Raw genomic sequence first — 115,343 nt, 5'->3', positions numbered from 1 at the left:
CTCGAGTATAGCGAAAAAGCGGCGATCGTCTCCCGCTTTGACGATATCTACTAACACCTTCGTCGGCTGTTTCGCAAGCGCTGGTGAATGTAAACCGATATGATCTAACTCAAGCGAATGAAGCGCCTTTTGTAACGCACGCTCAAAATTACGGTCGATCGCCATCACTTCTCCTGTCGCTTTCATTTGCGTGCCGAGGCGACGATCGGCAAACGAAAATTTGTCAAACGGAAAGCGCGGAAATTTCACGACAACATAATCGAGTGCAGGCTCAAAGCTCGCATACGTATGTCCTGTCACTGGATTCACTAGTTCCGCAAGCGTATAACCGACCGCTAATTTTGCCGCCATTCTTGCGATCGGGTACCCTGTCGCTTTTGATGCGAGAGCAGAAGATCGGCTGACGCGCGGATTCACTTCAATTAAATAATACTTTTTACTTTTTGGATCGAGCGCAAATTGAATGTTGCATCCTCCGACAACACCGAGCGCCGAAATAATTTTAATGGCAGCTGAGCGCAACATATGATATTCGACGTCAGTCAACGTTTGCGACGGAGCAACGACGATCGAATCACCGGTATGAATGCCAACTGGATCGATATTTTCCATATTACAAATCGTAATGCACGTATTCGTATGGTCGCGCATCACTTCATACTCAATTTCTTTAAATCCCGCGACACTCCGTTCCACTAAACATTGCGTGATCGGGCTTTCTTGCAATCCTTTTGTGACGATGTCGACAAGCTCCTCCATCGTCTGTGCGATGCCGCCGCCCGTTCCCCCGAGCGTATACGCTGGGCGAACAATGATTGGAAACCCGATTTGTTTTGCAAATTGCACAGCTTCTTCAACTGTCGTCACAATTTCGCTTTCTGGCACCGGCTCGTTTAATTCATACATTAACGCCCGAAACGCTTCACGGTCTTCGCCACGTTTAATCGATTCAATCGGTGTGCCGAGCAAGCGGACATTATACTTTTGTAAAATACCTTGCTCATGTAAAGCGAACGCTAAATTCAGTCCCGTCTGTCCGCCAAGCGTCGCTAATAGCCCATCGGGTCGCTCTTTTGCAATAATTTTTTCCATACTTTCTACCGTCAGCGGCTCAAAATATACCGCATCCGCATGCACTTCATCCGTCATAATTGTCGCGGGATTGTTGTTTGCTAAAATGACGCGGTATCCTTCTTCTTTTAATGCTAAGCAACCTTGCGTTCCCGAATAGTCAAACTCTGCCGCTTGCCCGATGACGATCGGACCAGAACCGATCACAAGAATCGAACGAAGCGTTGAATCTTTAGGCATAGACTTTCTCCTTTCTTGCTGCTTTCATCATGTCAACAAATTCAGCAAAAATAAATTGTGTATCGTTTGGTCCAGGATGCGCTTCCGGATGATATTGCACACATAAAATCGGCTTCGTTTCATGGGCGACACCTTCCACCGAACCGTCATTGACGTTAATAAAACGAATGGAAAGCGGCGTATGCGCTAAACTTTCTGCCTTCACCACATAACCGTGGTTTTGCGAAGTCATAAACACTTTTTTCGTTTTCGCATCATATACCGGCTGATTTGCTCCACGATGCCCGAACGGCAATTTTTCCGTATCCCCACCGTAAGCGAGCGAAACGAGCTGATGCCCAAGGCAAATCGCAAGCGTTGGATACCGTTCGATAACCGCCAAAATATTTGGCAAATAACGGGACAATTGTTTCGGGTCTCCCGGTCCGTTCGATAATAATACTCCGTCTGGCTCAAGTTGTTCGACCGTTTGTAACGTCGTATTGTACGGAACGACCGTCACGCGACATCCGTACGCCATTAACGAATGAACGATTGACTTTTTATATCCGAAATCAAACAAAACAACGTGCATATGACCGTTTCCGTACGTTTGTATGTCCGATGTGCTCACGAGCGGCACGGGCGCTTGTTCTTCCACTTGCACAACCGCCTGCCGGCTCGTTGAAATAACCGCAGGCATTGCCCCATGTTCACGAATTTGTTTCACGACCGCTCGTGTATCGACATGGGTGAGAAGCGGAACGTTCCATTTTTGCAAATATTGTTTCAAACTGTACGTCGCCTCGTAATGATACCCTGTCTCCTCCGCTTCATAAACGATGACCGCCTTCACATGCGGCCGTTTGCTTTCAAAATCGACTTCGTTAATCCCGTAATTTCCAATAAGCGGATACGTAAATACGACGATTTGATTTTTATACGACGGATCTGTTAACACTTCTTGATATCCTGTCATCCCTGTAAAAAAAACAACTTCCCCTGCAATATCTCCCGTCCATGCCGTTTCCAATTTTCCGGCAAACATTTTGCCGTTTTGTAAATGTAAATACGCCTCCATGTTCACACCCCAAACGAATGTTTATTAAACAAACAGAATTTTTATTCATTCATACGTATAAAAAATCACGTTCATATGACGTTAACGCTTCTTGTAATATATTTATCGCTTCATCAAGTTCCTCTTTCGTCACGATGAGCGGTGGCAATAAACGAATGACGTTCGGCCCCGCTGCTAAAGCAAGAAGCCCACGCTCATGAATATGCGGCAATATATTCGCGACTGGTTCACTGCATGCGATGCCGATCATGAGCCCTAAACCGCGCACATCTTGCACGATTTGAACGTCGTTTAACTGTTCGGCTAATTTTTGTTTAAAATACGTCCCTTTTTCTCGTACTTCCCGTAAAAATGACGGTTGTGTCACGATGTGAAGCGTCGCTTTCGCCGCCGCCATCGCCAAAGCGTTTCCGCCAAACGTTGAGCCGTGCACTCCGGCGCTAAACGTCGGTACGACATGTTTCTTTCCGATCATCGCCCCGACAGGAAAGCCGCTTCCTAATCCTTTTGCGACGGTAATGATATCAGGGGAAAGATCGAACTGCTCATAAGCAAACAACGTGCCTGTTCGTCCGATGCCTGTTTGCACTTCATCGACGATCAACAATGCTCCGTACGTTTGGCAAAGCTGCTCGGCTGCCTGTAAAAATGACTTTTCTCCGACAACAACACCGCCTTCGCCTTGCACGACTTCAACCATGACAGCTGCCACCGTTTCATCCATTTCTCGTTGTAGCGCAGCGATATCATTAAACGGCACGTACGTAAACGTCGGCAACAACGGGCCGAATCCATCGTGAATTTTCGCTTGCCCGGTCGCTGTCATCGTCGCAAACGTTCGACCGTGAAACGACTGTTCGCACGTAATGATTTTAGAACGTCCCGTATGTTTGCGCGCAAGCTTGATTGCCGCCTCGTTCGCTTCCGCTCCGCTATTGCAAAAAAACACCGCATCGCCAACGGAATGTTGCACAAGAAGGGAAGCGACTTCTTCTTGAATAGGGAGATGAAATAAATTAGATACGTGCCATACTTCGTTTAGCTGCGCCTCAAGCGCCTGCTGTACAGCCGGGTGGCGATGGCCGAGATTACATACCGCAATGCCTGCGACAAAGTCAAGATATTGTTTTCCGTCTGTGGCGATGAGTTTCGTTCCTTCCGCTTTAGCAACCGTAATCGGAAACCGTTGATACGTTGGGAAAATCATACGTACACCTCTTTCTTCATCATCGTTCCATGCCACGTTCCTTCTTTATAAAATGGGACTTTTCCGCTCACAATAGCGACTTCATTGACCGAGTTGAGCGCATGAAGAGCCGCTTTCACTTTCGGAATCATTCCTCCTGAAATCGTTCCATCTGCAATCATCGCTTCAATCATATGGGCGGTTGCTTCTTTGACAACTTCTCCGTTGTTTAAAATGCCAGCGACGTCTGTCACAAAAACGAGTTTGTCAGCCGAAAGCGCCTGTGCAATCGCCGCCGCTGCTGTATCTGCGTTAATGTTATACGTCTGGCCATGCTCATCTATTCCGATCGGTGCGATGACGGGCACGTATCCGTGACGCAACAACGTATGCACAAGCTTCGCATGAACGTGTACGACTTCTCCTACATAACCGAGCGTTTGTACGTCGATTGGTTTCGCTTGCAACAAACAATCATCGACACCGGACAAACCGACGGCGCGAATGTCGTTTGCTTGTAACAGCGAGACGAGCGTTTTGTTCACCTTTCCGTTTAATACCATTTCGACAACGTCTAACACGTCTTTTGTCGTTTTTCGCAATCCGTTTACAAATTCAGACGGAATGTTGAGCGCATGTAACAACTGTCCAATATCTGGTCCTCCGCCATGCACGATGACAACATCAAGCCCGCTGTTTCTTAATTGTTGCACGCTTGTAAAAAACGATGGGGATAACTCATGAAGCACGCTGCCCCCGCATTTGATGACAATCACATAAATCCCCTCCTTACGTGCGATAACTTGCATTAATTTTAATGTAGTCGTACGTTAAATCACAGCCCCACGCAATACCTTCCCCGTTGCCGACATGTAAATCGACTGTAATCACGACGACGTCTTCCATTAAAGCCGCTTTCGCTTCTTCTTCCGAAAACGGCACCGGTTGACTTTGTTTTAACATTTGAATCGAACCGATCCATACGTCCACGCAATTCGGGTTTATGAATGCTCCGCTATGTCCAATTGCACCAATAATGCGTCCCCAGTTTGCGTCCGCTCCGTACACTGCTGTTTTCACTAAGTTGGAACCGACAATATGTTTCGCTGCCCATTTTGCTTCTTCGTCCGTTCGCGCTCCTTTGACGCGCGCTTCAATTAATTTCGTTGCCCCTTCTCCGTCGCGAGCAATTTGCTTCGCTAAATGTTCACACGTTTGACGGAGCGCTTCATAAAAGTTTGCCCAATCTGGATGTTGTGGAGAAAGCGGCTCGTTGCCAGCTAACCCGCTCGCCATGACGATGACCATATCGTTCGTTGACGTTTCCCCATCGACCGTAATTTGATTAAACGATACGTTCGTAATGGAACGAAGCGCATCTTGCAATACGTCTGATGGGACGTTTGCATCCGTCGTAATAAAAGCAAGCATCGTTGCCATATTTGGATGAATCATTCCCGATCCTTTTGCCGCTCCTGCAACCGTCACGACTTGACCGTCTATGACCGTTTCATAACACGTTTTTTTCATGACGAGATCCGTCGTTAAAATCGCTGTTTGAAAATCAACCGCTCCATCTAATTGTGCCGTCGGTTTCAATTTTGGGATGCTCGCGCGAATGTTTTCCATCGGTAAACATTCACCGATCACTCCTGTCGATGCAACAGCAACGAGATGTTCTGGAAGCCCAAACGCCTCCGCGCACAACTTTCGCATTTCGTATGCGTCTTTTAACCCTTGTTCCCCTGTACATGCGTTCGCATATGCGCTGTTGACAATGACCGCTTGAAGCTTTTGTTCGACCGCAATGCTTTGTTTCGTCACTTGAAGCGGTGCGGCTTGAAACACGTTTTGCGTGTAAACGGCCGCACACGATGCCGGCACGTCGCAAACGATTACCCCTAAATCTTTTTTCGTATAGCGTAACCCTGCATGCACACCAGCAGCTTGAAATCCTTTTGGTGTGACAATCGTTCCATCTGCGACATATTTCACTTTTTCTTCGATCAACTTCATCTTCTCCACCCCATTTACGGATACATCGGCATCGATGTTAGTCCGGTTTGTTCCTCTAATCCAAGCATCACATTGGCGTTTTGAACGGCTTGCCCCGCCGCCCCTTTCACTAAGTTGTCGATCACGCTCACAACCGTGATGCGATTCGTTCGTTCATCGTAACTGACTCCAATATCGCAATAGTTTGAACCGTACACATCTTTCGTGCATGGGAAAGACCCTGCTTCCCGAACGCGCACGAACGGGCAATGTTTATACGTTTCTTTATATAACTCTATCATTCTATCAAGCGATACGATGCATGCCGCTTCCGCATATATCGTCGCCATAATCCCACGCGTCATCGGGATTAAATGCGTGCTAAACGTCATCGGCCCCATTTGTTCGTTCCAATCACGTAACATTTGTTCAATTTCCGGAATATGTTGATGTGTATTTACTTTGTATATTTTTACGTTTTCATTCGTTTCCGCAAAATGAACGCCAAGCGACACCCCACGTCCTGCACCTGATACACCTGATTTCGCATCAACGATAACAGAATGAGGCACGATCCATTTTTGAATGACAAGCGGCGCTAATCCGAGCAACGTCGCTGTCGGATAACAGCCGGGATTGGCGATTAAACTGGCGTTTGCAATGTGCTCGCGATTCCATTCCGTTAAACCGTATACCGCCTGTTTGAGCACTTCTTCGTTCGGCGGCGTTTTTTTATACCACTTCGCATATACGTTCCCATCGCGCAAACGAAAGTCTCCAGATAAATCAATGACTTTATGTCCCGCCGCAAGCAATTTCGGCGTCCATTCGCTCGATACGCCGGGCGGCGTCGCTAAAAAAACAAGCTCACCTTCAATATCGTCGCTTTGAATATCGCGCAAGACGAAACGCCCCTCAATATGCGGATACACATCTTGCAGCGAAACACCTGCTTGTGAAGATGAATGAACAGAAGCGACGCGCATGTGCGGATGATGTTGCAATAAGCGAATGAGCTCAATGCCCCCATAGCCTGTCGCTCCGATAATGGAGACTTTCATGAAACAGCTCCCCACTTTCTGTATATTGTTATAAATTTAGTTATCATTATAATACTGCATAAAAATAAAATCAAATGTATATTTAAATATTTTTTTTATTTTTCTCATTCATTTATTGACCGAATATGTATTTTTCTTTTTAATGGAAGTAGACAATAATCAAAGGTGGTTAGTGTATGACAATTCAACCGATCTCCTTATCCGATCTTCTTTCCCTTCCTCACCATATGATTGATATGCAAAAAGGAGAATATATATTTCGCGAAGGAGAAGCGGCAAACGAGCTATATATTGTATGTGAAGGGAAAGTGCAATTAAGCAAAACGACGGAGGAAGGGCGCGAACTATTGCTTCGCATTTGTGAACAAGGCGATGCGTTTGGGGAGGTCGTTCCGTTTCAATTGACGTGCATCTGTACGGTAAGTGCAAAAATGATGGAAGGAGGAACGTTAGCTGTCATTCACAAACAGCATCTTGAAGAAAAACTGTTGACGGATCATGCGTTTTCGTTACAGTTTATGCAATGGGTTCATTTGCAATTGCAACGAATGCAAACGAAAATACGCGATTTAATTTTGCACGGAAAAAAAGGGGCGTTGTATTCGACGCTTATTCGCTTAGCGAACAGCTACGGTGTCGAAACAGAAGACGGCATTTTCATTGATATGCCGATGACCAATCAAGAGCTCGCCAATTTTTGCGGCAGCGCGCGCGAAGTCGTCAGCCGTCTGTTAAAAGAATTAAAAGAACTCGGCATCATTTCTGTCGAGAAAGGAAAAATCACGATTCACGATGTGCAATTTTTAAAAGATGAAATTCGCTGTGAAGGTTGTCCGATTGATATATGCAACATGAAATAAGCCGACACATTTGTCGGCTTAATAAACGATCATAATGACGAGCGCAAAATAAACAGCATTGACAATTTCATAAATCCCTACCTTTTTAATCGACAGCGATTTTCCATAAAAATAAATCGCCCGCACGACACTTGGCACATATGCGAGAGCAAGCCAACCGTTTCCCGTTGCCACACATGCGACAATGATGATGATATGAAACAACCATGATGCCCACTTATAGCGTGGGTTATTTTTTTCGCGAATCATCGTTTTGACATAAAATGTACTTCCAATAAAAAATAACATAGAGGCAATAAATAAAAACCACGCGTTTTCATCGATGTACCCCGTACCGATGTAATAACTTCCAAGCCCACCGATCGAAAAGTTGATAATTGCAGCGACATCGTTTGTAAACGAGCGCTCTTTTTTCTTTTTCGCAAAATACATATTTACGATAAAAAACGGAATCATGGCTAACCCGAAATACATGAGCGGTGGCTTGTAAGCAATAGGAACGGCAACAAACACGCCTGCAAGCGATGCATACAAAATAAACCATTTTTTATGACGAGCGTTCGCTTGCTTTTTAATCATTAACGTCCATATATATGTCGCTAAATAAAAAAAAAACCATGCGATAAAAAGCGGCAAATGAAGCCACGTCGCTTGACCGATATCGATCCCGAATAAAAACGGAATAAGCAACATCGCCCAAGCGCCATGTTGTCTTGGAATAACCATCATTATCCCCTCCTTCTTCTTCGATTGTACCATCCTCCTTCTTTTTTCTTTGTGATGTGTGTCACATTTTTTTATAAATGTGTGACAAACCATTGAATCGTTTGTAAAAATGCCTCGCGCGTCACTTTATGTCCCGCATGTTCATCAACTAGCATCATAAGCGGCTGATGGAACGGCTCGATTTGTTTATAAAACGCGTATGTATAATCAAACGGGACGACGTCATCTTGTTTTCCGTGCCAAATGAAGAGCGGACGGCCGTTTAATTTTTCAGGCTGCAACGATAAATCGTACGCCATTAACGTGTTGCGCAACGTTTCAATTTGTTCGTTAGAAAGCGGCAACGTCATTCCTTTTCGCTCAGCAAATTGCAGCTGCAAATTAAAAAACGTTTGATAGCATGGGCTGCCCATGAGCGAACCAGCGACGCGAATCCAATCATATTGTGTTAACGCCCCAAACGTCACGATGCCTCCCATCGATGTACCAACGACACCGATACGCTCAGGGTCAACAAGTTTTCGCTCCACAAGTTCATTTTTTATGTCTTCTAATTCACGTATAGTCGTTAACACAATGTCCCAAAACGACAAATATAATTTATCGTCAGAAAGCGGATTTGGACGTTCCCCATGATAAAGCGCATCCGGCAGCACGACACGATATCCGGCTTCGGCAAGCAAATAGCCGAAATGAAGATTATGTTCTTTTGCGCTTGTAAATCCATGAATAAAAATGACAAGCGGTCGCATATGATGTTTATCATCTTCTTTTACTACATGCAAGCACGGAACGTTTGCGATTGACTCACGAATAATCGACACCATGTTCTCATCTCCCATTTTATGTTTTAACATTATATTACCATATAGACAAATATTTTGGAAAAACGATACACTAATAATGAATCATTTTAACGAAAAGGGGAACAAACAATGGACCAACATTTAATTGCGATTGATTTAGACGGCACGTTATTAAAAGATAATAAAACGATTTCTGATCGTACATATGACGTCATTCAAAAAGCAAAACAAGCGGGACATATCGTCGTCATTGCGACAGGACGGCCGTATCGCGCAAGCAAAATGTATTATGAACAATTACAATTAACGACGCCAATCGTCAATTTTAACGGGGCGTTCGTTCATCATCCGAAAGACGACAGTTGGGGCATGTACCATACGCCGCTTCAGTTAGAGACGGTGAAAGAAATTGTTGAAGTAAGCCGAAAATACAACGTGCGCAACATTTTAGCCGAAGTGATGGACGATGTGTATTTTCACGAACATGACGAACAGTTGCTTGATTTGTTTAATTTAGGAAACCCAAATGTATATATCGGAAACTTGCGTGACATTTTGCGCAAAGAACCGACGAGCATTTTAATTTTATCTGATGAACAAAACGTTGGACGCATTCGCACATATTTATCAGAAGTGCATGCGAACGTCATCGACCATCGCAGTTGGACAGACCCTTGGCACGTCATTGAAATCGTCCGAACCGGCATTCATAAAGCGGTCGGTCTTGAAAAAATTGCTTCTTTTTACGGCATTCCACGCGAGCGCGTCATCGCTTTCGGTGATGAAGATAATGATATTGAGATGTTAAAATGGGCTGGGTTAGGCATCGCAATGGGCAATGCGATTGAACCGTTAAAAGCGATCGCAGACGATGTAACAAAAACAAATGAAGAAGATGGCATCGCCGTTTATTTGCAATCGTTATTAAAGTTATAAAAAATTCCCTCACGTATTGTGGCGCAAACATGAACAAACTATCATCGACGCCATATGCGTCACAAGCGGCGAACAAGGGGGAATGTCGTGTGGGCAAACGAAATAAATCGAAACGTTTCATTCAGCAAGGTGCCGATGCTGTTTATAAACATGATGAGCGCATTCCGTATCATATGACGTATGAAGAAGCGGAACGACGCAAAGCAGAGAAAGCAGATCATACGAACCTCGGGGGATTTTAATATGGGCAATCCGTTATTTCAACAAGCGAAAAAAGCGGTCGCCAAAGCGAAAGAAGAAAAAACAGAACGCGCCATCGCTGTGGCAAAAAATACGCTCTCATCCGCTTTCGCCAACGCCAACGATGCCGAGCGAAAACAGTTGCACGACTTGCAAGACGAACTCGATGCATTGTAAAAAGCTGCGCCTCGTGCGCAGCTTTTACTCTTTTCGGAAAAAACCGACCACTTCTGTCGTTTGCATAATGTTCGTAAACGCTTTTGGATCGACTTCTTTAATAATTCGTTTTAAATCAAACAATTCATAGCGCGTAATGACAATCATTAACATGTCTTTATCTTCATTTAAAAATGCACCTTTGGCTGGAATGACCGTAATGCCGCGAACCATTTGCGATTTAATCGCCTGCTTCATCTCTTCCCCTTTTGTCGTAATAATGAGCGCCGTAAGCTTTTGATGGCGCGTATGAATGGCGTCAATGACGCGCGTCGTGACATACAACGTCACAAGCGTATAGAGCGCCTTTTCCCAACCGTACATATATCCAGCCGTTAAAATAATAATCGAGTTAAGCGCAAAAATGTACGTCCCAACAGAACGATCGTTCACGCGCGACAACACGAGCGCAATAATATCTAAACCGCCGGTTGACGCCCCCCACTTTAACGTCCAGCCCGTTCCGATGGCCGCAATCACCCCACCAAATACCGCATTTAATAAAATATCTTCTGAAAGCGAACGAATCGGAATGAGCTCGAGAAATAACGACATGAACACAACGCTTAAAAAGCTGTAAAACGTAAATGACTTCCCTACTTTTTTCCACCCTAAAATAGCTACCGGAATGTTAAATAAAAAAAGCAACAAACCGGTTGAAATCGCATAAGGTGTATAGTCCCCAACGACTTTTGAAATGAGCTGAGCTGCCCCAGCAAACCCGCTCGTATATACGTTTGCTGGAATTAAAAATAAATTCATGCCGATCGCATTTAATAATCCGCCAATCACGACGACAAACAATTTTTTTACATCCACAGAACATCCTCCTACAAAGCGATAAGATTGTTTTTTTTTATAAGAATCGGTACACTTAAAATAAGTACATACATAGGGGTGATTGAAATGAATATTAAAATTATAGCGGATAGCGGGTGCGATTTGCCACTTTCTTTTATACAAGAAAAACAAATTGCCTTTTTGCCGTTAACTGTTCATATAAACGACCACGATTACGATGACCAACTGACGATTCAACCAAAACAAGTATACGAAGCGATGCGTAAAGGCGATGTGCCGAAAACGTCGCAAGCGAAACCTTCCGAAATGAAAGAGCTATTTACGACACTTGCGCAAGAAAACATCCCTGCCATTTACATTGCTTTTTCTTCTGCTTTGTCAGGTACATATCAAACAGCCGTCATGATGAAAAACGAAGTGCTTGAACAATATCCTCATGCAAAATTGACGGTCATCGACTCGAAATGCGCATCGCTCGGCCTTGGACTTGTTGTAAAAAAAGCGGTTGAGCTAGCTGAAAGCGGCATGCCGTATGAACATGTCGTCACGACAATCGAAACGTATTGTCGCCATATGGAACATATTTTTACCGTCGATGACTTGCAATATTTAGCGCGCGGTGGGCGCGTCAGCAAAACGGCTGCGTTTGTCGGCGGGGTGTTAAACATTAAACCGCTTCTTCACGTCGAGGATGGAAAATTAATTCCGATTGAAAAAGTGCGCGGACGGAAAAAAGTGTTGAAGCGCATGGTCGAGCTGATGCAACAGCGCGGAGCAGACGTTGAAAACCAACTGATCGGCATTAGCCACGGCGACGATGAACAAACGGCGCTCGAATTAAAAGCGATGATTGAAGAAACGTTCGGATGCAAACAATTTTTCATTTCTGAAATCGGTGGCGCCATCGGAGCGCATGCCGGACCGGGAACGATCGCCCTCTTTTTCTTGAATAAACAGCTTGAGCAATGATTACACTACCGGTAAAGGAGGGCGAGATGATGACAAGCGATAACGACAAAAAAGCAAAAGACAATAATGCCAAACGACATGAAAAGAATATGGAGCGCGAAAAAAACCGCCAAGCTGGCAAGCGCGCCTATTCAAAAGAAACGAATCATTTGTAAAAACAAGAGGATCGCAGTATCTCTTTTCATTGTTCCCTTTTCGCGTTATAATGAAAGGTGAAAATGAATTGACATAAGAAAAGCGCAAAGCGCCCGCCTATCGGCGAAGAGCGCACAAGCCCCACCGAGGAGGCTTAGACGCCGAAAGAAGGGGCGGAGCGACTCGAGCCGATGGCGCTTGGAGCTAGACATCAATTCGAACTTTTATACTTTCTTATCTTTTAAAAATAGGGCATTGGCTGCCACCAATGCCCTACGATACACGGCTTACTGCAAGACGTGCAGTGGCCCGAGACATGTTAGGAAGTAACCTACCCTCACTTGGGCCTAGCAGGGTGGGTTACTTTTTATCTTTAGCAACCGCAATTACTGCGACAATTAAAGATGCAAAGGCAATCATTAACGTTAGTGCATCTTCAACTGCAATCATCAGTAGCCCCCCTTTCTATAAGGGAGTAGCCACTGCCCACCCTGCATATCACCGTGCCATTCACATTATATCACTGCAACATACGACTGAAAACGAAAAAGTTGAACAATACTTAGTAAAAAAGATGCTCGCGCGGAGCATCTTTTTTACTTCATTTGAAACTTTGCCATCGTTTGTTGTAAGTCGTCTGTTAGTTGACGCAACGTCGTCACTTTTTCGCTCATTTTTTTGAACGCTTCTAACTGCTCAACCATAGAAGCGGCAATTTGTTCGCTTCCTGCGGCCGACTGTTCGACAACCGCACTAATGCTTTCAACGTTTTGTAAAACGTTTTTGCCGAGTTCTTTTGATTCGTTCATGCCGACGACAAGCGCTTGAATATCTGTCGTAATATGATGCACTTTATTTTCAATTTGTGCAAACGCCTCCGTCGTCGTTTCAATCGCTTTCGCCTGCGCTTCGGCAATGTCAACCCCACGACGAACCGCTTCTGTCACATTCGTCAACCCCAATTGAATGAGCTGTACCATTTCGAAAATTTGGCTTGTCGCTTTTGACGATTCTTCCGCAAGCTTGCGCACTTCTTCGGCAACGACGGCAAATCCTTTGCCCGCTTCGCCTGCTCGCGCCGCTTCAATGGCCGCATTTAACGCAAGCAAGTTCGTCTGCGTTGCAATATCAGCAACCGCTTTTGCCATATCTTGAATTTTGCTTGCATACGTCGCAAACTGCGCAGTCGATTGTTCAATCGAAGCGGTCGCCTTCGTATTTTCATCAATAAATCCTTTTTGTTCTGCTAACGCGGCTTGACCATGCGTAATCGCTTCAACGGCTTCATCGCTATAACGGGCCGTTTGCTCCGTCCGACCGACGTTCTCCTGTACCGTTCCTTCCATTCGTTCAATGAGCTGTACGGCGCTTTGTAAGTCTTCAGAAATGCTTTGCGCCCCTGCAGATAATTCGTTCGTCGATACAGCGACTTGGTTATTAATTTCTGTTAACGTCTTCGTTTCTTCATCAATTTCTTTCGCAAACGCTTCGACTTGCTTGCTGACTGTATCAACTGACTGAAGCAACACATTCAATTGATCGGCCATTGTCGTAAACGCCGCATTTAAATCGGCCAATTCGTCTTTTCCATTATACTTCACAGGCTCAATGCGCAAATTGCCGTTCGCAATTTGTTTTGCGTTTTCAGCAATTTTTCGCAACGGCGTCGACATTTTTTGTGTAAGACGGACGCCGCTAAATCCTGCAAACAATAACACAACCGCAATCGCAACAAGCGAAACGGTAATGACGCGATCAATTTGTTTTTGTAACGTTTTTTGCATGTACGTATAATATTCGCTCACATACGTGTTAACGACGTACACATCGTTCAATACCCCTTCGGCACGCATCGACTGGCGGCGCACTTCCGCTACATCGTTTGCATCAAGCGCATCATTCGATTGTTTGGCAAGCTCAGCGAATTTTTTATTCGCTTGCTCAAGCGCAGAACGAAAATACGGCTCAGTTAATCCTTTATTTAATGCTTGAAGCAACTTTTCCGATTCCGCTAAATGAACGATCACTTCTTGTTTATTTCCTTCTGTCGGACTGTAAGCATAGTTGCTTAAACTTTGTTTCGTCGCTTTTAGCTCCGCCTGCAAATGTTGTGATTTCATCATGAGCGGCACAAAATCTTGATTCGACGATTGAATCGAAAGCATATTTATAATAATAAACACAATAATAGCCCCTGCAATGACGGGTGTAGCTAATGAGTGAAATAACAATCGTTGTTTAATCGTCATCATATTCCTCCTTTATTTTGCGATGCCGTTTGTCGCTTTTTCTTTCCATTTTTCAAGCGTCGCTTGTTGCTCTGGAGTGAACGTCACGACGCGAATCGGTGCCAAATCGACGCCATTTTCTTTTAAGCCAAGCTGAACCGTCCCTTTTGGCACTTCTTTCGTTTCAACGTATTGTTTAATGACTGTATATAATGCGACATCGACATTTTTTAACATCGATGTAACAACCGCTTTTTCCGCATAAAAATATTGGTCGCTATCGACACCGATCGCATATTTTTTATTCATTTCCGCCTCGCGCAGCACGCCGACACCTGTAAATCCAGCCGCCGCATACAAGACGTCTGCCCCATTTGCGATCATTTGTTTTGCAATTTGCGCCCCAAGCTTATCATCACCGAAATTGCCGGCATACACTTCTTGCACGTTCGCTTCCGGTTTAACCGCTTTTACCCCTTGAATAAAACCGTTCGCAAATTTACGAATAAGCGGCACATCCGCTCCGCCAACGAAACCGACGTTGTTCGTTTTCGTCAACATGCCAGCGACTACGCCCGCTAAAAAGCTTCCTTCATCTTCTTTAAACGTAATCGATGTAATGTTCGGTAGGTCAGATACCGCATCAATTAATACGAATTGCTGTTTCGGATATTTTTTCGCGACTTTTTCTAAATCTTGTTGCACCATAAATCCTAATCCGATGACGAGATCGTTTCCTGCTTCAACGAGCTCCGTTAATCCTTTTTCATACGTCTCGGTTTCTTTTAACTCACGGTAGTCAAAAAAGATGCCGAGTTCATCGCGCGCCTTCATTAATCCTTTAAACGCCGAATCGCTAAATGACTGATCACCGAGTCCGACGTCTGACAACATAATGCCCACTTTTATTCGCTCTTTCGGTTGAAAAGAACCCGTTTGCGAACACCCTGCGGCAAGCAACAAAACGAATGCCATCAAGAGTGAAATCATTTTTTTCATCAAATTTCCTCATCTCCTTATCTCTCGATCAAATCGTGCTTCATTTATTATATCGACACATTCCGACATTTTGTTTACTTTTTATAATATAAAGATTTTGTAAAGTTGTTCGTATGCCAACAATCGACTATAATGGAAGCACAACGAATTTATGCTGAGGTGGTTCATATGTCAAAAGAAAGTTCATTTGATATTGTGTCAAAAGTCGATTTGTCGGAAGTGACGAACGCAGTCAACATCGCGTTAAAAGAAATTCAAAACCGCTACGACTTTAAAGGAAGCAAAAGCGACATTTCGCTTGAAAAAGATGAACTCATTCTCATTTCTGACGATGAGTTTAAACTGGAGCAACTCAAAGATGTGCTCATCGGCAAACTCATTAAACGCGGCGTGCCGACAAAAAACATTCAGTACGGAAAAGTGGAAGCAGCATCTGGCGGAACGGTGCGCCAACGTGCGAAACTCGTCCAAGGCATCGACAAAGACAATGCGAAAAAAATTAACACAATCATTAAAAATACAGGCTTAAAAGTAAAAAGTCAAATTCAAGAAGACCAAATTCGCGTCAGCGGCAAAAGTAAAGACGACCTACAAAAAGTGATCGCCGCCATTCGCGAGGCAGATTTACCGATTGACGTTCAATTCGTCAACTACCGTTAAGAAGGCGCTTTGCCTTCTTTTTCTTTTTTGAAATAAAATAGTTGAATATTTCTAAAAAATCAGTTACATTTATGAGTAACTTCATACAACATCTTATCGAGAGAAGGGGAGGGACTGGCCCGATGAACCTTCAGCAACCTGACGATCGTCAAGGTGCTAAGTCCAGACAAGCGATTCGCTTGGAAGATAAGAAGGAGCGCGTCAAGTCTTCTTCTTATGGGGAAGACTTTTTTACTTTAAACGAAGAAACGGAGGAATGGACGTGGGATTGTTAGATGATTTAAAAGAACGCATCGTCATCGCTGATGGAGCGATGGGGACATTATTATATGCGCACGGCATCGATCGTTGTTTTGAAGAATTAAACGTCACAAAACCTGAAGAAATTGTCCATATTCATGAAGCGTATATTGAATCAGGCGCAGAAGTCATTCAAACGAACACATACGGCGCCAACTACGTGAAACTAGCACGTTACGGGCTGCAAGATGACGTAAAAAAAATAAACGAAGCGGCGGTCGAACTTGCGAAAAAAGCGGCAAAAGGGCGCGCCTACGTGCTCGGTACGATCGGAGGACTGCGCAGCACGAATAAAAGCACGATTTCGCTTGAAGAAGTGAAACGGACGTTTCGTGAACAGCTGTACGTGTTGTTAAACGAAGGGGTCGACGGACTTTTGCTTGAAACGTATTACGATTTCGAAGAATTGCAAACGGTGCTTTCCATCGCTCGCAAAGAAACGACGTTGCCGATCATCGCCCACGTCACGTTGCACGATATCGGCGTTCTGCAACACGGAATGCCGCTTGCCGAAGCGCTGACCGAATTAGAACAACTCGGTGCCGATGTCGTCGGCTTAAATTGCCATCTCGGCCCGTACCATATGTTGCGCTCGCTTGAAGAAGTGCCGATTCCAACACGCGCTTTTTTATCGGTATATCCGAACGCAAGCTTGCCGCAATATCGCGACGGTCGCTTTATTTACGAAACGAGCGAACAATATTTTGAAGAAACGGCGCGCGCCTTTCGCGAGCAAGGAGTTCGGCTTATCGGCGGCTGTTGCGGCACGACGCCAAAACATATTGCGGCCATTGCTCGCGCCCTTTCCGATCGCACACCTGTATATAAAAAAGAAGTAAAACAGCGCCATCCGATCGTCGTCCAAGAAGAAAAACAAACGACAGCCCCTTCTCTTGCCGACATCGCTCGCACGCGCCGATCGATTATCGTCGAGCTCGATCCGCCGAAAAAACTCGGCTTAACGACATTTTTAGAAGGAGCAAAGGCGTTAAAAGAAGCGAACATTGATGCCTTAACGCTTGCCGACAATTCGCTTGCGACACCGCGCATTAGCAACGTCGCTGTCGGCACGATCGTCAAACAACAGCTCGGCATGCGCCCGCTCATTCATATTACATGCCGCGATCGAAACTTAATCGGCTTGCAGTCGCACTTAATGGGGCTTCATACGCTCGGCATGACCGACGTGCTCGCTTTAACAGGCGATCCGTCAAAAGTAGGCGACTTTCCGGGCGCAACGTCCGTCTACGATTTATCATCGTTTGACCTCATTTCGTTAATTCGCCAATTTAACGAAGGGCTTTCGTACTCAGGAAAACCGCTCGGACAAAAAACGAACTTTTCGATCGCTGCCGCCTTTAACCCGAACGTACGCCATTTAGATAAAGCGGTGAAGCGGCTCGAGAAAAAAATTGAATGCGGGGCGCACTACTTTTTAACACAGCCGCTTTATAGCGAAAAACAAATCGAAGACGTGTATGAAGCGACGAAACATTTACCGACGCCCATTTACATCGGCATTATGCCGCTCACAAGCGCGCGCAACGCTGACTTTTTACATCACGAAGTGCCGGGCATTACATTGTCTGACGACATTCGCAACCGCATGGCCATGTGCGCAAACGACCGTGTTCAATCAACAAAAGAAGGATTAGCGATCGCAAAAGCGCTCATCGATGCCGCGTTCGATTTATTCCAAGGCATTTATTTAATTACACCATTTTTACGTTACGATATGACGGTCGAACTCGTTCGCTACATTCATGAAAAAGAGCGGCTCGCAAAAGAAAGGACGGTTTATCATGGCTAGTTTATTTGAACAGCTTGAAAAGAAAATTTTAATTATTGATGGAGCGATGGGGACGATGATCCAAGCCGCCAACTTAACCGCAGACGATTTTGGCGGTGAAGCATATGAAGGATGTAACGAATATTTAACGATCACTGCCCCACACGTCATTTCTCACATTCATGAAGCATATTTTGCCGCAGGAGCTGACATTGTCGAAACGAATACGTTCGGGGCAACGCGCATCGTACTAGACGAATATGACCTCGGCCATTTAGCGCTTGAGTTAAATATCGAAGCAGCTAAACTTGCGAAACGAGCAGCGGAAAAATATACGACAACCGATTGGCCGCGCTTCGTTGCCGGCTCGATGGGCCCGACGACAAAAACGCTTTCTGTCACAGGCGGAGCGACGTTTGCGGAGCTCGTTTCCGCATACGAAGAACAGGCGCGCGGGCTATTACTTGGCGGCGTCGATTTATTGTTGTTAGAAACGTGCCAAGATACATTAAACGTCAAAGCCGCCTTTCTCGGTATTACTGAAGCGTTTCAAGCGGTCGGAAAACGAGTGCCGCTAATGATTTCTGGAACGATTGAACCGATGGGAACGACGCTTGCCGGGCAAACGATCGAATCGTTTTTTATTTCCATTCAACATATGAAACCTTTTGCCGTCGGTTTAAACTGCGCCACAGGTCCGGAATTTATGACCGACCATTTGCGCTCGCTCGCTTCATTAGCGAACACGGCCGTCAGCTGTTATCCGAACGCTGGGCTTCCTGACGAAGAAGGACATTATCACGAAACGCCAGACATGCTTGCGAAAAAAATTCGCCAATTTGCTGAAAAAGGATGGTTAAACATTGTCGGCGGCTGTTGCGGCACGACGCCACAACATATTCGCGCCATCGCGGAAGCTGTTCGCGACATTCCGCCGCGCGTGATCCCAAAACAGTTTGCCATGCACGCTGTGTCTGGCATTGATGCGTTGATATATGATGAAACGATGCGTCCGCTTTTTGTCGGGGAACGAACGAACGTCATTGGCTCACGTAAATTTAAACGGCTCATCGCGGAAGGCAAATACGAAGAAGCGGCGGAAATTGCGCGCGCACAAGTGAAAAATGGAGCGCACGTCATCGACATTTGTTTAGCGGACCCTGACCGCGATGAAAAAGAAGATATGGAGCAATTTATTCAACAAGTCGTGAAAAAAGTGAAAGTGCCGCTCGTCATCGACTCGACCGATGAAGACGTCATCGCCTGTGCGTTATCGTATTCCCAAGGAAAAGCGATTATTAACTCCATTAACTTAGAAGACGGGGAAGAACGGTTTGAAAAAATTATTCCGCTTCTTCATCAATACGGTGCAGCAGTCGTCGTCGGCACAATTGACGAACAAGGAATGGCGATTGAAGCGAAACGAAAGCTGGACATCGCCCTTCGTTCATACGATTTACTCGTCAATAAATATGGCGTTTCACCGCACGACATTATTTTCGATCCGCTCGTCTTCCCGATTGGCACTGGAGATGAGCAATATATTGGCGCAGCAAAAGAAACGATCGAAGGCATTCGTCTCATTAAACAACATTTGCCAAACTGCTTAACGATGCTCGGCATTAGCAACGTCTCATTTGGTTTGCCACCTGTCGGACGCGAAGTGTTAAACTCCGTCTTTTTATACCATTGCACGCAAGCAGGGCTCGATTACGCGATCGTCAATACGGAAAAATTGGAGCGGTTTGCGTCCATTCCTGAAGAAGAAGTGCGCTTAGCAGAGGCGTTGTTATTTCACACAAACGATGAAACGTTAAACGCATTTATTCAATTTTACCGCGATAAAACGAAACAACCGAAACAAACAAACGTCCATATGACGTTAGAAGAGCGGCTTGCCACATACGTCATTGAAGGAACGAAAGACGGGCTCATCGAAGACTTGACGCTCGCCTTACAAACGTACAGCCCGCTTGACATTATTAACGGTCCGCTGATGAACGGAATGGACGAAGTCGGTCGCCTATTTAACGATAATCAGCTCATCGTCGCGGAAGTGTTACAGAGCGCAGAAGTGATGAAAGCGGCTGTCGCCTTTTTAGAGCCGTATATGGAAAAAAACGAAACGAGCGTCAAAGGAAAAGTGCTGCTCGCAACAGTCAAAGGCGATGTGCACGACATCGGAAAAAATTTAGTCGATATTATTTTAAGTAACAACGGGTTTCACGTCGTCGATTTAGGCATTAAAGTCACGCCACAACAGCTCATCGAAGCGGTGCGAAACGAACAGCCAGACATGATCGGCTTATCTGGGCTGCTTGTGAAATCAGCTCAACAAATGGTGCTCACCGCCCAAGACTTAAAACAAGCGGGCATCTCCTTGCCAATTTTAGTTGGCGGTGCCGCTCTTTCACGGAAATTTACCGATACGAAAATCGCGCCAGAATACGACGGCATCGTGTTATACGCCAAAGATGCGATGGAAGGATTGACGCTTGCCAACCGTATCGTCCAGCAAGACATTTCTTATGAGAAAAAAGAAAAAACGAAACAAACAATCGAACAGCAAAGCGCAGTCGCTGTCATGACAAAGTCAAATGTGAAGCGGGCACCGATTTACGTGCCGACCGATACAGAAAAACATATATTAAAAGACATTCCGCTTTCACATATTGAACCGTACGTCAATTGGCAAATGCTTCTCGGGCACCATCTCGGTTTAAAAGGAAATGTAAAAAAGCTGTTGGCGGAAGGAAACGAAAAAGCAATCATGTTAAAAGAGTTAATCGATGAGCTGCTCGCTGAAGCGAAACAAACAAAGTCGCTTTCACCGAAAGCGGTATATCAATTTTTCCCAGCCAGAAGCGATGGCGATACGATCATTATTTATGACCCGCATGATCAACAAACGGTCATTGAAACGTTTACGTTTCCAAGACAAACGAAAGCACCATATTTATGCTTAGCAGATTATCTTTCGAATGAACAAATCGACTACGTCGGGCTATTTGCTGTGACGGCCGGGGCAGGTGTGCGCGATATGGCACAACGTCTAAAAGAAGAAGGACAATTTTTAAAAAGCCACGCCATTCAAGCGTTAGCGCTTGAACTAGCGGAAGGATTAGCAGAACGCGTTCATCAAATTATGCGCGACCGTTGGGGTTTTCCAGATTCTCCTGATTTTACGATGGAACAACGATTTGCGGCAAAATATCAAGGACAGCGTTTTTCTTTCGGCTACCCTGCTTGTCCGAATCTCGAAGACCAAGAAAAACTATTTCGCCTTTTACGCCCAGAAGAAATCGGCATTCATTTAACGGAAGGCTATATGATGGAACCTGAAGCGTCCGTTTCTGCCATCGTCTTCGCCCATCCGGAAGCGAGATATTTTAACGTGTTGTGAAAAAGCTGACTTTCATCAGCTTTTTCACACAATACGATCAGGCAAATAATATTCACATGCTAGTTTTTTAAAGTCCTTTTCATTCCATGTGATGACCGCTTGTACGGTAGGAGAATGTTTCATAAGTGAACTAAGATAAGCATCCGCAAAGTCAACGCGATGCTTTCCGTAACTCGCTATCGCTTGCAACACCATTTCTTTATCGATCGTTTTTATACAAGGACCCTCAACGAGCTGTGTTAAGCGTTCAGCTATTTCTTCTTTCCGATAACCGTAACGTTTTGACTCGAGAACCCAACAACATTCTGCAATCACTAACGGATGTAGTACAAACGACAGTTCTCCGTTTACCGCCTTTTCGAATAATCGATAAGCAATTGGTGATTGGATTTTATCATCGTTAGTTAAAAAGCGAACAATTACATTTGCATCTAAAATGTACATCGTTCATCTTCTTTCTTCTGCTTGCTAGCAAGCCATTGTTCTCTAGCTTCTTTTCGAATGTCCTCCCAATTCATCTCTTCTTGTTCCCGCTTTGGTGGCATGCTTCCAAATAACGATAGTAACGAATCTTTCTTTCTTACTTTCAACGTTACTTCTTGATTTTCGCCATAAACAAACACAACTTGATCGCCCGGTTCTGCCCCGAGCAATTCTCTCACCTTCGTCGGAATCGTCACTTGATGTTTCGAAGAAAGCGTCGACGCATAAACATATGTGTTATTTTTCATCGTATCCCCCCACATATTCTTTACTTTTATTTTATCTTTACATTATTCAATGGTAAAGATAAAATAACGAATCATCTACAAATCAATCCCTTTGATCGCATGAACGCCTTTATGGTAATCATGTTTCACTTCTTTCATTTCCGTCACTAAATCGGCAAGTTGAATGATTTCTTCTTTTGGCCCGATTTATTTTTCTTCCACCCACTTTAATTGATCGTGTAAGCGGACGACATCTCCGACAACGATAATAGCAGGCGAAGACAGTTGTTTTTCATGAACGATGTCAACGATTGTTTGTAACGTACCAACAACGGTTCGTTGCTCTGTCGTTGTTGCCCATTCGATGACTGCCACAGGCGTCTCGCCATCTTTACCATGACGTTGTAGTTGTTCACAAATGTAAGCGATATTTGCCATCCCCATATAAAATACGATCGTATCCGTTGCCTCGCTTAATGCGTCCCAGCGAATGCGATCACGTTCCCCGCTCTGATGTCCCGCAATAAACGTCACCCCGCCAGCATAATTGCGATGCGTCACAGGAATACCGGCATAGGCAGGGGCAGCGACGCCAGCTGTCACACCGGGGACGATTTCATACGGAATGCCGTATGCGCGTAAATGCTCCGCTTCTTCCCCACCGCGACCGAACATAAACGGATCGCCGCCTTTTAAACGGACGACCGTCTTTCCTTGCAACGCATGTTCAACAAGCCATTGATGAATTTGTTGCTGAATGTTCCCATGCTTTCTCGGCTCTTTGCCGCAATATAAAAGCGTTGTTCCTTCTTTTGCGTAAGTCAACAGCTGTGCACTCACGAGCCGATCGTAAATAATGACATCCGCCTTTTCAATACATTCACGTCCGTATACAGTAATGAGCTTCGGATCCCCTGGACCTGCCCCAACAATATATACTTTTCCTTTATTCATCATGATCGCTCCCTGTCGCTACGTTTGCTGATGAAAATGTCGCCATATGAAGCATCGCCAGCGCCATATTGACAATCGGAAAGGCCACCGCCGCTCCACTTCCTTCTTTAAAACTTCCATGCTGTTTCGTTCGTTGATCAATATAGTTGCGCACTTCTTCCCCCATTTGTTCATGTAGCACCATCTTTTTCGCTCCTCCATACAATCACAAAATATGTGTAAATATAAATAATATTAAAAATATATTACACGTTTTTCTTTCTTCCCGCCTAGCCCGTTTACAAAAAAAGCACCTTCTTATTCAGAAGGCGCTTTGTAGTAATCGCACGAAAATCGTTTTACGAGCGTATGTGGAATGATAATTCGTTTAATTGGCTCATTCGGATTTTCGATTTGTTGTATTAAATTTCTTGCCGCTTCAAAGCCAAGTTGGAAAATGTTAATGTCTACCGACGTTAACGGCGGACGGGAAATTTCCGATAAAAGCACGTTGTTAAAGCTGACGATCGATAAATCCGCTGGCACGCTTAAGCCCATTTCTGCAAGCGTATTTAAGACACCGAGCGCCATTAAGTCGTCGGCGACAACGAGCGCAGTTGGCGGTTCAGCGAGTGAAAGCAGCTCTTTCATCGCCTCTTGTCCGCCTTCTTTTAAAAATTCTTCATGTACAATGTAATCTTTTCGATACGTCAGTCCGGCCGATTTCAACGCTTTTTCATATCCGCGCAAACGATCCATCGTCACAATGAGATTGACGTTTCCGCCGACAAAAGCGATGCGCTCATGACCGAGTTCAATTAAATATTCTGTCGCCTCGCGTGCCGCGCGCACGTTATCGTTATCGACATGTGTAATTTCCTCCGCTTTTTTATGCGGTTTCCCGATGACGACAAACGGCACATCTTCTTTTTGCAAGTACGCCATAATTTTATCGTTCGCACGCGAATACAGCAAAATGACTCCATCGACACGCTTTCCTTGCACCATATGCACGACGCCATCGTAAATTTCCGCTTCCGTTTCCCCCGTCGATAACTGTAACGCATATTGACGATCGTGCACCGCTTTACTGATGCCGCGAATCACTTCTGGGAAAAACGGGTTTTGAAACGCCTTATCCGCTGAGCTCGGCATAATTAAACCGATGACTTGCGTCGACTTATTCGCTAAGCTGCGCGCGATAAAATTCGGATGATAGCCAAGCTCTTTCATCGCCTCGCGCACTTTTTTCTTCGTTTTCTCGCTAATGCGCGGGCTATCTGCGATGACGCGTGAAACAGTCGATGGTGCGACATTCGCTCGCTTCGCCACATCTTTAATCGTTACTGTCATAAAAAATCCCCCATCTCTTACAAAACAATTGACGCTTCCTCTACCGCGTGTTGTTCACCGTTGACAACAACCGTTGACGGTACGTCTCCAACGAACACAACACGCAACTGCCAAGTTGGTTCGTACGCCCCTTCTGTTTCTACCTCGAAATGAACGGTCTCATCTAAAAACGTCGCACGAATATGCATGTGTACATATTCGCCTTTTTCATATGCAAACGTCGTACCGTCATCATCGTAAAGCGTATATGTCGATGTTCCTTCCTTCATTGTATACACATATAACGTCAACTGTTCATCAACAGTGGACGTCGATGGCTTCGCTTTCGCGTGAGCAATCATTGCCCCTTCCTTCACGTATATTGGCAAACGATCAAGCGGGGCTTCAACGATATACCTTCGTCCACCTTCAAATCGCTCTTTCGTCCAATAATCGATCCAGCGCCCTTCTGGAAAATAAACGATGCGATGTTTCGTATATGGGCGAACGATCGGTGCGACCATCACTTGTTCCCCGACCATAAACTGATCCGATATATTCCATGTTTCTTCATCGTTCGGATATTCCATCATGAGCGGACGCATCATCGGCACACCTGTTTGATTTGCTTCAAAACATAACGTATATAAATGTGGAAGCCATTCATAACGCAATTCAATATATCGTTTAATGATTTGCTCGTATGTTTCCCCAAATGCCCACGGTTCTTGCCGCGCAAAACCGATCGCACAATGGTTGCGAAAATATGGGAAAAAGGCACCGACTTGCGTCCAACGAACGAGCAGCTCCCCATTCGTATCATGCGCAAAGCCACCGACATCCGCCCCGCAAAACGCAACAGCGGACACGCCTAAGTTTAAACACATCGGCAACGAAAGCTCAACATGTTCCCAAAAACTGCGGTTATCGCCCGTCCATACCGCCGCATAGCGATGAATGCCAGAAAACCCTGCGCGCGTCAATACGAACGGACGTTTCCCTTTCAATTGCTTTTTCAATCCGTGATATGTCGCCTCCGTCATCATCATGCCATATACGTTATGCACTTGACGATGCGTTTTCCATCCGTCATGAACAACTTGTTCATCGATCGTTTTCGTCTCGTTAAACACAGACGGCTCATTCATATCGTTCCAAATTCCTTCTATGCCGATGTTTGTATAAAACGCGTGTTGTTCCCCCCACCACTTTCGCACTTTTTTCTTTAAAAAGTCTGGGAACACGCTCCTTCCCGGCCAAACGTCTCCTTTGTATAACGTTCCATCTGCATATTTACAAAAATAATCTTTTTGCACCCCATCGCGATACGTTTCGTATTCCGCATCAACTTTCACGCCCGGATCTACAATCGGAACGATGTGAACCCCTTGTTCTTTTGCATATTGAACGAGCGATTGCGGATGTGGAAATCGTTTTTGATCAAATGTAAACACACGATACTCATCCATATAATGAATATCTAAATATACCGCATCAAGCGGAATTTGTTTTGTGCGAAACGTATGAATTAATTCGCGCACTTCTTGTTCGGTTTCGTAGCTATAACGCGATTGATGATACCCAAGCGCCCATTTCGGCGGCAGCGGCATGCGACCAATGAGATGCGTATATTGCGTTAACACATCTTTCGGATGCGGTCCAGCAAACACATAATAATCGAGCGCTCCCCCATCTGATGTAAACGTATAAAACGATTCATGACGTAAATCAAACGTCGTTTTATACGTATGGTCAAAAAAGATGCCGTGCGCATGTCCGTTTTTTAACACCATCATGTACGGATGTGATTGATATAGCGGATCTGTTTCTAAATTGTGCGGCGCATACACGTCTGTATTCCACATCGTCCATACTGCCCCGCGCTTATTTAATACACCCGTTTTCTCTCCTAAACCGTATACGACATCTGTCGGAGCGAGCGCATGTGTACAACGCATGCGCCCTTTCGCTTCAAAACATACAGGTTGTACGTCGCGAACAAGAAGCGTCCCTTCCTGATCGTATATCGCTAAACGAAACGGACTTCGCTCGATGATGACCGTCAGCTGTTTCGTCTGTAGTGTCCAACCGTTTTCTTCTGCACGAACGCGCACGTCCACTTTTTCTGGCGTTGCGACGACCGCAGGACTGACCGAGACGTACTTTTGATCGAACGGATCGATCGTCACTCGAACGATATCATCACGATAAAAATGTATTTTACCCGATGCCCGCTCGCACGTAAATGCAAATATTTGCTTTTTTCCTTCCAATTTTTTGTACTTGTCCAATCGGTTGCCATCTTTCCGCTTCATCTGGCTGATCGACCGGCCGAATCGCAAAACTTGTATCTTCTAGCATGCTCTCTCTCCCCCATCATCATTATGCTTTTCGTTTACGCGCGAAGTATAAAAACAAACCAAATGCCGTATATACCGCAAGAAGCGCCGCAATAAACGGAATGTTTAATCCCGTTTTTGGCGCAAGCACGTAAATTTCCGCCGTTTCGCGATCTAAAATGATGTCGTACTTGCCGTCTTTGCTGCGCACTAAATCTCCCGCCAGCAACCCGCGCAATTCTTTTCCTTGTTCTAGCTCGTCGTCGAGCGTCACTTTTTGCGTTTTTGATGTATTGTTAATCGCAATTACCGTCGTTTCCTTTTCATACGTCCGCTTAAATAGAGCCATGCCGTCTTTTTCATAAAGCAATTCAAAATCACCGCGACGAAGCGACGGAAGTTTTTCACGCAATTCCCCGAGCTTTGTCACATAGTCAACGAGCTCCTTATCGGTACGGAAATTCATTAAACGACGGTTATCTGGATCTTCCCCGCCATCAAGCGCAATTTCTGTTCCATAGTACATGATTGGAATGCCCGGCGCTGCAAACAAATACGTCAATCCGAGCTTTAAACGCGTCACCGGATTGATGCGATTTTGCAACGCTAAACGCGTAAACCGAACGGTATCGTGATTATCTAAAAACGTTCCGAGCAAATACGGTCGGTCATAAAACGCCGCATTTCGCTTCCATACGTTGTAAAGCGGCTCGATCGATTGATCGACGTTTGAAAAAATGGTTGACGCCTCTTTGTAAAACGGAAAGTCAATTAACGCATCGATGCCATGCTTCCCATATTCCGCGACATAGCGCGGATCGTCATGCCATACTTCTCCAAGAAGGAAAAAGTCTTGTTTCACCGACTTCACTTCTTTTGAAAACTCGTCCCAAAACGATTTTGGTACATGCTTCACCGTATCTAAACGATATCCGTCAACGTCTGTTTCTTGAATCCACCATTTCGCGACATCGAATAAATACGCTTTCACTTCCGGATTTTCTTGCGCTAAATCTGGGAGACCGAACAACCAACCGTTCTCTACTTCTTGTTGATTCGCCCAATTAAAAATGTCTTTTTTCTCATGAAACCAATCTTTTTTCGCCGGATCATTTAGCCACGGATGATTGTAACCTGTATGGTTGACGACGAAATCTAAAATGACTTTCATATCGCGCTTATGCGCCTCTTTCACAAGCCGTTTGAAGTCATCGAGCGTTCCAAAATGCTCTTCTACTTTATAAAAGTCTTCAATCCAATAGCCGTGATATCCGCCTTTTTCGTTCGCAAAAATCGGCGTCAGCCAAATCGCTGTAAAACCCATTCCTTTTATATAGTCGAGCTTGTCAATAATTCCTTGTAAATCGCCACCATGGTATGCTTTCGGATCATGCACATTTACATCGTAATCGTTTTTCGGATTCCCGTTATTAAAACGGTCGACCATAATAAAATAAATGCGTTCATCTTGCCACGTTCGCTCCGTTTTCGCACTCGCTGGCGTCGTCACAGACAACAACAAAACAAAAACAAGTAGCGCACGAAATACACGTTTCATTTCATTTCACTCCCCATTCATTCCAAAGCTTCTTATGTTAATATATCTCTAAATAGTAAGAAAGGAAAGAACCAAAACGATTCTTTCCTTTCGTTTCTCATCCTTTTGTTCCACCTGCCGTTAAGCCAGAGACGAAATACTTTTGGAATGAAAGGAAGAGAATAGCGATCGGCACAGCAATTAATACCGAACCTGCCGCAAACGTTGTAAATTCGCTACCGAACTGCTTCGCCACTAAATCGTACAATCCGACCGCTAGCGTATATTTTTCTTTGCTGCGCAGCAAAACGCTCGCTAAAATGAAATCGCCAAACGGCGCAATAAACGTAAAGAGCGCCACGACCGCAATAATTGGCTTCGCAAGCGGTAAAACGATTTGGAAGAAAATGCGCAAGTGCCCGGCTCCGTCAATTTTCGCCGATTCATCAAGCTCTTTCGGAATCGTATCTAAATACCCTTTCATCAGCCACGTATTCATCGGAATGGCACCGCCGACGTATACGAGAATTAACCCTAAATGCGTATCAACTAATCCCGTTAAAAGCGCTAAAATGAAAATCGCAATGAGCGCCGCAAAGTTTGGAATCATTTGCAAAATTAAAAACGTCATCAACCCATTTTGGCGTCCAATAAACCGGTAACGCGAAAACGAATACGCTGTTAAACTGACTAAAATAACCGAAAAAATCATCGTCAACGTTGAAATTTTTAACGAGTTCCAATACCAAATGAGATAATCGCTTTGTGACGTATCAAATAACTTTTTATAATGAGCGAGCGTGGCGTTGTCTGGAATCATTTTCGAACCGGACAAACTTTGTCCCGGGTTAAACGACGAGCCAACGACCCAAAGAAGCGGATAGACGATAACGATCGTCATCGCCAAAATGACTGCATACGACAACGTCAGCCGAATGAGTTTTTGTCTTTTCATATCCATATTACATCATATCCTCTTCTTTAAATGATTTTGTTCTTCTAAATTGCCATAATGCAACGGATACGACAACGAGTGAAAGCAATAACGTAATTGCCGCTGCTTTCGAATATTGCGCAGATGTCATTGTTAAACGATAAATCCATGAAATTAAAATATCAGTCGCACCAGCATTTTGCCCGGATACCGCAGGGCCGCCACCATTAAATAAGTAAATGATGTTAAAGTTATTGAAGTTAAACGTATATTGCGTAATTAAAATTGGCGCTGTCGCATACAACACGAGCGGAAGGGTAATTTTCGTAAACTTTTGCCAACTTGAAGCACCATCGACTGTTGCCGCCTCGTACAATTCGTTCGGAATGGCTTGCAATACCCCTGTTGTCATCGCAAAGACGAATGGGAACCCGAGCCACGTTTGAATCAAAATGAGCGCAACTTTCGTCCAAAACGGATCCGTCATCCACTCGATCGGTCCGATGCCTAACGATGCTAAAATCGTTTTATTAATCACCCCGAACGATTCATTAAACATGCCTGAAAAGACGAGAATTGTCACGAACGCCGGAACAGCCCAAGGTAAAATGAAAATCGTCCGAATGATCGCTTTTCCTTTTAAATCTTTTTGGTTTACGATAATCGCTAAGAAAATACCGAGCGCAATTTGTAACGTCGTTGCCCCAAACGTCCAAACGATCGTCCAAGCGAGGACGTTAATAAACGTTTTTCGCCAAAGATCGAGCTTCACTAAATCAATGAAGTTTTGAAACCCTACCCAGTCAACGAGTTTAGCTGGTGGGGAATGATATAAGTCATAGTTTGTAAACGCCAATAAGACGACGAAAATAATCGGGAAAATGACAACGAATACGAGCAAAATAAAACCTGGCGAAATCATTAAATATGGAAAGCCGTTGTCAACGAGCGCGCGATATTGCTCGCGCAACGAGCTAATTTTCAACCCTAAATCACGCTTTTGCCCATTTTTATAAGCATCGCGCAAGTTAAACGCATAAAAGCCAAGCCCAAACACGGAAATAATAACGGCTAAAATTCCTTCGACAAGCAAGAAAATGGAATGGTCACGTCCGACGACTTCACCGAGCGTAAAGATGCCCCACCATCCCATATTTAATAAATCTTTAAAAACGATCAAAAACGAGGCAGCTAAAATGAAAAACGAAATGCCTTTAACGTATTGACGATTATATAGTTGTCCAAATCCCGGAATAAGCGATAAACCGAGGGCAATTTTCCGATGATTTGATTGGTACATTGGTGTTTCCATTGATTTTGTCTCCTTTCTAAAACGATGGCGAGGAGCGCACTTGAATGTGAATAAGTAAACAAAAAAAAGAAAGTTGAAGCAGTACCTCTACAAGAGAGGTACCGCTCGTTACTTACTTGCTTGGATGGTTCGTTTCAATGTTCGTTTTAATTGTTTTTACAGCTTCATCAAGCGCTTGTTTTGGCTCTGCTTTTTGGTTTGCAACAAGTTGAAGCGCTGTCGCCATTGGACCCCATACTTCTGCCATTTCAGGAATGTTTGGCATTGGAACCGCATATTGAGATTGGATCGCAACAGCTTTTGCTCCTTCATCTTCTGCGATTAACGGATCGTTAATGAGCGACTTCACTGGCGGAATTTCGCGCGTTAACTCAAAGCGTTTTTTCGCATTTTCTTCATTTGTAATAAATTCAATAAGTTTTGTTGCCCATTCAGGATGTTTCGAGAAGGCAGATACGTGCCAACCTTTTACACCCATAAACGTTTTTACAGGCTCACCGTTTGGCAATTTCGGCATTGGCGCTACACCGATATCGATGCCTGCATCACGCATACCTTGGAACGCCCACGGACCGTTCATGACAGACGCTGCTTTTCCTTCGTTAAATAAACCGTCCATCGCTGAACCGCCGTTTTCACCGATAATACCTTTCGGGAACAACTCTTTATACCATTTTTGGATATACTCTGTTCCTTTTACTGCCCCTTCATTATTTAAGCCAATATCGTTGCGATCTAACGCACCGTTATTGTTTTTAAATACGTAACCGCCCATACCCGCGATAACGCCATGTGCGAAATAGAAGTTATCCCAAAGCGCTAAGAAACCGTATTGATCGCCTTTTGTGAACTCTTTTGAGAACTGATACAATTCGTCCATCGTTTCAGGCGCTTTGTCCATTAATTTTTTGTTGTAAATGAATACAGGAGTTTCTACTGCTTTTGGAAGTCCGTATAACTTTCCATCATACATTTGCGCCGCAATTGAAGATTCTGTAAACGTATCTAATACAGATTGATCAACGTTAATTTCGCGAATTAATCCTTCCGTCACGAGCTGACCGATTTGGTCGTGCGGAACAGTGATAACGTCAGGACCTGTGCCAGCTGGACCGTCTAGGCGAAGTTGATCGCGTTGTTTTGTTGCCATTTCAACTTCTTTGTACTCCACTTTAATGCCGTACTTTTCTTCGAACGCTTTAATCGCTGGCTCTAACGCCACCCCACGCTTGACGTCTTCCCAAACGACAAGCTTTTCTGGTTTCGGCGGCATGCCGTCTTCGGATACTTCTGTTTTTCCTTCATTTTCGTTTTCTTTTGGCTTTGCTTCATCTTGTGGACCACAACCTGCCATCACACCTGCGAGCAACGCAAGCGATGAAAAAATGGATACCGTCTTTTTCATTTCGACCCCTCCTGTGTTTTAAGCAATACGTACAAACGCTTTCATTTTTGCGAAAACGATTGCACAACCTTTATCTTCATTATACAATCATTTTTCGTTTTGACAACTATTTTTTTCATCTTTTTTTGAATGAATGTTGACTTTTTACTGTCTTTCATTTTACGCTTGACATAAGCATTGTATGCGCTTCCTTAAACGGTCGCATCAAGAGCACCTCAATATGTGATAAAAAGCGCAATCGATTGCGCGTGAAATAGAGAGGAGAGAGTGAAACATGTTGAAAGAAGCGATTTACCATCGTCCAAAAGATGCGTTTGCTTATGCATACGACGAGCGAACGTTACATATTCGTTTACGGACAAAAAAAGATGATGTCGATGCCGTCTTTCTTCTTTTCGGCGATCCGTACGTATGGGAAGATGGCGCATGGCAATTTGATAAGCAACCGATGCAAAAAAGCGGTTGTGACGCCCTATTTGATTATTGGTTTATCGCCGTGCAACCACCGTATCGCCGCTTGCGCTACGGATTTGAATTGCACGATGAGGAAAACGTGCTCGTCTATACGGAAAAAGGCTTTTATGACAAAGCGCCAACAGACGATACCGCATACTATTTTTGTTTTCCATTTTTAAACCGCATCGACGTTTTTGACGCACCTAGCTGGGTGAAGGATACAGTATGGTATCAAATTTTCCCTGAACGGTTCGCCAACGGCAATCCGAAATTAAATCCGCCATATACGCTCCCGTGGGGAAGCGTCGATCCGACGACAACGAGCTTTTTTGGCGGCGATTTTGAAGGGATTATTGAACGGTTAGACTATCTTGTCGAACTCGGCATTAACGGCATTTATTTTACGCCGATTTTTAAAGCCCCGTCGAACCATAAATACGATACGATCGACTATTTTGAAATCGACCCGCAATTTGGCGATAAACAGACGTTTAAACGGCTCGTTGAGGCGTGCCATGAAAAAGGCATTCGCGTCATGCTCGATGCGGTATTTAATCATAGCGGCTATTATTTCGCTCCGTTTCAAGATGTATTAAAAAACGGGGAGTCATCTCGCTATAAAGATTGGTTCCATATTCGTCACTTTCCGCTTCAAACCGAACCAATTCCAAATTACGATACGTTTGCGTTCGTGCCGGAAATGCCGAAGCTAAATACAGAAAACCCGGAAGTGAAGCAATATTTATTAGACGTCGCAACATATTGGATTCGCGAATTTGACATTGACGGATGGCGGTTAGATGTGGCGAATGAAGTCGATCATCAATTTTGGCGCGAGTTTCGCCAAGCGGTAAAAGCGATCAAACCGGACGTGTACATTCTCGGTGAAATTTGGCACGATGCGATGCCGTGGTTACGAGGAGATCAGTTTGATGCCGTCATGAACTATCCGTTTACAAACGGAGCGTTGAACTATTTCGCGAAAGGACATGTGCGCGCGAGCGAATTTGCGAACACGATCGTTCACGTATGGCATAACTATCCGCAAAACGTAAACGAAGTCGCCTTTAATTTGCTCGGCAGCCACGACACGCCACGTATTCTCACGCAATGCGACGAACAAAAAGAAAAAGTGAAACTTATGTTTACGTTCCAACTTTCTTTCAGCGGATCACCATGCATATATTACGGAGACGAAATCGGTCTAACTGGCGGTCAAGACCCGCTTTGCCGAAAATGTATGGTATGGGAAAAGGAAAAGCAAGACCGCGATTTATTTGCGCACGTGCAAACGCTCATTTCATTGCGCAAACAATATCGTGCCTTGCGCTTCGGAGAGTTTCATGTGTTAGAAACAAACGATGAAACGAATCATATCGCTTACGTGAAAACATATGAAGACGAAACGATCGTTTGCATATTAAACAACGGAGAAGCCCCATTGGAATGGACCGTTCCGTTTTCGCTTGGCGACAAAACGGTGACAAACCTTTGGACAAACGAGCAAATAACAGAGCGAACGATGACAATCGAACCGTACGGCTTTCGAATGCTGCTCGTACAACCTACGTCCGCTGAATAAAGCGACGATATTCGCTTGGTGTCATCCCTTCCATTTTTTTAAATACGCGCGAAAAATACGCGCCATCTTCAAATCCGACTTGTTTTGCAATCGCCGCGACCGTCTCATTCGTCGCGGCTAATTTTTTCTTTGCCATCTTTAGCCGATAATCGTTTACATATTGCAACGCGCTCATGCCGATCGTTTTTTGCATGCAACGCGAAATGTAGTCTGGATGAAGGCGAAGCGCATGAGCAAGATGCTCCATGTCAAACGGCTCTCCGTAATGACGATGAATATACTCCATCGCCGCGGCACATACATGCTCGGCAGCAGACGGAATATGAAGCATTTGTTTTTGCAGTTGAACGATCCATTGGGCGAATAACAACTGTTGCGTTAACGAATGATCCGGCGTTTGTTGCTCGCGGACAATGTGTTGAAGCATCGCCTCCATCCCCGCTTGTTTCAACTTTCCATATTGGGGGATAAACAAGCGATATTGCGCATAATCGACATATGTAGCCTCTCTCTCAATAATATCGCCCCATCCGTACGGCTGTTTTTCGACACGATCGTATTTTGGTATTGAAAAATGAATCCAAATAAAATGCGTATCTTCATCGCACGGCTCATGCCCATAATGTTCAAAGCCCGGACATAAAATGACGTATTCCCCTTCACGGACAACGAACGTTTCGTCTTGTTCGGTCATATATAGCGTCCCTTTTTGCACATACAAAAAATCGAATACAGAAAACGTGCGGCGAAAATGTTTCATTCCTTTTCGAAACATCGCCTCGCCACCTTTAATAAAAACAGGAAACGGCGGAACGGAAAACGATATATACATAAGCCCCCTCCTTTCAGTCGGAAATGTACAAAAGTAATCGTCTTTTTCCCTTTTTTCCATTATAACAATCCATTAAACTAAAAACAGTTTGCAAGTCGGAAATCGTAAAGGAGTTGTCTTCTTTGGCAAAAAAGCTTTCTTTATTTGCGCTCACTTGGCCGATCTTTATTGAATTGACGCTTCATATGTTAACGGGCAACGCCGATACGTTTATGCTTAGCCAATATGCAGATGAAGCGGTTGCTGCGGTCGGGGTAGCGAATCAACTGTTGTTTATGGTCGTTGTCATGTTTGGCTTTATCGCAACAGGAACATCGATTTTAATTGCACAATATGCTGGGGCAAATGATGAAAAAACAGCTTCCTACATCGGAGCTGTTTCCATTTGGGCAAATATGCTATTTGGCGTCGTATTAAGTGTTGCCCTTTGGGCAGGAAGCGACACTCTTCTTCACCTTATGAACGTCCCGAATGAACTCATTGCCGATGCGCGCGCTTATTTATGGATTGTCGGCGGCTTTTCATTTGTGCAGGCGCTCATTATGACGCTCGGCGCCATATTGCGCAGCTACGGATTTACGCGCGACATGATGAACATTACGATCGGGGTCAATATATTAAACATCATTGGAAACTATTTCGTTTTGTTCGGGCCGTTCGGCTTACCTGTATTAGGTGTCGAAGGGGTCGCTTGGTCAACGACGATTAGCCGTGTCATCGGGCTTGTCGTTGGATTTTTTCTCATCATGAAGCGTCTCCCACATCCGCTTCCGCTTTTGTCAAAAGAGGCGCTTTCATTTGCTTACGTGAAACAACTATTAAAAATCGGCATTCCATCTGCAGGTGAACATGTCGCTTACAATACGTCGCAACTTGTCATCACCTATTTCATTACGATGCTCGGCACAGAGGCGTTAACGACAAGAGTATATACGCAAAACATCATGATGTTTATTTTTTTATTTAGCGTCGCTATCGGGCAAGGGACGCAAATTATCGTCGGGCATCTCGTTGGGGCGGAACGGTTTCATGAGGCGTATACCCGTTGCTTGCGGAGCTTACGGCTCGCTGTCATCATTTCGTTTGCTGTTGCGGCGTTGTTTTCCGTCTTTTCCGATCAACTGTTTTCCATTTTCACAAGCAACAAACGGATGATTGAAACAGGCGGGACGCTCATTTTGCTTACGATGCTTCTTGAGCCCGGGCGTTCGTTTAATCTCGTCATCATTAACTCTTTACGCGCGGCCGGCGATGTAAAATTTCCTGTCTACATCGGTATCGCATCGATGTGGGGAGTAAGCGTCCCGCTCGCCTATATTCTTGGCATTTCGTTCGATCTCGGTTTAGTCGGCGTCTGGCTTGCCTTTACAGCGGACGAATGGCTGCGCGGTTTGCTCGTCTATTGGCGCTGGAAATCAAACGTATGGCGCACAAAATCGTTCGTCAAAAAGGAAGCGACAGCTTGACGCCAAGCAAATGGTTAGCGACATTTTGCCCGCTAATGACAACCATTGGCGATCCACCTCCCGGGTGGGTCGTCCCCCCAACGAAATATAATCCTTTCATTTCTTTACATGCATTTGACGGACGTAAAAACGTATCCCGACGCCGATTCGACGCCATCCCATACAATGCGCCGCGATATGCGCCAAACTGTTCCGCAATATGAAGCGGAGTGATAACGCGTTCGACGTCTGGCACAACATTTAATCCGTATGAGCGAAGCCGTTCGTACACGAGTTGTTTATATGCTTGTTCATCGACTTGCATACGACCATCTTTTGTAAGTGGCGGGGCATTCACTAACACAAACAAAGATGAGCCTTCTTTCGTAAATGGTGGCGCGCAAACGTATATCGTCGGATGTTCACTATACCGTCCAGCAAATATATGTTCAAACTCTTGTTTATAATCGACGGAGAAAAACACGTTGTGATGAGCTAAATGATCCCATTTTTCTTTCGTTCCAACTAACATGACAAAAGCGGAAATGGACGGCTCGGCTCGTTCATACGAACGATCGTGAGGATCAACGAGCTCGCGATACGCCTGTAACAAATCGGCATTCATAATCACGACGTCTGCTTCTACCTTCTCCCCATCTTCAAGCTCGACCCCTTTCACCGCTCCGTTATGCACAATGACACGCTTCACTGCTCGGTTTGTATGTAACGTTGCCCCTGCTCGTTTCGCAAGCATCGCAAACGTATGAGCAATTCGGGCGTTTCCACCTTCTACGTAATATACGCCATCAACCATTTCTAAATAAGCGATCATCGCAAACGTCGCTGGCGCCATATACGGCGATGAGCCAATATACGTCGCATAACGGTCGTACGCTTGAATGACATGTTCATTCGTAAAATAGCGTTGAAAAAAATGATGTAACGTTTCAAGCGGTCGAGCGTTCAATAAAGCAACCGCAAGCGACGGTGACATATAATCAACAAAAGAGCGAAACATGCGCGGAAAAAAGTGCGTTTTCGCCAGCCGATACAGCCTTTCGACTTCACGTAAAAAATCGTCGTAACGCAACGCCCCGACGCGATCAATCGCCGCAAGCTGCTCTTTCATGTAATCGCGATCGCTAGAAAGAAAAAACGTCGTTCCGTCTTCATATACGTTTTTCGTATGCACAGACAATTTTCGAAACGTAATGTAATCTTCTGTGCGCGCCCCTGTTTGCTCAATGACATGCCGAAACACAAACGGCATCGTAATCGTATTCGGTCCAAAATCAAAATAATAGTCGCCAAGTTGAACGGGCATTAACTTCCCGCCAAAATGACTATTTTTTTCAAACAACTGCACATCGACGCCGCGCTGCGCAAGCGTCACCGCAGCAGACAACCCACCAAGTCCACCACCGATAATGACTACTTTTTTCACGTATACGTCCTCCCCTTCCATTCATACCGTTTTGCGCGCATCGATGCATACATTAATACGATAAACGCTGCGGCACTCACCGGCATCCAATAACACGTCGAAATTGAGCGTTCTGTCTTCCATTCGACGTACGCCTTTTGTGCAATAATGATCGCAAGCGGCAAGGCGTACGTTGCCCCGTACACGAGCGACAACGAAGCAGAGATAAGCGGTGTGACGTAAAATATGCCGTAAAACATCGTAAGTAGCAAAACGAAAAAAGGTGAGCGATTTAATCCGATATATACATTTTTCAAAAAACCTGCCCATACTTCTTTATTCGTTTCATACATATAACAAACAACATGCGTGCTGACGTTCGCTAAAATGACACGGTAACGGCGTTCTTTCATTTTACGCGCGATCATCACATCTTCAACAAGCTCTTGCTTGACGGACGCATGGCCACCGATCGCTTCATAAGCGGTGCGCTCGAAAAATAAACATGCTCCGTGCGCCGCTGTTGTTGCGCGCATGTTCGTATAGTTGGCGAAAACGAGTGGCAAATGAAATAAAATAAAAAAATGTTGCAACGGAACGAGCCATTTTCCAACGAGTGGAAGCGACCGCGGATGAAACGACGGAAAACCAGTGACAAGTTTTGCATCATATGTCGTGGCGACCGTCAACAACTTTTCAATGACCGTTGGCTTTAGCTCAACATCCGCATCAATAAAAAACAAATATACCCCGTTTGCTTGCTGAGCGAGTTGATGACACGCATGCACCTTCCCTGCCCAGCCGTCAGGAAGCGCCTTTCCTTGCAAAAGCGTAAAACGATCGTCCCCTTTCGTTTCTTGCTGTAATAACTCATACGTTCGATCCGTTGACTGATCGTCAAGAAGGAGAAACTCGATCGGCTCATATGTCAACTGTTTTAGCGAGCGAACGAGACGCTTCACATTCCGCTCTTCATTGCGCAACGGAACGAGCACGCTCACAAGCGGCCGATCAGTAAACACCGAACGTTTTGGAAGAGGAACGAGAAACAAAGAGTTGACAACCGTCCAAATGAAAAAACATGCCAAAATGACGCTCATAACTTTCCTCCATCCCAACAGCGAAACGATTGAAGCTGTTCAGCGATGACTAGACGCCGAACATCATCGAGTTGTGCGGTACAAATACGCTCAAGTTCAGCCGTTTTTTCTTTTCGATTGCTCCCTGAAACGTCACAAATACGTAACGGCTCGCCAATATGAATAAACCATTCCGGCTTCCGATGATGACGAAAACTATGGTAAAACGCAAGCGGCACAATCGGCACGTTCGCCCGTTCCGCTACATATACAGCGCCTGTGAAAAACTGAAGCGGGCGCTTTTCAATATGTTGTTCTTCCCCTTGCGGAAACATCCAAACGCTTTTCCCGTCACGCAATAACGAAACCGCATAGTCAAGCGACTTCATGACCTCTTTTCGTTGCGTACGGTTCACCGAAAAGCCGCCGAGCTTACGGAAAAACGGATATTGTTCTAATCCCTCTTCTGACATCATCGCATAACTATTTTGTTGGAAAACAAAACGACTTAATTGAAACGCCATTAGCCCGTCCCACCACGAACTATGATTTGCCACATATAGCGCAGGCGTTCGAACGACATGTCCCCGTACGTACAATCGATGAAACGATGTACGCAACAACCATGTGTTGTAAAGCGAAAACATCCATTCAAATGCGCGGTTTTTTTTCGCCTCAATCATGTCGATCGTCTCCATTTCCAAAAAATAACCGCCGTAAGCAATAGACCGAGAAAGAAAGCGGCATATAACTGTTCCATAAGGGCGAGAAATAAAAACATCGCTTCAAGAAGGAAAAAAAGAGAAATGGCTCGCCTCTCGGAGCTTGCCTTGCGCGCTGGAAAAATAAAAAGCATAAAATGAATGACAAACGCCACAACAAACCAGCCGACAAAATTTTGGAGCGGAACGTCGTAATAAATGCTCGTTCCTTCCCAAATCCAATACTGTTTCGCCACATATGCTACCGGGTCAATGGCTAAATCTAATACGACTGCCAATACCGCACCGACAACAGCAGAAAATAGCGGGCGCTTTGTTGAAACGAAACGTAATGCGAGCGCATGCGTACAACCGATGACCGCGAGCCAAGCAAAACCGATCGCAATCGGTACCCCAAACACCGTCATGCCAAATTGATTCGTATAATCATATGAATCGAAAATGAGACTATACGTTGCCCCGACGTATTCGACCGCCATCGTACCGATGAAAATAGCAACCGTTGCGATGACGCCACGTCGACCGTATGTTTCGATTAAAAAAAAGGCGCCAATTACCCCAGCAAGCATTAAAAACACAACATTCGCCCACTCTAACCAAGGTGGAAGGAGACGAAAACCGACGAGTACAATCCCGCATGCGTACCAAATGAGAAAGAGGCGGTATAAACGATCACCCCACTTCAACGTTTTCGCCTCCCATTTGTTGCAGTAACGCTTTTTTTCGTTCTTCCGACACGAATGCTCGCTTCGTAAATACGTCATATTGTTGTTCACGAACAGCATGTAAAATGCTTTTATACATAAGCGCCGCTCCTTTTACAGCAAAACGGGCAGACAGTGGATAAAGAGAAAACGTTTTTTCCGCATCCGCATATCTGTTTTCCGCCTCTTGTGCGATATGCTCCCATAAATCAATAAATGAGCTCGTGACTTGACCAAAAGCGATCTGTTGTTCGCTCACTCCATACATATTCAGCCATTCGCGTGGCAAATACACGCGACCGCGCATCATATCTTCACCGACATCGCGCAAAATGTTCGTCAACTGCATCGCTTCTCCAAGCGCAATCGCCCCTTCTTTTAACTGCTCGCGGCGATGTGGGGCTAAAATTGGCAATAACATTAACCCTACTGTACTTGCGACACAATAACAATAGTGAAGCAACTGTGCAAACGTATCATAACGATGAACGGTTAAATCCATTTTTTGCCCTTCAATCATATGCCAAAACGGCTCAATGTCCATATCATAGCGCGAAAAGACATCGCGAAGCGCGATCCACATAAAGTCATCCTCTGTATGCCCCGCCACAAACGCTTCCCATTGTTTTTCAAATTGTTGTAGCTGTTCATCTGGTTGTTCACCTTCATCTACGATGTCATCGACGCGGCGACAAAACGCATAAATTGCCCAAATGGCTTGACGATCATCATACGGAAGAAGAGAAAACGCCCGATAAAACGTTTTAGAATGATATGCTGTTACCGCCTCACATTGTGCATACGCTTGCTTTATATTCACTCGTATTCACTCCAATCACGAAGTAATTGTTCCGTACATAATTGAGCCCCTTGCATCACAACCGGCACCCCTCCACCTGGATGAACAGATGCTCCAACACGATACACGTTTTCATAACGTGCGGACTTCACTTGAGGACGAAATGGACCCGATTGAAATAACGTCGGTGCGATCCCAAACATCCCGCCATCATATAGCCCTTCTTTTTGCGCATCAAGCGGCGTGCGAACATGCATCCATTCCATTGCCTCCTTCAAGTTCGGAAACGCTCGTTTCTCCACTTCATCAACGATGTGAGAAATCCAATGTTGTTGTGTTGTCCAATCAATATGGCGCCCACTCGGCACAGGAATCAATACATATAACACGCTTTTCCCTTCTGGTGCTAACGAACGATCGACCGCCGATGGATAAAACGTATAAAATGACGGGTCTTTCGGAACAACTTTTCGAACAAAGACGTCATCCATATGTTGTTTGAAATCAGGAGGTAAAAAAAATTGATGAATCGGTGCATCGTACGTTCGCCCAAGTCCGATATAAAGCAACACGCAGCTCGATGAAGGGGTCCACGTTCGTTTTTTCGTCATCATCGTCGGTTCATCTGTATTCATTATAAATGCATCGAAACGGTGCGTTTCTCCTTGGGCATAAAGCGCCTCTACTTTGTCGCCGTTCACTTCATACCGTTCCACTTCCGTTTGCAATCGAACGGTTACTCCTGCTTCTTCTAGCTTTCTTGTAAGCAAAGAAACGAGACTTGCATATCCACCTTTCACGTAATACACACCGTGCGCATGCTCGCTAAACGAAACGAGCGAATAAAGCGAAGGGGTCGTATATGGATTGCCTCCAATATATAACGTCTGTAACGAATAAGCAAGCTGCAACCGTTCATCATGAAAATAACGGCTCATGCTCGTTTTCACAGATTGATAGGCGCGCATACGAGAAAAAAGCGATATCGTCTCTTTCGTAAAAAACGTTTGTTTCTTTATAAATGACTTCGTTAAAATGAGCTCATCACCTTTAGTAAAATATTCCCTCATCTCATTCATAAAACGTTGAAATCCTTTTTCTTCCCCAGGAAACAGACGAGCAATTTCTTCTACTTGTCTTTCTTCTTCCGCATATTTTGTATACGATATGCCGTCCGCAAAATGAATCGTATACATCGGATCACAGCGAACAAGCTCGTATTCATCTTCCGTTACGCCAACGTCGGCAAGAAAAGCACGCAATTTTTCTGGCAACAATACGATCGTTGGACCGGCGTCAATGCGAAACCCTTCTCGCTCAATAAACGAAAGACGCCCGCCAAGCCGATCATTTTTCTCAAACAACGTCACATGTGCCCCGCGCTTCGCAAGCGATAACGCCGTCATCATGCCTCCGATGCCACCGCCGACGATCGCAATGTTCATCATGCTTCCCTCCGCTTCGGCAGAGCGCCAACAGGAATAAGCGGCTGACGATGTGCTTGTAATATGCCGTTTGCTGTAATACGGGCGGATTCAAAAATAGTCGGCAAACCGCTTCCCGGATGCGTCCCGCCACCGACGAGCCAACAATGGTTTAATTCTTCAAATTCGTTATGTGGACGAAACACCATCATTTGCGACAGCTGATGACCTAAATTAAACGTTGCTCCTTCATAAACAAATAAATGATGCTCCCAATCATGTGGCGTAATGATTTTTTCACATTCAATATGTTGCTCCATATCTTTCCATCCTAATTTTTTAGATAACGTATCCCATAGTTTTTGGCGAAACGGTCCTTTCTCTTTTTCCCAATCAATACCGCTCGTATTGTTCGGCACAGGTGCTAAAATGTAAAGCGCACTTTTTCCTTTCGGTGCAACCGTCGCATCAGTTATAGCAGCATGTTGCACGTAAATGGAAGGATCGTGTGGAATCGTTTTTTCTTTCGTAATTTCATCGACGTTTCGCTTATAATCGTCCGCAAATATAATTGTATGATGAGCAAGATCAACCGGCTTGTTTATCCCGACGTACATCATAAACGTCGAACATGAATATTTCTTTTTTTGCAATTTTTCTTTGCGATATTTTTTTAATACACCGTCATCGACGAGATTCGTCATCGCATGGGCAAAATCGGCATTAATAATCACTTCATCAGCCGACACTTTTTCACCATTTTCTAATATGACCCCTTTCACAGTCGTGCCATCAAGCCAAAGCTTTCGCACTCCTGTATTCACATGCACGCTTCCTCCATATTCTTCAACGATGCGCGCCATCGCTTTTGGAATTTCATTTAACCCGCCGATGACGTGATAAATGCCGTATGCATGTTCCATGTAAGATAAAATGGAAAACGCACCTGGACATTCCCACGGGGACATGCCTAAATATTTCGCTTGAAACGTAAATGCTAACCGAAGACGCTCATCATTAAAATATCGGCTTAATATGTCGTATAGCGATTGTGACAACGTCAGCTGCGGCAATGCTTTCAACACGGTCGGACGCAAATAGTGGTACAGTCGGTCCATTTTACTTTGTAAAATCGGTGCGAGCGCCTGCAACTTCCGTTCGTTTTCATTCATAAACCGGTCATAACCGTCTTCGTTCCCAGGAAATTGTGCCGCAATTTGTTCTTTCATTTTTTTCCGATTCATCGTCATCGCTAACTTTACATCATTGAAAACGAGTTCGTACATCGGATCTAATTCGACAAGTTGGACATAGTCATGTATGTTTCTTCCTGCTGCTGTAAATAACTCTTCAATAATATGAGGCATACTTAAAAACGTCGGACCGATATCAAAGCGGTACTCACCAAGCTCGAATCGTCCATTTCGTCCTCCTACATACGGTTGTTTTTCAAATACAGACACATCATATCCTTTCGCAGCAAGCAACATCGCGGCAGCAAGCCCGCCAGGTCCCGCTCCGACGACAACGATTTTTTTCACACTATCCACTCCTAATTAAACAAAAGTTATACAAATATTATACAAGATAAATGGAAAACAGGAAAGAAAAAAGACAGCCGTTTTTTAGCTGTCTGTTAACCGAATGTTATAATGCTCAAACCATTCGTGAAATTGAATGAAATACGCTAACAGCTGCGGACCAGACATCAGTTGACCGAACCATGGAATGCGAAACGATTGCCCTTTCGTTTCCACTAATTCCTTTAACTTCTTTCGATCAAACAATTCATATAAAACGGACGAGCGATTCGTTAAAATCGTCTCTAGCCGTTCAGCCACGATGTCCGTATAACGTGGATGATGTGTTTTCGGATACGGACTTTTTTTCCGATACAATACGTCATTTGGTAAAATACCTTCAAACGCTTTGCGTAAAATTCCTTTTTCACGATTGTTGTACATTTTCATCTCCCACGGAATGTTCCATACATACTCAACGAGGCGATGGTCAGCAAACGGCACGCGCACTTCTAAACTTGCCGCCATACTCATTCGGTCTTTCCGATCTAACAACGTCGTCATAAACCAAATCATATTTAAATAAAACAGTTCCCGACGGCGCGCTTCTTCCGCACTTTCTCCGTCTGCGTGAGGAACTTCACGAAGCGTTTCTTTATAACGCATATCGGCATACTCATGAAGCGGCAGTTTTTCGCGCCACGTTTCATTGAGAAGATCGAACCGCTCATCTAACGACCGCATCCACGGAAATCCATCTCGCTCAAAATCTTCTTTTCTATGGAACCACGGATAGCCTCCGAAAATTTCGTCTGCACATTCACCTGATAAACTAACGACAAATTGTTGCTTGATTTGACGGCAAAACCAAAGAAGCGACGAATCAATATCCGCCATCCCAGGCAAATCACGGGCAACGACTGCCGCTTTTAAATCATCGGCTAATTGTTGTTGAGAAATGACGCACGTATGATGGACGGTTTGAAACGCATCCGACATTTGTTTAATCCATGGTCCGTCACTGTTCGGTTGAAATGCGTTCGCTGTAAAATATTGTTCGTTTTCTTCGTAATCAATGGAATACGTATGAAGTGATCCTTTTCCTTCACGTTCAAACGCCTTCGCAGCAATCGCGGTAATCGCACTCGAATCCACCCCACCCGATAAAAACGTACAAACAGGTACATCGGAAACGAGTTGTCGCGTAATCGCATCGATTAGCAACGTCCGAATATGTTCTACCGTTTCATCAAATGAATGCTCATGCGGTGCACTTTTTACGTTCCAATATCGCCATTGACGCACGCCGCTTTGTTGAACGATCATCGCATGAGCCGGGCGCAATTCATAAATGGTTCGAAACACGCCATGCCCCGGTGTGCGCGACGGACCGAGCGCTAAAATTTCACATAAACTTTCGCGATCAATTTCAGCGCGAACGTTTGGATGAGCCAAAATCGCTTTTATTTCTGAAGCGAATAAAAACTCCCCTTGTTCATAGCGATAAAATAACGGTTTGACTCCTAAACGATCGCGCGCTAAAAACAGTTGCTTTCGCTCATCGTCCCATACCGCAAACGCAAAAATGCCGTTCAGATGATCGACACATTGTTCACGCCACTCCATGTAAGCAGTAAGCAACACTTCCGTATCCGAATGCCCTTGAAACGTATATCCTTTTTTCAATAACTCTGTTCGAATATCTTCTGTATTATATAGCTCCCCATTATAACAAATCGTATAACGATAGCCGTTTTTCATTCGCGTCATCGGCTGCACGCCACCTGCTGGATCAACAACAACAAGCCGCTTATGTCCGAATGCGACATGATCGTCAAGCCATACGTTCGTATCATCAGGCCCCCGCAGCGAAAGCGTATTGGCCATCGCCAGCACCGTTTCTTTTTCTTGGCGTAAATGACGCCCAAAATGAACCCATCCGGTAATTCCGCACACGTCAATCATTCCCTTCTGTTGTGAACAAGTATGAAGCATGCTTTTATTTTATGCACCGTTTATATAAATGATGAGTTGTCTATAATGGCGTACGGAAGGAATTGACACGAAGGAGGAAATAATGATGGATCGTCTCTCATCATTGCGTACACAAAAACGGGCTTACGTGTACGGTGTTGTTGAACAAGTGAACGGCGAATGGGTGTTTTTTGACGAAGACGATGAAGCACATGAGTTTACAAGTTTGCCTGAGGAAGTTGAACTTTTTCGCTTCGGTCAATGGGTAAAAGGATGGCTTAGTGAAGATGGGGATATTTATGTGACAGAACGGTATGCATTAAAAAACGGTGATCGTCTTCGCTACATCAAACCGTTGTCGCATGCATACGAACAATGGCTTTCCCAGCTACCCGACCACGCGTTTTTCCATTTTATTCATTTAATGAACGAATGGAACTTTTCCGTATACGATTGTTTGTATTGTTATAACTATATGTTATTTGCTGAAAAAGGGGTGAATTTTTTAATGTTCGATAATTCACTGGATATGTGCAACGTGCAACATTATTTTGACGACAAACAACATCGATTCGAGCTGACGTTGCAAACGGGAAAAAAAATCATTGGTGTCCAACTCGATCATTAAATGGTAGATTTACTTCCTTGCAACACTTGTTTTTCAAATTGTTCCACAGGAAGAGGTTTGAAAATGCCGTACCCTTGCGCATAATGACATTTTAATCGTTTCAACAATTTCATTTGTTCAGCCGTCTCTACACCTTCTGCGACAACATTTAAACGTAAACCATGACCCATCGTAATAATCGATTTGACGATCGCAATGTCCGAACGATCTTTATGAAGTTGATAAATGAACGATCGGTCAATTTTCAACGTATGAATCGGCAAATGCTTTAAATAGCTAAGCGATGAATAGCCTGTGCCAAAATCATCAATCGACACATGTACGCCAAGCTGTTGAAGCTGCTTCATGACGTGAATGCTGTAATACATGTTGCGCAACATCGAACTTTCCGTTAATTCCAAATGCAAACAATGTGCAGGAAGTTTTGACTCGTTGAGCGCTTGTTGCACATCTTCAAAAAACGTCGGATGTTGAAATTGCGTCGCTGAAACATTGACAGAAACGATGAACGAATCGAAGCCAAGATCGTGCCATGTTTTCGTTTGCATGCATGCTTCAATAAGCACCCATCGTCCGAGATCGTGGATCAAACCAATTTCTTCTGCAATCGGAATGAACTCAAGCGGAGAAACAAGGCCGATTTTCGGATGTTTCCAGCGCAACAACGCTTCACTACCAATAACTTTTCCTGTCATTAAGTCCATAATCGGTTGATAGACGAGAAAACATTCGTTTTTTTCAAGTGCCTTTCGCAAATATCGCTCCAGCTCGACGCGATACATCACTTGCTCGTTCATTTTTGTGGCGTACAATTTTACGCCGTTGCCGCCTGTTTGTTTCGCGCGATTCACCGCTGTATCTGCATTTTTTAATAGAGATTGGGCATCCACACCGTCCGCTGGATAAAAACTAATCCCAACGCTTGCGGTTAAAAAAAACTCTTTTTCCTCATATACAATCGGCACCGCGATATGTTGAAGCAGCTTTTTTGTCCATTCAATGACCGTTTGCACATCCGTTTGCTCTGTTAGCAACAGGCTAAACTTATCCCCACCGAAGCGACCTAAATGAGCCCCTCGAGGCAATACGTTTTTTATTCGTTCGGCTATTTGTTTTAATATTTCATCCCCACCGTAATGCCCAATCGTATCGTTCACGATTTTAAAACGATCCATATCCACAAACAATACAGCAAGCGTGTTACCTGTTTCTTTCGCTTGATCGATCGCTTGTTTTACGATGTTTGTAAATTTCAATCGGTTCGGTAGCCCCGTATCGACATCGTGATAGGCGATATATTTCATATGCTCTTCTGCGCGTTTTTGTTCAGTAATGTCGCGACCGATGCCATAAATGCCAACCTTTTTTCCGTCAACGATAATCGGAACGTTTTTAATTTGGAATAAATATACTTCTCCTGATTTCGATGGAATTTCTAAATTGTATTGTTGCACTTTCCCTTTTAACGCGCGATAAAAATAGCGGCGCACGCGCGGAATATCTTCTTTTTTAATGTAATGAAGCGAGTTTGTATGCAAAATTTCTTCTGCCTTATACCCGAACACTCGTTCAAACGCAGGATTGACGCTTGTAAAATTGCCTTCTAAATCGGTGGAATATACAATATCTGGATTATGTTCGAATAAAGAGCGGTAATATTGTTCCGATAGCTTCATTTTTTGACGCATCTCGTCCATATCGGCTCGACAATCGTCAACAACGAGGGCACAAATGACTGCTTGTTCCGATGCATCCCCAATCATCGGAAAAAGCTGCGCTTGGGGCAAATGATGATGCACGTACTGTTCGACTTGCATCCGAAACGAAGGGGAAAGCGAAGAAACAAAAATCGTTAGCTGGTCGTACTCATATAAACGATAGTCGCTCACCCATCGTTCCCAATCCGCAAACGTGTGGCAAACCGTTTGAAATAATTTCATCCCCTTTTCCCACTCTTTCTTTCTCTTTATATTTTTACAATTATCAATTAATTTCATTATAGCACATTTCCATATGGTAGAAAAAGATAAAAGTTGGCGAATATGCCAACTTTACGAAAAGAAAGAAAAGCCAAATGGTAGTTTAAATCCGAGATATAGCACGATCACAAACGCAACAATGAACTGAAGCCAAAGGACGTTCGTGTTTTTTCCTTTTGCCGTCCGAACGAGAATCATTTCCATCGTTCCGATCACCCATAAACCGACAATCACTTTCACGATATAAAGGAACGGAAATGAAGACATGCTATGTAAAATCCATGCCCCTGTCGCAATAATCAAAATGTAAAATAAGCGCAACAACATGTGTACCATTTTTGTTTTTTCATGTCCTTTTGCTTGAAACGCAATGGCAACGACAAATAAAATAAGCGCAACAACCCACGTCGTAATATGTGCATGTGTCATACAGATGCTCCTTTCTTTTGATTTCATATATGCCCATCATAACACGTCCATATGACATTTGAAAAAGAAAACGCTCACCTTTTCTATTTACTTTCTATATTCACTTCAAGTATGTTATATATGTGACGATCGAAATAGGAGGGATTGACGTGAAAACAGCACAAATCATTGAACTAACAGAAAAATACGGCGCAAATAACTATCATCCACTTCCAGTCGTTTTATCAAAAGGCGAAGGTGTATGGGTAGAAGATCCAGAAGGGAATCGTTATATGGATATGTTAAGCGCTTACTCCGCGGTCAACCAAGGACATCGCCATCCGCGCATCGTACAAGCGCTTATTGAACAAGCAAATAAAATTACATTAACATCCCGAGCATTCCATAACGATCAGCTCGGTCCATGGTATGAAAAAGTCGCGAAATTAACAAAAAAAGAAATGGTTTTACCGATGAACACAGGAGCGGAAGCGGTAGAAACAGCCGTCAAAGCGGCGCGCCGCTGGGCGTATGACGTGAAAGGCGTTCCTGCCGATCAAGCGGAAATTATCGTTTGTGAAGATAACTTCCACGGTCGGACGATGACAGCTGTATCGATGTCATCAAACCCAGAGTACAAACGTGGATTCGGCCCAATGCTCCCAGGCATTAAAGTTATTCCGTTCGGCGATGTCGAAGCGCTCAAGCAAGCCATTACACCAAATACAGCAGCGTTTATTTTTGAACCGATTCAAGGGGAAGCGGGCATTAACATTCCGCCAGAAGGGTTTTTAAAAGCAGCATATGACGTATGTAAACAACATAACGTGTTATATATTGCTGACGAAATTCAATCCGGTCTTGGCCGTTCTGGTAAAATGTTTGCGTGCGATTGGGAAGAAGTAGAGCCAGATATGTACATTCTCGGTAAAGCGCTCGGTGGCGGCGTATTCCCAATTTCATGCGTTGCCGCAAACAAAGATATTCTCGGCGTATTTAATCCGGGATCGCACGGATCGACGTTCGGGGGCAACCCGCTTGCTTGTGCTGTTTCGATCGCTGCGCTTGATGTAATCGTTGAAGAAAAATTGCCAGAGCGCTCATTTGAGCTCGGTCAATATTTCCAAGAAAAATTGCGCGAAATTAATCATCCAGACATTAAAGAAGTGCGCGGCAGAGGACTATTTATCGGCGTTGAACTGCATGTTGCGGCACGCCCATATTGTGAAAAACTACAACAAGAAGGGCTATTATGTAAAGAGACGCATGATACAGTCATCCGCTTCGCTCCACCGCTCGTCATTACAAAAGAAGAGCTCGACTGGGCCATTGAAAAAGTGAAAAAAGTATTTGAACAGTAAAAAGCTGGGGCATCCCAGCTTTTTACTTGACTACATTCCGCAACGTCCCGATTTGATCAATCGTAATTTCAATCACATCCCCCGACTGTAAAAAGCGCGGCGGGTTCATTCCTTTTCCAACACCGGCTGGCGTTCCTGTCGCAATGACATCCCCCGGCTCTAACGTCATCCCTTTCGACAACGTCGCAATGATCGTTGGAATGTCGAAAATAAATTGCGCTGTCGTTGCCGATTGTCTCACTTCGCCATTTACTTTCGTTTCAATATGTAACGCATGCGGATGAGCGATCGCTGACCGATGAACGATCCACGGTCCCATCGGACATGACGTATCTAAACTTTTGCCAAGCAAATATTGTTTATGTCTTTCTTGTAAATCGCGCGCAGTCACATCGTTTATAATCGTATAACCAAACACGTAATCGAGCGCCTGTTCTTTCGGAATCGCTTTTCCTTTTTTTCCAATCACAATCGCAAGCTCTCCTTCATAATCTAGCTGATCCGTCACATCCGCATGGCGTAAAATCGGTGCCTCATGTCCGATCACTGTCGTTGGCGCTTTCGAAAATACAATCATATTTTCGCGATCCGCTATACTTCCCATTTCTTGCGCATGATCGGCATAATTTTTTCCGATGCAAAAAATGTTTTTTGTCGGACGTGGAATCGGCGCAAGCAACTGCACATCGTGAAGTTCATACGTCCACTCTGGCTGTACGCGCTCAAGCACACGTTGCACTTTTTCAATGAACAATTCGCCAAGTTCTACGCATTCAATCATCGTATTCGGTATCGTTTCATCTGCTTTCGATAAATGAACGACCTTTTGCTCGTGTACAACCCCGACAAACACATCCGATCCCGCGTATGCTGTCACAAATTTCATTTTCCATCCCCTCTTTCGTATGATCGAACATCACTATTTTCTCTTTTTCACGTGTAAACTCCTTTGTAAAAAAATTATTTTTCAGCATATTATACTATTTCCTTTTTCTTCAGAATATGTATAATAGTTTATACGTACAGTCATTTACAGACTGTTAACGAAAATGAAAAATGTTGGTGAATTTTATGTCTCTTTCCCTCATCGAAAAGAAAAGACGACAATTAATTGAATTGGCACAAACGTACGGTTTTTCTGCGAAAGAAACGATCCAATGCAGTCAAGAGCTCGATGAATTGTTAAACAAACATTTAAAAGAAGCCGTGCTTTTCCATAAAGAAAAAGAGGACAAGCCTTGTACGACATGATCTGTTCATGTCGTTTTCTTTTTTCCGTACGTCATCCATCGCCATACGCGCTCCATCGGTCCGATGCGATATGTTTTCAACCACCAATGGCTCCATACGACTTGAATGACATATACGATACATGCGACAGCGAGCGCTTGTTTCGGTGTTACTTTTCCATACCATCCGAAGCCATATGAATAAAACAACGTCGTACAAACGATCGATTGCGTCAAATAATTCGTTAACGCCATTTTGCCAACAGGAGCAAAAACATGAACGACTTGAGATGCCATAAGCGAAAACGCAGTAAAATAAAACAAAGCAAGCGCAGGTCCTCCAATCATATCTTGCGCATACGTTGTCACAATATTTTTTTCGACATAAGGCAACATTTTAAAAATGACGCCGACAACGAACGAACCGATGCACCACTTGTTTATCGTTGCGCGATTTATGTTGATGTCATGAAACCATTTTTCTTTTGCGATATATGCCCCAAATAAAAAAAACGGCAAAATCGTTAAAATAAAAATGAATGCTTGTGTAAACGAGTTGACGTACAACCAATCATACGCCCGCTGCATAAAAATTTGTTCCCATGTCCCTTGTTGGTAGTTCGCGACAGCTTGCTTCGCTAACGTCGGCTCTGAAAAATCGATATCGCCATATTGTTTCCACATCACCCACATCAAAATCGTTGAAACGCCAGCCCAACCGCCCCAAAGCGAAAGCGCAAAGCGCCGCAACGTCTTTGCCCTTGCCCGAAAAAACGGAAAAAGAAACAGCCCAACGATCGCATAACCGATTAAAATATCGCCATGCCAAATGAAAAACGCATGAAACAGCCCAAATAACAACAACGCAAACAAGCGGCGTAAAAAAGTGACCCGGAATTTCTCGCCCCCTTTATCAAGCATGATCCATGCTCCCCAGCCGAACAACATCGAAAAAAGCGGATAAAAGCTCGCTTGCGCAAATATATCAACAAATGCGAGCAGGAAGCGATCAAGCCCATCTTTCGCAAACACCGTGGCATCGACATACAGCGTCGGAAGTGAAAAATCAAGAACGTTCACAAGCAAAATGCCAAACAACGCAAAACCACGCACCGCATCAATCATTGAAATACGCATAATCTCCCTCCTTTTCCATTTCAGCGTAAAGAAAAAAAAGACCGCTGTCAATCGACAACGGCTCTTCCTTATTAATTCACATATCTTCCTGTCTTTCCTATCGATTGCCAATATTCGTTGCGCAAATGTACTTTTTGTATTTTTCCTGATGCGGTTTTTGGCAATTCTTGAACGAATGTGACGCCGGTGATGGCTTTAAAATGGGCAAGTTTTTCACGTGAAAAGGCGATCAACTCTTGTTCGGTCACTTCTTTTCCTGGACGGACGACGACGAACGCATGCGGGGTTTCTCCCCATTTTTCATGCGGAACAGCAATGACTGCCGCCTCTAACACCGCTGGATGCTCGTACAACACCCCTTCCACTTCAATCGATGAAATGTTTTCCCCACCGCTAATAATAATATCTTTTTTCCGATCAACGATGTCGATGTTGCCATATGCATCAACAGTCGCCATATCTCCTGTATGAAGCCAGCCGTTACGAATCGTTTCCATTGTCGCTTCTGGATTTTTCCAATATCCTGCCATTACGCCATTGCTGCGCACAATGACTTCTCCGATCGACTTTCCGTCGCGCGGCACTTCTTCCCCATGCTCATTGACGACTTTCACTTCACAGCCAATCATCGCATAACCTGCTTTCGCTTTCATGCGATATTGATCGCTAAGCGGCAAATGTTGCAAATGCGAACGGACGGTAGAAACCGTGCTCAATGGCGATGATTCCGTCATACCGTACACTTGAATAAACTCCCAACCTAATTCTTTTTCAACGCGCGTGACAAATGCTGGCGGCGGAGCAGAACCTGCAATGACGACACGCACATCATGCTCAATTGTTGGCACGTGTTGCTCATAATATTGCAACAGCGTATTTAACACCGTTGGCGCCATATGCATGACGGTCACTTTATATTTATTGACGTATTCAAAAATGACTTCAGGAATCGCTTTACGCAAGCAAACGTGCGTCGCTCCGTTCGCTGTATAGTAAAACGGTGCCCCCCATCCGTTTACGTGGAACATCGGCAAAATATGCAAATATACATCCCGATCCGACACGCGTAAATGGTGCATCGTACTTAACGCATGCAAATAGTTGTTGCGATGGGTCAACATTACCCCTTTTGGATTTCCCGTCGTTCCGCTCGTATATAACAAACTACATACGTCGTTTTCATCGATATCCGGACGAGCAAACGGCTCTGTCGTATATTGGGCAAGCCATGTATCGTAAGCGATTTCAGCAATGTCGCCCGTTTTGCCGTGCACGATAATATGCTCAACTGTTTGCAACTCGTTTTTGACTGGCGCAATTAAATGATATAGCTCCGCATCGACGAACAACACTTTGCTTTCGCTATGGTTTAAAATAAATACGTAATCGTCTGGCTTTAAACGAATGTTTAACGGTACCATGATTGCCCCTGTTTGAAACACCCCATAAAACCCTTCAAGCATTTCTAACGTATTTGGAGCTAAATAAGCGACACGATCTCCTTTTTTCACTCCTATATCGCTTAACCCGTGCGACAATTGGTTCACACGTTCATACAGCTCGCGATACGTCAACGATTGTTCTTCGCTAATGACGCCGACTTTATCCCCATAAAGCGATACGGCGCGATCTAAAAAATGCGTTAATACTAATGGCACATTCATCCCCATTCCCCCATTTTTTATCTAAAGATTATCATTTTTCAGAAATATTATAACATATCTTTCTTTTTGTGGAGCACATTTCTTTCGTTGTTTTCATATGATTGGATAAGGGAAAGAATGAGAGAAAGGACGATGGCCATGCCTTCCTATATCGCAGGTCCGATAAAAATTACGAACGTCAGTAGCGACGCGACCGTCAATTTCGGCGATACGTTACAAATCGCACCAAAAAGTTCATCTAAGTCGCTCGCAGGTGCTGGCGGCGGAAATACAGGAGACTTTTTACAAACGAATACGTTCATCAGCTTTACAAATACAATCGATCCAGACATCGCCGATGGCAACGTAAAAAGCAAGGGATAGCCGATGCCTGCCATTGTTGGAGCAGTCCAAATTAACAGCATCGGAAGCGGCGGCGTGTTTCATATCGGCGATGTATTTGCCATCTCTCCATACAGCGTAGCGAAAACGTTTGCTGGCGCTGGTTCATTTAATACAGGAGACGGCTTGCATATTTATAACCAATATAGCAACACGAATACGAACGACCGTGATATTGCCGACAGCAATATTACAGGAAACGCCTAGCGAGGTGGAACAATGAACTTTTATATTCAACAAACGATTTCCATTCATCAATTAAAAATCGGCTCGCTCACGAACTCATCCGTCCTTCAAATCGGAACGACTGGAAAGGTACAACCGCTCGCCACATTAAGCAATACGGGACAATTTACCGAACCGGCTCCGGAAGCAAAAATCAATATTCAAGGGGAAGAAGGACCGTTCGTCCCGCTTCAATCCCCTGTATAAAACAGTGCTACTTCTTTTGGCTCGGCCATAAACTAGAAAATAAACGGGCCGAAAAAGAAGGGGGCAGCGCGCATGTGGCACGATTACTTTAAACAGCTCGAGGCATATTTAAAATGGCAACAACAAAAAATGCAATCGCTTGAACAAGCGATACATGATTTACAACAACAATATGAACAGTTAAAAAAAAAGCCGCGCACAACGATTGAAAAAATTGAATATCATTTTGATCAACTAAAAGTGGAAACGTTAGAGGGAACGTTGAATATCGGTCTAAATCCTGCAACGTTTGGGGAAGATACGATTGAAAATTTTGCGGTTCCAAAAACAGAAACGATTATTCCACAACCGACACCGCTCTTTCGCAACATTCAAACAGCCGTTCATTCATATTTACAAGAAGAAGGAGAACACATCATCGCCCGCATCGAGCAAACGTATGAGCGGTCGCTTGATCCAACATATCGCCAATTTATATTGCAAGATATTGCTCGACAAATTGATGATCGCATTCATTTTTATTTGCGACAATATGGGGAAAGCGAAACAGAAAACGAACAATTGCAACAAAATATTATCGCTTATTTAAAACGAGACATTGAACATTCAATTGAGACGTTTTTAAAACATTTACCACGAGAGGAGACGAACGAATGAATATGACAGTTGTGAATCATCATTTATCGGTTGGTCATATCGCCATCGGGGGAGTGGCGAGCGCCTCGCTCGTTTTAATCGGCGATAGCGAAACGATTCAACTAGCTTCCGCATTCGACACACCGCCAGAATCGTTAATTATCGGTCCGTTTCCACAAAAACAAAACAATAAAAAAAATGAGGAAAAGCGATGAGCCGCCTTTCCGTCGTTCATTTACTAAAAGCAAATGCCGTCTCCTTTAGCTCCGTCGTGCAAGTTGGAGACAGCCAACACATTCGTCTTTCTGGGCGGGCGCTTGCCGTTCAAAGACAATTTGAATATGTCGACAGCAACGAATTTCCGCTCGCCTTTCCAATCTTTACAAAACCGATTCCGCTTCCACCTGTTGATCATGAACACGTTTGTCGTTATACGTTGCACGATTGCCCGCTCATCGCTGTTCATTCCATTCGCATCATCGGGGTTTCTTCTACATCTGTCGTGCATATCGGTTCCACGAAAAATGTAGAAGCGGAATCACGAGTCAAACATATTCGTCAGCTGACAGAAAGGAGAGAACAACATGCCCGCTCTCGTCGGTCCGATTAAAATTAACCTCGTCGCTAGCGGCGCCGTCATGCAAGTAGGGGATACGTTATATGTCTCACCGAAAATATCATCGAAAACATTCGCTGGCGCAGGCGCGTTTAATACAGGCAATTTTATTATCGCCAACAACGGCATTAGCTTAACAAATACGCTCGATTCCGACGTATTCGATCAAAACGTTGCCGGCAATGCTTAACGCTTTTGCCGCTTCGCCTTTTTTATTTTCGGCAACCGATCAGCTGGTTGTTTTCGAATCCACCGAATAAATGACGCGATGCGTTCATCATGTTGTAACCGCTCGATCGTATATAGCCGACTCGCTAATTCCTCGTTCGTATATAACGCGTGAATTTGCTTATGGCAAGGGACACATAGTTTTGCCGTTTCTGTTCCGCCATACTCTTTTGGCGTTAAATGATGAGCGGTTAACACAACATCGTCTCTCTCGCACAGTTCACATATTCCTTTCATCGCCCGTCTCCTTTACATCACTTCAAGTTGGACTGTCGTTCCTTTTCCAGACGGTTCTGCTGGTTTTACAATGAGCCGTTTCGGCATGCGCGCATGCAACTCTTGAACGTGGCTAATGACCCCGATCGCCATATGTTCTCCTCGCAATCGTTCTAATGCGGTCATGACGACATCTAACAACTCTTGGTCAAGCGTGCCGAATCCTTCATCTAAAAAGAAAAATTGCAACGGATATTCCCCGCGCAGCTGAATTTGCGCCGATAACGCTAACGCTAACGATAAAGATGTTAAAAACGTTTCGCCTCCCGATAATGTCGTCACCGGACGACGTACACCTCCGTTTGCATCGTCACGAATGACAAAACCACCTTCGGAATCTAGCTCAATCGCATAACGCTGTCTCGTCAATTCTCCAAGCCGTTCCGATGCATAGCGCGTCACATGAACGAGCTGTTCTTCCGCAATAAATTCAACGAAGCTGTTTCCGCGCAACACTTTTTGTAACTCCTCGTACTGACCGACGAGCTTTTCTAGTCGCATTCTTTCTTGTTGCAATTGTTCAAAGCGCGCATGTTTCGCTTCTAAATCAGCGACGATCGCTTCAAGTGAACCGAGTTGCCGCATATGTTCGTCCACTTGTTGCTTCATTTGTTCGTACGTGCGCATCGTTTCTTCCCATTGTTGTTTCGTCATGACGACGCCATTCATCGCCTCATTTAATCGCTGCCATTCATTTTGTAGCTTCATGAGTATATCTTTATATTGTTGAATGTCATGAGCAATTTGTTGTTTCGTTTGTTCATCTAAGCGGGACGCAAGCACATCATCCACCGTTTTGAAAACAGTTTTTTGGAATTGCTCTTCCAACATTCGTTCCGCTTCTTGTTTTCGCTTCTCTCCTTCTTGTAAAGCAACGTCTGCCGCTTGTTTGTCCGCTTGCAACGTGTGCAGTTGTTGTTGTAATGACGTCCACCGTGCATACGCCTCTTCTTCTTCCCGCTTGACACGTTGCAACGTTTCCTCTATACGAATGAGCTGTTGTTTTACAGACTCCTCATCTATTCCTTCTGGCAGCGTTTGTTTATATTGTTCATATTGTTGCTTTTGTATATTCCATTCAGTTGTCCATTCTGCTTTTTGTTTTATGACCTCTTGATACGTTTCTTTCCATCGCTCTAATTCCGCTCGTTTATTATCTAGTACGGTCACGCTTTTTTCAATGCGCTGTTGCAACTGCTGGGCTTCCTGTTCGCGCTTGCGAAGGTTGCGAACGATGTCATCGACTTGTTCAAACGATACATCTGGATACGCCTCATGCCACATCTTTTTTTCTTGTTCGATGCGCGTGCGTCGCTCTGCACATTTTTTCTCTAATTCAGCCATTTGTTGACGAACAGTTTCCATTTGATACGCATACTGTTGCTCTTTTTGTTTTTGCTCGTTCCATTTTTCGATATAGCGATACATCCGATCGCGGCATGCGATATAATCTTGTTGCAACGCCTTCCCTTCGATTTCGATTTCTTTTAAAGAATAAAGCGGTGCTTCGTCCACTTCCCGTTTCACTTTTTCCGCATCGACACGTTGTGGCAAAGGGTGGCGTACCATCATTTCAGACAACTGTTCGACTTGCATTTTTATTTGCTGTATTGCCGCAACGAGCTGTTCTCCGATTTGAATAGAACGGTCGATCCGTTCGAGCGCTTCTTCATCGAGCGTCACTTGTTGTCTTTTTGCTCGATTTGGATGATGCGTCGAACCACAAACCGGACAAGCTTCCCCATCGCGCAAGCGTTCAGCTAACGTCGCCGCTAAATCATGTAGACGTGCCGCCTCCATTTGCTTTTTTTCCTCTTTCCATTGATAGACGAGCACCATCGCTTGCTTTTCCCGCTCACAGACGCGATGATACAACCATTCTACATGACGAAACTCTTCCGCTAGACGCGCTTCAAGTTGTTTCATTTGTTTCATTTCTCGTTCATACGTTTGTTTCATCGCTTCATATGTTTTCAGTTTTTCTTCTTTTTCCTTTTCGATTTCTTCAAGCGCTTGCCGCTGCAATTGAATGTGCTTCTTTTTTTCATCCGCTTGTTCCAAACGCTCTTTCACATGCACGTCAACTTTTTTCTCTTCCCATTGTTTTTTTAATTCGGCTTGTTTTGCACTCCATGTCGTATATTCTTGCGTGCATGTGTCAACGCGAAGGCGCGCTTGATGTTCTTTTTCCTCTATCTCTTGCAAACTCGCGCGTAGCTTTGCTTGTTGTTGTTCAAGCGACCGCATAAGCGCCAACGTTTGTAGCGCTTGTTTCAGCTGCTCTTGTTTTTGCAACGATTTCGGTTCTTCTTCGTTCTTTTTCGCACGACATTGTTCATATTGTTTACTTGCTTGTTCATACATCGTGCACACTTGCTGTAATTGGGCATCTCGTTCCTTTGCTTTTTGTTGCCAATGCGCAACTTCTTTTTCGCTTCGTTCCACTTGTTCAATATACGGAGCAAGACGTTCAGCTTCTTTGCTTCGTTCATACGTCTGCTCAAGCTGTTTCATCCGTTCTTCTTGCTTTCTCCATTCATTCAGCTGTTGTTCTACTTTTTCTTTTTCGCATTGCCATTGCCATAATTGTTTTTCTTTTTCGTATCGTTCGTGAATGTCGCGCAACTCGTTTTTCGCTCTCTCTAGCGCCTCTTTTCTTTCTGTCAACGCTTGCTTTTGCTTTTCGACTTGTTCTTTCGAAGCGTCGCCAAGCCCCGCTTGCTCCCCTTTGATCGCCTCTAACTTCGCGGACGCGTCTGCCAATTTATTTTTTAGTTTTTTATTTAATTCGTCGCCATATCGTTCAAGATGGAACAAGCGCTGAAGCATTTGACGGCGCTCCGATCCTTTTAACGATAAAAATTCAGCGAACTTTCCTTGCGGCAAAACGACAGCTCTCGTAAAATCTTTCATTTCTAAACCGAGCAACTTTTTTACTTGTTCATCAACAAGACGCGTCTTATCTGCGATGACGACGCGCTCGTTTCCTTCTTCGATGAAGCGGCTGACGACAGAACGAATGCGCAGCGCATCCGCGCGCTTAAACGAGCGTTCAACCGTATATCGCTTTACTCCTTCGGCATGTTGTAATTCAAATGTAAACGAAACGAACAGTTCATTTTCCGCATGGTTCATAATTCCGTTCGTCTGGTTCGCCGCGCGTTCGACATTTCCGTATAACGCGAGCGTCATCGCATCTAAAATCGACGACTTTCCGCTTCCTGTCGGACCGAAAATGCCAAACAATCCCCCTTCGCATAGCCGTTCAAAATCAATCGTTTCCTTCTGACGAAAACTATGCAACCCTGCAATCGTTAAACGAATCGGCTTCATCGTTCATCCTCCTCAGCAACGAGCTGCAAAAATAGTTGAACGAGCTCTTCAACCGGCTTTCCTCCGCCTGTTTGCCGTTCATAAAAACGCGTAAACAACGTTTCAATCGGAACATCGGTGCGCACTTCACGCACAACATCGTCCTTTTTTAAGTAATTCGGACGAATATGAACAAATCCGTCATACAATTTGCGCAACCGATGTGTTTCTTCTAACGTTAACGATTGCTCGACATCAATTTCTAAATCAATCCACGCCCCGCGATCGCGCCCTTCCTCAATCCAACGATACACTTGCGCTAACCCTTCTGTCGCTTTCCATTTGACAAGCGGACGCCCTTTGGAAAGCCAACATTCTGAAATGGCAGGAGCAGAGCGCGGCTGCACGTCAACGATCGTCACCGACTTGCTGTATCCTGCTTCAGAAAAACTGTAAGCGAGCGGTGAGCCGGAATAGCGCGCCGGCATCACCGCATGTTTCACATCTTGAGGACGGTGCAAATGACCGAGTGCGACATATTGCGCGCGCTGAGGGAAGCTTGCTGGCGATACCGTATACGCGCCGCCAAGCTCAATCGGGCGCTCGGAGTCGCACGTTGCCCCTCCAGCGACATATAAATGGCTCATCGCAATATTGACGGCATCATCTTGAAACGATTCGTTCATTTTCGCAAAAATGGCGCGAATGCGCTCATCATATCGTGCGCGCAACAACGTTTCATCGCATTCGTCGGAAAGCAATTCATTCAAGCGCGATTCTGACGGATACGGAAGCGCAGCAACGATTAATGTTTCATCAGTTGATGGAACGTACAAGCGCTGCACAACATCCGTCGGAAATCCTAACAACGTAATCGCATGTTGCGCCGCAATCGGAGCGGCCGCGCTTAAACGACCCGGATGATCGTGGTTTCCCGCAATGACAACAACGTGACGTTTTCCGTGATCGCTCAAACGCGAAAGCGATTCATAAAAAAGCTTTTCCGCATCGGCAGGCGGATTGACTGTATCAAACGCATCGCCAGCAAGCAATACGACATCGATGTTTTCCGTCTGTACGATTTCTACTATTTCATCGATCACCGCTTCTTGCTCGCTCAAGCGGCTTCGCCCTTCAAGCGTTTTCCCTAAATGCCAATCAGCCGTATGCAAAATACGCAAATTAATCCCCTCCCATCGCTACAAGTAGCGCACCGTCAAAAGCGTACACGTAAGTTTCGGTCACTTTCTTTTTCCAAATCGCTTCAATCGCCTCACGATATAAAGCTAATTGCCCTTCATATCGTCGCTTTAGTTGTTCCTGTGGGTCATTCATCCACGATACGCGATCTGTCTTATAGTCAATTAAAACGAGCCCTTCTTCATCTTCAAATACGCAGTCAATGACTCCTTGAACGATCACCGTTTCCCCCTCCATCTCGTGCGCCAAATAAAACGGCACTTCGCGTTCCAGTCGCTTCGCGCGCTGCATTCGCTTGCCGATTGGAGTGTGGAAAAAAGCAACGATGCTTTCTATATCAACCGCTTTTGCCTGCTCTTCGGTGAGCCATTCCCCGTTTATCATGCGCGCGATTTGCTCCTGCACCTCATGAGCAGTCACTTCTTTTGTTACGTCAATATGTTGCATCACAAGATGCATGATCGTTCCTCGTTCGGCTGGCGTCATCGTTTTCGCTTGCAAAAAGCGCGGCCGTTCAACGATCTCTTTTCGAAACGGCTGTTCGGCATGTCCACCGTATATGTCGCGTTGTCGTTTTAATTCCGATACACTTTGTTTCGCCCTTAACGTCGTTGCGCTCGCATACGTATACGTCCAAGAAAGGCGGCGCTTGACTTCTTCTTCATATTCGCTTTTAATCGCCACAGGTTGCAGTTGTTGAATCGCTTCAACGATGTCACGATGCTCATTTGCTTGCTCATCTTCTTGCTCAAGCGCATGCGCCGACACAACGTGCATCTCCCATAGCGATGCATCGTGAAGCACCGTTTTCGACGGACAAACGCTTTGTGGATGGCGGATGAGAGCATAACCGAGCCAATCCGCATAGCTTTTTGCCTTTTCGATGACATACGCAGGAAGTTCCCACGTGGATGTATAAGTGACTTCTTGCCATTTTTTCTTTTCCGCTTCGATATCTTTTACCGTCGATACGATATATAACTTTTCTTTTGCCCGCGTCAGCGCGACGTATAAAATGCGCATTTCTTCCGCAAGCATGTGCAGTTTCATTTTTTTCTTGATCGCTAGCTGCGCGATCGTCGGATAGCTTGCCCGCCACGTCGGATGAACAAAGCGCATCCCTAATCCGAAATCTTTATCTAATATGTAGTCGCCGCGCAAATCTTTCGTATTAAATCGTTTTGCGGCACCCGATAAAAAGACGATCGGGAACTCAAGCCCTTTACTTTTATGAATCGTCATCATGCGCACAACATCTTCTTGTTCTGTGAGCGAACGCGCCGCTCCAAAATCGTCCTCGCGCTCTTTTAGCCGTTCAATAAAACGTAAAAAGCGAAAAATGCCACGAAACGACGTTTTTTCATATTGTTTTGCGCGATCATACAACGCGCGCAAATTCGCTTGCCGCTGTTTTCCTCCCGGCATTCCGCCGACGTAGTCGTAAAAGTTTGTATCACGATACAATTGCCAAATGAAGTCAGCAAGCGGCTTTTGTCTTGCCGCTGTACGCCACTCCGATAAATACGAAAGCCAACGTTTCACTTTTTCATAAAGCTCATCATCTTGTGATTGCTCGACAAAAGCAAGCAACGCCTCATAAAATGCCCCGTCTTTTTTCGCCAAACGAATGCGCGCCAACTCATTTTCGTCCAATCCAACAATCGGTGAGCGAAGCACCGCTGCAAGCGGAATGTCTTGATACGGATTGTCAATCACTTTCAAAAGCGATAACATAATTGACACTTCGGTCGCTGAAAAGTAGCCTGTCGACAACTCGGCATATACCGGAACGTTTTGCTTCCGAAATTCTTCTAACATCGCTGAAGCAGACGACATCGAGCGACATAAAATAACGATGTCGCGATACATAAGACGCCGTTCTCCTTTTAAGCGACGGTCGTAAACGAAAAACGGCTCGGCAAGCAGTTGTTTGATTTTTTTTGCGATCCATCTCGCTTCAAGCTGAACGGCTGTCACATCTTCTTGTTCTTCTTCGTCGCTTTCTTCTTTTGCTTCATTAATCCACACACATTCGACTGGCACTTGTTTTTCCGGATAATCGCGCGCGCCAAAGCGAAGAGCCGCATCATCGTCATAACGCATGTCCCCGACCGTTTCCGTCATGAGTTGTCGGAAAATAAAGTTCGTTCCATCTAATATTTCTTTTCGGCTGCGAAAGTTTTTCGCTAAATCAATGCGCAATCCGCCCTCCCCGTCTTTCGTAAACCGATCATATTTTTGTAAAAAAAGCGACGGTTCCGCAAGACGAAAGCCGTAAATCGATTGCTTCACATCGCCGACCATAAACAAATTGCCTGTCGCTTCATCGTCATGACATACGAGCCGTAAAATAGACTCTTGCACCATATTTGTATCTTGGTATTCGTCGACGAGCACTTCAGCAAATTGCGCTCGATAATAAAGGGCCGCTTCCGACGGCTTGAACTCATGTTCCGCAGAACGATCGCGTAAAATGTGTAAACAATAATGTTCTAAGTCTGAAAAGTCAACGATCCCTTTTTCATCTTTTTTCGCTTGCAATAGATCGGCAAACCGTTGCACCATTTGTATGATCGTAGCAACCATCGGCTTCATCTCGCGCAAATGGCGCACGTATGTCGCGGGTTGAAACGAAAACAATTCTTCTGTTACACTGTTTATTTCTTTTTTCACTTGCTCGCGCAGTTTTTTTACCTCATCAATCAATTGTTCATCATATGCCCCGTCTTTCGGCTTTCTTTTTGCCGTCGCAAACGATACGTTTTTCATCGTTTCATGTAGCTTTTGCCACGATTCAGCGCGCGCCTCTTTGAGCTTGGCGATGGCTTGTTGATCGCTAACGAGCGTTTCATACAAATAATCCGGTCCACCTGGCTCTTTCGTTTTTTGCAACGCTTGCGCCAATCGTTGTTCCGCTGCCTCTAGCGCCAAATCAACCGCTTGAAAAAGGTAATGGGCATACGGTAAATCGTCGACGCGTGCACCTTCTTCGACATCGTACATATGAACGATTTGTTGTAACCATTCGTTCGGATTCGGATGCGAACGAGAAAATTCATATAGCCGTAAAATAAGCGTTTGCAAATCCGCATCTGTCCGATCGCTCGTATATTTGTCAACAACAGCTAAAAACGCTTCATCGTTTTCCGCATAATATTGTTCAAATAACGTTTCTAACACTTCTTCTTTTAATAGCGCCATCTCCCCTTCATCAGCGATGCGAAACACCGGATCAATGCCGATCATGTAATAATATTTGCGAATGACATCTAAACAAAACGAGTGGATCGTGGAAATGGACGCTTTTTGCAAAAGACTAAGTTGCCTGCGCAAATGAAGCGAGTGCGGTTCGTTTTCGAGCGCTCTCTCTAACGCTTCTCCGATACGTTGACGCATTTCTGCTGCTGCCGCATTCGTAAACGTCACAACAAGCAACCGATCGACATCGATCGGCCGCTCTTTATGCAATATTTTTTGAATAATGCGCTCGACAAGCACCGCTGTTTTTCCTGAACCTGCGGCGGCGGCAACGAGCGTATGTTGACCTGTGGCATAAATCGCTTTCCATTGTTCATCCGTCCATTGACTTTCTCGTGGTTTTGGCGGAATCACACGATCACCCCTTTAACCATTCATCTATATTTTTCGGTGTGAACACGCGATATTGTTCCGCATCGACCCCTTCGTCAAATTGGCACACATCGCGAAACTCACAATATTGACAAGCTGTTTTATTTTTTTGTTTGTACGGTGCAATATGCGTCACACCGTCGACCATTTGTTCACCTACATCGACGATCAGACGGCGGACATGTTGCCGCAACATCGTAAATTGTTGTTCATTTAACACTTTCGAATGTTGCGCAAACGTTCCATTTTTATTTAATCGAACAGGAATAACGAGAGAACTCGTTCCCGGCTCTACTTGTTCATCCATCAGCCGCACCGTTTGTTCGTCGGCTAACACGTAGCCACCCATTTTAAACTGTTCTAAAAACTTTTTCTCTAGCTCGTGCTCTTCAAGCCATTCATTCAGTTTCATCGTCGGGTTATGAATCGGAAAGTACAACACCCCTGCTGGAAACGCCGATGTGCCAACGAGCTTTTCCGCATACTCAAGCACGACATCTAAATACGCTAACATTTGTAACGCTAAACCGTAATATACTTCCGTTAAATCAAGCGTCTTTTGTTTCGATTTATAATCAATAATGCGAAGAAGTACACCTTGTTCGCTCGTTGCTTGATCGACGCGGTCAATGCGCCCGACAAACTGCAACACCGTCCCGTCCGATAATGTAAACGAAAGCGGCGGGAGCAACTCCCCTTCCCCGAACCCTAATTCAACGCCAATCGGTACAAATCCGCTTCTTTTCGCATGTTCGCTTAATACGGTGGTGGCTTTCGTCATAATCGTCTGTAACTTTTTCTTCATATATCGATAACGGTGCGTGCTTAACAACACTTCTTGTTGAATGTACGGAGCAATTTGCTCCACCGCCTCATATGACAACTGTTCACATTGTTGCTTTGATAATTCACTCCATGGAAGCCGTTCTTCTCGCAGACGATTCGCAATCACTTTTAACGCTTCGTGAAACAACTGTCCCATATCTGGCGCCTTTAATTGAAAGACCGTCCGTTCTTTTAACTTTAAACCGTGCGCGGCAAAATGAGCGAACGGACAACGGTTAAACGTCTCCATACGCGAAATGCTCGCTTTCACTTTTTTTCCATATAGCTCTTTCGCCAACTGTTTACGTAACTGTTTTGCGCGATTTTCGTAAAATAACGCCCGCACAACGACCGCGATTCGTTCTTTCCATTGCTCATGTTGCACGTAGGCGTTGTATACATCCCACCACATCGGAGCGATAGTGTATTGTCGCTTCCACGCTTCAAGTTGCTGCACTAACGGGCCGAGCGTGGCAATATCGTTTGTCATATATGACAATTGTTCGTGAGGTGGAAGGAAAAACGGATCGGCTCCCCATTGCATTTTTTTCACATGCGGAAACATATCCGTTAACCGTTTGATAAACATCGATGGCAACAACGTTTTTTCTTGCTCATCAGCTAGCGCATACGTAACATATAAACGTTCAGACGGGCTAACGAGCGCTAAATAAAGTAAAAACGGCTCATCAAGCAATCGATCGCGGCTCGCTGGGGCAACGCGTACGGAATAATGATGCAACAATTCGCGATCCACTTCCGACAACATCCCATCATCGTTTTTGCGCATCGGAATAATGCCTTCGTTCACCCCGACAAGAAACGTACAGCGAATGTTGGAAAGGCGGGAACGATCAAAATGAGCAATTAATACTTGGTCGGTTGCCGGTGGCACGAGAGAAAACTGCAAACTTTCTAATCCCGTTTCAATAATGGTGAAAAACGTTTCGAGTGAAAGAGATTCATCGCCTAATATTTCCACATATTCATCAAGCAAATGAATAAACGCTTGCCATACTTGCTCATGGTGACGCATAGCGGACAAGTCGCCTCTCTCTTCCGCTTCATCGCGCCATCGCTGCAGCTTTTGTGGAATGTGAAGTTGTTCTGCGTATGCATATAGCGCTTCGCATTGTTCACGTCCTGTCTTTGCTTGTTTTAACCGTTTTTGTAAAAACAACAACGGAGAAATGACGAGCTTGCGCCATTCATTTAATTGTTGCTCATACCGCTTTTCTTCATCTGTTTGTGGCGCACGGATCCCTTCGAGCCCTTTATACTTGCGATACGTCCAATGTTCTGTCCATTTGTCTCCTTGTACGCCCGAAGCGAGCACATAGTTTTCCAGTTGATCGATCGCCATGCGCATCTCATGTATCGGCTCATCAAACGAAAAAAACAAGTCGGTTTTCACAGAACGAAATACCGCTTCGTAACGAAAGTTCGTCCGTACTGCTTCGATACTTGCGCGCAAACATTCAACGAACGGATGATCAAGCATCGGTTCTTTTTCATCAATGAAATGCGGAATGCGATAATCTGCAAATACCGTTTTTAACACGTCGCGATAGTCTGAAACGTTGCGAATGAGCAAAGCGATGTCACGATAGCGATATCCTTCATCGCGCACGAGCCGAATGATTTCACGAGCAATACCTTCCATTTCTGCTCGGCGAGTGGTCGCTTCTCCGATGACAATCGCTTCCGTTTGTTTTGGCCATACACGTACAGGACGATCATCGTAATGTGCTTCAAGATGGCGAAGCTCTTCATGTTTATGGCGGACGTTTTCATGAAGCTGTTCTACTTTTTCAATCGCCACTCCATTTTGTAGCGCCATTTCGCGCAGTTGGGCATACGTTCGCCACGTGCTACGAAATACGTGCAAATCGTTTGGTAGTTGTTCATACGGAGCGTCTAACGTAAGCGCAACCGTCACATGTGGGCAATGAATAAACAACTGTTCAATCACCATATATTCTTGCGGCGTAAATTCATAAAAGCCATCCATGTAAATGCGCGCACGTTTCATATAGGAAGAATGGCGAATTTTTTCCGCAAGCAGGCGCAAATAATCTTCTGAATCGACATAATGATGCGCCATCTGTTGTTCAAATTGCTCAAAAATCATCGCTGTATCTTTTAATTTATCAGCAAGTACCATTTCGTTTGCGGTCGCATGACGGCGCAGTTCTTCTTCCGTTTGTTTTAATGCTGCTGGCGTCACACAATATCGTTTATATTCCGTCAACATTTGTTCCAGTTGTTCAATAAAGCCACGTTTGTCAGCTGCTTTTCGAAACAGCTTTAACTGTTCTTTTTGTTGTTCAACAATTTTCCTTAGCAACATATGTACGCCTGTTTGCGTTAAATGATGGCGGCTCATGCCGCCTGTCTCTTGCAAGACGCGCCAAGCGAGGCGCGTGAAACTAAACACTTGTGCGCGAATCATTCCTTTGACGTTTGCGTTCATAAGAGCATATTCCGATTGAAACGTCATTTGTTCAGGAACGAGATAAATAATCGGATCGCCATCGGGTTCATGCGCAAGTTGTTCGATCATTTCTGTTAAACACATCGTCGTTTTTCCGCTTCCCGACCGCCCGATGATAAAGCGTACAGACATATTGTTCATCCTTTCTTATTTTCCATCGTGCAATGCGAAACGTTGCTCGACTTTTTTTCCGACGTACCAAAGAAGAAAAATAGCGGCTGCGACAAATACGGTGCGCATCGGTTGACGAATTAAAGCGACAACGTCATAGCCGATAAAACTAATCGTAAACACCATCACCATTTTTCCGAACAACACAGCAAGCATATATTGCTGCATCGCAATGCCTGATAATCCTGCTACGACATTCACTGCCGCAGATGGTGTAAATGGGAAACAAAGTAATAAAAAGAGCGGGCCAAAGCCGCGACGCTCAATCCAATGCATCATGCGGCGAATGGTCGGATGGCGATGTAAAAAAGAGAAAAATCGTTGTCTCCCAATTTTTCGAACGAGAAAAAAGACGAGCAGTGAGCCTGCGCTCGTTCCAATCCATGAGATGAAAAACCCTTTCCAAAGACCGAATGCCGCCGCGTTTGCCATGACAAAAACGAAAAGCGGCAAAAACGGTAAAAACGCCTCTGCCATCGGCAAGACGATGCCCGGAATAACGCCAAATGAACGATATTCCGCTAACATGTCAAGCATATGTTTGATCGTAAACCATTGTTTTAATTCCTCTAAACTCATACAGTAACCCCTTTGCTACGTGCTCATGTTTATATTGTACAAGTTTAGAGGAAAAGAGAAAACTACTACGACAATTCCCTTTCCCGTAAATATAACAAATACATCATTTTTCGTTCGCGCGCTTCGATTCGTTCGCTCATCTTTGTCCGCAACTGAGCTGTGCGATGTAACTGGTTCACAAATGAATGATGGGAAATACATAGCTCGACGCTCGTCCCGTTTGAAAAAGTAATGCGTGTTTTTCCACCTTGAACATGCTCATGATGACGAATATGTAAATGCGATAGCCATATACATTGAGGATTCGTTGGGGAGATCGTTGGAAAAAAGAAAATTTCGTTCGTTGGTTCGACTGCAATGGGTGCTTTATGCGAAGTGCCAATAATATGTTTTGATCCATCTTTCCTTCCTCTTAAACTAGCGCCATAGTACAAACAACTTTGTTCAATAATGTCCATCGGACTTTGTTTCACAACAATTTCTCCATCTTCCTCTAACGCTTTCGTCCATAAATGCTTGTCATAAAAAAACGGAAAAAGACCCATCGTATAGCGTGTTAAATGTAGATGCTCGACGATGAGCATATCGCTCCCTCCCTTATATACACATTTCGACAATATTATACCATAAATAGACGGAAAAATCCCCTCGTTTTTTCGAGGGGATGTCATTTTACGCATTTGTAAACTGTTCTTCTTCTGTGGAGCCTTTTAAAGCGACCGTTGATGCTTGACCGCCTGTAATGACAAGCGATACTTCATCAAAGTAGCCTGTTCCGACTTCGCGTTGATGGCGTGTTGCTGTGTAACCGTATTTTTCCGCCTCAAACTCTGCTTGTTGCAATTCGGAGTAAGCAGCCATGCCGCGATCGCGATAGCCATGTGCTAACATAAACATGCTGTAGTTGAGGGCATGGAAGCCAGCCAATGTAACGAACTGGAACTTGTAGCCCATTTTTCCGAGCTCCACTTGGAAGTTCGCAATCGTTTCGTCATCCAATTTTTTCTTCCAGTTGAATGAAGGTGAGCAGTTGTACGCAAGCAATTTACCTGGGAATTTTTCATGAATCGCTTCCGCAAAACGACGCGCTTCTTCTAAGTTCGGTTCGCTCGTCTCGCACCAAATTAAATCCGCATACGGTGCATATGCCAATCCGCGCGCAATCGCTTGGTCTAAGCCGGCACGCGTACGGAAAAACCCTTCTGGTGTCCGCTCGCCTGTAATAAACTCTTGGTCGCGCGGATCGATGTCGCTTGTAATTAAATCCGCTGCGTTTGCATCTGTGCGCGCAATCAATACTGTCGGCACACCCATGACGTCTGCCGCAAGTCGCGCCGCAATTAAGTTGCGGATCGCTGTTTGCGTCGGAAGCAACACTTTTCCACCTAAATGGCCGCACTTTTTCTCAGAAGACAATTGGTCTTCAAAGTGTACGCCCGCTGCCCCTGCTTCAATCATCGCTTTCATTAATTCAAATACGTTCAACTGACCGCCAAACCCAGCTTCCGCATCAGCTACGATCGGCAAGAAATAATCGATCTCTTCTTTTCCTTCAACATATTGAATTTGATCGGCGCGTTGAAGCGCTTGGTTAATGCGTTTCACAACGTGCGGTACGCTATTTGCCGGGTATAAGCTTTGGTCTGGATACATATGCCCAGCTAAGTTCGCATCCGCCGCAACTTGCCATCCGCTTAAATAAATCGCTTTTAAGCCTGCTTTCGCTTGTTGTACCGCTTGGTTTCCTGTTAATGCTCCGAGCGCATGAACGTAATCTTCTGTATTTAATAAATGCCAAAGCTTCTCTGCCCCACGGCGCGCAAGCGTATATTCAATATCGAGCGAACCGCGCAATTTAATGACATCTGCTGCGCTATATGGGCGCGTAATCCCTTTCCACCGTTCATCTAATTGCCAACTTTCTTCTAATTGTTTCACACGTTCTTCGAATGTTGCCATTTCCTTCTCCCCCTTAATTTTTTATCGTAACCCCTCTGTTTCCGTACAAAAGACCCCCAAATGATTGTGATGCTCTTTTCTCTATGTACGAGCTGTGATTTGTTTCCCACCCCTTTTGTTATAATACACACTTTCCTTTTGACATCTTTATTATATAACACAATTTTCAGAAAAGAAAGTATTTTTATGAATTTTTTTCAAAAAAATATGTTTACTGCTGTTCTAAAAAAATAATTCGTTCTAAAATCGTTGGATGGCTGTAACGAAATAGTTTGACGACATACGGTGGATGTACTTGACTTAAACTTGAACGCGTCAATTGTTGAAACGTCGAGATCGCCGCTTCTTTATTTTTCGTTAACTCAATTGCATATTTGTCTGCCGCGTGTTCTTCATAGCGGGAAATCGCATTCATCGCAGGGCTCGCTGCAAAACTTAATAGGGAAATAAGAAGTAAAAAAACAGGTAAGGAAGAAAGATCGTTCCATTTTTTTATTCGGAAAAGTGTGCCAAACCGTTCAACTGCCCGCTTCATCCATCGATTTGTCAACAACAATCCGATAAACGTGACAACAATATATAGTCCTATCCCCCAATACATATGCTTCATGACGTAATGCGCCATCTCATGCGCCATAATAAATAAAATTTCATCTTCGCTTAACCGCTTCAATGTCGTATCCCATAACACAATGCGTGAGTTGCTTCCGATGCCTGTGACATACGCATTTAGCGCGTTCGTTTTTTCCGACATGTTCACTTCAAATACGTGTTCAGCAGGGATGTTAGCCTTTTCTGCTAACGCTAAAATTTTTGCTTCTAACTGTTTGTCTTTTAAAGGATAAAAATCGTTATAAAGCGGATCGATAAAAACAGGTTGAATAAACGTTAAAAAAAGCGTAAACGGAATAGAACAAAGCCATGCGTACACCCACCATCGTTTTTCAAATTTTTTCATAAGCACATATAACACGTAAACGATGACAACCATGATGGCGTAATTTACCCAAAAATCAATGAGCTCATCACGCATCCAACTTGAAAACGTTTGTGTAGAAATGTGATACATTTTCGTCACGTAATAGCTTATATAGCTAAGCGGAAACGTCACGACTTGTACAAGAAGCGATAGCCAAAATACGTAAATGGCCGTTTGCATAAACTGACGCTTCGTCGTCGCTTCCGCCCATTGTTGAAATCGTGCCGACAAGCCAAACAGCAGCACAAATATATAAATGACCCACTCATACGGAATAGATAAAAAGAATAAAAAGTTTTTTACTTCGGAAAACTGTTCGGTCAACATCAGTTCTTTTTTCGTTAAAAACGTCGCCGGATCTGCGCTCGTTCCTTTATATTGTGGTGGAATGGAAGAGTCTGTCCATTGAAATAAGTAAAATGCAAAAAACAGCGCATATATCGCATACAAAAACAACGTCCAAAAAGCAATTTTTCTCATTTTCCTTCCCCCTTGTCCATCGTTACTACTAGTTTAGTTTTTCATTCGCCATTTAGAACAACGAAAAAATTCAAATAATTGTCACGTCCCATTCTCCTCATTGGCACGTTGATTATGTATGATGAAAGTGGGAGGGATCACATTGAAAAAACTATACATTGGCTTTTTTAGCTTACTTGCCATTTGTATCGGCATTGGGATGTTTTATTTTTCTTTTTACCGACAAGATAAAATGGAGTTTCCAAAAGACGTGACGATGGAAACCGCATGGGGAAAACCGTATTCATTTCGTAACATGGAACCGAAAGTGCGCCTATTAGAGTTCGTGTACACAAACTGTCCAGACATTTGTCCAAGTACGTCATTTCAAATGAAACAGTTAAAAGAACGGTTGGAAAAAGACGGTTTGTTTAAAAACAAAGTTGAATTTATTACGATCACCATTGATCCAACACGCGACACACAACAAGTGATGCAAACGTATGCGAACATGTTCGGCGTGGAAAGCGATGACGAAGGATGGATTTTTTTGAGAGGTAGCGAAGAAAATACGAAAAAAGTAGCTGACGCTTTCGACTTCTTATATCGCGATCCTGGAAACGGCATGCTGATTCATACGACGCTCACTTACTTTTTAGACGAAAACAATCGCGTCATCGCCACATTCGGAATGGGCGAAAAAGGTTTCGATAAAGAAAAAGTATATAAAGAAATTGTAAAAGAGGCGAAGTAGCCTCTTTTACAAAAAAACCTAGCTCGCTGGCTAGGTTTTTTATTTCACTTTAAACTTATTCATCATCTCTGTCAGTTCATCAGCTAACTGTTCAACTTGTTTTGCTTGTTCAAAAACTTGTTGAGCTGCTGCTGCTTGCTGTTCAGTTGCCGCGCTCACTTCTTCAATGCTAGCCGATGCTTCCTCTGTTACTGCTGCGACATCTTGCATATGCTCTGCAATTGTTTTCGTATCACTTTGCACAGTATGAATGCGAGAAATCACTTGATCACTTCGTTCGCTTGCGCTCGTCAAGTTGTGTGCAATATGTTGGAACGCTTGTTTCGCTTCACTCACTCGTTCAAAAGCAAGATTCGCCACTTTACTGCCTTCTGTCACAATCACGATCGCTTGTTCTGTATCGCTATATGTTTGCTGGATCATTTGCGCAATTTTATCTGTTGCTTTTTCTGTTTCTTCTGCTAGTTTTCTCACTTCTCCTGCTACAACGGCAAAACCTCTCCCTGCTTCTCCCGCTCTTGCTGCCTCAATCGAAGCATTCAATGCTAATAAATTCGTTTGCGATGTAATATGACTAATCACATTAACAATTTCTCTCACTTCTTTTGAACGTTCACCTAATCGTTTCATCGCCTCAACTGCATCTCTTGAATGTTTAGTTGCCGACATCATCGCTTCGCTCATCGTATGAAGAATCGTTTCTCCTTGTATCGACACTTGCTTTGCTTCTGCCATCGCTTTTTCCATATTTTCAGCTTCTCCAATTAATCGCTGTAATTCGTTCATCATGCGATTGACTCGTTCTGTGACATCTTGAACAGAATGTGCGATTGCTGTCGAACCGTGAGCCATTTCGCTCATCGTCACTGCCACTTGGTTTGTTGTTTGCTTCGTTTCATCACTAGCCACCACAAACGTTTGAGCATATTGACGAAGCTGCTCAGCTGAATCGTGCAACTGTTGTAGCATATGTCGCATATGATGAACCATTTGTTGAAAATATTGACCGAGCTGTCCTACTTCATCTTTGCTTCGATGGTCGATCGTTACCGTTAAGTCACCGCTCGCTACTTCTTTCGTTAATTGGCTTAATTTTTGCAACGGACGGACAAGTCGTGAAGCAAATAAAACGATTATAACAACCGCAAATAACACAACAACTCCCGCCGTAACAAACGATAAAATCGCTAAATAATATAACTTTTCTGTCGCTTCATCGACAGGCACAGTAAGCACAATCCCCCATCCTGTCGATTCAATTGGTGCATAGAAGGCGTATTTTTTTACCCCTTCAAATTCATATATCCCCATTCCTTTTTTGCCATCTAACGCCCGTCTTAACAATGAAACGAGCTGATCATTTTTTTCTTTCAATAAGTTTTTCTCTAATACGTATTCTTTTTTCGGATGCGCAATTAGCACTCCGTCTTGCTGAATTAAATACCCATATCCCGTTTTCCCAACATCAACGTGAGTAACTAAGTTTGTTATTTCTTCTGTTTTTACTGTCCCTAATAGTACGCCAATAATTTCTCCTTTTTCACGAATAGGAGAAGCAATGACAATGACTTTTTCCCCAGTCGCACGTGAAACGATCACATCAGAAATGGACGTTTTCCCTTTTAAAGCCTCTTGAAAGTATAGGCGATCACTAATGGATAATTCTTTTCCATTCGCGTACGCTTTTCCATTCCGATCAGCAACGGCAATCAACTCAAATGTTGACCACGTTTTTTGGATATGAGCAAGTCTTGTCTCATTTTTTTGTAGCTCAACAACATTCCATCCACCTTCACTGCTCAATCCTTCAATTAATTTTTTATGATCGATAATCCACTGATTGACCGCTGTTTGCAGCCGTCCAAGCTCTACTTGAGCCGTCTGTTCAAATTGATCCTCTAAAAACTGCTTTGCTTTTTGATGGTTCAAATATGCCACTAAAAATAAAGAAATAATGACAAGAGGCATAATGACTAACAGTAGCTTTCCCCTAATACTTTTCATAATCTTCCCCCTAACAAACGAATGTTTTATATATGTATTATCATAAATAAAATAAGTATGTAATAAAAGTAGGTAATTTTGACGATTATGATACATTTTAAATAAAATATTTATCTCTATTTTATATATTGAAAAATCAACATCTTTCGACAATAATAGACATATATTCTATTTTTCTATGTAAAAGGAGGGACGGAAGAAGTGGAAGAAAAAATACGCTTGCCACATGCTCTTTTCTCAAATGAACAGTTGCTATTTCATATGATGGACCAATTGTTCGATATCGTTTTTTTAATGAAAGTCGAAAAAGGACCGCGGTTTCGTTACGTGCGCGTCAGTCCGACAGCCCTCCATTTAGCGAATTTACGCGAAGAAGATATGGGAAAATATATTGAAGATGTGTATGATGAACATGTCGCAAATCATTTAAACTTTCAATATATAAGAGCATGCAAAACAAAGTCGCTCGTCACCTTTCGTGCTCGGATGAACGTAAAAGATGACATACGTTTTGCAGAATCTACGTTAATTCCGCTTTTGAACGAAAAAAATGAAGTATCATATATCGTCGCATGTACGCGTGAAATTACCGATATGCTAAAAAAAGAAGAACAGCTAGAAGAAGCACAACAACTAATTGACTCTTTATTTACCCACTCCCAAGAAGCTTTTATTTTATTTGATTTATTCGGGCATATTATTCGCGTCAACGAAGAAACAAAACGTTTATTCGGATTGCAACAAAAAGACGTTGTCGGGAAAACACTTTTCGACGTCATTCCTGTATATAAAGAAAATGTCGATCAAACGTTGCAACGATTAAGCGAAGGAAAACCGTTACATGCCATTCGCCTAACGATGAAAACGAAAAACGGTGAGACGATATACGTTTCTGTAAACGCATCTCCTTTATTCAACAAAGACGGAAACATTATCGCAGGCTTTGCTAGCCTTTTAAATATTACCGATCTCATCCTAACGCAAAAACAATTAAAGCAAAGCGAAAAATTACATCGTCATGTCGTGGAAACCTTTCCCGAGGCGATTATGATTTGTACAAATCAACAAGTAACGTATGCGAATGCAGTCGCCCTCCGTATGTTCAAAGCATCAACGATCGAAGACGTACGAAACAAACCAGTCCAACAATGGATTCATACCGTCCCGGAGCCAACCATCACAGCAATCGACGGCGAAACAATCCCTGTACAAATCGACATCCTCCCGTTCCCGTACGAAACAAACAGGACTGAACTGATGATCATTAAACCGAGTGAACCGATCGTTGTACATGAAAAAGAAAAAGTATATATAGATCGAACGGAGTTTATGGAAAAGCTCACCGATCTTCTTTTTACGCACGAAGGTGTCGCCGTTCTGTTAATTGATATACATCAATTTAAATTTATCAATAGCTTTCTCGGCTATGAAAACGGTGACGAGCTATTAAAACAAGTAAGTATGCGCCTGCACAACATGATGAACCGAAAAGCGATTTGGACGCGAATAACGGGCGATCAATTCGCAATTGCTCTTTCGTACGAAAGCCAAGAAGAAGTAAAGCAGTTTGCCACCATGATAAAAGAGGTGCTCATCGAGCCATATCTGATCGCTCAACAACAAATTCGCATCGGCATTCATATCGGTGTCGGCTACGCATACGATGCAAAGTTATGTGCGGAAACGTTGTTAAACAATGCCGAAAAAGCGCTATATTTTGCGAAAACGGAAGGAACAAACGTCGTGAAATCGTACGAAGCGCATATGTCGGACGCTTTTACCCGCAAGATTCAGCTTGAAAATGCCCTTTCGTCAGCAGTGAAAAACGGAGAACTTTTTTTGCTTTATCAGCCGAAAATCAATTTCTACGCACGTTCGTTTAGTGTCGAAGCGCTCGTCCGTTGGAAACATCCTCAGTTCGGCTTTGTGAGCCCCGCCGAATTTATTCCAATGGCGGAAGAAACGAACGTCATTCACGACATCGGAAAATGGGTGTTGCGTCAAGCGTGTCGCGATCTTTCGCTTTTGCGCCAACATACGACGAATCGTATGAAAATCGCTGTCAACTTATCTGCCAAACAATTGCTAGACGAACAACTATTCGAGGATATTCAACATATTTTACAAGAAGAAGGTTGCGACGCCTCTTGTTTTATATTTGAAATTACCGAAACAACAATGATTAAAAATCCCGAACATGTCGTAAAAACGTTAGAACGTTTAAAACAGCTCGGCTTTTCGATTGCCGTAGACGACTTTGGCGTCAGCTACTCGTCGCTTGAATATTTAAATCGCTTCCCGATCGATGAAGTGAAAATCGATCGCTCGTTTATTCAAAACATAATAAACAATGAAAAAAGCAAAGAAATTGTGAGCGCCATTATTTCGCTTGCGCACAAATTACGGCTAACGGTGACTGCCGAAGGAGTCGAAACAAAAGAACAAGCGCAGTTTTTAATTGAAAAACAGTGCGAACAATTACAAGGGTTTTATTTTAGCCGTCCGGTCTCGCTTGAACAGCTCCCAAGCACGATCGCATCATTACAAAACATGATGAAATCCCCGATGTAACTCGGGGATTTTTTTATACAAGCACGGCGCGATCGCTGGCGAATTGGCTGCCGCGAATACGTTGAAACTCTTGAAGAAGAGAGGCAACAGTTAACTTTTTCTTCTCTTCTCCACTTGCTTCGAAAATGATTTGTCCCCCGTCCATCATAATGAGACGATTACCTAATTGAACAGCTTGTTCCATATTGTGCGTCACCATTAACGTCGTCAAGCGATTCGTTTCAACAATTTGTTTCGTTAAGTCTGTAATTAGCTTTGCGCGCGCAGGGTCTAACGCCGCGGTATGTTCATCGAGAAGGAGCACATGCGGCTTCGTAAACGTCGCCATTAAAAGCGATAACGCTTGCCGCTCCCCACCAGATAACAAGCCGACTTTCGCATGGAGACGGTTTTCTAATCCGAGCTGGAGCGTCGCGAGCGTTTCTTTAAAAAATTCGCGCCGCTTTTTCGTTACGCCGAAACGGAGCGTTCGCTTTACCGTTCGGTTATAAGCGATCGCTAAATTTTCTTCAATCGTCATGTTCGGTGCTGTCCCTGCCATCGGATCTTGAAAGACGCGACCGATATAACGCGCTCGATCGTGTTCACTCATCGTCGTCACATCTTTCCCGTCAATCACGACTTCTCCTGTATCTGGAGCCAATCTCCCTGAAATAATGTTCATCAACGTCGATTTCCCCGCTCCGTTGCTGCCGATAATTGTTACAAAATCGCCCGGCTGAAGCGAAAGTTCGATATGTTTTAACGCCACTTTTTCATCGAGCGTTCCTTCGTTAAACACTTTCGTAATCTGCTTGAGTTGAAGCAACGGCTGCACCTCGCTTTCTCGCTTTCCGCTTTTTTTCGGCACGCGCCGCTACCATTTGCGGAACGACGAGCGCTAAAATGACAATCATCGCTGTAATGAGCTTCACATCGCCCGTCTCTAAAAATTGGACGCGCAACGCAAGCGTAATGACGATGCGATATACAATGGCTCCGAAAATCACCGCAAGCGTCGCTCGCACAATCGTTTTCGCCCCAAATAACGCTTCCCCGATAATGACCGACGCTAAACCGATGACGATCATGCCGATCCCCATGCCGATATCGCTAAAGCCACTATATTGCGCAATAAGCGCACCTGAAAACGCGACGAGCGCGTTTGACAAGCCGAGACCGATCATCGTTAAACGGTCGGTGTTGCCTGAAAAACTAGCAATCATTTTTTTATTATCCCCGACGGCACGAAGCGCCAAACCGACTTCCGTTTTTAAAAATACGTCAATGACTACTTTCACTACAGCGACTAAAAACATCCCGAAAACGATAATCGCCCACGTTTTCGGAACGAAAGGAAATATCGTTGCCAACGCTTGATCGAAACGTTGAAATGCTTTTGTGATGATCGTCATGACCGTTTCTTGTTGTAAAAGCGGGACGTTCGGTTTATCCATAATGCGCAAGTTAATCGAATATAAAGCGATCATCATTAAAATCCCTGATAATAACGGATTAATTTTCCCCTTCGTATGCAAAAGGCCTGTCGCACATCCTGCGAAAAAGCCGGCACCAAGCGCCGCAAGCGAAGCAATAAACGGATTGACGCCACCGACGATGAGAACGGAAGCGACTGCCGCTCCCGTCACGAAACTTCCGTCCACCGTCAAATCAGGAAAATCTAAAACGCGAAACGATATATACACCCCAAGCGCCATAAGCGCATATAACAATCCTGCTTCAACTGAGCTAAACAATGCTGTAATCATTCGGATCCATCCTTTGTTTTATTCAATAAATTCCGCCATGCTATCCCATTCACTACGCCATTCGACACCCATCTCTTTTGCTGCTTTTTTATTGATGACAAGCTTCAATTTTTGCGGATATTGTACCGGAAGTTCAGATGGCTTTTTCTTTCCTTCTAAAATGTCTGCTGCCATGACGCCTGCTTCATAGCCAATATCGTAGTAGTCAAAACCGTACGCCGCGAAACCGCCACGTTTCACGGAATCTAACTCGCCGACAAAAAGCGGTACATCTTGATCGTTCGCGACTTGAATGACGGACTCAAGCGCTGAAACGACCGTATTGTCCGTAATGACGTAAAAACAATCGACTTTGCCAACTAACGATTCCGCCGCTTGTTTCACTTCCGCCGATGTCGACACCGAAACAGGTACGATCGTTAAGTCGGTTCCTTCCATCGCTTTTTTCACCGCATCAATTTGCGCCACAGAGTTTTGCTCGCCCGCGTTGTAAATCATGCCGACGCGATTTCCATTCACAAATTGATCAATAAATTGCACCGTTTTCGGAATAGCATCTGGATGCGTATCCGTTGTCCCTGTCACATTTCCACCCGGATTTTCCATCGATTGTACAAGCTTCGCTCCAACCGGATCTGTCACAGACGTAAAGACGATTGGAATATCTTTTGTTGCATTTAATGCACCAAGCGCGCTCGGTGTCGAATTAGCGAAGATTAAATCGACGCCATCCGCAACAAAGTTGTTGGCAATCGTTTGGTTATTGTTCATATCCCCTTGCGCGATTTGCACATCGTATTCGACTTTTAACCCTTTTTCTTCAAGCGCCTTTTTAAATCCGTTAAATGCCGCATCAAGCGACGGATGTTCAACAATTTGCGTCACACCGATTTTATATGTTTTCTCCTCGCTTTTTTCTGTTGTCGTTTTTTCCCCAGCACATCCTGCTAGCACACTTCCTGCAAGCAACAACGCGCCACACGTCTTTACCCACTTCATTTGTATCCCCCTCACTTTTTCGCTGTTTCGCTTTTATGCGTTAAATTATACAAATATATTTTCTAAATATCAAGTCAATTCTAAAAAAAATAAGAAAAGCGCAAAGCGCCCGCCTATCGGCGAAGAGCGCACAAGCCCCACCGAGGAGAGCTCGAACCAAGCGGTCGCTTGGTTCTGCGTGGGTAACATCACTGAGGTGTCTCAATGTGTCGCCGCCGCAGTGTGGGGCGGAGCGACTCGAGCCGATGGCGCTTGGAGCTAGACATGAACCCGAAATTTTATATTTTCTCATCTTGAAAAAAAAACGGTGCTTACATCGCACCGCTTTGAGAGATGACTTGTTCTTTTAATGCACGTCTTAAAATTTTTCCTGTCGTATTTTTTGGCAATTCCTCTAAAAATTCAATCGAACTTGGCACTTTATATTTCGCTAAATGCTCGCTACAATAAGCGATTAGCTGTTGTTCTGTCAACTGTTTATTTTTACTTACCACATAGCATTTTACCGCCTCTCCAAAATTCGGGTCTGGCACGCCGATGACTGCGGCTTCCACGACATCCGGATGGCTGTAAAGCACTTCTTCCACTTCACGCGGATATACGTTATATCCTCCAACAATAATCATATCTTTTTTCCGATCAACAATGTAAAAATATCCTTCTTCATCCATTTTCGCTAAGTCACCTGTATATAACCAACCGTCTCGAATCGTATGCGCGGTTTCTTCTGGCATTTTATAATACCCTTTCATCACATTCGGACCGCGCACAATCAGTTCTCCGACTTCACCAACAGGCACTTCTTCTCCTAATTCATTGACGATTTTATTTTCAACGTTTATAATGCTCGTCCCGATCGAGCCCGGTTTACGCGGACGATCAAGCGGATTAAAACATGTGACTGGCGAAGCTTCTGACAGTCCATACCCTTCGGAAATGATAACTTGAAACTTTTTCTCGAAGTTTTTCAATAACGCAACAGGCATCGATGCTCCGCCTGAAATACATAGGCGCATATGCGCAAAATCTTCCGCCTTTCCGTCTGGATATTGATATAAAAAGTTATACATCGTCGGCACACCCGCAAAAACAGTCGCCTTTTGTTCACGCGCCACTTTAAATACTTCTCCCGGGCTAAATTTCGGGAGAATAAGCACCGTTCCCCCATTCATAAGCGGGGCATTGAGCGCCACCGTCAAACAAAAGACATGAAACATCGGCAACGTCGCAATGACGCGGTCATCTTCGTTTATTTTTAAGTAATCTGCGACATCTTGGGCGTTGCTGTATAAATTTTTATGCGTCAACATCGCTCCTTTTGGCTTTCCAGTCGTTCCTGATGTATATAAAATGACCGCCACATCATCATCGTGAAGCTCTGGCCCGAAGAACGGCACATCACCTGTCGCAAGCACATTTGTAAACGATTTCATTTTTTCCGGCACGACGATGCCATGTTCTTTCCCTTGCGGTGTTTCACAAATGATGATATGCTCAACATTCGGTAAACGTCCGTCAAGCTTCATAAGCGTCGGCATGACAACATCAAGCGCAATGACGACTTTCACATCGCCGTTTGTTAAAATGTAATGAATTTCATCTGCCGTATAAATGGGGTTAATCGGAATCACCGTCGCCCCCGCACGCATCGCACCATATAAACTGACGATAAAATACGGTGAATTGCCTAACAATAGCGCCACATGATCCCCTTTGTTTACCCCTAGCTTCGCGAGTCCGCTCGCAAATTTCATAATCGCGCCGTTCAGTTCACCGTACGTTGCTGATGTTTGCTCGAACATATACGCCTGCTTATCTGGCTTTTGCGTAGCTATTTGCTGTAACCGTGAAACTAAATTCATTTTCCCCACCCCTTTAGTGAATGAATGATCATTCATTTTAAAATTAAAAAAATTCTAAATGTATTATATTTTAAAATAAAAAAACAGGCAAGTGAGACATATTGAATTTAAAAAAAACGAGGCTTTGTCGCCCCGTATTAAAACGATATGGATCGCATTTGGCTATCTGTGGCGCGCAGCAATTCTCCCCACGTTCGATAGCCGCGCATGCGAAATTGTTCCAACAGCTCAACGAATAAATACGCTGTCGTGAGCGCATCGCCGATGGCGGAATGTCGTTCATACATGCGTGTACCGAACGCTTGGGCATATCGTTCCAAATCGCGCATATCATATGACGGTGCAATAAAGCCAATTAAATCAAGCGTATCGATAAACGTCGGTTTGCGAAATTTCATTTTTTCGCGGCGCAATTCGTGTTTCATCACAAATAAGTCAAACGAAATGTAATGTCCGACAAAGCAAACGCTTTGTTTTTGTTCAACAAATTGAAAAAAATGTTGCAATGCTTCAATTGCCGTCGGCGCATGTTTCACCTTTTCTTCCGTAATGTTCGTCAATTCAACAATAACCGGTGGGATATCGCGATTCGGATTCACATACGTATGAAACGTTTCGTCTTCTATCACCGTCGTTCCCTTCACTTGCACCGCACCGATTTCGATTAACCGATCCGTTGTCGCTACATCAAACCCGGTCGTTTCTGTATCAAATACGGTAAAAACAATATCATCAATCGGCGTCGATAACGGGATGTTATCATTTAACTTATAGTCAATCGCCTTTCGTAAAAAAAACACCCCTATCCCCCCTAAAAATGAGAAAATAATTGCGCCTGCAGTTGCTTTAACGTTTTTAAACTTAACATGAGTTCATCTTTTTCTCTTGTCGTCATCGTCGTAAAAGATAAGACAGACGACGATTGTTTATTCGCTTTATAATGATTCCATTTATGGCGAATGTAAATAGCTAGCACATTCTCGGCCGCTTTTTGCACATCTTTCGCAAACGCAGGAGATAATACTTGTTTTTCCTTTAGCTTCTCAATTCGCTCAAACGGCGTGCCAGATACGATTCCATGAATGAGCCCTAAAATTTGTATGCTATGATGGTACGGAAATAACACTTCTTTTTTCATATCGATTGTTTTTCGCTCAAGCCCGAAAATCGAGCGAATCGGACGATCAAGCGTCGGAATTTCATTTTGCTTTTCCATCTCAACAAGCCGAAAAAAGAAAATTTTCGCGCGGTTTAACTGCTCACGAATTTGTTGTTCAAACGCACGATGCAAGTCGATATCCCCATATACAAATCGATACGAGAAAAAGTTTTGCGCCAACAACAAATTGTCATTTGTCGCATGAATCATCCACTCGCGCAATCGATCTTTCCACGTTTCAAGCGAACCACGCCATGCGTTTTCGCTCGCCATCATCTTCCCTTTGCATCGCTCATATCCCGCTTTCTCCATGACGCGCACAATCGCTTCACCAAGCGTTGCAAAATATGAAGCGTGCTCCTCGCTTTCGTACACAAGAAAATGATCTTGGTCGGTTAATAAAAACTGCTCCCTCCGTCCGCTTGATCCCATCTGGTAAAAGGCGAAACGGCACGGAGGATCTCCGACTTGTTCGATCGCTAACGATAAACAACGAAAGACGAGTCGATCGTACAGTTTCGTAATCGTATTTAAACATTGGGCAATCGGCACTTGATCGCGCAACATTGTCGCCAACAACTCGTAAATCGCTATTTTCATTTTTGATAGCGTATGTTCATCCGCATGATCAATTTGTTGAATCGTGCGCATCATGCTTTCATTTTTCTTTCGCATTAAATCTGAAAACGTCACAATCCCTTCTACTTTTCCGTCGTCAACAACAGGTAAATGTTTCACCCCACGTTCAATCATCATGGCAAGCGCATCGTAATAATACGCAAATCGTGAAATCGTCGCGACATGTTTTGTCATCACTCGTTCAACAGCCGTGTCATATGGAAGCGACTGTCCAAGCACTCGCTCGACAAGATCCGTTTCCGTTAAAATACCACATAACTGTTGGTCATTCGTCACAACGATCGAACTAATATGAGTCGCCGCCATTTTTTTTGCTGCTTCTTGTACTGTCGCCGTTGGCGGTAAAGTGACGACATCGCGAACCATTAAATCTTGCACAGGAACGACAAACGATGTGGAATCGCCAAATTTGCGCGCTTGTTTGACTTGTTCAGCAAGCGACACATATACGTCTTTTAATCGGATGCACGCCTGCGCAAGCAAATAGTCATGGACGTTCGGATCATCCCATAACCGAGTTAACACAGAAAACGGCATGACAAGCACTTCACATCGTTCCGCCGCCCGTACAGCAACGAGCTCTTCTTTTCCATCGCTTTTCGATACACCTAAAAAATGAGCTAAGCTTGAAAAGCCGATAATTCCACCTTTTTGTACGACTTCAAGCACTTCGTCATACCCTTCGTGCTCGACGTATACTTCCGCCACACCATCAAGCAACAAAACAAGCCCTTTGCGCCGCTCATTTTTCCCTAAAATAAGATCGTCTTTTTCAAACGCCTTTCGTTCACATGCAGCGATAAGCTGTTCAATTTCACGTTGTGGCAACCCCCGGAATAATGGATGCATCTATATCTCCTCCCTTATAAAAACGGCATCTGTATACACAGATGCCTTGACATTATCTCATCCACACTTGACCGTCTTTATATGTCATTTGTTCTGGATAACGGAGGTCATATACTTCTTCTTGTACAGATTGTGAAGGCTCTTTCGTCATCAATGACACGACGACGTTTGCTGCGATCGCAGCGATTGCTCCAAAAATCCCTGCTCCTGTATCAACAATTCCTGCAACGGAAAAGCCACCATATTTCGCCGCCAAAATGTAGCCTAACGAAACGACTAACCCAACAAGCATGCCTGCAATCGCACCTGCCGCATTTGAACGTTTCCACCATACCCCGAGCACGAGCGCTGGGAAGAACGTACTTGCCGCAATCGCAAACGCCCATGCGACAATTTGTGTAATAACGCCCGGTGGATTTAATGCGACTAAACCAGCCAACACCGTTGCCGCAACGATCGAAATGCGCGCAACGAGCAAGCGGTTTTGCTCTGATGCGTTCGGACGTAAAATGCGATAGTAAATGTCATGCGCAAACGATGAAGAAATGGCAATCATTAAGCCTCCTGCGGTCGATAACGCTGCCGCCATCGCTCCAGCTGCGACTAAACCGATAACGAACATACCAAGGTTTGCAATTTCTGGCGTCGCCATCACGACGATGTCGTTGCTGATGACCATCTCTTGCCATTGTAAAATACCGTCGCCATTTGCATCTGCAATTTGTAATTTTCCTGTGTTAATCCACTTTTCTGTCCATGCTGGCAATTCGGTAATTTTTTGACCGACGACATTTTTAATTAGGATGAAACGCGAAAAGGCTGCATACGCAGGTGCTGATAAATAAAGCAACCCGATAAATAAAAGCGCCCATGCTCCCGACCAACGTGCCGCTTTCATCGTTGATACCGTATAAAAGCGAACGATGACGTGTGGAAGTCCTGCCGTTCCAGCCATTAACGTAAACATAAGAGCAAGAAACTGCCATTTGCTACCTTTTAAAAATGGTTCTGCATACTGCGAAATGCCTAATTGCTGATCTAACTCTTGAAATTGACCAACAATTTTTCCGTAAGAAAGCCACGGAATTGGGTTTCCTGTCAACTGAAGCGACATGAAAACGACCGGGATTAAGTAAGCGATAATTAAAATGACGTATTGCGCCACCTGCGTCCATGTAATTCCTTTCATTCCGCCAAACGCGGCATAAAACGCAATTAATACAACCCCAATCATCGTACCGACTTTTGCGTCCACTTCAAGCAAACGCCCGATAACAACGCCCGAACCAGAAAGCTGTCCAATCGAATAAACGAACGAAATAATAATTGTACAAAGAGCAGCAATCATGCGAGCCGTATGGCTTTCATAACGGTCGCCGATAAACTCTGGCACCGTATAACGTCCATATTTCCGAAGCTGTGGGGCAAGTAAAAACGTAAGCAACAAATAACCGCCCGTCCAGCCCATAATATATGCAAGACCGTCGTATCCTAACAACATAATCGTACCGGCCATACCGATAAAGGATGCTGCGCTCATCCAGTCCGCTGCGATCGCCATTCCGTTTGAAAACGGAGAAATGCCGCGACCTGCTACGTAGAAATCAGACGTTTCTTTCGCTTTATTGTAAATCGCAATTCCGATATATAACGCAAATGATGCAATAATAATGGATAAAGACACGAGAAATTGTGTATCCATCTTGCTCCCCCTTCCCCTTTGTTCTCTTAATGATCAAGCGCTTTGCCTGCGCTTAATTGTTCGTTTTTCTCTTCGCTAATGCCGTACTTTTTATCGATGTTGTCGCTCACTTTTGCGTTAATAAACAACAACAAAATAAACGTCACAATCGCCCCTTGCGCTCCCATAAAATAATGGAACGGGAAGCCGTTAAACGTCATATTTTTAAACGACTCGGCAAACATGACGACGCCAAATGAAACAATAAACCAAATAATCAAGAAAATAACAATTAACCGCACACGCTCACGGAAATATGCATCCGCCACTTTTTTATCGATTTGTTTCAAACAAACACACCCCCAAGTTAAAAATAAATTTGACCGTTTCTAAAAATGGTGCTGGGAACGTTATGACTTCAAACAAAAAGTAAGCGAAGACTGACAAGAATGGAATGAGTAAAAAGAAAGGCTTTTGCTTACGAAAAGCAACGTACAAACTTATGACTGTAATCGCTAAGATGAGGTAAAACGCAACCAAACAAATACCCCCTTTAACTTGTAAGCGTTATCATTTTCTTTTAGCACCCACCTCCTAGTATGTGTTACTAAATTTTAAGAAAATTCTAACACAACCATATTATCTCTACTTTTTCATTCATCGTCAAGCACCTGTTCAAAAAATTTTCAAAATTTTTATTCTGTATTATAACAAATAAAAAATGGACTAGCTCAAAAAATCACTCAAATTGTTTCAAATAATCAAGATCCAATATCAAACGATTATTTATTTGTTAGGTGCACTTCTTGGAAAGTCTCTCACACACTAGGGTGACGGGGAGCCTGTGAATAGACCGTATCAAAGGCTTCAAATTTTTGATATCCAGTATTTTTAGTTCATGTCTTTCGTTTTGTTTTGTTTCCTTTTCATGAATAAAAGAATTATGAGGAAGCCAAGTAAAATAAGTGTAATCCACAAGGAAATAGAATAAGCTTTTTTAAATAGTTGAATGGTCCACGCTGGTGCCCAAGCATCATCCCCTAGTAGCCAATATGCGACCACATTTGAAATTCCAATACCTTCTGTATTTGGTTTCAGTGATTGATAATAATTAAGTGCTAAACTAATACTGCAAACTACGGATACGAGAAAAAGTGCAGTAATTGTCATAAGGAGTGTTTTAGATAAATCTTTTGTTCTTCTATAGAATAAATGAGTAAAAATTAAAAGATTAAGTAACAAAATATAATAAAAATAAAGTTCTGGATTGAACATAATTTCACTCCCTATCGAAATGTTCCCTTAAGATTAGTACATTAAATACATGTAACTATCCAGCCGCATAATTAAGTGAGCTGAATAGTTACTTTGACTTAGAGTTTTAAAAAACTGCCAATAAATTTTTATAATAAATTTCCACAAAAAAATGAATAAGCGTAGTGATTCGCTACCCTTCCCATGTCCATCTTGTTTTCGCTAATTGCACATCGCCATGAAAAATCGTTTTTGCTTCAGCGACAAGTTGTTCGACGTTGCCGAAATGAGGCAAGTGCGTAAGCAACAACGTTTCAACGCCTGCATCGCGAGCGATCGTTGCCGCTTCTTCACTCGTCATATGCCCAGCTTGTTTTGCGGGTTGCCCTGCGTAAAAATTGCATTCGCAAATGAGTAAATTCGCCTGTTTGGCAAAAGGAACGAACTGCGGCAAATAACTTGAATCAGCTGTGTACACGACCGTTTTTTCTCCTGCCGTGATTCGCATCGCATAACAAATGGCTGGATGTTCCGTTTCCATAAACGAAATCGTAAACGGACCGATATGAAGCGTCTCATTCGGATCGTACGCCACTGCTTTTGTCACCCCTTTATGAGCGAGGCGCGCAAATCCATCTCGATCGAGCGAATGACCATAAATCGCCAACTCCGGCAAATCGACGCTTAAATTTTTCTTAATCAGTCGGGCATATTGAAGCGGGCCAATATCTGCCACGTGATCGTGATGATAATGCGATACGATGACCGCATCAATTTGTTCAATGTCAATGACGTTTTGTAGCTGCGCTAACGCTCCGCTTCCGCAGTCGACTAACAGATGAAACCCATCATGTTCGAACAAATAACACGATGTCGCTTCATTTTTTTTCGGAAATGCTCCCCAATAACCGATCACTGACACTTTCATATGTATTCACCTTCCTATTGTAAATGTGTACACCTACACAATACCAAATTTTCGTCTTCATTTCACATATATAAATGTTATAAAACAACTATTGACAAATGTATATCTGTTATAATACAATAAGATTAACAAAAACGAAGGGGATGGGGAGTTATGTTAGAAAAAATGTCTGAATTTTATAAAAAGTTACCTCCAAAAACATGTTGCGAGTGCGGGAAAGAAATGGAAGAGCAACATGAATGTTACGGCAATGTTTGCGTTCAATGCTTAAACGTTTCTTGCTAAAGTAAAAAGCAGCCACGCTGGCTGCTTTTTACTTTAACTTATATACACGTGCTTCATACGGCTTTAGCACAATGGTTTCAATCGGTTCACGTTCATCGACCGCATAGTTGCTAATGAGCAATTGTTTTTCCGTAAACGTCACGTGTGACGGCAATGTAAATGTCGGCTGGTCGCTGCTAAAGTTTGTAATGACAAGCAGCTGTTCATCGTTGAACTTGCGCACATATGCGTAAATTTGTTCATCGTCTTCAAGCAATAGCTCATATGATCCGTACACGATAATCGGATGTTCTTTTCTGAGACGAATTAGCTTTTTGTAATAATGGAATACCGAGTTTTCATCTTTTAACGCTTGTTCAACGTTAATGTCACGATAATTCGGATTGACATTAATCCACGGCGTGCCTGTCGTAAATCCGGCATGCTCCGTTGCATCCCATTGCATCGGCGTACGTGCATTGTCACGACCACGATAATGAATCGCTTTTAATATTTGATCTGGATCGTATCCTTTGTTCACAACGACATCGTTCCATAAATTTATCGTTTCAACGTCGCGATAATATTCGATTGACGGAAACGCAACATTCGTCATGCCGATTTCTTGTCCTTGATAAATGTATGGCGTTCCTTGCATCATATGTAGCCATGTCGCCAACATTTTTGCACTTTCGACCCGATACGTTTTATCATCGCCAAAACGAGATACGGAACGCGGTTGATCATGATTTTCTAAATAAAGCGAATTCCATCCTTTTCCGTGAAGCTCGACTTGCCACTTGCTCATAATTTTTTTCAAATCCGTCAGTTTCCACGGTTGAATATCCCACTTCCCAAGATGGCTCCCCGGCTTCGAATCGACGTCCATATGCTCAAATTGAAATAGCATATTCATGACGCCGTCTTGCTCGTTTGTAAATTGAATCGCATCGTCCGTCGTCACCATCGGCGTTTCTCCGACCGTCATAATGTCGTATTTACTTAACACTTTTTCTTTCATTTCACGCAAATAGTCCATTAACTTCGGTCCGTTAACAAAATATTGTCCGCCCCATTGATAACGGTCATTCGAATTCGTCACTGGCGCATCTGGCAAACCTTCGACTTTTGACAACAAGTTAATGACGTCCATGCGAAATCCGTCAATGCCACGGTCTAACCACCACGTCATCATGTTGAAAATTTCTTCGCGCACCTTTTCGTTTTCCCAGTTTAAATCCGGCTGTTTTTTCGAAAATAAATGTAAATAATATTCCCCTGTCGCCTCATCGTATTGCCATGCCGAACCGCTGAAAAATGATTGCCAATTGTTCGGTTCTTTTCCGTCTTTCCCCGGACGCCAAATGTAATAGTCCCGGTACGGATTATCTTTTGACTTGCGCGATTCAATAAACCAATGATGTTCATCGGACGTATGATTTACAACTAAATCCATCACTAACTTCATGCCACGCGCATGCATTTCGTGAAGCAGTTCGTCCCAATCAGATAGCGTCCCGAATTCTTCCATAATGTCTTGATAATCGCTAATGTCATAGCCGTTATCATCGTTTGGCGACTGATAAACAGGTGACAACCAAACGACATCGACACCAAGCTCTTGTAAATAATCTAGCTTTTCAATAATCCCGCGCAAATCACCGATCCCATCCCCGTTTGAATCTTTAAAACTGCGCGGATAAATTTGATACACGACCGCTTCTTTCCACCATTGTTTCGTCTTTGGAATCGATTCCATTTCCTTTTCCCCTCTCCATTATTCTTTCACTGAACCAGACGTTAAACCAGAAACAATACGACGTTGGAATAATAATACCATAATGACGAGCGGAATCGTTACAATAACTGTCGCTGCTGAAATTTCGCCCCAAGGAATCGTATATTGCCCTTGAAACATTGCGATACCGACTGGCACCGTTTTATAGTTTTCTGCTGTGTTAATCGTTAACGCAAATAAAAATTCGTTCCACGCCGCAATAAAAACGAGAATCGACGTTGTAAAAATGCCTGGTACAGCGAGCGGCAAAATCACTTTAAAATACGTTTGTAGCGGTGTTGCTCCGTCCATTTTCGCTGCTTCTTCTAAATCAAACGGAATTTTACGGAAAAACGTCACTAATAGCCAAATGGAAAGCGGCAACGCAAACGTCGTGTACGGAATAATTAATCCTAAATAACTATTCGTCAACTCAAACTTTTTCACAAACATGTAAATCGGCGAAATCGTCGCAATTTGCGGAAACATCGATACCGATAACACGATGCCAAGAATGACCGACTTTCCTTTAAAATCTAGGCGCGCAATCGCATACGCGGCAAACGCGGCAACAAAGACGGTGTATACAGTCGTAATCGTCGCGATGACTGTGCTGTTCCATAAATATTTTACAAACGGATAATTGACGAAAACAGAAACGTAACTTTTTAACGTCGGATGGCTCGTAAACCAATTAAACGCTTCTTCGCCAAACAATTCGCTTAACGGCTTAATCGAACTTAATAAAATCCATAAAAACGGAAACATGACTAAAAAAACGAAAACAAATAAAAACACATAAAACAATGGACCGGCTTTCTTTTGCATCGTTGCACCTCCTATTTTCGATCAGAAATGAGGTCAGCACCTAAAAATTTAATGTAAATCGTCGAAATGATCGCTACGCAAATGAACACGATCACCGCTAACGCTGAACCGCCACCGAAGTTTGTTTGCGAGAACATCACTTTATACGCTAAAATCGAAATCGTTTCTGTCGAGTTCGCTGGTCCGCCACCTGTTAATACGAAAATTAAGTCAAATACACGAAACGCATCAAGCGTACGGAACAAAAGCGCAACGAGAATGCTTGATTTCAAAAGCGGTAACGTAATTTTGACGAACTGTTGCCACTTTGTCGCTCCGTCAATCGATGCAGCTTCATATAAGGAGCTCGGAATCGTTTGCAATCCGGCAAGCAACAATAACGCCATGTATGGTGTTGTTTTCCATACGTCAGAAAAAATGACGGCAAACATCGCTCCCGCACCTGTCGTTAATAGTTCACTCATATTGTTGATGATGCCGATATCCGCAAAATATTTGGCGACAATCCCATTTTGTCCGTCATACAAAAACTTCCACATTAATGCAGACACTGCCGTCGGAATCGCCCACGGAATTAAAATCGTTGCCCGGACAAGTCCGCGACCGAAAAACGCTTTATTAATAAGCAACGCAATCGCTAAACCGAGCACTAATTCAATCGAAACGGAAATAACGGTAAATACCGTTGTATTCCAAAGCGCTTTCCATAAACGAGCATCGCTTAAATAGTTTTTATAATGAGCAAGACCGACAAAGTTCGGCTCAATGACCGCTCCGCTTAGCCCATTGGCAAGCCCTGTTAATTTGTCTCCTTGCTTCAATTGTCCGTTTTCGTTTAACGTTTTTAACGTTTGTTTCGCTTCGTTAATCGTTTTTGTTAAATGTTGTGCCGCTTGTTCATCAATAGAAACGATTTTTATGTCTTCGCTTGGCACTTCAAAATTGTTTAAAATTTCATCTATTTGCTCATATCGTTTTGCTACTTCTTCATCCGCCCGAATTTCTTCATCTACTTGTTGCAGTTGTTGTTGCAGTGATGTTAACTGCTCTTTTTCATCACCTGTCGCTTGCGTTATTTCTTGTTTTAATGCGCTCATTAAAAACGGATAACTTTCTAAATATCGTTCTAAGTTTAAACTGTAATCAAGATGGAGAGAAGATTTCGCTGGGTTGTTCAGACGATAATCAAATAAGCTGAAATAAAACGACTGAATAACCGGCCAAATGGCGACAGCTAAAATAAGCAAAAGCGATGGAGCGACAAGAATATACGCTAAACGGCGCTCCGATTTTTTTTCGTTTTTCACTCGTTGTTCCCCCTTTATGCAAAGGATTTAGCCTTCAGCGCTCATATGAGGCTGAAGGCTAACGTGTAACTACTGCATCACTGCTTTAATTTCTTTTTCCATATTCGCAACAGCTTCTTCTACTGTAATTTGTCCTGCGATTGCTTTTGATACGTTAATTTGAATAATTTCAGATACTTCTGGATAGTTTGGTACAACTGGACGCGGTACCGCTGCATTTAATCCGTTAACAAATCCTTCTTCTGCAAAGAATGGGTTCGCTTTTAACACTTCTTCGTCTTTAAATAGTTCTGGAAGCGTTGGCGCTAAACCGCCGTAAATCGCAGAAATTTTTTGACCTTCTGGACCCGTCATAAACTTCACAAATTCCCAAGCTGCTTCTTTATTTTTTGAATATGCGTTAATCGCTGTCATCCATCCACCTAATGCAGCAGCTGAACCTTTATCACCAGCAGGCAGTGGCGCAACGCCAACTTTATCAACGATTTTTGATTGCTCTGGATCGTTTGCTAATGCGTATTGGTATGGCCAGTTGCGAATAAATGGCGATTGACCTTCAATAAACGCTGTATGAGATTCTGGTTCTGTAAATGTTGTAACGTTGCTTGGCACAACGTCAGACGTTGCAATTTCAACCATTTTCTTCAACCCTTTAATTGTTTCAGGGCTGTTGACGACAACGTTGTTGTTTTCATCGACGATTTTTCCACCGTATGCCGCAATAAATTCAATCGCGTTACATACTAATCCTTCGTATTGTTTCGCTTGCATTAAGTATCCGAATTGTGTGCCGCCTTGTCCTTTAAACTCGCGAGCAGCTGCTAACAATTCATCCCATGTTTTTGGCACTTTATCTTCTGGTACGATGTCTTTACGATAAAATAATAGTCCTGTGTCAATAAATTTCGGCATCGCCCATTGTTTTCCGTCAAAGTTTCCAGCTGCAAGCGCACCTTGGTTGTATGCACTTAAATCAATGCCGTCTTTTTCGATGAAACGATCGAGCGGAAGAACATATCCAGCTTGCGCAAACTCTGCTGGCCAAATAACGTCTAAGTCCATGACGTCAATTTCCGATGATTTCGCGTTTAACATCGTAACGTACGCATCGTGCTGTGCTCCTGTGTCGGAAGGCATTTCACGAAATTCGACGTCAATGTTTGGATATTTTGCTTCAAACGCTTTTACGATTTCTTCTGTCGCTTTTGTCGCATCTTTCCCGCGAGCATACACGATTTTTACAACTTCTTCAGATTTTTTTGCATCGTCTTTTTTATCCGTTGTTTCCTTCTTGCCTGTGTCTTGACCGCCAGAGCAAGCTGTCAAGCCAAGTGTAAGCGCTAACAACGCAGAAGAAAATTTTGTTGCTTTCTTCATGAAAAAATCCCCCTTATTTTTAAAATAAAATGTATGTCAAACTTCACTTTAGTGAAGCTTGCTACCAACTGTCGATGCGCGAACAATCAGTTGAAGTGGAAATTCGTAAATTTCTTGCACGTCATATTTTTTTGTTTGAATTTTTTCTATCATCACATCAACTGCTTTTTGTGCCATTTGTTTGACTGGTTGATGCACCGTTGTAATTGTCGGATTCGTTAGTTCCGCAATTGCTTGATTATCAAAGCCGACGACCGCTAAATGTTCAGGGATGCGATAGCCGCACGCCAACGCTTCAGATATAATGCCAGCCGCCACTTCATCGCTTCCGGTAAATACGGCAGTCGGACGATTGGAAAGCGCCATTATTTGTCGGAATACACGCTTTCCGTCCGCAATGTGAAACGCATCGCGAAAAGCGTATCGTTCATCAAACGTAAGCTTATATTCCGCTAACGCTTTTTTAAAGCCAATCTCACGCGATTTTGCTACATTGCTTTGATAGCCACCGGAACAATACGCAATTTTCGTATGGCCTTGTTCAAGCAAATGTTTCGTCGCTATGTATCCCCCGTACACTTGATCGAGCCGAACGGTTGGAACGTTTGCACAATCGTCAAACTCGTTGCAAAGAACGATCGGCCCATACTGTAAAAAAGGCTTCAGCTGTTTCCACTCATTTTGGATAGAAGCTAAAATGACTCCGTCTACTTGCTTTGTTTTTAATAAATTCATATAGTTTAATTCTTTTTCCGGCGAATAGCGCGTTTGACAAATAATGAGCTGATAGCCATGTTCCGCTGCTGCTATTTCGGTCGCTTCGACAAGTTCGCTAAAAAACGGATTTGTAATACGCGGAATAAATAATGCTAAAATGCCCGTTTTTTGATTACGCAAACTTCTCGCCGAAGAATTAGGCACATATCCTAGCTTCTCCATCGCTTCAAGCACGAGCTTTCGTTTCTCTTCTGACACGTACGGGTGATTGTTTATGACGCGCGAAATGGTCGTCCGTGAAAGCCCTGTTAGCTTGGCGACATCTTCAATCGTCGCCATCCTCCCATTCCCCCCTTATTTCAATCGAAAAGAAACGAATGAAATCGTTTTCATATTCATATTATACTTACACTCTCTTGTATATGCAAGTTAATTTTTTAAAAAATTTTTTCATTACAAAAAAACTTCTGAAGCGTCTTACGCTTCAGAAGCTTGTTCAACAATCGTTGTAAACTGTCGACGATGTTGAATTGTAAAATACGTCATCGTTCCAGCCATCATGACAACGATAAACATAAGCAGTTTGCCGACGTTTTCCCACATAAATGAGAAATCACCGCTTGAAATGACAGCTTTTAATCCGAAAACAGAATATGTCATTGGCAACCATGCATTAAATAGTTGCAACGAACGTGGAATTAACTCAAGCGGGAACGTTCCAGCGCTTGTCGTTAATTGTAAAATTAATACAACAATCCCGATAAATCGTCCAGGATCCCCAAAAACTGTAACGAGAAATTGAATGACCGATAAAAAGGCAATGCTTGTCACAATGCTAAAGATGATAAATAACGGAACGCTTTTCACTTGTAAATCGAGCCCGAACAACAATACGCTATCAGCAAGGAGCGCTTGTAAAATACCGACGCCGATGAGTACGCCAAATTTTGCAAAAAACCAACTAAATGGCGAGCGCGGTGCTGCAGCTGGCTCGCGAAGTGGAAAGACGATTGAAAGTAAAAGTGCCCCAACAAACAATCCTAATGATAAGAAATATGGCGTAAATCCCGTTCCATAGTTTGGCACTTTATTCATTTTTTCATTTTTTACTTTCACCGGTTCAGCAAACATGTTGTATACAGCTTCATTTGCCTTCACATCGCTTGCTTTCTCCGCACCTTCTTTTAATTTACTTGCTAGTTCTTCTGAACCGTCTGTTAATTGATTCATACCATCTTGCAATTTTCCTGTCCCGGTTGTTAACTCATTCATCCCGCCGGCCAATTGTTGCGAACCGTCAGCCAATCGATGCGCACCATCTTGAAGTTGATCGGCACCGTCCGCAAGAACTTGCAATCCAGAAGCGAGCGTTTTGCCACCATGAGCGAGCTTCGCTGTTCCTTGCTCCGCTTCTTTCATTTTTTCATGTAACGTAGTCATGCCTAAAACAAGCTTTTCTTGACCGCTCGCAAGCGCATTCGCACCATCTGCCAACTGTTGTTGTCCCGCAAGCAGTTGATTCACGCCACCTTCGAGAGCGATATGCCCTTCATGCAACTGCTTTGCTCCATGACTTAACGATGTTGCTCCTGCTTGCAACGCCTTGGCGCCATCGTTTAACTGTGCCACTCCGTTTTCCACTTGCTTGCTTCCTAACGACAATTGCACAACGTTTTGTTTGAGTTGCTCATATACTGCTTTTTGCGTTGGATCTGACGTTTGCGCAATGAGGGCATCAAGTTGAACAGCTAACTTCTCTAACCCTCCTGCCACTTGAGTAGCACCTGTTTGAACTTGCGTAGCTCCTTGTTGCCACTCGGAAAGCGATGTCGCTAATTTTTCTGCTCCCCCGCTTAATTGCTCCGAACCTTGCAACAGCTGCGGCATGCGTTCATCAAGTGCTTTCACTCCTTCAAGCACACGATTGGCCCCAGAAGCAAGCTTTGCCGTCCCTTCTTTTGCTTGTTGCGCTCCAGCAACTAGCTGTCCTTGCCCATCAACCATGCGCTTCATTCCGTCATGAAGCGTTTGAACACCTGTTTCCACTTGCATCGAACCGTCAGCTGCTTGATGCAATCCGTCGGTAAATGCGATCGATTTCTCCGCAAGTGTCGCTAAATGGCGATACAATTCATTTGAACCATCTTGCGCTTGTTTCATGCCATCGTACAGTTTATTCGTTCCTTCGCTTGCATCAACGAGTCCATCATGCAACTTTTCTGCTCCGTCGCTCGCTTTTGTTAGTCCATCTGCCAACGTTTTTACTTTGTCGAACATGTTTTCCGCGTACGTTTCGGTTAATGTTTTTGCGACTTCCGTTTTTATTTTTTCAACCGCCGTTGCGCCAATTTGGGCAGATAAAAAGTTAAATCCTTCATTTGGCTTGTAAATGAGTTGCAGTTTTTTCGGATGATCGTCTTGTAACGTCGTGGCATGTTGTGAAAAATGTTCAGGAATTTCAATGAGCATATAATACCGTTGTTCTTTTAACCCTTTTTCTCCTTCTTGTTCACTTACAAAATGCCAATCAAACTGCTTCTTTTCTCTCAACTTGTCAACAAGATCGTCACCTATATGGAGCTCTTCTCCTTCAAACGTTGTTCCTTTGTCTTTGTTTACAACGGCGACAGGTAAATCATCTAAATGATCGTACGGATCCCAAAACGCCCATAAAAACATGCCGCTATATAAAAGCGGAATAAACAACACAGCGATAATCGGAATGAGCACTTTCCGATTGGACGTGACCGCTTTTATTTCTTTCATCAACAATTGAAATGTATGCATATGCTCAACCCCCTTTTTTAAAATATTGACCAATTTGTTCATTTAGTCATTTCTTACAAAAAAGAGAAGGATCATCACCGAGATAATCCTTTTAACAAATACAAATGAAACAGTTCGGCAATTTTTTGTTGTGATAACGGCTCGTGTTCCTTTTCCCAATCAACGTTTAAAGCGATATACATTTTAAACATTAAAAACGCCGTTAACTCCGCATCGCACGAACGAATTTCTCCTTTTGTCATCGCCTCTTCAATCTTTTCACGAACGTAAGCGATCATTTCACGATCAAGCCGCTTCATGACGTCTCGTACAGCTGGCGTGCCAATATCACGAACTTCTTGTAAAAGTTTTATCGTCAGCTCATGCTCTTTGCGAAACGTAAAAATACGTTGCAAAGCGCGTTGTACGTTTTCGTTAAACGATAAGCGCCGATCAATCGCTGCATCTGCTTCACGCTTAATTTCAGAAATGATGGAAGAGACGATTTCTTCAAGTAGCTCTTCTTTACTTTTGAAAAACGTATAAATCGTTCCTTTCCCAACGTTCGCCATTTTCGCTACTTGATCCATCGTTGTCGCCTTATAACCGAACAGCGAAAACGACTTCGCTGCCGCTTCAATAATTTGTTTTCTTTTTTCTGACATAGGCGTTCATCCTTTGTTTTGACTAAATGAACATTTTGGTCATTTCGTTTTAAATCATAACATACATCACATGCACTTGCAATAGAAAAGGTGCCTTATTTAAGAAGACACCTTTTCCTTCGCGTAACATAAATAGTGCAACACTTTTTTTACCGCTTCTTCCCCTTGATCGATACAATCTGGAAGACCGAGACCTTCATACGAACTTCCTGCTAAAAAGATGCCAGGAAGCTGTTGTTGCATATTTTGTTTGACGCGCTCGATTCGTTCGCGATGGCCGACAATATATTGCGGCATCGATTGTTTCCAACGCGTCACGATCGAAAACATCGGTTTCGTCGTCATATTCATTACTTTATTTAAATCGTCCATCACCACTTGAACAATATCATCGTCTGTTTGGTCGACAATCGCTTCATCTCCAGGGCGCCCGACATAACAACGCAACAACACGTAGCCTTCCGGTGTCGTATGCGGCCATTTTTTATGCGTCCACGTACATGCAGTAATCGTATAGTCGCTATCGCGCGAGACGACAAATCCCGTTCCGTTCATATCTTTTGCTACCGCCTCTTTCGGAAAGGCTAATGCGACCGTTGCGACAGACGTTGATGGCATCGTTTCAAAAGAAGAAAACATCGTTTCATTTGGAAAAAGCGATGACAACGATTGATGCGGAACCGCAACGATGACGCTATCCGCTTCTTTTTTCTCCCCGTTGCTTAACGTTAACACGTATCGGTCATCTACCTTTTCAATCCGCTCGACACGTATCCCTTTATGCACGGTTCCTTTTTCGAGCTTTTGCTCTATGGCATCAACGAGCGATGACAACCCTGTTTTTAACGTTTGGAAAATGCCCTTGTCGCTTTTTTGTTTCGTTTTTTGCTTTGGCATCGATCGTTTCATGCCTAGCACGAGGCTTCCGTGCTTTTGCTCTAAATGGAAATATTGAGGGAATGTCGCCATTAAGCTTAACTGATCGATATCCCCTGCGTAAATGCCCGATAATAAAGGCTCGATTAACCGATCGACAACTTCATTGCCAAGACGTCGACGGAAAAAATGGCCGAGCGATACATCTCCTTCTGTTTTTAACGGCGGCAAAACAAAGTCAGCAGCGGCGCGAAGCTTGCCAAACGGAGAAAAAAGACGCGTCACGACAAACGGTGCAAGCTTTGTCGGGATCCCCATCACCGCTCCGCCCGGAATCGGATGTAGCGTTCGATTCACTAAAATGTACGATTGCCCGGCCGTGTTATGCACAAGCTCTTTTTCAAGCCCGACTTCGTGAATGAGACGGGAAGCGCTCATTTTTCGTGCTAAAAAAGAGTCTGGACCGCGTTCAATAACAAACCCGTCGCGATACACCGTTTGCACTTTTCCTCCAAGTCGATGGCTCGCTTCAATTAATTCACACGAAATCGGTATGTTATTTTCTCGCGCTTCTTTTTGCAAGTAATACGCAGCCGTCAATCCCGTTATTCCACCGCCAATAATGACGACTTTCTTTTTCATAACGACCAGCCTTCTTTACGTAAATGGTTTAAAACAACGGTTGCAAGGGCGTCAATAAACTGTGGATGCGCATTCGGCATCGGTGGACGATAGTAACTTACCCCTAATTCGTCCGTGACTTGCTTGCATTCAATGTCGTTATCGTATAACACTTCTAAATGATCTGCGACAAATCCAGCTGGAACATATACAAACGCCTCGTATTGCTTTTCTTCGTATAATTGCCGTGTTAAATCTTGCACATCAGGACCTAGCCACGGCTCTGGCGTATTCCCTGCACTTTGCCATCCGATCACATAGTCAGAAACGCCTGCTTCTTTCGCAATCAAGTCCGCCGTTTCTTGTAGCTGTTGCGGATACGGATCGCCCATAGCAATAATTTTTTCAGGCAAGCTATGCGCTGACACGATTAACATCGCTTTGTTGCGCTCTCGTTCAGACATCGCCGCATACGTTTCTTTCACTCGATCTGCCCAATATTGAATAAATTTTGGCTCAGTATACCAACTTTCCACACACGTCAATGTCGGTCCGCCTAAACGCGCCGCTTCTTCTTTCGCTCGTCCGTTGTACGATTTGACGCTAAACGTCGAAAAATGTGGGGCTAATACGATCGAAACCGCTTCTTCAATGCCGTCTTCATGCATTTGCCGAACAGCATCTTCAACGAACGGTTCAATATGCTTCAACCCTAAGTATACGCGAAATTCAACGTCATCTTGCACTTCATTCAGCCGTTCAGCAAGCTTTTCCGCCTGTTGTTTCGTAATGGCCGCAAGCGGAGAAATCCCCCCGATCGCTTCATAGCGTTCGCGAAGATCGGCCAACATTTCTTCCGACGGTTTACGACCGTGTCGAATATGCGTATAATATCGCTCTAAATCTTCCTCTTTGTATGGCGTACCATACGCCATGACAAGCAGTCCCATCACTTTTTTTGACATCGTTCATTCATCCTTTTCTTTTTGCTGAATATTCATGGATAAACGCTGTGAGCCGTTTTAACGTCTCTGGCTGAATTTGCGGGAAAATGCCATGCCCTAAATTAAATACGTACCCACCTTCATGCGCCATTCCTTCATCTAAAATTTGTTTCACGCGCGCTTCAATGACTTCCCATGGCGCAAGCAATACGGCTGGATCTAAGTTGCCTTGTAGCGCTTTCGTTAGTCCCATCTCTTTCGCTTCACGAATTGGCAAACGCCAATCTAAACCGACGACGTCAAGCGGCAAGTCATGCCATTCTTTCGCTAAATGGCTTGCACCGACACCGAACATAATGAGCGGCACGTTTTCATCGCGAAGCGCTGTAAAAATACGCTCCATCGTCGGCTTAATAAATTGTCGATAATCCGCAACGTTTACCGCTCCAACCCATGAATCGAAAATTTGAATCGCACTTGCCCCAGCGCGAATTTGTGCTTTGACGTAACGAATCGTCATATCCGCTAGCTTATCCATAAGCGCAAACCATGCTTTCGGTTCTGCATACATAAACGCTTTCGTCTTATTATAGTTTTTCGAAGGACCACCTTCAATCATGTAACTCGCTAATGTAAACGGCGCACCGGCAAAACCGATCAGCGGCACAGTCAGTTGCTCTTTCGTTAATATTCGAATCGTTTCAAGGACGTACGGTACATCATGTTCTGGGTCGATTTCACCGAGACGTTCGACATCGGCAAGAGAGCGAATCGGATTCGCAATGACCGGCCCAATCCCCGCTTTAATATCGACGTCAACCCCGATGGCTGGAAGCGGTGACATAATATCTTTGTAAAGAATCGCCGCATCGACGTTATATTGTTCGACAGGCAAACGTGTCACGTACGCACATAGCTCTGGTTGATGAGTAATTTCAAAAAGGGAATATTTTTCTTTTAAAGCCCGATATTCTGGTTGTGAACGTCCTGCTTGTCTCATATACCAAACTGGAACGTATTCTGTCGCTTCTCCGCGACAAGCGCGTAAAAATGTATCGTTTTTAATCATCATGTCCATCCTTTCACATTATGTAATCACTTATATTATAGTGTAGCGAAATAACTCATTTGTTTCCACTAACACAACTATACCGATTTTTTCACCGTCTGGGTAGTAATAATACGCAACGTTCATGAAATCGCCAAGAAGAAAAGAAAGTGGTAAAATATGAGCAACGAATGAAAGGAGAGGATGTTCGTGTACGTATTTATGACAAATGGTACGATCGACTATTTACAACGATTGCGCAGTCAATATCCGGGTGAGCAAATGTTGCTCGTATGCGATGAGGAAAACGGAATGCTCATTCATGAGACGGAAGGAAAAAGCGTCTTTCATGAGCCGCGTCCGTATGAAGTGCTTGATGCTGTTGGATCATTCGGAGGGACGTTTGTCGTGTGTAATAACATTCCGGTCACCGATGAAGGAAGACCGCTATTTGAACATCGGTTTCAACAGCGGGCGCGCTTAATTGAACAAGAACCAGGATTTGTCGCCATTCGCGTCTTACGTCCGTTAAAAAGCGATACGTACGTCATTATGACGATGTGGGAAAACGAAAGTGCCTTTCGCCGTTGGCAACAATCAAAAGCGTATGAAAAAGCGCATCAAAAACGCGGCACAGAAGAAGGAATAGATCAACAACGATCCATTTTCCCGCGTCCATCCTATGTGACAACATATACGGTTGTAAAAGAAGGCTGACATGTCGTCAGCCTTTAGTCGTTCCAAGCGTTCATGCCGCCGCGCACATTGACAACGCGCTTAAAACCATTTTTCACTAATATTTTTGCCGCTTGATTGCTGCGCATGCCGCTTTGGCAAATAACAATCGTTTCTTTTTCCCGATCAAGTTCGTTCAATTTGGCAGATAGCTCATGAAGGGGAATGTTTTTAAACTGACGAATGTTGCGCGCTCGATATTCTGCTGGTGTGCGCACATCGATGAATTGACGGTTTTTCGTTTCTTTTAGTTTGCTTTTTAACTCATCGGGCGTGATATGTTCGACACCTTTTGTCGGCAACATTTTCGTCGCAACAAAGTAAATGAGTAAAATAATGAAAACAACATTGATCCATGTGCCCATATGTTCTCCTCCTAAATACGTATATGGGTATATTACATTGTTTTCGGACGTTTGTCAACGATGGTATAATGGAAAAAACAGAAAGGACGGTGCATATGAAAACGTTGTTATTTACTAAACTTCACGAATATTACGACGACATGGTAGCGATTCGTCGCCATTTCCATCAACATCCTGAGCTATCGTTTCAAGAGTATAAAACAGCCGCGTATATTGCGAATTACTATAAACAACTCGGCATTCCTGTTCGAACAAATGTCGGAGGAAATGGAGTAGTCGCCACCATTCATGGGCAACAAGGCGGAAAAACGGTGGCACTTCGGGCGGACTTCGATGCTCTCCCTATTCAAGATGAAAAAGATGTCCCTTACAAATCGACCGTTTCGGGCGTTATGCACGCATGTGGACATGATGGGCATACGGCGACGTTACTTGTTCTTGCTAAGGCGCTTTATGAATTGCGCGAGCATTGGAGCGGCACGATCGTGTGCATTCATCAACACGCAGAAGAATACGCACCAGGCGGGGCAAAAGCGATGATTGAAGACGGTTGTTTAGAAGGAGTAGACGCCATTTTCGGCACACATTTATGGGCAACAGAGCCAACAGGTGTCATTCAATATCGTACAGGACCGATCATGGCAGCTGCCGACCGTTTTCAAATCGTCATTCAAGGTTCTGGCGGTCATGGGGCAGAACCTCACAAAACGAAAGATGCGATCGTTACCGCATCACAGCTTGTCCTGCATTTACAGCAAATCGTCAGCCGACGCGTCGATCCGCTTGAACCTGCTGTTGTTTCGATCGGCTCTTTCGTTTCCGACAACGCATTTAACGTGATCGCTGATCGCGCGACATTAGTCGGGACGGTGCGCACATTTTCTGAACAAGTGCGCAATGACATTGAAAGAGAAATTGAACAAATTGTCAAAGGAACTTGCATCGCCAACGGTTGTACGTACGAATACACGTATATGCGCGGCTATCCGCCCGTTGTAAACCATGAAGAAGAAACGAAATTTCTCATCGCTACCGCTCGTGAAATAGAAGATGTGACCGATGTCGTTGAAATTCAGCCACATATGGGCGGGGAAGACTTCGCTTATTATTTACAACATGTAAAAGGAACGTTTTTCTTTACAGGTGCAAAAGCCGAAACAACAACGATCGCCTATCCGCACCATCATCCGAAATTTGATTTTGATGAACGTGCGATGCTTATTGCAGCAAAAACGCTTGGTCTTACAGCGATCAGTTATATGAAAAAAGACGAGAAGCCGTTTTAATCCGCTTCTCGTTTTTTTCCCACATAAAACATCACCGCGACATAACAGACGAAAACAATAAAAAACGTCCATAACATAACAAAAACGCCGTGAGCGATATATGCAACCATCGCAAAAATAAGCGCTTGGCTCATCCCAATAGCAAATAACACGCGCATGAACGACCGATGCGCCTCAGCAGGCGACAACGGATAAAGAAACAAAATCGGATGGCCCCGGTGATACGAACGGATCGAAAGCAGTTGAAGCGCTGTGGCATAAGCACACAAAAGAGCGAACCACTCCACACCGCGAGGCAACGTAAAAATAAAGACGCTACCGATCGCTGTTAGGCGAACGAACAAGCCGAAATAGTCGCCTGCACGGAAAAAGGTGCGTGCATACAAATACGTATACGGTCGCATATGGAAACGATCAAGTAAACGGAAAAAGAACCGAAGCCACGTTCGTTTTTTGACTGTATGTTTGATGTGTGGAACATCGACAAACGCATGTGCGAGCCGATAAAATGCTTGCATTCGCTTTCGTTCATTCGCAAGCAACTGCTCCCATTGGATTGCGTTCTCTTTTCCTTTTCGCTCCACATCAAGCGCAATGATAACCATAAACAATAAAGGGACAAGCATCCATACATATTGTTTCAATAATAAAAAATAAAACAACGTCACATTTACTAAAAAGCGAACGAATGTGTGAAAACGATCGCGCCCGATTCGTGACTCCTCTTGCCATTGAACGAACGTATTCCACCCTGTTAACAATGCAATTGCCATCACGACAACTGAAAGTGGCTGCGTTGAAAACTTCACGTGAAGGGGCAAAAGAACGACGAAGACGATGAGCGAAACATACAAATGAAGAAAAAAACTATATCCTGCCGCGCGCCAAAAATAAGGACGAAGCCGTCTTTCCACCGGAAGAAGAAACAACGCATCCGCTTCTTTGACAAGCGTCCGCACCCCGCCTTGCGTCACCGCAAAAGCGATCAGAAGCGAGCCAACGATCGCGTAAGGAAACGATGTTAGTTCATCGACTGCTCGCTTATAAAATACCGCACCCGCCCCGATACTAATAAATAAGACGAGCAATAAATGGTCGTTAAACATATATCGACCGTATCGTCGCACTTCCGCCATGTGAGCGATCATTCGCTGTTTCCATAACTGTTTTCCATCAATCATCGTTCGTCTCTTCCTTCGTTAATTCGATATATATATCATCTAACGTCGCATGAGGCATATGTAGCTGTTCTTGAAGCGTTGGCAATGATCCTGTTGCTTTTACTTGTCCGTTATGCAAAATGACGAATGAATCACAATATCGCTCTGCCGTCGCTAAAATGTGCGTCGACATAAGAATCCCCGCCCCTTCTTTTTTTCTTTCCTCAATAAGCTGAAGCAACGCTTGAATGGCGAGCGGATCTAACCCAACAAACGGTTCATCAATGATATAAAGCGGCACGTCCACTAAAAAAGCGCATATAATCATCACTTTTTGCTTCATCCCTTTTGAAAAAAACGCAGGGAACGCACTTAATTTTTTCTCAAGCCGAAACGCCTTCAGCAATTTTGGCACGCGCTGTTTATACGCTTCATCCGATACGCCATAAGCCATAGCAGTGAGACGTAAATGTTCTTCTAACGTTAATTCTTCGTATAAAGCAGGCATTTCGGGAATGTATGTAAATTGCGCCCGATATCGTTCCAGGTCGTCTTGAAACGTCATGTCGTTGATCGTAATCGTTCCTTTACGCGGTTGCATTAATCCGATCATATGTTTAATCGTCGTGCTTTTTCCTGCCCCATTTAACCCGATTAACGCAACGACTTCTCCTTTTTGTACAGTAAACGATACGTCATCTAAAATGTTTTGTTTCGTATAGCCCCCGAATAGGTGTTGAACTTGTAATAACGCCATCGTCGCTTTCCTTTCTTCATATCATTATTTTTTATTTTAACAAATGAATAACGAAAAGAAAAACAGGTTATGATAAGTAGCGAAGAGGGACAAACAAGTAGCAAGTCGCAGTGAGCAACAAAGCAAGTTCAAGAACACGATGAAATGAGGTGTCTACGGGCCGCACATTAAGCTAGCCTGTAACAACGAAAGCACTCCCTTAAAAAGGGGATGGTCATCTTGAACAACGTCGTACTCACAAACGCGTAACGGACTCTACTCGTAAATGAGGTGTTCCCAAAAGACACGTAATCATGAAGCTCCCTCTTCAATGGGCAGGATGCGATGCGCATCCTGCTCTTTCCGTTTTCGAAACGACAATCGTGTGGTAAAATAAAGACAAAATGGAAAGAAAGGTGGCGTGATGATGAGCGACTGTATTTTTTGTAAAATTATAAACGGAGACATTCCTGCCGCAAAAGTATTTGAAAATGAGCATGTCATCGCCTTTTTAGACATTAGTCAAGTGACGAAAGGACATACGCTCGTTGTACCGAAAGTACATAAAGAAAATATTTATGAATTAACTTCAGACATCGCCCAACGTGTCTTTGAGGTCGTTCCGACAATCGCCAATGCGATTCGTGAACAGTTTTCCCCAGAAGGCATCAACATTTTAAGCAACAACGGAGAAATTGCGGGACAAACCGTTTTCCATTATCATATGCACATCATTCCGCGATACGGTAAAGGGGATGGATTTGGGGCTGTGTGGAAATCACATCAAAGCGACTACACGTTTGATGAATTACAACACATCGCTGCGCAAATAAAACAAGCTCTATAAAAAAGAAGGTGTCCTTGTGGGCACCTTCTTCCGTTCAAAGATAAGAAAGTATAAAATTTGGAGTTGATGTCTAGCTCCAAGCGCCATCGGCTCGAGTCGCTTCGCCCCACACTGCGGCGGCAACAGCCTCCTCGGTGGGGCTTGTGCGCTCTTCGCCGATAGGCGGGCGCTTTGCGCTTTTCTTATAAACGTTTTATTCGCTTTTTAATGCGTCTTTTAACGATTTGTCTTTAATGTCGACATTCGCTTCTTTCATAAGCTTATCGAGTTTCGATTGCACTTTCGATGCATCGAGTTTACTCTTTTTCACTTCATATTCCATTTCTTCTTTCATTTCATCAAACGACTTTTTCTCTTCTTTATCTGTCACTTTAATGATATGGTAGCCAAATTGCGTTTTCACTGGGTCGCTTACTTCACCGACTTTTAACGCATACGCTGCTTTTTCAAATTCTTCAACCATTTTGCCAGGTCCAAACCAACCTAAATCGCCACCGTTTTGAGCAGAACCTGTATCTTTCGAATATTCTTTTGCTAATTTTGCAAAGTCTTCGCCTTTTTCTAATTTCGCTTTAATTTCTTTTGCTGTTTTTTCATCATCTACTAAAATGTGGCTCGCTTTCACTTTCGGCTTATATTCATTGTAATATTTTTTCAATTCTTCATCTGATACTTTTATATCTTCCATCGCAGCTTTTTGTCGCAACAAATCAAGTTTTACCATGTTGCGAATCGCTTCTTCTCCATTTTGTTGCACCGCTAAATCATATTGAACGCCATACATCTCTTTTAAATTTTCGATTTCCTTATCGATTTCTTTATCCGTTACTTTAAATTTTTTGCTTAACACTTTCTCATGTACAAGATCGCGCAACACATCTTTCCCGAAACGCTCTTTCATTTCGTTATATAGCTCGTCTTTTGTAATGTTACCTGCCTTCGTTTCGACGACAACGTCTGATCCGTTATTACAAGCCGAAAGCGCAAGCACGGCTGCTGCCGACATTGCAACTGTCCATTTTTTCATTTCCTCACAACTCCTATCTATAAATATACACAAAACATACTATACCATATTTTTTCCGAAAGCTAAAATAAAGCAAGGATGCGCCCATACCTTTTTGCTTCTTTTGACATACAATACATTGTCAAAGCGTCGCAACGCCTTCATATACGAAAGGAGGTGTCGTCTATGGGTGCAGGAGTAGGATATGCAAACGGATTTGCGTTAATCGTTGTGTTGTTTATTTTATTAATTATCGTTGGTGCAGCTTGGTTATACTAAACGAATGAAAGCTGACAGGGACACTGTCAGCTTTTTTACGCAAATAATACTTCGATGTAGGAAGAAATAAGTAAGATCGTAATAAGGACGTTAATTGTGCGAAACACTTTCGGTTGTTTTTCTTCTGGAATTTCCTTTTGAATACAAAGTGAATTCGTGAGCTGATTGATGATGAAAAGCACAATTGTCGCAAGGGGTATAAAATAAAGCGCCAAAACATTCCCCTCCTAGTTTTATGTATTTACTCCCCTACTTTACAACGATTTTTTCGAGAAATCAATAATGGACATTTCATTTATGCAACAATTCCTGTAAAATAATACACACAAGTACGCAAAAAGGAGTTTCGAAAGATGAGCATCGAACAACGCATAGAAAAACTCGAATATTATTGTTCGCTCATGTTGGACATGATCGCACCAGAAACAAAGCCATTTTATGCGCTCGTCATCCGTCATGGTTTAACGAAAGAAGAAGTTGAACATACATTGCGACTTTGTGAACAATTAAGTGAACAATATAAACAACAAAAAGAGGAAGGATTCGTCATTTTCACCTCGCTTCTTCACGAATTTGCGAGTGCGCTTCATCCGAACCTTCCACTTGCTGAGACGATCGACGCGTTAAAAAAACAACAATTATTCGTTCCGCTTATGACAGAGTTTCAACGTTTATTACATACGCTCAACGAATGAAGCTACTTCTTCTTTTTGCTCATCTTTCTTTTTTAACTTTCCATTTTCTTCAACAAACTCTTGGTCGATGTTTTGAAAGGAACGTTCAAAAATTTCCATAAAATCGTCTCCATACACATTTCGAATCATACACATGATTTCTAACATTTCTGGAAATTTACCGTACAATTCGTACAGCGGCTGAATTCCTTGAAGAACGGACGTCCGTTTCGGATCGTACGATTCCATTAATTTCAATAAAATGTCTTCCCCTTTTTCCGTCAGCTCAATGTACGTATTTCGCTTATCGTCTTCTTTTTTCGAAAACGACAACAACCCGCGCTCCTCTAACTTTTTCGAAAAGTTAAATGCCGTTGATACGTGCATGACACCAAACTTTGCGATTTCAGAAATCGATGCTCCTTTTAAATGGTATGCGATCCATAAAATATGATGTTCGTTAATGTTTAAGTCAAATGGTTTAATCCATTGTTGCCAATCTTTTTCGATTGATTTCCACAACGCTTTGCTTAGTTGGGCAACCCTTTGACTAAATAACATCGCCTCTTTAACAGAATAATGTCGTTCCGTGCTTTTCATCTCTCCACCCACTTTGTCATATTTCTTTCTTTTTATCTTTTATTATGCCAGTAAAACAATAAATAATAAAGTATTAAATATTAGAATTTTTTAATAAATTAAAATATAGACTTTTCGAACTAGGAGGAGCAAACATGGTCATCGCGACGGCGACGCTTGGGTTTATCTTTTTGTATTTGACGATTGCCACATTTTCTATGTTGAATAAAGCGCGCATGTATCCCCCAAAAAAAGTGTTGAAGCAACGCATGAGTGTATTTGGAAGCCTTGCTCTCTTTTTTATTGCTATGACTTTTTTACTCTTGCGCATGCAGTAAGAACGATATAAGGAAAACCCGACCATAAACGATCGGGTTCTTTTTATTATTGTTGCGGAACGGTATATGTTCGTCTCATCAGCGATTGTACGATCGGATAAATGACGACCATCGCAATCGTATTGACAAACGCTGTTGGAATGACGACAGCAACGAACAATCCGCTAAACGTTGCTCCCCCTGGCAAACCGACAACCGCTAAAGCAACGGCCAAGAACGTCGCACCAGAAATAAACGTACCGATAGCAGTCAGCAATGCCGCTTTCACTGGCGTCACTTTCGTCTTAAACAACATCAACAATCCAAAAAAGAGCGTAGCCGTCACCACTTTGTCAACAACGTTCGGGATAAAGCCTCCCGGGAAGCTTGTCGTAATCCCCGAAATGATCCCCGTCGCAATCGCTAATAAACTAACGGCTGTTTTGTTCGGGAAGAGCATAATGCCTAAAAACATCATCGTAAGCATCATATCCGGCTTCATTCCAAAGAAAAACCCCGGAATGACTGCGTGCAACACCGCACCAATCCCAACAAAAAGCGATAATAATACTAACGTTCTCGTATTCATTTCTCATCTCTCCTCATCTCATTCTTTTCTCTTCTCAGCTTGTAAACAAGTTTAACAATATTATAGCACTTTAAAGTGCCGACGTAAAATAAAAATTTTCAAAAAATATTTTTTCGGAACGTGTCCATAAACTGCACTAACGCTTCGCACGCTTCGATGTCAACCGCATTATAAATCGATGCGCGACATCCGCCGACAGAGCGATGGCCTGCTAATCCAATTAACCCTTTTTCTTTCGCTTCGGCTAAAAACTTCTTCGTAAGCTCCTCGTTTGGCAACGTAAACGTTACATTCATATGCGAACGGCTTTCTTTTTTTGCATGCCCTTTGTAAAATCCTTCACTTTCATCAATACAACGATATAATATCGCCGCTTTCTCCGCATTTTTCTTTTCGATCGCTTGCACGCCACCTTGTTCCTCTACCCATTCAAGCACGAGCGATAACATATAAATCGCAAACGTCGGTGGCGTATTATATAACGAACGGCTTTCGCTATACGTTCGATAGTTTAACATCGTCGGCAAACGGTCGTCCCCTTTCGCCAACAAATCTTTCCGAATAATGACGACCGTTACGCCTGAAGGTCCTAAATTTTTTTGCGCTCCTGCATAAATGAGCGCAAAACGGCTCACATCAATATCACGGCTTAAAATATCGCTTGACATATCGGCAATTAAATCAACGGACACGTTCGGAAATTCACGCCATTGCGTTCCTACAATCGTATTGTTTGACGTAATGTGCAAATACGCAGGACGCTCGGACAGCTCGATATTCGTCGGAATGTATGTATATTGTTCCTCCTTCGACGAAGCTGCTACGTGCGTCGCCCCTACTTTTTTTGCCTCTTTCATCGCTTTATCCGACCATGAGTCCGTCAACACATAGTTGCCGACTTCCCCTTCCTTCAACAAATTCATCGGCACCATAGAAAATTGTAAACTTGCTCCCCCTTGTAAAAAAAGCACATCATGCGTATCAGGAATGTTCATCAACTTGCGCAACAACATTTCTGCGCGCTCATGCACCGCATCATATTCTTTGCTTCGATGGCTCAGTTCCATGACTGACATGCCTGTTTGTTGAAAGTTGAGCAATTCTTTTTGTGCTCGCTCTAACACGGCTAGCGGCAAAGCAGACGGTCCTGCATTAAAATTGTACGCTCGCTTCACACTTTTCTCCCCCTCATGTCATGTAATAATATATATCCTAACACGAAACGCAAAAAAATGAAGAAAAATTTTTGTGAATTTTTAAAAAAGAAAAAAGACCTTGTTATTCCAAGGCCTTTTGTCGTTGCTGACGCGCTTGACGAATGCGCTCCATGTACACTTCTCCTTCTTTCTCTAGCAACTTTTCATCTATTTTTCGCTCTTCTCTCGCCGTGCGAATGGCCATATATCCGCTAATTATAATCCCAGCAAGAAGCAATGTAATAAGCATACATATCCCCCTTTAAGCTTGTCTTACTTTACACATATGCGAACAATCGGAAAAATAGACGTATAAAAGAAGGAAATGATTACGAAGGAGCGAATACATGCAAAGGAAAGGGGTGGAGAAATTGAAAACATATACGTTAACCGTTTTTGAAAAGACAGGAGAAAAACTGCTTGATGAAACATTTACTGCCACCAACGATGACGAAGCAAAACGAATTGGCGAACAAAAATTAAAAGAAAAACAGTTAGAACATAAAACGCATCGTTGCACAACATCAAGCGGTAAACTTATTTTATTTCATCGATAAAGCCCCGATCATCTCGGGGCTAAAATAATTGTTCCATCATTTTTAATTTTTCGTTCGTGTAATGTTCATAATGTTCGTTATACACTTTCGGTTCTTTCGGATTCGCAAAATGCGTAATCGCTTTTGTTTCCGGGTGCACGAATTTGCTCGATGCCCCACATCCTAATCCGATAATCGACTGTTGTTCTTCCATAATCATAATGTTATAAATACTTTCTTGACCAGGCAAAGCATAACCGACGTTTTCTAAATTGCCGAGAATATTTTTTTGGCGATATAAATAATACGGTACATATCCTTTTTCCTTCGTCCATCGTTCCGCGCGCTTCATCATTTCACTAATTTCATCACGATCTGCGACTTTATACTTTTCTTTATTTTTCGTCATTTCCGAAGCGCGCTTAAACGACAGCGTATGCACCGTCAACGATTCCGGCATCAATTTTTCTGTTTGTTCGAGCGTATAATGAAATTGCTCAACGCCTTCCCCTGGCAAACCGATAATTAAATCCATATTAATATTGTTCATGCCTGCTTCGCGCGCAAGATGAAATTTCTCAATCGTCTCCTCAACCGTATGATGACGACCGATCGCTCGCAACGTTTCTTGAATGTATGATTGCGGATTAATGCTAATGCGGTCGATGTTCCATTTTTTCAGCACCGCTAGCTTCTCCGATGTAATCGTATCTGGTCTTCCTGCTTCAACTGTAATTTCACGCACGCGCTCGACATTTGGAAAAACGCGATACATATGCGCATATAGCGCATCCATCTCCTCCGCTGTAATGCTTGTCGGTGTACCTCCACCGTAATAAATCGTCGTAATTGGAATGTTGCGCTCTTTCAGAAACCGTCCAATTTGTTCCATTTCGTAATGCAATCCGAATAAAAACGAATCGACAGACCCTTGTTTTCCTTGAATCGCATAGGCTGGAAACGTACAATACGCACATTTCGTTGGACAAAACGGAATACCGATATAAATGCTCACTTCTTTCGATAAATCGTATAAATCCGGCACAACTGTCAACTGACGATCAACAATATGTTGCATAAGCTCAATTTTCTCGTCCGTCACTAAATAATCTTCGCGCAATGTGCGATGCGCTTCTTCTTTCGTGAAACCGGAACGTAATTTTTGATGAAGTAACTTTACCGGACGAACGCCTGTTAAAATCCCCCACTGTTGCACAACGCCTGTATATTGCTGTAATAGTGATAAATATATATACGAAACGGCATGTTTTACTTGCTTCATGCGTCCTTTTTCTTCTTCTGTTTTCCAAAACCGTTCGTAATGAGCCGCATACGTGTGACTATGTTCATCTTGCAACGTACCAACAACGACAAGCTGTTCTCCTTGTTGCACATGAATCGTCACACGCACATTCGCTTCTTCTGTTCGTGCGAAAGAGAGCGTTTGCTCTTCAAAAAATAGACCGGTAATAACCTCTAAAGAACGTTGAAAACGATCAACCGGCTCAAGTCCGCAAATGTCAATACGCAATGAAATCACCTTTCGCTTCAAAGTATTAAACTCATTTAAGTGTACAGAAGAAGCGAAAAGCTCGTCAAGAAACGGAAATTATTTTTTCTCTGTCGTGCGAATTTGCCGTAAAAATTGTGGGCGATGTTGTTTTCGAAAATGTTCTTTAATCATATAAGCCACACCTAGTTGCTCGTTTGAGCGCGTCACCCAATCAGCAACCGCTTTTACTTCATTTGGCGCATTCCCCATCGCAACGCCAAGACCAGCCGCTTCAATGGCTGGCATATCATCCATATGATCGCCGATCACAACCATTTCTTTTAACGAAATACCAAGTTCGTTTCCGAGACGAATGAGCCCGTTTAGTTTGGAAACGTTTTTTGGCAACAATTCGATTTTCCCGTCGCTAATGGTGAGGGAGATCTCTGGAAACGCGCGTTCCATCGTTTCGACGATGTCATCACATTCGTCTTCGTTTGAATAAAAGACGTCAATTTTCATGACATCAATCGGATCATCGCGCAGCACATCACTTAATGAATCAACAAATTGCGCTGGGTAAAAAAACGGATCTCCTAAAATCGTTTTCGCAATCATATTGTTTTTTACTTTTTTTCGATTCCCGATCGAATACCGTTCATGAAGTAAACGAACGTTGCAGTTGAAATGTTCAAGCACATGCACAATATCAAACGTTTTTTGCGCCGGAATGACCGACTCATATAACTTTTCTTCTAACGACTTCGCGACGAGCGCCCCTTGAAATGTCACTAAATACGAATCTAATTTCAACGCTTTCGCCACTTTTTTGGCTGACAAAAAGTTTCTTGACGTCAGCAACGTAACATATACGTCTTTTTTCTTCACAAAATCGATCGCTTCTTTCGTTCTTTTCTCTAATTTTCCGTTTGATTTTAATAACGTACCGTCAATGTTGAGCGCAAGCAATTTATACATGATCGTCCCCCCTTGATGTCATGGCTTCATTCATACGTATGACAAGGGTATAAAAAAAAGAACACCCATTTTCATGAGTGTCCGTCATATAGCTGTTCAATTGGTTGAATCATCGCGGCCATCGCTTGAGCAAACAATTCGTTTAAACGTTCCTCTGCCTGAATAAGCCGCGCGATATTTTCGTTCATTTCAATGACGTGCAAA

The 115,343-nt window shown here is 43.6% G+C and carries 109 protein-coding genes, 2 pseudogenes and 1 riboswitch (2 of these 112 only partly in view); of the genes and pseudogenes, 31 read left to right on the top strand and 80 right to left on the bottom strand.

Annotation, left to right across the window (positions count from 1 at the left end; genetic code table 11):
* The 6 genes in view from carB to argC are tightly spaced (at most 49 nt apart) and all read right to left on the bottom strand, a layout consistent with a single transcriptional unit that may run on beyond the window.
* Positions 1-1,311: the start of a carbamoyl-phosphate synthase (glutamine-hydrolyzing) large subunit gene (gene carB, locus HNR63_RS03170; protein WP_181519755.1), read on the bottom strand. The gene continues 1,794 nt to the left of window position 1, outside the view; the window shows 1,311 of its 3,105 coding nt (coding positions 1-1,311); its start codon is at positions 1,309-1,311; its stop codon lies off the left edge, out of view.
* Positions 1,304-2,371 carry a carbamoyl phosphate synthase small subunit gene (locus HNR63_RS03165; protein ID WP_181519754.1) on the bottom strand — a complete coding sequence of 356 codons (1,068 nt, stop codon included), beginning with the start codon at positions 2,369-2,371 and terminating at the stop codon, positions 1,304-1,306. Before HNR63_RS03165 ends, carB begins: the two co-directional genes overlap by 8 nt.
* 49 nt (positions 2,372-2,420) lie before the next feature.
* Positions 2,421-3,578 carry an acetylornithine transaminase gene (gene argD, locus HNR63_RS03160; protein ID WP_181519753.1) on the bottom strand — a complete coding sequence of 386 codons (1,158 nt, stop codon included), beginning with the start codon at positions 3,576-3,578 and terminating at the stop codon, positions 2,421-2,423.
* Complete coding sequence (gene argB, locus HNR63_RS03155) at positions 3,575-4,366, bottom strand: acetylglutamate kinase (protein ID WP_052025481.1); 792 nt, start codon at positions 4,364-4,366, stop codon at positions 3,575-3,577. The genes argD and argB overlap by 4 nt, the downstream gene beginning before the upstream one ends.
* Positions 4,347-5,573: a bifunctional ornithine acetyltransferase/N-acetylglutamate synthase gene (gene argJ, locus HNR63_RS03150; RefSeq protein ID WP_021094761.1), complete on the bottom strand. Its 1,227-nt coding sequence runs from the start codon at positions 5,571-5,573 to the stop codon at positions 4,347-4,349. The genes argB and argJ overlap by 20 nt, the downstream gene beginning before the upstream one ends.
* Before the next feature lie 14 nt (positions 5,574-5,587).
* Positions 5,588-6,613 (bottom strand): N-acetyl-gamma-glutamyl-phosphate reductase, encoded by a 1,026-nt coding sequence (argC, locus tag HNR63_RS03145; protein WP_085788330.1) that lies wholly within the window; start codon positions 6,611-6,613, stop codon positions 5,588-5,590.
* Between the two features lie 176 nt (positions 6,614-6,789).
* On the opposite strand from argC, the gene HNR63_RS03140 reads away from it, so the two are divergent.
* Positions 6,790-7,473, top strand: coding sequence for a Crp/Fnr family transcriptional regulator (locus HNR63_RS03140; RefSeq protein ID WP_085788331.1), 684 nt, complete (start codon positions 6,790-6,792; stop codon positions 7,471-7,473).
* A gap of 18 nt (positions 7,474-7,491) precedes the next feature.
* On the opposite strand, the gene HNR63_RS03135 is transcribed toward HNR63_RS03140, so the two are convergent.
* Together HNR63_RS03135 and HNR63_RS03130 are read right to left on the bottom strand one after the other, a co-directional pair.
* A complete protein-coding gene (locus HNR63_RS03135) occupies positions 7,492-8,199 on the bottom strand; it encodes a YwiC-like family protein (protein WP_181519907.1) in 708 nt (235 codons plus the stop codon).
* 71 nt (positions 8,200-8,270) lie between these two features.
* Positions 8,271-9,026 (bottom strand): alpha/beta fold hydrolase, encoded by a 756-nt coding sequence (locus HNR63_RS03130; RefSeq protein ID WP_181519752.1) that lies wholly within the window; start codon positions 9,024-9,026, stop codon positions 8,271-8,273.
* A 108-nt stretch (positions 9,027-9,134) separates the two neighbouring features.
* On the opposite strand from HNR63_RS03130, the gene HNR63_RS03125 reads away from it, so the two are divergent.
* From HNR63_RS03125 to HNR63_RS03115, 3 genes are all read left to right on the top strand, one after another.
* Positions 9,135-9,941, top strand: coding sequence for a Cof-type HAD-IIB family hydrolase (locus HNR63_RS03125; protein ID WP_075039293.1), 807 nt, complete (start codon positions 9,135-9,137; stop codon positions 9,939-9,941).
* A gap of 89 nt (positions 9,942-10,030) precedes the next feature.
* A complete protein-coding gene (locus tag HNR63_RS03120; RefSeq protein ID WP_009361918.1) occupies positions 10,031-10,183 on the top strand; it encodes a hypothetical protein in 153 nt (50 codons plus the stop codon).
* 1 nt (position 10,184) lies between these two features.
* Positions 10,185-10,358, top strand: a complete 174-nt coding sequence (locus tag HNR63_RS03115) for a DUF3813 domain-containing protein (protein ID WP_181519751.1) — start codon at positions 10,185-10,187, stop codon at positions 10,356-10,358.
* A gap of 24 nt (positions 10,359-10,382) precedes the next feature.
* Here the strand turns inward: HNR63_RS03115 and HNR63_RS03110 are convergent, their stop codons facing one another.
* On the bottom strand, positions 10,383-11,216 hold the full coding sequence (locus HNR63_RS03110) for a YitT family protein (RefSeq protein ID WP_021094767.1): 834 nt from the start codon (positions 11,214-11,216) through the stop codon (positions 10,383-10,385).
* A gap of 87 nt (positions 11,217-11,303) precedes the next feature.
* Between HNR63_RS03110 and HNR63_RS03105 the strand changes: the two genes are divergently transcribed.
* Together HNR63_RS03105 and HNR63_RS03100 are read left to right on the top strand one after the other, a co-directional pair.
* The gene (locus tag HNR63_RS03105; protein WP_085788334.1) at positions 11,304-12,167 is read left to right on the top strand and encodes a DegV family protein; all 864 of its coding nucleotides are present in this window, start codon (positions 11,304-11,306) and stop codon (positions 12,165-12,167) included.
* A 29-nt stretch (positions 12,168-12,196) separates the two neighbouring features.
* Complete coding sequence (locus HNR63_RS03100) at positions 12,197-12,322, top strand: DUF3941 domain-containing protein (protein ID WP_003395443.1); 126 nt, start codon at positions 12,197-12,199, stop codon at positions 12,320-12,322.
* A 340-nt stretch (positions 12,323-12,662) separates the two neighbouring features.
* Here HNR63_RS03100 and HNR63_RS13775 read toward each other — a convergent pair whose 3' ends face one another.
* From HNR63_RS13775 to HNR63_RS03090, 3 genes are all read right to left on the bottom strand, one after another.
* The gene (locus tag HNR63_RS13775) at positions 12,663-12,752 is read right to left on the bottom strand and encodes a putative holin-like toxin (protein WP_003395444.1); all 90 of its coding nucleotides are present in this window, start codon (positions 12,750-12,752) and stop codon (positions 12,663-12,665) included.
* Positions 12,753-12,898: 146 nt separating this feature from the next.
* On the bottom strand, positions 12,899-14,554 hold the full coding sequence (locus HNR63_RS03095) for a methyl-accepting chemotaxis protein (RefSeq protein ID WP_246316720.1): 1,656 nt from the start codon (positions 14,552-14,554) through the stop codon (positions 12,899-12,901).
* Between the two features lie 9 nt (positions 14,555-14,563).
* Positions 14,564-15,529, bottom strand: coding sequence for a BMP family lipoprotein (locus tag HNR63_RS03090; RefSeq protein ID WP_181519750.1), 966 nt, complete (start codon positions 15,527-15,529; stop codon positions 14,564-14,566).
* Between the two features lie 168 nt (positions 15,530-15,697).
* Here HNR63_RS03090 and HNR63_RS03085 point away from each other — a divergent pair, with 168 nt between their 5' ends.
* The 3 genes from HNR63_RS03085 (at position 15,698) to metH (ending at position 21,681) form a co-directional block, all read left to right on the top strand.
* Positions 15,698-16,189, top strand: coding sequence for a YajQ family cyclic di-GMP-binding protein (locus HNR63_RS03085; protein WP_021094041.1), 492 nt, complete (start codon positions 15,698-15,700; stop codon positions 16,187-16,189).
* A 90-nt stretch (positions 16,190-16,279) separates the two neighbouring features.
* A riboswitch (SAM riboswitch) is annotated at positions 16,280-16,382 on the top strand.
* A gap of 69 nt (positions 16,383-16,451) precedes the next feature.
* Positions 16,452-18,299: a bifunctional homocysteine S-methyltransferase/methylenetetrahydrofolate reductase gene (locus HNR63_RS03080; protein WP_085788336.1), complete on the top strand. Its 1,848-nt coding sequence runs from the start codon at positions 16,452-16,454 to the stop codon at positions 18,297-18,299.
* Positions 18,292-21,681 (top strand): methionine synthase, encoded by a 3,390-nt coding sequence (gene metH, locus HNR63_RS03075; protein ID WP_181519749.1) that lies wholly within the window; start codon positions 18,292-18,294, stop codon positions 21,679-21,681. The genes HNR63_RS03080 and metH overlap by 8 nt, the downstream gene beginning before the upstream one ends.
* Before the next feature lie 24 nt (positions 21,682-21,705).
* On the opposite strand, the gene HNR63_RS03070 is transcribed toward metH, so the two are convergent.
* The 11 genes and pseudogenes from HNR63_RS03070 to HNR63_RS03020 all read right to left on the bottom strand — a co-directional run bounded on the left by HNR63_RS03070 (position 21,706) and on the right by HNR63_RS03020 (position 32,183).
* Positions 21,706-22,125 carry a type II toxin-antitoxin system VapC family toxin gene (locus HNR63_RS03070; protein WP_181519748.1) on the bottom strand — a complete coding sequence of 140 codons (420 nt, stop codon included), beginning with the start codon at positions 22,123-22,125 and terminating at the stop codon, positions 21,706-21,708.
* The gene (locus HNR63_RS03065; RefSeq protein WP_042534498.1) at positions 22,113-22,412 is read right to left on the bottom strand and encodes an AbrB/MazE/SpoVT family DNA-binding domain-containing protein; all 300 of its coding nucleotides are present in this window, start codon (positions 22,410-22,412) and stop codon (positions 22,113-22,115) included. The genes HNR63_RS03070 and HNR63_RS03065 overlap by 13 nt, the downstream gene beginning before the upstream one ends.
* A 75-nt stretch (positions 22,413-22,487) precedes the next feature.
* Positions 22,488-22,595: pseudogene (locus HNR63_RS03060) on the bottom strand (cob(I)yrinic acid a,c-diamide adenosyltransferase); the annotation flags it as partial.
* 3 nt (positions 22,596-22,598) lie between these two features.
* Positions 22,599-23,345: a uroporphyrinogen-III C-methyltransferase gene (gene cobA / locus HNR63_RS03055; RefSeq protein WP_181519905.1), complete on the bottom strand. Its 747-nt coding sequence runs from the start codon at positions 23,343-23,345 to the stop codon at positions 22,599-22,601.
* Complete coding sequence (locus tag HNR63_RS13825; protein WP_085788340.1) at positions 23,338-23,529, bottom strand: nicotinate-nucleotide--dimethylbenzimidazole phosphoribosyltransferase; 192 nt, start codon at positions 23,527-23,529, stop codon at positions 23,338-23,340. Before HNR63_RS13825 ends, cobA begins: the two co-directional genes overlap by 8 nt.
* 113 nt (positions 23,530-23,642) lie before the next feature.
* Positions 23,643-24,677, bottom strand: a complete 1,035-nt coding sequence (locus HNR63_RS03045; RefSeq protein ID WP_009361932.1) for a LacI family DNA-binding transcriptional regulator — start codon at positions 24,675-24,677, stop codon at positions 23,643-23,645.
* A gap of 17 nt (positions 24,678-24,694) precedes the next feature.
* A pseudogene (locus HNR63_RS03040) lies at positions 24,695-27,017 on the bottom strand (glycoside hydrolase family 31 protein).
* A gap of 21 nt (positions 27,018-27,038) precedes the next feature.
* Positions 27,039-28,553 (bottom strand): alpha-amylase family glycosyl hydrolase, encoded by a 1,515-nt coding sequence (locus tag HNR63_RS03035; RefSeq protein ID WP_181519747.1) that lies wholly within the window; start codon positions 28,551-28,553, stop codon positions 27,039-27,041.
* 97 nt (positions 28,554-28,650) lie between these two features.
* Positions 28,651-29,493 carry a sugar ABC transporter permease gene (locus tag HNR63_RS03030; protein ID WP_042534513.1) on the bottom strand — a complete coding sequence of 281 codons (843 nt, stop codon included), beginning with the start codon at positions 29,491-29,493 and terminating at the stop codon, positions 28,651-28,653.
* A 1-nt stretch (position 29,494) separates the two neighbouring features.
* Entirely contained in the window at positions 29,495-30,778 is a 1,284-nt protein-coding gene (locus HNR63_RS03025) for a carbohydrate ABC transporter permease (protein ID WP_042534515.1), read from the bottom strand.
* A 112-nt stretch (positions 30,779-30,890) separates the two neighbouring features.
* Positions 30,891-32,183, bottom strand: a complete 1,293-nt coding sequence (locus HNR63_RS03020) for an extracellular solute-binding protein (RefSeq protein WP_085788344.1) — start codon at positions 32,181-32,183, stop codon at positions 30,891-30,893.
* A gap of 274 nt (positions 32,184-32,457) precedes the next feature.
* On the opposite strand from HNR63_RS03020, the gene HNR63_RS03015 reads away from it, so the two are divergent.
* Complete coding sequence (locus tag HNR63_RS03015; protein WP_181519746.1) at positions 32,458-34,221, top strand: alpha-glycosidase; 1,764 nt, start codon at positions 32,458-32,460, stop codon at positions 34,219-34,221.
* Here HNR63_RS03015 and HNR63_RS03010 read toward each other — a convergent pair.
* Positions 34,205-35,053 carry a helix-turn-helix domain-containing protein gene (locus HNR63_RS03010; protein ID WP_085788346.1) on the bottom strand — a complete coding sequence of 283 codons (849 nt, stop codon included), beginning with the start codon at positions 35,051-35,053 and terminating at the stop codon, positions 34,205-34,207. The genes HNR63_RS03015 and HNR63_RS03010 overlap by 17 nt on opposite strands.
* A 122-nt stretch (positions 35,054-35,175) precedes the next feature.
* Between HNR63_RS03010 and HNR63_RS03005 the strand changes: the two genes are divergently transcribed.
* Positions 35,176-36,519 (top strand): MATE family efflux transporter, encoded by a 1,344-nt coding sequence (locus tag HNR63_RS03005; RefSeq protein WP_425485160.1) that lies wholly within the window; start codon positions 35,176-35,178, stop codon positions 36,517-36,519.
* Here the strand turns inward: HNR63_RS03005 and HNR63_RS03000 are convergent.
* The 8 genes from HNR63_RS03000 to asnB all read right to left on the bottom strand — a co-directional run bounded on the left by HNR63_RS03000 (position 36,497) and on the right by asnB (position 46,125).
* Complete coding sequence (locus HNR63_RS03000; protein ID WP_181519744.1) at positions 36,497-37,963, bottom strand: phytoene desaturase family protein; 1,467 nt, start codon at positions 37,961-37,963, stop codon at positions 36,497-36,499. The genes HNR63_RS03005 and HNR63_RS03000 overlap by 23 nt on opposite strands.
* The gene (locus HNR63_RS02995; RefSeq protein ID WP_181519743.1) at positions 37,939-39,021 is read right to left on the bottom strand and encodes a glycosyltransferase family 2 protein; all 1,083 of its coding nucleotides are present in this window, start codon (positions 39,019-39,021) and stop codon (positions 37,939-37,941) included. The genes HNR63_RS03000 and HNR63_RS02995 overlap by 25 nt, the downstream gene beginning before the upstream one ends.
* Positions 39,018-39,683, bottom strand: coding sequence for a lysophospholipid acyltransferase family protein (locus HNR63_RS02990; RefSeq protein WP_181519742.1), 666 nt, complete (start codon positions 39,681-39,683; stop codon positions 39,018-39,020). Before HNR63_RS02990 ends, HNR63_RS02995 begins: the two co-directional genes overlap by 4 nt.
* Positions 39,680-40,408: a carotenoid biosynthesis protein gene (locus HNR63_RS02985; protein WP_181519741.1), complete on the bottom strand. Its 729-nt coding sequence runs from the start codon at positions 40,406-40,408 to the stop codon at positions 39,680-39,682. The genes HNR63_RS02990 and HNR63_RS02985 overlap by 4 nt, the downstream gene beginning before the upstream one ends.
* On the bottom strand, positions 40,395-41,246 hold the full coding sequence (locus tag HNR63_RS02980) for a squalene/phytoene synthase family protein (protein WP_181519740.1): 852 nt from the start codon (positions 41,244-41,246) through the stop codon (positions 40,395-40,397). The genes HNR63_RS02985 and HNR63_RS02980 overlap by 14 nt, the downstream gene beginning before the upstream one ends.
* On the bottom strand, positions 41,243-42,670 hold the full coding sequence (locus tag HNR63_RS02975) for a phytoene desaturase family protein (RefSeq protein ID WP_181519904.1): 1,428 nt from the start codon (positions 42,668-42,670) through the stop codon (positions 41,243-41,245). The genes HNR63_RS02980 and HNR63_RS02975 overlap by 4 nt, the downstream gene beginning before the upstream one ends.
* Entirely contained in the window at positions 42,670-44,190 is a 1,521-nt protein-coding gene (locus tag HNR63_RS02970; RefSeq protein ID WP_181519739.1) for a phytoene desaturase family protein, read from the bottom strand. The genes HNR63_RS02975 and HNR63_RS02970 overlap by 1 nt, the downstream gene beginning before the upstream one ends.
* Positions 44,191-44,274: 84 nt before the next feature.
* The gene (asnB, locus tag HNR63_RS02965) at positions 44,275-46,125 is read right to left on the bottom strand and encodes an asparagine synthase (glutamine-hydrolyzing) (RefSeq protein ID WP_181519903.1); all 1,851 of its coding nucleotides are present in this window, start codon (positions 46,123-46,125) and stop codon (positions 44,275-44,277) included.
* 121 nt (positions 46,126-46,246) lie between these two features.
* Between asnB and HNR63_RS02960 the strand changes: the two genes are divergently transcribed.
* Positions 46,247-46,771: a DUF2777 family protein gene (locus HNR63_RS02960; RefSeq protein WP_425485159.1), complete on the top strand. Its 525-nt coding sequence runs from the start codon at positions 46,247-46,249 to the stop codon at positions 46,769-46,771.
* Here HNR63_RS02960 and HNR63_RS02955 read toward each other — a convergent pair.
* Both HNR63_RS02955 and HNR63_RS02950 read right to left on the bottom strand, forming a co-directional pair.
* Entirely contained in the window at positions 46,768-48,711 is a 1,944-nt protein-coding gene (locus tag HNR63_RS02955) for a putative bifunctional diguanylate cyclase/phosphodiesterase (protein WP_181519738.1), read from the bottom strand. The two genes, HNR63_RS02960 and HNR63_RS02955, sit on opposite strands and share 4 nt — an antisense overlap.
* A gap of 111 nt (positions 48,712-48,822) precedes the next feature.
* Entirely contained in the window at positions 48,823-49,179 is a 357-nt protein-coding gene (locus tag HNR63_RS02950; protein ID WP_181519737.1) for a YisL family protein, read from the bottom strand.
* Between the two features lie 149 nt (positions 49,180-49,328).
* Here HNR63_RS02950 and HNR63_RS02945 point away from each other — a divergent pair, with 149 nt between their 5' ends.
* The gene (locus HNR63_RS02945; protein ID WP_181519736.1) at positions 49,329-50,519 is read left to right on the top strand and encodes an ornithine--oxo-acid transaminase; all 1,191 of its coding nucleotides are present in this window, start codon (positions 49,329-49,331) and stop codon (positions 50,517-50,519) included.
* Between the two features lie 22 nt (positions 50,520-50,541).
* Here HNR63_RS02945 and HNR63_RS02940 read toward each other — a convergent pair whose 3' ends face one another.
* Positions 50,542-51,405: a fumarylacetoacetate hydrolase family protein gene (locus HNR63_RS02940; RefSeq protein WP_021094003.1), complete on the bottom strand. Its 864-nt coding sequence runs from the start codon at positions 51,403-51,405 to the stop codon at positions 50,542-50,544.
* Positions 51,406-51,590: 185 nt separating this feature from the next.
* Here HNR63_RS02940 and HNR63_RS02935 point away from each other — a divergent pair, with 185 nt between their 5' ends.
* Positions 51,591-51,770: an aspartyl-phosphate phosphatase Spo0E family protein gene (locus HNR63_RS02935; RefSeq protein WP_020424565.1), complete on the top strand. Its 180-nt coding sequence runs from the start codon at positions 51,591-51,593 to the stop codon at positions 51,768-51,770.
* A 5-nt stretch (positions 51,771-51,775) separates the two neighbouring features.
* On the opposite strand, the gene HNR63_RS02930 is transcribed toward HNR63_RS02935, so the two are convergent.
* Positions 51,776-52,885 (bottom strand): DUF418 domain-containing protein, encoded by a 1,110-nt coding sequence (locus HNR63_RS02930; protein ID WP_181519735.1) that lies wholly within the window; start codon positions 52,883-52,885, stop codon positions 51,776-51,778.
* Positions 52,886-52,956: 71 nt separating this feature from the next.
* Complete coding sequence (locus HNR63_RS02925) at positions 52,957-54,549, bottom strand: long-chain-fatty-acid--CoA ligase (protein WP_181519734.1); 1,593 nt, start codon at positions 54,547-54,549, stop codon at positions 52,957-52,959.
* Positions 54,550-54,687: 138 nt separating this feature from the next.
* Here HNR63_RS02925 and HNR63_RS02920 point away from each other — a divergent pair, with 138 nt between their 5' ends.
* The 7 genes from HNR63_RS02920 (at position 54,688) to HNR63_RS02890 (ending at position 56,804) form a co-directional block, all read left to right on the top strand.
* On the top strand, positions 54,688-54,912 hold the full coding sequence (locus tag HNR63_RS02920; RefSeq protein WP_009361956.1) for a spore germination protein: 225 nt from the start codon (positions 54,688-54,690) through the stop codon (positions 54,910-54,912).
* A gap of 3 nt (positions 54,913-54,915) precedes the next feature.
* On the top strand, positions 54,916-55,137 hold the full coding sequence (locus HNR63_RS02915) for a spore germination protein (protein WP_009361957.1): 222 nt from the start codon (positions 54,916-54,918) through the stop codon (positions 55,135-55,137).
* A gap of 12 nt (positions 55,138-55,149) precedes the next feature.
* Entirely contained in the window at positions 55,150-55,362 is a 213-nt protein-coding gene (locus HNR63_RS02910; RefSeq protein WP_035064814.1) for a spore germination protein GerPB, read from the top strand.
* Between the two features lie 72 nt (positions 55,363-55,434).
* Positions 55,435-56,019, top strand: coding sequence for a spore germination protein GerPC (gene gerPC, locus HNR63_RS02905; protein ID WP_181519733.1), 585 nt, complete (start codon positions 55,435-55,437; stop codon positions 56,017-56,019).
* Positions 56,016-56,213 (top strand): hypothetical protein, encoded by a 198-nt coding sequence (locus tag HNR63_RS02900; RefSeq protein ID WP_009361960.1) that lies wholly within the window; start codon positions 56,016-56,018, stop codon positions 56,211-56,213. Before gerPC ends, HNR63_RS02900 begins: the two co-directional genes overlap by 4 nt.
* Positions 56,210-56,608, top strand: a complete 399-nt coding sequence (locus HNR63_RS02895) for a spore germination protein GerPE (protein ID WP_181519732.1) — start codon at positions 56,210-56,212, stop codon at positions 56,606-56,608. The genes HNR63_RS02900 and HNR63_RS02895 overlap by 4 nt, the downstream gene beginning before the upstream one ends.
* Positions 56,583-56,804: a spore germination protein gene (locus tag HNR63_RS02890; RefSeq protein WP_032100839.1), complete on the top strand. Its 222-nt coding sequence runs from the start codon at positions 56,583-56,585 to the stop codon at positions 56,802-56,804. The genes HNR63_RS02895 and HNR63_RS02890 overlap by 26 nt, the downstream gene beginning before the upstream one ends.
* Here HNR63_RS02890 and HNR63_RS02885 read toward each other — a convergent pair.
* The 9 genes from HNR63_RS02885 to HNR63_RS02845 form a co-directional block, all read right to left on the bottom strand.
* Complete coding sequence (locus tag HNR63_RS02885) at positions 56,801-57,079, bottom strand: HNH endonuclease (protein WP_181519731.1); 279 nt, start codon at positions 57,077-57,079, stop codon at positions 56,801-56,803. The genes HNR63_RS02890 and HNR63_RS02885 overlap by 4 nt on opposite strands.
* Positions 57,080-57,091: 12 nt before the next feature.
* The gene (locus HNR63_RS02880; RefSeq protein ID WP_181519730.1) at positions 57,092-60,451 is read right to left on the bottom strand and encodes an AAA family ATPase; all 3,360 of its coding nucleotides are present in this window, start codon (positions 60,449-60,451) and stop codon (positions 57,092-57,094) included.
* On the bottom strand, positions 60,448-61,611 hold the full coding sequence (locus HNR63_RS02875) for an exonuclease SbcCD subunit D (protein WP_181519729.1): 1,164 nt from the start codon (positions 61,609-61,611) through the stop codon (positions 60,448-60,450). Before HNR63_RS02875 ends, HNR63_RS02880 begins: the two co-directional genes overlap by 4 nt.
* A gap of 1 nt (position 61,612) precedes the next feature.
* Positions 61,613-65,242, bottom strand: a complete 3,630-nt coding sequence (gene addA, locus HNR63_RS02870; protein WP_181519728.1) for a helicase-exonuclease AddAB subunit AddA — start codon at positions 65,240-65,242, stop codon at positions 61,613-61,615.
* 4 nt (positions 65,243-65,246) lie between these two features.
* Complete coding sequence (gene addB / locus HNR63_RS02865) at positions 65,247-68,711, bottom strand: helicase-exonuclease AddAB subunit AddB (RefSeq protein WP_181519727.1); 3,465 nt, start codon at positions 68,709-68,711, stop codon at positions 65,247-65,249.
* Between the two features lie 15 nt (positions 68,712-68,726).
* A complete protein-coding gene (locus tag HNR63_RS02860) occupies positions 68,727-69,329 on the bottom strand; it encodes a TVP38/TMEM64 family protein (RefSeq protein ID WP_042534558.1) in 603 nt (200 codons plus the stop codon).
* 65 nt (positions 69,330-69,394) lie between these two features.
* On the bottom strand, positions 69,395-69,913 hold the full coding sequence (locus HNR63_RS02855) for a competence protein ComK (protein WP_042534560.1): 519 nt from the start codon (positions 69,911-69,913) through the stop codon (positions 69,395-69,397).
* Positions 69,914-70,001: 88 nt separating this feature from the next.
* Complete coding sequence (gene aceA / locus HNR63_RS02850) at positions 70,002-71,288, bottom strand: isocitrate lyase (protein WP_042534562.1); 1,287 nt, start codon at positions 71,286-71,288, stop codon at positions 70,002-70,004.
* 211 nt (positions 71,289-71,499) lie between these two features.
* Entirely contained in the window at positions 71,500-72,747 is a 1,248-nt protein-coding gene (locus HNR63_RS02845) for a M48 family metallopeptidase (protein ID WP_085788370.1), read from the bottom strand.
* A 142-nt stretch (positions 72,748-72,889) separates the two neighbouring features.
* On the opposite strand from HNR63_RS02845, the gene HNR63_RS02840 reads away from it, so the two are divergent.
* Positions 72,890-73,480 carry an SCO family protein gene (locus tag HNR63_RS02840; RefSeq protein WP_181519726.1) on the top strand — a complete coding sequence of 197 codons (591 nt, stop codon included), beginning with the start codon at positions 72,890-72,892 and terminating at the stop codon, positions 73,478-73,480.
* Between the two features lie 39 nt (positions 73,481-73,519).
* On the opposite strand, the gene HNR63_RS02835 is transcribed toward HNR63_RS02840, so the two are convergent.
* Positions 73,520-75,484 carry a methyl-accepting chemotaxis protein gene (locus tag HNR63_RS02835; protein ID WP_181519725.1) on the bottom strand — a complete coding sequence of 655 codons (1,965 nt, stop codon included), beginning with the start codon at positions 75,482-75,484 and terminating at the stop codon, positions 73,520-73,522.
* 201 nt (positions 75,485-75,685) lie between these two features.
* On the opposite strand from HNR63_RS02835, the gene HNR63_RS02830 reads away from it, so the two are divergent.
* The gene (locus tag HNR63_RS02830; protein WP_181519724.1) at positions 75,686-78,055 is read left to right on the top strand and encodes an EAL domain-containing protein; all 2,370 of its coding nucleotides are present in this window, start codon (positions 75,686-75,688) and stop codon (positions 78,053-78,055) included.
* 13 nt (positions 78,056-78,068) lie between these two features.
* Here HNR63_RS02830 and HNR63_RS02825 read toward each other — a convergent pair whose 3' ends face one another.
* The 11 genes from HNR63_RS02825 to HNR63_RS02775 form a co-directional block, all read right to left on the bottom strand.
* A complete protein-coding gene (locus HNR63_RS02825; RefSeq protein WP_042534581.1) occupies positions 78,069-78,863 on the bottom strand; it encodes an ABC transporter ATP-binding protein in 795 nt (264 codons plus the stop codon).
* Positions 78,829-79,803: an ABC transporter permease gene (locus HNR63_RS02820; RefSeq protein WP_085789265.1), complete on the bottom strand. Its 975-nt coding sequence runs from the start codon at positions 79,801-79,803 to the stop codon at positions 78,829-78,831. The genes HNR63_RS02825 and HNR63_RS02820 overlap by 35 nt, the downstream gene beginning before the upstream one ends.
* An 18-nt stretch (positions 79,804-79,821) precedes the next feature.
* On the bottom strand, positions 79,822-80,802 hold the full coding sequence (locus tag HNR63_RS02815) for an ABC transporter substrate-binding protein (protein ID WP_181519723.1): 981 nt from the start codon (positions 80,800-80,802) through the stop codon (positions 79,822-79,824).
* A gap of 311 nt (positions 80,803-81,113) precedes the next feature.
* Positions 81,114-82,664 carry a fatty acid--CoA ligase family protein gene (locus HNR63_RS02810; RefSeq protein WP_181519722.1) on the bottom strand — a complete coding sequence of 517 codons (1,551 nt, stop codon included), beginning with the start codon at positions 82,662-82,664 and terminating at the stop codon, positions 81,114-81,116.
* A 137-nt stretch (positions 82,665-82,801) separates the two neighbouring features.
* Complete coding sequence (locus HNR63_RS02805) at positions 82,802-83,464, bottom strand: 3'-5' exonuclease (RefSeq protein WP_085789270.1); 663 nt, start codon at positions 83,462-83,464, stop codon at positions 82,802-82,804.
* Between the two features lie 11 nt (positions 83,465-83,475).
* On the bottom strand, positions 83,476-85,311 hold the full coding sequence (locus HNR63_RS02800) for a DUF294 nucleotidyltransferase-like domain-containing protein (protein ID WP_181519721.1): 1,836 nt from the start codon (positions 85,309-85,311) through the stop codon (positions 83,476-83,478).
* A 52-nt stretch (positions 85,312-85,363) separates the two neighbouring features.
* Entirely contained in the window at positions 85,364-87,013 is a 1,650-nt protein-coding gene (locus HNR63_RS02795) for a sodium:solute symporter family protein (protein ID WP_181519720.1), read from the bottom strand.
* Positions 87,014-87,039: 26 nt separating this feature from the next.
* On the bottom strand, positions 87,040-87,342 hold the full coding sequence (locus tag HNR63_RS02790) for a DUF4212 domain-containing protein (protein ID WP_181519719.1): 303 nt from the start codon (positions 87,340-87,342) through the stop codon (positions 87,040-87,042).
* Positions 87,326-87,532 (bottom strand): hypothetical protein, encoded by a 207-nt coding sequence (locus HNR63_RS02785; protein ID WP_181519718.1) that lies wholly within the window; start codon positions 87,530-87,532, stop codon positions 87,326-87,328. The genes HNR63_RS02790 and HNR63_RS02785 overlap by 17 nt, the downstream gene beginning before the upstream one ends.
* A 351-nt stretch (positions 87,533-87,883) precedes the next feature.
* Complete coding sequence (locus tag HNR63_RS02780; RefSeq protein WP_181519717.1) at positions 87,884-88,267, bottom strand: hypothetical protein; 384 nt, start codon at positions 88,265-88,267, stop codon at positions 87,884-87,886.
* 172 nt (positions 88,268-88,439) lie between these two features.
* A complete protein-coding gene (locus tag HNR63_RS02775) occupies positions 88,440-89,174 on the bottom strand; it encodes an MBL fold metallo-hydrolase (RefSeq protein ID WP_181519716.1) in 735 nt (244 codons plus the stop codon).
* Between the two features lie 153 nt (positions 89,175-89,327).
* Here HNR63_RS02775 and yhfH point away from each other — a divergent pair, with 153 nt between their 5' ends.
* Positions 89,328-89,459 (top strand): protein YhfH, encoded by a 132-nt coding sequence (yhfH, locus tag HNR63_RS02770; protein WP_021095297.1) that lies wholly within the window; start codon positions 89,328-89,330, stop codon positions 89,457-89,459.
* Positions 89,460-89,487: 28 nt separating this feature from the next.
* Here the strand turns inward: yhfH and HNR63_RS02765 are convergent, their stop codons facing one another.
* The 10 genes from HNR63_RS02765 to hemE form a co-directional block, all read right to left on the bottom strand.
* Positions 89,488-91,197 carry a glycoside hydrolase family 13 protein gene (locus HNR63_RS02765; protein WP_181519715.1) on the bottom strand — a complete coding sequence of 570 codons (1,710 nt, stop codon included), beginning with the start codon at positions 91,195-91,197 and terminating at the stop codon, positions 89,488-89,490.
* Between the two features lie 18 nt (positions 91,198-91,215).
* Positions 91,216-92,043, bottom strand: a complete 828-nt coding sequence (locus HNR63_RS02760; RefSeq protein WP_043963869.1) for a carbohydrate ABC transporter permease — start codon at positions 92,041-92,043, stop codon at positions 91,216-91,218.
* Positions 92,044-92,054: 11 nt separating this feature from the next.
* Complete coding sequence (locus HNR63_RS02755; RefSeq protein ID WP_181519714.1) at positions 92,055-93,350, bottom strand: ABC transporter permease subunit; 1,296 nt, start codon at positions 93,348-93,350, stop codon at positions 92,055-92,057.
* A gap of 69 nt (positions 93,351-93,419) precedes the next feature.
* Entirely contained in the window at positions 93,420-94,727 is a 1,308-nt protein-coding gene (locus tag HNR63_RS02750; protein ID WP_181519713.1) for an ABC transporter substrate-binding protein, read from the bottom strand.
* Positions 94,728-94,775: 48 nt separating this feature from the next.
* Positions 94,776-95,783, bottom strand: a complete 1,008-nt coding sequence (locus tag HNR63_RS02745) for a LacI family DNA-binding transcriptional regulator (protein WP_181519712.1) — start codon at positions 95,781-95,783, stop codon at positions 94,776-94,778.
* Between the two features lie 138 nt (positions 95,784-95,921).
* Positions 95,922-98,231, bottom strand: coding sequence for a YhgE/Pip domain-containing protein (locus tag HNR63_RS02740; RefSeq protein ID WP_181519711.1), 2,310 nt, complete (start codon positions 98,229-98,231; stop codon positions 95,922-95,924).
* Between the two features lie 74 nt (positions 98,232-98,305).
* Positions 98,306-98,875, bottom strand: coding sequence for a TetR/AcrR family transcriptional regulator (locus tag HNR63_RS02735; protein WP_181519710.1), 570 nt, complete (start codon positions 98,873-98,875; stop codon positions 98,306-98,308).
* Between the two features lie 99 nt (positions 98,876-98,974).
* Positions 98,975-100,393: a protoporphyrinogen oxidase gene (hemY, locus tag HNR63_RS02730; RefSeq protein ID WP_181519709.1), complete on the bottom strand. Its 1,419-nt coding sequence runs from the start codon at positions 100,391-100,393 to the stop codon at positions 98,975-98,977.
* Entirely contained in the window at positions 100,390-101,337 is a 948-nt protein-coding gene (gene hemH, locus HNR63_RS02725; protein ID WP_085789282.1) for a ferrochelatase, read from the bottom strand. Before hemH ends, hemY begins: the two co-directional genes overlap by 4 nt.
* Before the next feature lie 7 nt (positions 101,338-101,344).
* Positions 101,345-102,394: a uroporphyrinogen decarboxylase gene (gene hemE, locus HNR63_RS02720; RefSeq protein ID WP_181519708.1), complete on the bottom strand. Its 1,050-nt coding sequence runs from the start codon at positions 102,392-102,394 to the stop codon at positions 101,345-101,347.
* 180 nt (positions 102,395-102,574) lie between these two features.
* Here hemE and HNR63_RS02715 point away from each other — a divergent pair, with 180 nt between their 5' ends.
* The gene (locus HNR63_RS02715) at positions 102,575-103,081 is read left to right on the top strand and encodes an antibiotic biosynthesis monooxygenase family protein (RefSeq protein ID WP_085789284.1); all 507 of its coding nucleotides are present in this window, start codon (positions 102,575-102,577) and stop codon (positions 103,079-103,081) included.
* 14 nt (positions 103,082-103,095) lie between these two features.
* Here HNR63_RS02715 and HNR63_RS02710 read toward each other — a convergent pair whose 3' ends face one another.
* Positions 103,096-103,464, bottom strand: a complete 369-nt coding sequence (locus HNR63_RS02710) for a rhodanese-like domain-containing protein (protein ID WP_085789285.1) — start codon at positions 103,462-103,464, stop codon at positions 103,096-103,098.
* A 95-nt stretch (positions 103,465-103,559) separates the two neighbouring features.
* On the opposite strand from HNR63_RS02710, the gene HNR63_RS02705 reads away from it, so the two are divergent.
* Positions 103,560-104,750, top strand: coding sequence for a M20 family metallopeptidase (locus tag HNR63_RS02705; RefSeq protein WP_181519707.1), 1,191 nt, complete (start codon positions 103,560-103,562; stop codon positions 104,748-104,750).
* Here HNR63_RS02705 and HNR63_RS02700 read toward each other — a convergent pair.
* Positions 104,747-105,931, bottom strand: a complete 1,185-nt coding sequence (locus HNR63_RS02700; protein ID WP_181519706.1) for an ABC transporter permease — start codon at positions 105,929-105,931, stop codon at positions 104,747-104,749. The genes HNR63_RS02705 and HNR63_RS02700 overlap by 4 nt on opposite strands.
* Positions 105,924-106,667 (bottom strand): ABC transporter ATP-binding protein, encoded by a 744-nt coding sequence (locus tag HNR63_RS02695; protein ID WP_181519705.1) that lies wholly within the window; start codon positions 106,665-106,667, stop codon positions 105,924-105,926. Before HNR63_RS02695 ends, HNR63_RS02700 begins: the two co-directional genes overlap by 8 nt.
* A gap of 406 nt (positions 106,668-107,073) precedes the next feature.
* On the opposite strand from HNR63_RS02695, the gene HNR63_RS02690 reads away from it, so the two are divergent.
* Positions 107,074-107,493: an HIT family protein gene (locus HNR63_RS02690; RefSeq protein ID WP_021095313.1), complete on the top strand. Its 420-nt coding sequence runs from the start codon at positions 107,074-107,076 to the stop codon at positions 107,491-107,493.
* A gap of 193 nt (positions 107,494-107,686) precedes the next feature.
* Here the strand turns inward: HNR63_RS02690 and HNR63_RS02685 are convergent, their stop codons facing one another.
* Entirely contained in the window at positions 107,687-108,520 is an 834-nt protein-coding gene (locus tag HNR63_RS02685) for a peptidylprolyl isomerase (protein ID WP_181519704.1), read from the bottom strand.
* Between the two features lie 165 nt (positions 108,521-108,685).
* Between HNR63_RS02685 and HNR63_RS02680 the strand changes: the two genes are divergently transcribed.
* Positions 108,686-108,778, top strand: a complete 93-nt coding sequence (locus tag HNR63_RS02680; protein WP_009362001.1) for a YjcZ family sporulation protein — start codon at positions 108,686-108,688, stop codon at positions 108,776-108,778.
* A gap of 35 nt (positions 108,779-108,813) precedes the next feature.
* On the opposite strand, the gene HNR63_RS02675 is transcribed toward HNR63_RS02680, so the two are convergent.
* Complete coding sequence (locus tag HNR63_RS02675) at positions 108,814-108,993, bottom strand: hypothetical protein (protein WP_085789325.1); 180 nt, start codon at positions 108,991-108,993, stop codon at positions 108,814-108,816.
* 138 nt (positions 108,994-109,131) lie between these two features.
* Between HNR63_RS02675 and HNR63_RS02670 the strand changes: the two genes are divergently transcribed.
* Positions 109,132-109,473, top strand: a complete 342-nt coding sequence (locus HNR63_RS02670) for a YhaI family protein (RefSeq protein ID WP_181519703.1) — start codon at positions 109,132-109,134, stop codon at positions 109,471-109,473.
* Here the strand turns inward: HNR63_RS02670 and HNR63_RS02665 are convergent.
* Entirely contained in the window at positions 109,453-110,052 is a 600-nt protein-coding gene (locus HNR63_RS02665) for an HTH-type transcriptional regulator Hpr (protein WP_181519702.1), read from the bottom strand. The genes HNR63_RS02670 and HNR63_RS02665 overlap by 21 nt on opposite strands.
* A 134-nt stretch (positions 110,053-110,186) precedes the next feature.
* Here HNR63_RS02665 and yhzF point away from each other — a divergent pair, with 134 nt between their 5' ends.
* Positions 110,187-110,369, top strand: a complete 183-nt coding sequence (gene yhzF / locus HNR63_RS02660) for a membrane protein YhzF (RefSeq protein WP_042534583.1) — start codon at positions 110,187-110,189, stop codon at positions 110,367-110,369.
* Between the two features lie 46 nt (positions 110,370-110,415).
* Here the strand turns inward: yhzF and HNR63_RS02655 are convergent, their stop codons facing one another.
* The 3 genes from HNR63_RS02655 to HNR63_RS02645 form a co-directional block, all read right to left on the bottom strand.
* Entirely contained in the window at positions 110,416-110,937 is a 522-nt protein-coding gene (locus tag HNR63_RS02655; protein WP_021095515.1) for a tryptophan transporter, read from the bottom strand.
* A 98-nt stretch (positions 110,938-111,035) separates the two neighbouring features.
* Positions 111,036-112,112: a 3-phosphoserine/phosphohydroxythreonine transaminase gene (gene serC / locus HNR63_RS02650; RefSeq protein ID WP_021095514.1), complete on the bottom strand. Its 1,077-nt coding sequence runs from the start codon at positions 112,110-112,112 to the stop codon at positions 111,036-111,038.
* A 103-nt stretch (positions 112,113-112,215) separates the two neighbouring features.
* Positions 112,216-112,383, bottom strand: a complete 168-nt coding sequence (locus HNR63_RS02645; RefSeq protein ID WP_021095513.1) for a sporulation YhaL family protein — start codon at positions 112,381-112,383, stop codon at positions 112,216-112,218.
* A 121-nt stretch (positions 112,384-112,504) separates the two neighbouring features.
* Here HNR63_RS02645 and HNR63_RS02640 point away from each other — a divergent pair, with 121 nt between their 5' ends.
* Positions 112,505-112,690: a YhzD family protein gene (locus HNR63_RS02640; RefSeq protein WP_085789342.1), complete on the top strand. Its 186-nt coding sequence runs from the start codon at positions 112,505-112,507 to the stop codon at positions 112,688-112,690.
* Between the two features lie 19 nt (positions 112,691-112,709).
* Here HNR63_RS02640 and HNR63_RS02635 read toward each other — a convergent pair whose 3' ends face one another.
* The 3 genes from HNR63_RS02635 to HNR63_RS02625 all read right to left on the bottom strand — a co-directional run.
* Positions 112,710-114,209 carry a coproporphyrinogen III oxidase gene (locus tag HNR63_RS02635; RefSeq protein WP_181519901.1) on the bottom strand — a complete coding sequence of 500 codons (1,500 nt, stop codon included), beginning with the start codon at positions 114,207-114,209 and terminating at the stop codon, positions 112,710-112,712.
* 69 nt (positions 114,210-114,278) lie between these two features.
* Positions 114,279-115,139, bottom strand: coding sequence for a Cof-type HAD-IIB family hydrolase (locus tag HNR63_RS02630; protein ID WP_181519701.1), 861 nt, complete (start codon positions 115,137-115,139; stop codon positions 114,279-114,281).
* A gap of 71 nt (positions 115,140-115,210) precedes the next feature.
* A protein-coding gene (locus HNR63_RS02625) for a YlbF/YmcA family competence regulator (protein ID WP_181519700.1) crosses the window boundary here: on the bottom strand, positions 115,211-115,343 show its 3' portion. 212 nt of this gene lie beyond the right edge of the window; only the last 133 of its 345 coding nucleotides appear in the window; the start codon falls outside the window, past its right edge; its stop codon occupies positions 115,211-115,213.

The sequence above is a fragment of the Anoxybacillus ayderensis genome, assembly GCF_013761015.1.
GTDB lineage: Bacteria > Bacillota > Bacilli > Bacillales > Anoxybacillaceae > Anoxybacillus > Anoxybacillus ayderensis.
This window is presented reverse-complemented; position numbering and strand designations above follow the sequence as displayed.

Excerpts from the sequence above, each read along its gene's own strand:
- HNR63_RS02930 (WP_181519735.1), bottom strand. The coding sequence starts at position 52,885 with ATGCGTATTTCAATGATTGATGCGGTGCGTGGTTTTGCGTTGTTTGGC.
- HNR63_RS02815 (WP_181519723.1), bottom strand. The coding sequence starts at position 80,802 with ATGAAGTGGGTAAAGACGTGTGGCGCGTTGTTGCTTGCAGGAAGTGTG.
- HNR63_RS03015 (WP_181519746.1), top strand. The coding sequence starts at position 32,458 with ATGTTGAAAGAAGCGATTTACCATCGTCCAAAAGATGCGTTTGCTTAT.
- hemH (WP_085789282.1), bottom strand. The coding sequence starts at position 101,337 with ATGTCAAAAAAAGTGATGGGACTGCTTGTCATGGCGTATGGTACGCCA.
- HNR63_RS03130 (WP_181519752.1), bottom strand. The coding sequence starts at position 9,026 with ATGGTGTCGATTATTCGTGAGTCAATCGCAAACGTTCCGTGCTTGCAT.
- HNR63_RS02895 (WP_181519732.1), top strand. The coding sequence starts at position 56,210 with ATGAGCCGCCTTTCCGTCGTTCATTTACTAAAAGCAAATGCCGTCTCC.
- HNR63_RS03010 (WP_085788346.1), bottom strand. The coding sequence starts at position 35,053 with ATGTATATATCGTTTTCCGTTCCGCCGTTTCCTGTTTTTATTAAAGGT.
- HNR63_RS02920 (WP_009361956.1), top strand. The coding sequence starts at position 54,688 with ATGCCTTCCTATATCGCAGGTCCGATAAAAATTACGAACGTCAGTAGC.
- hemY (WP_181519709.1), bottom strand. The coding sequence starts at position 100,393 with ATGAAAAAGAAAGTCGTCATTATTGGCGGTGGAATAACGGGATTGACG.
- HNR63_RS02680 (WP_009362001.1), top strand. The coding sequence starts at position 108,686 with ATGGGTGCAGGAGTAGGATATGCAAACGGATTTGCGTTAATCGTTGTG.
- HNR63_RS03085 (WP_021094041.1), top strand. The coding sequence starts at position 15,698 with ATGTCAAAAGAAAGTTCATTTGATATTGTGTCAAAAGTCGATTTGTCG.
- HNR63_RS02740 (WP_181519711.1), bottom strand. The coding sequence starts at position 98,231 with ATGCATACATTTCAATTGTTGATGAAAGAAATAAAAGCGGTCACGTCC.
- HNR63_RS02760 (WP_043963869.1), bottom strand. The coding sequence starts at position 92,043 with ATGCAAAAGAAAGCCGGTCCATTGTTTTATGTGTTTTTATTTGTTTTC.
- HNR63_RS03070 (WP_181519748.1), bottom strand. The coding sequence starts at position 22,125 with ATGTACATTTTAGATGCAAATGTAATTGTTCGCTTTTTAACTAACGAT.
- HNR63_RS02975 (WP_181519904.1), bottom strand. The coding sequence starts at position 42,670 with ATGAACATTGCGATCGTCGGCGGTGGCATCGGAGGCATGATGACGGCG.
- HNR63_RS02750 (WP_181519713.1), bottom strand. The coding sequence starts at position 94,727 with ATGAAGAAAGCAACAAAATTTTCTTCTGCGTTGTTAGCGCTTACACTT.
- HNR63_RS02820 (WP_085789265.1), bottom strand. The coding sequence starts at position 79,803 with ATGATTACAGCATTGTTTAGCTCAGTTGAAGCAGGATTGTTATATGCG.
- HNR63_RS02775 (WP_181519716.1), bottom strand. The coding sequence starts at position 89,174 with ATGAAAGTGTCAGTGATCGGTTATTGGGGAGCATTTCCGAAAAAAAAT.
- HNR63_RS02955 (WP_181519738.1), bottom strand. The coding sequence starts at position 48,711 with ATGAAATTATTTCAAACGGTTTGCCACACGTTTGCGGATTGGGAACGA.
- HNR63_RS02880 (WP_181519730.1), bottom strand. The coding sequence starts at position 60,451 with ATGAAGCCGATTCGTTTAACGATTGCAGGGTTGCATAGTTTTCGTCAG.
- HNR63_RS02860 (WP_042534558.1), bottom strand. The coding sequence starts at position 69,329 with ATGAGTTTAGAGGAATTAAAACAATGGTTTACGATCAAACATATGCTT.
- HNR63_RS02960 (WP_425485159.1), top strand. The coding sequence starts at position 46,247 with ATGATGGATCGTCTCTCATCATTGCGTACACAAAAACGGGCTTACGTG.
- HNR63_RS03100 (WP_003395443.1), top strand. The coding sequence starts at position 12,197 with ATGACAAGCGATAACGACAAAAAAGCAAAAGACAATAATGCCAAACGA.
- HNR63_RS02670 (WP_181519703.1), top strand. The coding sequence starts at position 109,132 with ATGAGCATCGAACAACGCATAGAAAAACTCGAATATTATTGTTCGCTC.
- HNR63_RS02800 (WP_181519721.1), bottom strand. The coding sequence starts at position 85,311 with ATGCATCCATTATTCCGGGGGTTGCCACAACGTGAAATTGAACAGCTT.
- HNR63_RS02990 (WP_181519742.1), bottom strand. The coding sequence starts at position 39,683 with ATGATTGAGGCGAAAAAAAACCGCGCATTTGAATGGATGTTTTCGCTT.
- cobA (WP_181519905.1), bottom strand. The coding sequence starts at position 23,345 with ATGAATAAAGGAAAAGTATATATTGTTGGGGCAGGTCCAGGGGATCCG.
- HNR63_RS03140 (WP_085788331.1), top strand. The coding sequence starts at position 6,790 with ATGACAATTCAACCGATCTCCTTATCCGATCTTCTTTCCCTTCCTCAC.
- HNR63_RS13775 (WP_003395444.1), bottom strand. The coding sequence starts at position 12,752 with ATGATTGCAGTTGAAGATGCACTAACGTTAATGATTGCCTTTGCATCT.
- HNR63_RS02795 (WP_181519720.1), bottom strand. The coding sequence starts at position 87,013 with ATGGATACACAATTTCTCGTGTCTTTATCCATTATTATTGCATCATTT.
- HNR63_RS03020 (WP_085788344.1), bottom strand. The coding sequence starts at position 32,183 with ATGAAAAAGACGGTATCCATTTTTTCATCGCTTGCGTTGCTCGCAGGT.
- HNR63_RS03045 (WP_009361932.1), bottom strand. The coding sequence starts at position 24,677 with ATGACAGTAACGATTAAAGATGTGGCGAAGCGAGCGAATGTCGCACCA.
- HNR63_RS02995 (WP_181519743.1), bottom strand. The coding sequence starts at position 39,021 with ATGAGCGTCATTTTGGCATGTTTTTTCATTTGGACGGTTGTCAACTCT.
- argD (WP_181519753.1), bottom strand. The coding sequence starts at position 3,578 with ATGATTTTCCCAACGTATCAACGGTTTCCGATTACGGTTGCTAAAGCG.
- HNR63_RS03025 (WP_042534515.1), bottom strand. The coding sequence starts at position 30,778 with ATGGAAACACCAATGTACCAATCAAATCATCGGAAAATTGCCCTCGGT.
- HNR63_RS03090 (WP_181519750.1), bottom strand. The coding sequence starts at position 15,529 with ATGAAAAAAATGATTTCACTCTTGATGGCATTCGTTTTGTTGCTTGCC.
- argB (WP_052025481.1), bottom strand. The coding sequence starts at position 4,366 with ATGCAAGTTATCGCACGTAAGGAGGGGATTTATGTGATTGTCATCAAA.
- HNR63_RS02705 (WP_181519707.1), top strand. The coding sequence starts at position 103,560 with ATGAAAACGTTGTTATTTACTAAACTTCACGAATATTACGACGACATG.
- HNR63_RS02700 (WP_181519706.1), bottom strand. The coding sequence starts at position 105,931 with ATGATTGATGGAAAACAGTTATGGAAACAGCGAATGATCGCTCACATG.
- HNR63_RS03135 (WP_181519907.1), bottom strand. The coding sequence starts at position 8,199 with ATGGTTATTCCAAGACAACATGGCGCTTGGGCGATGTTGCTTATTCCG.
- HNR63_RS02900 (WP_009361960.1), top strand. The coding sequence starts at position 56,016 with ATGAATATGACAGTTGTGAATCATCATTTATCGGTTGGTCATATCGCC.
- HNR63_RS02810 (WP_181519722.1), bottom strand. The coding sequence starts at position 82,664 with ATGAATTTAGTTTCACGGTTACAGCAAATAGCTACGCAAAAGCCAGAT.
- HNR63_RS02690 (WP_021095313.1), top strand. The coding sequence starts at position 107,074 with ATGAGCGACTGTATTTTTTGTAAAATTATAAACGGAGACATTCCTGCC.
- argC (WP_085788330.1), bottom strand. The coding sequence starts at position 6,613 with ATGAAAGTCTCCATTATCGGAGCGACAGGCTATGGGGGCATTGAGCTC.
- HNR63_RS02885 (WP_181519731.1), bottom strand. The coding sequence starts at position 57,079 with ATGAAAGGAATATGTGAACTGTGCGAGAGAGACGATGTTGTGTTAACC.
- aceA (WP_042534562.1), bottom strand. The coding sequence starts at position 71,288 with ATGGCAACATTCGAAGAACGTGTGAAACAATTAGAAGAAAGTTGGCAA.
- HNR63_RS02665 (WP_181519702.1), bottom strand. The coding sequence starts at position 110,052 with ATGAAAAGCACGGAACGACATTATTCTGTTAAAGAGGCGATGTTATTT.
- metH (WP_181519749.1), top strand. The coding sequence starts at position 18,292 with ATGGCTAGTTTATTTGAACAGCTTGAAAAGAAAATTTTAATTATTGAT.
- HNR63_RS02695 (WP_181519705.1), bottom strand. The coding sequence starts at position 106,667 with ATGGCGTTATTACAAGTTCAACACCTATTCGGGGGCTATACGAAACAA.
- HNR63_RS02915 (WP_009361957.1), top strand. The coding sequence starts at position 54,916 with ATGCCTGCCATTGTTGGAGCAGTCCAAATTAACAGCATCGGAAGCGGC.
- addB (WP_181519727.1), bottom strand. The coding sequence starts at position 68,711 with ATGTCTGTACGCTTTATCATCGGGCGGTCGGGAAGCGGAAAAACGACG.
- HNR63_RS02845 (WP_085788370.1), bottom strand. The coding sequence starts at position 72,747 with ATGAGAAAAATTGCTTTTTGGACGTTGTTTTTGTATGCGATATATGCG.
- HNR63_RS03105 (WP_085788334.1), top strand. The coding sequence starts at position 11,304 with ATGAATATTAAAATTATAGCGGATAGCGGGTGCGATTTGCCACTTTCT.
- HNR63_RS03115 (WP_181519751.1), top strand. The coding sequence starts at position 10,185 with ATGGGCAATCCGTTATTTCAACAAGCGAAAAAAGCGGTCGCCAAAGCG.
- HNR63_RS02950 (WP_181519737.1), bottom strand. The coding sequence starts at position 49,179 with ATGACACATGCACATATTACGACGTGGGTTGTTGCGCTTATTTTATTT.
- HNR63_RS03065 (WP_042534498.1), bottom strand. The coding sequence starts at position 22,412 with ATGAAAAATAACACATATGTTTATGCGTCGACGCTTTCTTCGAAACAT.
- HNR63_RS03030 (WP_042534513.1), bottom strand. The coding sequence starts at position 29,493 with ATGGATATGAAAAGACAAAAACTCATTCGGCTGACGTTGTCGTATGCA.
- HNR63_RS02855 (WP_042534560.1), bottom strand. The coding sequence starts at position 69,913 with ATGCTCATCGTCGAGCATCTACATTTAACACGCTATACGATGGGTCTT.
- HNR63_RS02780 (WP_181519717.1), bottom strand. The coding sequence starts at position 88,267 with ATGTTCAATCCAGAACTTTATTTTTATTATATTTTGTTACTTAATCTT.
- yhfH (WP_021095297.1), top strand. The coding sequence starts at position 89,328 with ATGTTAGAAAAAATGTCTGAATTTTATAAAAAGTTACCTCCAAAAACA.
- HNR63_RS03095 (WP_246316720.1), bottom strand. The coding sequence starts at position 14,554 with ATGATGACGATTAAACAACGATTGTTATTTCACTCATTAGCTACACCC.
- gerPC (WP_181519733.1), top strand. The coding sequence starts at position 55,435 with ATGTGGCACGATTACTTTAAACAGCTCGAGGCATATTTAAAATGGCAA.
- HNR63_RS03000 (WP_181519744.1), bottom strand. The coding sequence starts at position 37,963 with ATGGAAGGGGAGGACGTATACGTGAAAAAAGTAGTCATTATCGGTGGT.
- HNR63_RS03035 (WP_181519747.1), bottom strand. The coding sequence starts at position 28,553 with ATGAAACGTGTATTTCGTGCGCTACTTGTTTTTGTTTTGTTGTTGTCT.
- HNR63_RS02745 (WP_181519712.1), bottom strand. The coding sequence starts at position 95,783 with ATGGCGACGATTGAAGATGTCGCCAAGCTAACAGGGCTTTCACGGACG.
- hemE (WP_181519708.1), bottom strand. The coding sequence starts at position 102,394 with ATGGACATGATGATTAAAAACGATACATTTTTACGCGCTTGTCGCGGA.
- HNR63_RS02925 (WP_181519734.1), bottom strand. The coding sequence starts at position 54,549 with ATGAATGTGCCATTAGTATTAACGCATTTTTTAGATCGCGCCGTATCG.
- HNR63_RS02765 (WP_181519715.1), bottom strand. The coding sequence starts at position 91,197 with ATGGAATCGATTCCAAAGACGAAACAATGGTGGAAAGAAGCGGTCGTG.
- HNR63_RS03165 (WP_181519754.1), bottom strand. The coding sequence starts at position 2,371 with ATGGAGGCGTATTTACATTTACAAAACGGCAAAATGTTTGCCGGAAAA.
- HNR63_RS02935 (WP_020424565.1), top strand. The coding sequence starts at position 51,591 with ATGTCTCTTTCCCTCATCGAAAAGAAAAGACGACAATTAATTGAATTG.
- HNR63_RS13825 (WP_085788340.1), bottom strand. The coding sequence starts at position 23,529 with ATGGTGCTACATGAACAAATGGGGGAAGAAGTGCGCAACTATATTGAT.
- HNR63_RS02710 (WP_085789285.1), bottom strand. The coding sequence starts at position 103,464 with ATGGGCACATGGATCAATGTTGTTTTCATTATTTTACTCATTTACTTT.
- HNR63_RS02655 (WP_021095515.1), bottom strand. The coding sequence starts at position 110,937 with ATGAATACGAGAACGTTAGTATTATTATCGCTTTTTGTTGGGATTGGT.
- HNR63_RS02685 (WP_181519704.1), bottom strand. The coding sequence starts at position 108,520 with ATGAAAAAATGGACAGTTGCAATGTCGGCAGCAGCCGTGCTTGCGCTT.
- HNR63_RS02940 (WP_021094003.1), bottom strand. The coding sequence starts at position 51,405 with ATGAAATTTGTGACAGCATACGCGGGATCGGATGTGTTTGTCGGGGTT.
- yhzF (WP_042534583.1), top strand. The coding sequence starts at position 110,187 with ATGGTCATCGCGACGGCGACGCTTGGGTTTATCTTTTTGTATTTGACG.
- HNR63_RS02835 (WP_181519725.1), bottom strand. The coding sequence starts at position 75,484 with ATGAAAAGTATTAGGGGAAAGCTACTGTTAGTCATTATGCCTCTTGTC.
- argJ (WP_021094761.1), bottom strand. The coding sequence starts at position 5,573 with ATGAAGTTGATCGAAGAAAAAGTGAAATATGTCGCAGATGGAACGATT.
- HNR63_RS02910 (WP_035064814.1), top strand. The coding sequence starts at position 55,150 with ATGAACTTTTATATTCAACAAACGATTTCCATTCATCAATTAAAAATC.
- HNR63_RS03125 (WP_075039293.1), top strand. The coding sequence starts at position 9,135 with ATGGACCAACATTTAATTGCGATTGATTTAGACGGCACGTTATTAAAA.
- HNR63_RS02645 (WP_021095513.1), bottom strand. The coding sequence starts at position 112,383 with ATGCTTATTACATTGCTTCTTGCTGGGATTATAATTAGCGGATATATG.
- HNR63_RS02890 (WP_032100839.1), top strand. The coding sequence starts at position 56,583 with ATGCCCGCTCTCGTCGGTCCGATTAAAATTAACCTCGTCGCTAGCGGC.
- HNR63_RS02735 (WP_181519710.1), bottom strand. The coding sequence starts at position 98,875 with ATGTCAGAAAAAAGAAAACAAATTATTGAAGCGGCAGCGAAGTCGTTT.
- HNR63_RS02630 (WP_181519701.1), bottom strand. The coding sequence starts at position 115,139 with ATGTATAAATTGCTTGCGCTCAACATTGACGGTACGTTATTAAAATCA.